Source organism: Rhizobium sp. R634 (assembly GCF_002211305.1).
Lineage (GTDB): Bacteria > Pseudomonadota > Alphaproteobacteria > Rhizobiales > Rhizobiaceae > Rhizobium.
Window position 1 is genome coordinate 1 of the sequence record NZ_LOKW01000002.1, and the last position, 114,012, is coordinate 114,012.

Genomic DNA, 114,012 nt, shown 5'->3' on the forward strand with positions numbered 1-114,012 from the left:
GGCGCGCCGCCGGCGATCGCCAATGCCTATAAGGACGTCGTCTCGAAGTTCGTCCACGGCCAGATCAAGAGCTCCGACGAAGCCGTCACTCAGCTCGTCCAGGCGATCGACGACGCCCGCTGAGACCGCTGAGACCAGCCGATGAATATGCTTCCCCGCGTCTCTAGCGGGGAAGCTTCAGGCTCCGCAGCGATCATTGCCGAGCCGATCCTGCGGGAAGGGAGATGATATCCATGAGCACAGTTGCCACCACCGATCCGGTTCTGACCCCCGGGCAAGCGACGCCGATCTCGCTGAGAGGCCGGCTGCAGGATGCGCTGCCGAAGATCGTGCTGGCGCCGAGCTTCGTCATCACGCTCGTCTTTGTCTACGGCTTCATCGTCTGGACGGCCTATCTGTCGTTTACCAATTCCAAGACCTTCCCCTCCTATCAGCTGACGGGGGCGCGGGCCTATCAGCGGCTGTGGCGCTGGACCTTCGAGAGCGATCCGCCATCCTCCTGGTACACCTCGATCACCAACATGGCGATCTTCGGCTTCCTCTATGTCGGCATCTGTCTGGCGCTCGGCCTGCTGCTTGCCATCCTGCTCGACCAGAAGATCCGCGGCGAGGGGCTGCTCAGGCCGATCTTCCTCTATCCGATGGCGCTCTCCTTCATCGTCACCGGGGTGGCCTGGAAATGGTTCCTCGACCCCGGCCTCGGGCTCGAACAGACGCTGCATCACTTCGGCTGGACGAGCTTCCACTTCGACTGGATCAAGAACAAGGACTTCGTCATCTATACCGTCGTCATCGCCGGCGTCTGGCAGGCCTCGGGCTTCGTCATGGCGATGTTTCTCGCCGGGCTTCGCGGCATCGACAGCGAGATCATGAAGGCGGCCGAGATCGACGGCGCCTCGACCTTGCAGCTCTATCGCCGCATCATCATCCCGCTCTTGCGCCCGGTCTTTCTCTCCGCCTTCATCGTGCTCGCCCATATGGCGATCAAGTCCTATGACCTGGTGGTGGCGCTGACCTCGGGCGGGCCGGGCGGCTCGGCCTGGCTGCCGTCCAACTTCATGTATGAATACACCTTCAAGCGCAACGAGATGGCCGTCGGCTCGGCCAGCGCCATCATCATGCTGATGACGATCTCGGCGATCATCGTGCCCTATCTCTATTCCGAACTGAAGGAGAAGGGCCGATGAGCATCTCCGCTGCCTCTCCCGCCGCCTCCGGCAATGCAGGACGCGTTATCGGCCGCATCGTCATCTATAGCCTGCTGGTCATCTTCGCCGTCCTCTATCTGATGCCGCTCTTCGTCATGCTCACCACCTCGTTCAAGACGATGGACGAGATCCAGGGCGGCAACATGCTGGCGCTGCCTGAGGCCCCGACCTTCGATCCCTGGATCAAGGCCTGGGGCGAGACCTGCGTCGGGCTGACCTGCGCCGGCATCAAGGGCTACTTCTGGAACTCGATCAAGATGGTGGTGCCGGCGGTGGCCATCTCCACCATCATGGGGGCGCTGAACGGCTATGTCCTAACCAAATGGCGCTTCCCCGGCCATACGCTGGTGTTCGGGCTGATGCTGTTTGCCTGCTTCATCCCGTTCCAGTCGGTGCTGCTGCCGATGGCGACCATCCTCGGCTCGCTCGGCCGCTTCGGCATGATGCTGCAGAACGCCACCGGCTTTACCTTCGGCTTCGGCAATCCGACGGTCAACCTGGTCTTCGTCCATGTCGTCTATGGCCTCGGCTTCACGACGCTGTTCTTCCGCAATTTCTACGAGGCCTTCCCGACCGAGCTGGTGCGGGCCGCCCAGGTCGACGGCGCCAGCTTCTTCCAGATCTTCCGCCGCATCATGCTGCCGAACTCGCTGCCGATCATCGTCGTCACCGTCATCTACCAGTTCACCAACATCTGGAACGACTTCCTGTTTGCCTCGGCCTATGCCGGCACCGGCGATTCCATGCCGATGACGGTGGCACTCAACAATGTCGTCAACACCTCGACCGGGGTGGTCGAATACAATGTCAACATGGCGGCGGCGATGATCGCGGCCGTGCCGACGCTCATCGTCTACATCCTCGCCGGCCGCTACTTCGTGCGTGGCCTGATGGCGGGCGCAGTCAAAGGGTAACCCATGGCTTTCCTCGAAATCTCCGGCCTCAGAAAGCGCTTCGGCGCTGTCGACATCCTCAAGGGCATCGACCTCGAACTCGAAAAGGGCGGCTTCCTGGTGCTGGTCGGCCCATCCGGCTGCGGCAAGTCGACCCTGCTCAACACCATTGCCGGGCTGGAAACGATCACATCAGGCGAGATCCGGATCGACGGGCGCCCGGTCAACGGCCTGCATCCGTCCAAGCGCGACATCGCCATGGTGTTCCAGTCCTATGCGCTCTATCCGAACATGACGGTGGCGGGCAACATCGCCTTCGGCATGGAGATGCGCGGCGTGCCGCCACAGGAGCGCAAGCAGGCGATCGACAAGGTCGCCAAGGTGCTGCAGATCGGCCATCTGCTCGACCGCAAGCCGAGCCAGCTGTCGGGCGGGCAGCGCCAGCGCGTCGCCATGGGCCGGGCGCTGGTGCGCGATCCCAAGCTCTTCCTGTTCGACGAGCCGCTCTCCAACCTCGACGCCAAGCTGCGCGTCGACATGCGCATCGAGATCAAGCGGCTGCATCAGGCGACCGGCAAGACCATCGTCTACGTCACCCACGACCAGATCGAGGCGATGACGCTCGCAACCCGCATCGCCGTCATGAAGGACGGCATCGTCCAGCAGTTCGGAACGCCTGCCGAGATCTACAACAATCCCCCCAACATGTTCGTCGCAGACTTCATGGGATCACCGGCGATGAACTTGCTTGCCGGAACAATTGAAAACGGCGCGGGCGGGCTCACGGTTTCGCTGGAGCGGCCGAATGCCGCGCCGCTCAAGCTTCCCGTCATGGCGGGCAATAACGGCCTCACCTCCTATGCCGGCCGGCAGGTGGTCTTCGGTATCCGGCCGGAAGCGCTGACCGATCTCGACGGCGCCGATCGCAAGGCGCGGTCGCTGACCGAGGGCGATTGCCTGATCGAGGTGATCGAGCCCGCTGGTTCCGACACCTTCGCCGTCACCAAGCTCGGCGGCAAGGAAGTCGTGGCCCGCCTGCGCGCCGATGCCGGCATAGCGCCCGGCCAGAGCGCCCGCCTTGCCTTCAATCTCGACAAGGCGGTGTTCTTCGATCCGGAAAGCCAGCTCAGGATTTCGTGATCGCCGTCAGGCGACAGCCGTCACGTTAAGCGTCACCGGCGCAAAACGCGAGGAGACGGCCTCGACGGTGATTTCGCCGGTAAGTCCCGTCGCCTCCAACCAGAAGCCTGATGTGCCGCCTTGCAACGGCACGTTGACCGGGCCGACGATCTTTGCCGGTCCATGCACCTTCAGCGAAATGCTGTCGTTCATGAACGGCAGGCGCTGGCCGCATTGATCGAGCGCGCGGATGATGACACGGGTGCTATCGCGCTCGCGGGCTTTCAGCGTGCGGCTGTCGGCAACGATTTCCAGCGTCGTCGGCAGGGGATCGGCCGCGAGCGTCAGGCTCGCCACCGCCTGGCCGCCGATATAGCCGGTCAAGGTGCCGTCGATCCATTCGAGGCCCCAGGTGCCGAGTTCGTCTGCGGTGAAGTGCCGGTGGTCGAGCACGATGGGCGGATGCGGCAGGTGCGGATAGTTCTCGCGGTCCGGACCGATGCGCTTGGACAGCGCGCCGTATTGCAGTTCCACCTCGTCGCAATTGGTCAGGATGATCAGCGGCAGCACGCCGCCGATATTGCGTTCCCCGCGCGCCCAGAAGGTCGCCGGCTTCATGACGACCTCTTCGGACGGGTCGCACTGGCTGATATAGGCATAGGCGGCGAATTTCGGCTCGCGGAACATGTCCATGACGCCGTGATAGCAGATGCGGTCGCCGGAGCCGAAATCCTTGTGGGTGTTGTAATCGAACATGCACCAGCCGATGGCACCCGAGATATCGGGGTCGCCATAGGCGGCGTTCAGCACCTCCAGGTGACGGCGCACATGCTCGGCCTGGCGCTGTTCCTGATCGTAGATCTTCGTCGGGTGCATGTGACCGTTGAACTCGGTGATGAGGTACGGCACCTTCTGCGACAGGCCGGTATTTTCCTGCTGGCCGCGCAGCGCCGTGCGCGGGCGATTGGCGCCCGGCAGTTCTTCATTGCCAAGGATGAAATCGTTCATCGTGTAGACGTCTTCGAGCAACTCGCTCTCGGTGATATACCGCACGCCGCCGGTCTGGCGGGTGCTGTCAAGCTCGCGGGCGAGGCGATTGGTCTCGACGTAAAAATCGTGGCTGTCCTGCGATTCGTTGATGCGTACGCCCCAGATGATGATCGAGGGATGGTTCCAGTCGCGCTCGATCATGCGCCGGACGTTCTCGATCGATTCCTTCTGCCAGTCGGCATCGCCGATATGCTGCCAGCCGGGAATTTCCTCGAAGACGAGCAGGCCGATCGCGTCGCAGCGGTCGAGGAACCATTTCGATTGCGGATAATGCGAAGTGCGGACGATGTTGCACTTCAGCACCGACTTCATTATGTCGGCATCGCGCTCCTGGGCGGAACGGCCGGCGGCATAACCGACATAGGGGAAGGACTGATGGCGGTTGAGGCCGCGCAGTTTCAGTGGCTTGCCGTTCAAGCGGAAGCCTTCGGGCGTGAATTCGGCTGTGCGGAAGCCGAAACGGGTGGAGACACGGTCCGAGCCGTGCTCGGTCCTCAGTTCGACGATGACCTCATAAAGCGTCGGATCGGTGATGTCCCAGAGGCTAATGCCGGTGAGGCCGCCGAAGGAAAGCCTGGTGCGCTCGCCGATCGTTTCGGTTGCAGCGGTGGCGATCACCGTGCCGTCCGCCTGCCTCAGCGTGGCGGTGACCGTCGCCGAGAAGCTGCGGCCCTCGGGATTGGCGATATCGACGCGCACGCTCGCCGACTTTTCCGAGGCAAGAACATCCGTGGTTTCGATCTTGAGATTGCGGATCGAGACGGGGTCGGTGACCTTCAGCCAGACGTCGCGATAGATGCCGGCATAAGTGAGATAATCGATGCGGCCGCCGAAGGGCGGAATGGCAGGGTTTTCGCTGCCGTCGATTTTGACGGTCACGAGGTTCTCGCCCTTGATGAGCTTACCGGTCAGGCGGGCCTCGAAGGGAGTGTAGCCGTCCTTGTGGGCGATGATTTCCTCGCCGTTCAGATAGACGACGCTGTCGGCCATGGCGGCGTCGAAGACGAGCGAGACCTCGCGGTCCTCGAATTCCGGCAGCCAGCGCAGCATCTTCTGATAGGTGAAGGCGCGCTGATAGCTAGTCTCGTCGAAATAGTTGAAGGGCAGTTCGACGGCGGTATGCGGCAGGCTGACCATTTTGGCGGCGTCGAAGTTTTCGAGCAGACGCTGGCCGAAACCTTCGTGGAAACTCCAGCCTTCGTTGAAGGAAAGGACGGAACGCATTCAGGCTCTCCCGCTCATGGCATCAGGAGCCGTGCGGCGCGCCTCGGCCCGTGAAAATCGGATCATCGTCTATTCCTCCTTGATGCAATAAGGCGCGGCCGCTTCAGCGCTTCGCGTCAAATCTGATTCATGCGACGCGTTTAGCGTTTTTCAGCGATGCCGTCATCCGCAACCATTTCACATGCGCTGATGAGATGCGTTAGGCGGTCGAGCCCCAGCGGGGCGTGCAGGTGAGCGTGATGCTGTGCGGTCCTTCGATCCCGGCGTCATGGCGCTCGATCAGTTCGACCACAGCATCGATGAAGGCGACGTGGTCGAGGCTCAGCGTGGTGAGATCATTGCAATCCCAGGCTGCCATGGCGATGCCATCCTGGCCGATGATGGCGATATCGCCAGGCGTATTCCGGCCGAGCACGCGGCGCGCCGCATCGCGCGCGCCGATCGCCATCACGTCGTTGCCTGAGATGATGGCGTCGACCTTGTCGCGGTGCAGCAGCAGCACGGCTTCCTTGAAGCCGGAATCATAGGAATAATCGCCGAAGGCCTGTGCTTCGAAGGCGAGGCCGCGCTTGGCGAGCGCCTCGGCGAACCAGCTGCGCCTCAGCTTGTCGATCCAGCTCGAATTGGTGCCGGAGAGATAGGCGAAACGTTTCTTGCCGTCGCGAACGATCTTGTCGATGATCGCGTCGGCGGCGGCTGAGCCGTCGATGCGGATCGAGGAGACGTTTTCGTTTTCGAGCGGCTCGAAGGAGACGATGATCGGCTTCGTCGTGTGGAAGATATCGACGGCGTCCTGCATCGACACCATGTCGGAGAAGATGACGACATGATCCACCTGATAGGTGGAGGCGAGCCGCATCAGCTGCAGCCGGTCGGAATGATCGGCGCAGCAGAGGATGATCGGCAGCAACTGTCTTGCCTGCAGGCGGTGGACGAGAAGCTGCTGTTCCTCGGCCTCGCAAGGATTGCCGATCGCATTGACGACGAGGGCGACGAGCCGCGAGCGCTGATTGTTCAGCGAACGGGCGATGGCGTTCGGCTGATAGCCATATTCGCGGGCGACGGCGAGGATGCGGTCGCGCGTTGCCCTGCCGATGCGCGAATCCGGCGAGAAGGCGCGGGAAATGGTGGCGGAGGAGACGCCGGCGAGCTTGGCCAGTTCCTTCGAAGTGATCCGCCGTTTGTTCGTTCCGCTCATCTTCAGTGCCTGTCAGGCGGCGATCCTGACGGAGGCGCCGCCGGCCGCTGCCGATTCCTTGATTGCATCCCAGAGCCTAGCGAATCTGAGGCCCATTTCAACGGAGCCGGAGTTTTCCATTTTCCCATCGCGAATGGCGAGGAAATTCTTCATCGGGTTGCCGAGAATTTCGGCTTCCTCGCGGGGCTCGGCGGTGCGGCCGACGCTGATCTCACGCCAGCCGCCCCAGGCGTCGATGCGCACGATTGCTTTCGAATAGAAGAAGGTGATGTGGGAGGCGCAGCCGGGCGGGCCGTCGCCGGCGGCCGTCAGCGTCGCCAGCGCGCCGTTCTTCAGCCGGGCGGAGACGGCGGTGGCGATGTCGACGGTCTTGCCGTGATTGGCCATGTAGGCCGAGACGCTGTCGAAATCGGAATTGGCGAGCAGGCAGACGGTGTTCATCATATGGGCGCCGGTATCGAACATGAAGCCGCCGCCTGATATCTCCGGCTGCTGCTTCCAGTGGCCGTCATAGTTGGACGACCAGCTTTCCCAGATCATGCCCGATATGGCGATCAGTTCGCCGAACTCGCCGGCCAGCGCCCGTCTGCTTGTGTCGAGCACGAGCGGCGACAGGCCGCCCTGAAAGGCGGTGACAATGGTGACGCCGCTTTTCTTCTGCGCGGCGATCAGCCGCTCGGCCTCGGTGACCGTCGTCACCATCGGCTTTTCCAGGAAGAGATCGAGGCCGGCCTCGGCGACGGCGGTCGCCTGCTCGGCATGGAAGGCATGCGGCGTCGAGATATAGACGATATCGAGTTCGCTCCTCATGGCAGCGAGCATCGCGCGGTAATCCTCAAAGCTTTTTGGTTCGGGCGCGCCTGCGGCGAGGCAGACGTCGATCAGGCGTTGGCGTGACGCGGCCGTCGTGTCCGCCAGTGCCGCGAATTCGATCTCCGGCATTCTTGCCCAGCTCTCGGCGTATTCCGCCGCCTTCAATCCTGCGCCGATGACGCCGAGGCGCAATTTCTGAGTCATGAAACTCCTCCCTCAATCATGTGTGCACACGATTACACAGATGCAATTCCATAGGCAAGTCGTGAATAATTACAATATATCAAATGATTAGGTTTTAGGTTCGAATCTTTTCAAAATCTGCCTTGCCAGTGATTGGAATGCGTGTACATTTTCGCCGGCGGTGCTGGAGGGCGCCGTATCTCTAAAAGAGGGAGGACTTTCGTTGAGGAAGACGGTTCTTGGTGGCCTGTGCGCCATTCTGCTGAGCGCGGTTTCGACGCTGGCGCAGGCTGAGACAATCCGAATAGCCAATCATGGCCAGGCTGGCATCGACGCGATGAAATCGACGGTCGAGCGGATCGAAAAGAAATACGGCGTGACCGTCGAGGTCGTCGAATATCCGGCGCCCGACAAGGACTATCTGACCAAGCTGCTGACCGAGCTCGGCGCCGGCAATGCGCCCGACCTGTTCTCCATTCCGACGACGGCTGCCGTCGCCGACATGGTGGAAGCGGGCTACCTCGCGCCGATCACCGAGCAGTTCAAGGCCTGGGACGGTTACGCCAATCTTTATGACGTCGCCAAGCAGCTTGCCGTCAGCCCGGATGGCGAGACCTATGTGATGCCGTTCATGCTCGGCATCCAGGAAATCTATTACCGCAAGGACGTTCTCGAAAAGGCCGGCATCTCGACCGAACAGCCGAAGACCTGGCAGGAGCTTCTCGACCGCGCGGCTGAGATCAAACAGAAGACCGGCGCCTACGGCCTGCTCTTCCCGGCCGGCGTTTCCTGGGGCAGCGGCGCTTTCGACGAAGGCTTCCAGCACCTGCTCGTCGGTTCCAAGACGCCGCAGCTGGTCGATGCCGACGGTAAGCTCGATCTCAACGGCGAAGGCATCAAGGATGTCTTCAACGTTTACAAGGAGCTGATCGACAAGGATCTGATGCCGACGCAGCCGCTGCTCGGGCCTGAGCCCTGGGTCGTGCCGAAGTACCAGATGTTCCCGGCCGGTAAGCTTGCGGCGACCACATGCGGCTCCTGGTGCTACATTTTCGACTGGGGTCGCGAAAGCAAGAATCCGATTCCCGAGGTGACGAAGGTGGTCGGCACTTGGACGGTTCCCGGCCAGAGCAGCGGCCAATATGTGCTCGCCAATCTGGCGGCGCCGTGGGCAGTCAATGCCAAGTCGGCCAATACGGAGCTTGCGATCAAGGCGCTGATGGAGATTGGCTCCATCGAGACCCAGGTCTCCTACGCGGCCCGCATCGGCAATATCCCGGCAAGCAAGGATGCGGCCGGGAATGCCGAGTTCCAGAAGCTGACGGAACTCGTTCCGATCCATGCGGCTGCCGAAAACGGTGTGTTCCTGAAGCAGGCTTCCGGCTTCGGCACGGTCTCGGAAGGTGTGGCGCGGGCGACCGAAGCGCTGCTGCGCAAGGAAACCGATGCCGCCGGCGCCCAGAAGATCCTTGTCGACTACGTCAAGGAAACGCTCGGCGACGACATGGTCAAGTAAACGTCCGTTTCTTGCCTTTGCCGGGGCGCGGCGTCGATCGCCGCGTTCCGGTTCATTCGATCAGTTGTGAGCTTCCATGGCCCGAAACTCTCATGAAAAGCGTGCCGAACGGCAGTGGCTGTTGATCCTGCTGCCTTCGCTGGTGCTGCTTCTGGCCTTCGTCATCTACCCGGCCATCTATTCCATCTATCTGAGCTTCACCAACGAGGCCCTGACCGGGGCGGCGGCACTGCGGCCGCGCTTCGTGGGCTTTCGGAATTACGCGCGGCTCTTCAACGATGCGAAATTCTGGAACGCGCTCTTCGTCACCTTCGTCTTCGTCATCGGTTCGGCGGTGATCGGCCAGTTCGTGCTCGGCCTCGTTTCGGCAATGGCGCTGCGCCGGCCGATCCGTTTCCGCAGGATCTTTTCGTCGATCATCCTGCTGCCGAACGCCGCCCCCGAAGTCGTCGCCGGTTTCATGTGGATCTCGATGCTGGCCGGCGGCGAGAATGCCACGCTCAGCCGTATCGTCAGCTTTTTCGGCGTCACGCCGGCCGATTGGCTGCAGGTCTTCCCGCTGGCGATGATCATCATCGTCAACACCTGGCGCGGCATCGCCACCGCGATGATCCTGCTGACCGCCGGCCTCAGCACCATTCCGGCGGAAATCTACGAGGCCGCGCGCATGGACGGCGCGACGCCGTCGCAGATGTTCCGCCGTATCACCCTGCCGCTGATGATGCCGACGATTCTGCTCTACATGCTGATCTCGGCCGTCTCGACCATCGCCGTCTTCGGCCTCGTCTATGCGCTGACGCGCGGTGGACCGGGCGGAGCGACCGAAGTCGTCAGCATCTATATCTACAACCAGTCCTTTACGGCGTTTCAGCTCGGATATGGCGCGGCCGTCGCCGTCGTCGCCCTCATCATCTCGCTGATATTGGGCATCGCCTATGTCCGGGCCATGAAGGTGGAGGTCTGACATGGCCGTCGTTTCCCCGAGCGAGACCGCGAACAAGGGCCGTTCCGACCTCATCGCCTATGCGACGCTGTCGCTGATCTCGATCTTCTGCGCCGTGCCTTTCTTCTGGGTGCTGCTCGCCTCCTTCGACGGCAATGCGCAGCTCTTCCTGCATTGGCCGCAGCAGTGGACCTTCGCCAATTATGTCAGGGTCTTCACCAAGGAGGACGGGGCGAAATGGCTGTTCAATTCGCTCTTCGTGGTCGGCAGCGCCACGCTGCTGGTCATGGTGCTTGCAGGCCTCGGCGGTTATGCGCTGTCGCGCACGCGGGCCTGGTGGAAGCTGCCCTTCCTCTATGCCATCCTGCTCATCCGCGTGCTGCCGCCGACGGCCCTCGTCGTGCCGCTCTACAAGTTCCTGCTGACGCTGAACAATGCCGAAGCGGCGGTGCTGAGGCCGATCTTCGGCAGCTATGCGCGTGACATCATGCGCTGGACCGGCTTCATCGACGGTTATCTCGGACTGGTCCTGGTGCTCGCGACGATGCAATTGCCGCTGGCGCTCTGGATCATGAAGACCTTCTTCGACGGGCTGCCGAGGGATTACGAAGAGGCGGCGTTGATGGACGGAGCAACGCTGATCCAGCGCATCCGCCGGGTCCTGATCCCGCTGGCGCTGCCGGGGCTTGCCGCCGCCGGGCTGTTTGCCTTCATGTCGGCCTGGGGCGATTTCCTGCTGCCGCTGATCTTTCTCTCGTCGCCGGAGCTGCAGACGCTGCCGCTCGGTCTCTTCCGCGCCTTCCTGCGCATCAACGAGATCGATTACGGTCTGCTGACTGCACTCGCCTTCATCTATCTGCTGCCCGCCGTCGTCGCCTTCGGCTTTGCGCGGCGCTTCCTCGTCCAGACGTTCTCGGGCGGTGTGAAGGGCTGAGCTCAAGAAAGAGAAACGGATGATCACTCTCAGAAACGTTCGCAAGTTCTACGGCGCGCTCGAGGTCATCAAGGGTGTCGACATCACCGTTGAGGACGGGGAATTCGCCGTCTTCGTCGGCCCGTCCGGATGCGGCAAGTCGACCCTTCTGCGCATGATCGCCGGCCTCGAGGGTATCGATGAAGGCGACCTCATCCTCAACGGCAAGCGCATCAACGACGTGCCGCCCGACAAGCGCGGTATCGCCATGGTGTTCCAGTCCTATGCGCTCTATCCGCATATGACGGTCTCGGAAAATATCGGTTTCTCGCTCAGCCTGAAGAAGGTGCCTGAAGCGGAAATCCGCAAGCAGGTGGAAGCTGTCGCCGAGATCCTGCAGCTGACCGACTACCTCGATCGGAAGCCCGCGGCCCTTTCCGGCGGCCAGCGCCAGCGGGTGGCGATCGGCCGCGCCATCATCAAGAAGCCGTCGCTGATCCTGTTCGACGAACCGCTGTCGAACCTCGATTCAGCACTCCGGGTGCAGATGCGCGCCGAGCTGCAGCGCCTGCACCGCGAGCTGAAGGCGACCGTCGTCTACGTCACTCACGACCAGGTGGAAGCAATGACGATGGCCGACCGTATCGTCGTGCTGAACAAGGGTGTCGTCGCCCAGCAGGGCGCGCCGATGGAGCTCTATCATCAGCCGGACAACGAGTTCGTGGCGACCTTCATCGGTTCGCCGAAGATGAATGTGCTGCCGATGACGGCGACACGCCGGGATGCCGGCACTGTCCGTCTGGAAAGCCCGCTCGGCCTTGCCATCGATCTTCCGGATGGGAACGGCGCTGTGCCGCAGGGCGAGGCGAAGCTCGGCATCCGCCCGGAGCATCTGAAGCTCGCGTCGGAGGGGCAGGGCGATTTTTCCGCCGAGGTGGTCATTGTCGAGCGGCTCGGCGTCGAGACCTATCTGACGGTCGGCTCGCAGCAGCAGCCGATCGTCGTGCGCGCCGAGGGTGACATGACCATCCGTCCGGGCGACCGCGTGTCGCTGACGGCCGAGCGGGCCGCCTGCCATCTGTTCGATTCCGCCGGCCGGGTGATCCGTCCGGCTCAAGCCTGAAACATCGACGCCAAAACATTGAGGACTGGCATGACAATCAAGGTCACGATCTGGAACGAGGGACGCCACGAGCAGGTTCACAAAGAGGTCCAGGATATCTATCCGGATCGTATCGACGGCGCGATCGCCGCGGGTATCGCCCATCCGGATTTCGAAATCCGCCGCGGCACGCTGGATGATCCGGACGAAGGGCTGCCGGACTCCGTGCTCAACGATACCGACGTGCTGCTCTGGTGGGGGCATATGGCGCATGAGGAGGTCAGCGACGGGCTGATCGATCGCGTCCAGCAGCGCGTGCTGAAGGGCATGGGCCTGCTGGTGCTGCATTCCGGCCACCACTCCAAGCTCTTCCGCCGGCTGATGGGCACGAATGCCAATCTTTCCTGGCGCGAGACGCCGGATGGCGACCTGGAGCGCGTCTGGGTGGTCAATCCCTCCCATCCGATCGCCGAGGGCCTGCCGCCCTATTTCGAGGTCAATGCCTCGGAAATGTACGGCGAACCTTTCGACATCCCCCAGCCGGACGAGCTGGTGTTCATCTCATGGTATTCCGGCGGGGAGGTGTTCCGCAGCGGATGCACGTTCCAGCGTGGCCGTGGGCGCATCTTCTTCTTCAGCCCCGGTCACGAGACCTATCCGATCTATCACGACAAGATCGTGCATAAGGTCATTTCCAACGGCATTCGCTGGGCGCGGCAGAAACACACGGATGGCCGCATCCTGGAGAACTGGCACCGCGCCGAGCCGCTGCACGGCAGGCCAGTCGCAGTGAAGGCCTGAAGCAGCGCGCATTTCGGCGGCGCGCCGATCCTTACGGATATTGCGCGCCGTTCGTCTTGGTATAGATCGAATAGACAGAGCGTGTCGCGGTAATGAAAAGCCGGTTCTTCTTGGGGCCGCCGAAGGTGAGATTGGACACCGTCTGCGGCACTCTGATCTTTCCGAGCAGGGTTCCATCCGGCGAAAAGCAGTGCACACCGTCGGATGCGCTTGTCCAAAGATTGTCGCTGACATCGAAGCGGAAACCGTCCGGGTTGCCGACGTCGAGGCTGCAGAAATAGCGGCCATTCGCGAGCCTTCTGCCATCGACGACGTCGAAAACTCTTATATGGCGCGGCACTTCATGCTTGGCCGAGCCGGAATCGGCAATATAGAGCTTCGTCTCGTCGGGCGAGAAGGCGAGGCCGTTCGGCTGGATGAAATCCTCGACGACGGCTTCGATCGCGCCGCTTGCAGGGTCGATGCGGTAGACGTTGCGGGTCGGCTGCTCGGGCTCGGCCTTGTGACCCTCATAATCGGACAGGATGCCGTAGGTGGGATCGGTAAACCAGATCCCACCGTCGGAATGCACGACGACGTCGTTCGGCGAGTTCAGCCGCTTGCCCTTGTAGCTGTCGGCGAGAACGGTGATGGCGCCATCCGCTCGGTGCGGGTGACGCGGCGGCCGCCATGTTCGCAGGAGACGAGCCGGCCCTGCCGGTCGCGGGTGTTGCCGTTGACGTAGTTGGAGGGCGAGCGGAAGACCGAGACCGTTCCATCCGGCGTCCAGCGCATGATGCGCTCGTTCGGAATGTCGCTCCAGAGCAGGCAGTTCAGGTCGGAAAACCAGACCGGGCCTTCGGTCCAGCGGCAGCCGGAATAGAGTTCCTCGAGGGCTGCGCTGCCGATGACCAGAGCGCCGAAGCGCTCGTCGCGGATGTCGTAAAGCGGATTATCGGCCACGCCGGTTTCCTCCCTGAATGCTGCTGACCTTTTCCTAGCGGCAAATACCGGCAGGTGCCAGAGCCCGGCGGGGGAAATGCCGGGCTCAGTTTCTTAGAGAGCGGCGGCCGGATGCGGCGAGCCGTCATAAGCACCCCAGATCGACTGGTCGAAGCAGATGACCGAGCCGGTCATAAGGCCGGATTCGGCCGATGAGAGGTAAGCGCAGGCGCGCGCCACCTCATGCGGATCGACGAGACGGCCGAAGGGCTGGCCGGCGGCCGCCTTCTCCAGCCAGTCGGCGGGTGCGTCGTGATATTCGCGCTGGATCCGGTCCTCGCCTTCCGAGGCCATCCAGCCGATGTTGAGGCCATTGACGCGGATGCGGTTGCGCAGCAGCGCATAGGCCGTGTTCTTCGTCAGCGTTTCCAGCGCTCCCTTGGAGGCACAGTAGGCGGCGATGAAGGGTTGGCCAGCCTTGGCCGACATGGAGCCGATGTTGACGATCGTTCCCTCGGTCTTCTCCCGGCGCATGATATTCACCGTTTCCTGCATCAGGAAGAACGGCGCCCGCACGTTGACGGCGAACATCGCGTCGAAGAGTTCCGGGCTGGTGTCGAGGATGGTGCCGCGATCGGTGATGGCGGCGGCATTGACGAGTGCATCGACACGGCCGAAGGCCTCATCGCAGGCATGCACGACATTCCTGCAGTCTGCGACCTTGCCGAGGTCGGCCTTGACGTAGACGACCCGCGCGCCGGTGGCGGCGGAAATCTCGGTGGCCTTCGCCTTGCCCTTGGCTTCGTTGCGCCCGCAGATGACGATGCCTTCCGCACCGCGTTCGGCGAAAAGACGGGCAATGGCGGCGCCCAGCCCTTGCGTGCCGCCGGTGACGATGGCGATCTTGCCGTCGAGGCGGCCGTGGTCTGTGCTCATGTGGTTCCTCCTTGGTGATATGTAAATGGCCTCCCGCGTGCGGGAGGAGGCTATGGCAGTGCGGGTGGCCCCTCATCGGCCCTACGGGCACCTTGACCTGGGTCAAGACCGGTGGCTCGACCCAGGTAAAGGTGCCGGCAGGCGGATGAGGGGGCTCCAGTCTCCAAGTTTAGCTCAACTTCTTCCTCGCCTGCTCGGCAAGCGCTGCCGTAAAGGCTTCGTCGCTCCAGCCTTCCCGCAGCGCTTCATGCATCAGTTGTGCCTGCGTCTTCGGCGCCAGCCCACCGAGCGGCGGGTCGCGGTCGAGATTGGTGGGGAAGGAGTAGCCTTCGGCGCAGGCGGCAACGGCATTGGCGATTTCACCGGCCGACAGCTTGCCCCGCAGTGTTTTCAATGCGGGAAAGAGCCTGGCGCTCATCCTTTCGCGGTTGACGGTTTCCATTGCGCGGCCGAAAGCGGAGGAGACCTGCAGGAGGTTGGCGACGCGCTTGATGTCGGCCGAGCGGTTGGTGCCGGCGGCGTGGAAGAGTGCCGGATTGAAAAAGACGACGTCGCCTTTTTCGAGCGGCAACTGCACATGATTGGCTTCGAAATAATCCCGGAACTCCTGGCGCTTCAGCGCGAGATAACCCGGCACATAGGTCTGGCTGTGCGGCAGGAAGAGCGTCGGGCCGCTTTCGAGCGGCATGTCGCAATGGGCGACCGCGCCCTGCAGCGTCAATACCGGCGAGAGCCGGTGCACATGTGCCGGAAACTGCTCGATCACCTCCGACGACTGGAAGCCGAGATGGTAGTCGCGATGCGCCGACTGCGCCGCGCCGCCCGGATTGACGCGATTGACCTGCGCCGTCATCTGGTAGCTCGGGCCGAGCCAGGCTTGGCTTGCGAGCGCCACGATGGCGTTGCCGTAATATTCGGCGAAATTTTCAGGATCGGCGAGGCAATGCTTCTCCAGGGAATTCCAGATACGGTCGTTCGCGCCCGGCTTGGCGAAGTGATCGCCGCCGCCGGTCGACGTGCGGTGCTGCTCCTCGATGATCGCATCGAAGATGGCGCTGGCGCGGTCGATGATGCCGGTGTCCTCGTAAGCACGCTTGAACACCACGACGCCGGGACCTTCGCCGAAGGCCTCGCAGATCTCAGCCAGTACGGCGCGCCGGCCTTCCGGCGCTGAGGCGGCTTCCATCACCTTGCGGCTGTCGTAGATCAGGACATTCCGTTCCACTTCCGAGGCAGTCGGATAATCGGCAAGCACAGTCGTTTTCTCCGCAAGTCTGCGAAAATCATCGAGATTGCAGGCGTCTTCGCTCAGCCAGACGCGGTCGGCGCGCAATTTCTGCTGATTGTCCGTTTTCATCAGGTGCTCCTCCCTGTTTCCGATGGAGGCACTATACGCCGCACTGTCCGGTGATATAGATCAGGAATCCATCAAAAAATCATCAGGATGGCCTGTGGCCCATAGCTTTCTCGTCAAGGATATCGCCTTTCAGGCGGGATTGAGCACCGCGACCGTCGACCGGGTGCTGAACGGCCGGCCGGGTGTGCGCCAGCAAACGGAAATGCGGGTGAGGGCGGCGATCGCAGAGCTGGAGAAACAGCAGGCAGGCGCAATAAGCAGCGGCCGCACGCTGGCGATCGATATCGTCATGGAGACGCCGCAGCGTTTCAGCGACACGGTACGCGCCGCCTTCGAAGCCGAGATGGCCGCCTTTCTGCCCGGCGTCTTTCGCTGCCGGTTCCATTTCGCCGAGGTGATGAAGCCTGCCGAGCTGGTGCAGCTTCTCGATCGCATCCGGCTGCGCGGCACGCATGGTATCGTGCTCAAGGCGCCCGACGTTGCGGAAGTGGCGGCCGCCGTTGCCCGGGCGGATGCGGCCGGGATTCCCGTGGTGACGCTGGTGACCGATCTTCCGAATTCGTCGCGCATCGCCTATGCCGGCGCGGACAACCGCGCGGCTGGAGAAACCGCTGCCTATCTCATCGGCGAGGTGCTCGGGAACCACGGCGGCAAGGTGCTGGTGACGCTGTCGAGCGGGCGGTTCCGCGGCGAGGAGGAGCGCGAAATCGGCTTTCGCCGGGTCATCCGCGCCCATTATGCCGGGATCGGTATCACCGAAATCAGCGAGGGACACGGCACCGATGCCGCGACGGGAACGCTTGCGGCGGCAGCGCTTGCGGCTGATCCCGATATCAACGCCGTCTATTCGATCGGTGGCGGCAACCGGGCGGTGCTGGCCGCCTTCGATGCCGCCGACCGTCTGGTCCGCGTCTTCGTCGCCCATGACCTCGATGCCGACAACCGGGCGCTGCTTGCGGCGCGCCGCATCGGTTTCGTGCTGCATCACGATCTCAGGACCGATGCGCGCTCGGCCTTCAGGGCGATCATGGGCCGGGCGACGTCACCGGGGCGGGCGGTTCCGGCCTCGCTTTCATCGGTCGAAGTCGTCACGCCCTACAATATGCCCGCCGGCGGTTGAGGCGTCGGCGTTCCTTCCGCAGTGATTTTCGGCTACAGCTTGGGCAGAACAAAGGTGAGCGGCATGGATTACAGCGACGTCAGCACGATTGCGGCCTGGATTACCGAGCAAGGCCTAAAGGGCGTTTCGGAAGCCGAACTCATGACCGGCTTCTGCGCGGCCTGCCGAAACGCCGGGCTGCCGCTCGACCGCGGTCTGGCGCTGATGGATACGCTGCACCCCGTGCATGAGGGCCGCGCCTTCCGCTGGGACAGCGTCGAGGAGATCGAAACCGAATTCGAATATGGTCCGACGAGCTCCGGCGAAGCGGCGGCAAACTGGCAGCGCTCGGCCTTCTACCATCTTTGGTCCGGCAATGAGCGGGAGGTGCGCCGGCGCCTGGGCTTCGGCGATCCGACCGATTTCAGCATGCTCGACAAGATCGCCGAAGCCGGCCACACGGATTTCGTGGCGATGATGCATCGCTTCAACGAAGCCGGCACGATCGGCGAGATGGATTGCTTCTTCTCGCATTTCGCCACCAGGCACCCTCAGGGCTTTTCCGATCACGATCTCGCCATCCTGCGCAAGCTGGTGCCGGTTCTTGGATTGGCGATCAAGTGCATCGCGCTCGGGCGCATCGCCCGCACCATTGCGGAAGTCTATCTCGGCGAAGATGCGGCGCGTCAGGTGATGGAAGGCAAGATCAGCCGCGGCAAATCCGAGCGGATTTCAGCTGCACTCTGGTTTTCGGATCTGCTGAACTACACCAAGATCTCCGACCGCGTGCCGCCGGAGGAAATCATCCCGCTGCTCAACGATTACAGCGAGGTGGCGATCTCGGCGATCCATGAGGCGGGCGGCAACGTGCTGAAGCTGATCGGCGACGGCGTGCTCGCGATTTTCAAGGGCGAGGTGCCGGCCGAGACCTGCCGTGCGGCGCTCAGCGCCGAATCGCTGCTGCGGGAAAAGCTCGTCACGCTGAATGCCGCGCGCGCGGCTGACGGCAGACCGACGACGGATGTCTATATCGGCCTGCATATCGGCGATGTCTTCTACGGCAATATCGGCAGCCAGGACCGGCTGGATTTCACGGTCATCGGCCCGGCCGTCAACGAGGTCAGCCGGATTGCTTCGATGTGCCGCTCGGTCGATCTCAACCTGTTGATCTCCTCCGATTTCGCCGCGGCCATCCCGGAGGACGAGCGCACCGCGCTCGCCTGCGTCGGGCGTTATGCGCTGCGCGGCGTGCAGCGCGCGCAGGAACTCTACACCTTGGAGAGCGCACGGCTGGGCGACTGACCGTCTGGCGTGCGGGCTCTACCGCAGCAAGCCCTGGCCGCCGTCGATCCAGATCGGAGTGCCGGTAATGTGCCGGGCCCGTTCGGAGGCGAGGAAGAGGATGGTTTCGGCGACATCCTCGCTTTTGCCCGCCTTGCCGCCTGCGATCGGGATATCGCCTGCCGGCCAGATGACGGGAACCTCGGTTTCCTCACGGCCACGGCTGGCGGTATTGGCGCTGATATTGGTTTCGATCTCGCCGGGGCAGACGGCATTGACGCGGATGCCGTGCCGGCCGAGTTCCAGAGCGAGCTGCTGGACCATGGCGACCTGGCCGGCCTTGGTGGCCGTGTAGGCGGTCGCGCCCGGGGTGGTGAAGGTGCGAGTGCCGTTGATCGAGGAGACGACGATAATCGAGCCGCCGCGACGCTTCAAATGCGGAACCGTCAGATGCAGGGTCAGATAGGTGCCGCGCAGATTGACGGCGATCGTCTTATCCCACTCGTCCGGCTGCAGATCGTCAATCGGAGCCCAGACGCCGTTGATCCCGGCATTGGCGACGACAATGTCGAGGCCGCCGAAGCTATCCGCAAGCTTTTGCACCGCCGCGCGCATCTGAGCTTCGTCGCTGGTGTCGGCCGTCAGCGCGATCGCCTCGCCACCGGCCGCCTTGATCTCGGCGCAGGTGTTTTCGACCTCGTCCGCCGTGCGGCTCAAAGCTGCGACCCTTGCTCCCTCGGCAGCAAGCCTTAACGCGGCTGCCTTGCCGATGCCGGAACCGGCGCCCGTCACCAATGCGGTCTTTCCCTTCAGCTCCATGGACGGCCCTCCTTGACGTTCTGCCCTATGCCAATGTCCGGCGCGGCAGTTGGTTCCGGATGAGGGCGGGCCGTCGCGCTTATCTCAGAAGCGTCGGCTTCAAGGCCCATTTCTCCGGCCCATGGACGGCGGCAAAGAGCAGGCCGGCGAGGAAGGTGAAGTGATCGACGAAGAAGCCGAATTCCGCCTGGTTCTGCTGCCAAAGGGACGGTCCGTGGAAAGCAAAAGCGAGGAAGATCACGTAGACGCCTGCGAGCAGGCTCGCTTCGCTGAAGAAGGCGCCCGATATAAAGGCGAGCGCCAGGGCGATTTCAAAGAAGGCCGCGACCCAGGTCAGGAACGTCGCCATCGGAAAACCGGCAGCGGCGATGTAGCCCGATGTCGCGCCGATATCGGCGAACTTGAAGCCGGCGGCCATGAAGAAGATGAAGCTGAAAATGATGCGGGCTGCGATGATTGCGATTGCTCTGGCCATGGAAACCTCCTCTTGGGCTTCCATTATGACGGATGAGCCGCCTGATTTCCGACATGGCGAATGAAAAAGGGCCGCTTGCGCGACCCTTTCCCTTTTACCATTCGGCAAAGCTGCCATCGGCATGGCGCCAGACGGGATTGCGCCAGCGATGTCCCTCCCTGGCGCGCTCGATGACATAGGCCTCGTCGACCTCGATGCCGAGGCCCGGCCCCTGCGGGATCGAGACGAAACCGTCGGCATAGTGGAACACCTCCTTGTTGGAGACATAGTCGAGGATGTCGTTGCCGGTGTTGTAATGGATGCCGAGACTCTGCTCCTGGATGAAGGCATTGTAGCTGACGGCATCGACCTGCAGGCAGGCCGCAAGCGCGATCGGGCCGAGCGGGCAATGCGGCGCCAGCGCCACGTCATAGGCTTCGGCCATGGCTGCGATCTTGCGGCATTCGGTGATGCCGCCGGCATGCGAAAGGTCCGGCTGAATGATGTCGACATAGCCGTCCGAAAGCACCTGCTTGAAATCCCAGCGGGAATAAAGGCGTTCGCCGAGTGCGATCGGCGTAGAGGTGTGGTTGACGATATCGCGCAGGGCCTCCTTATTCTCCGAAAGAACCGGCTCCTCGATGAACATCAGCTTGTAGGGCTCAAGCTCCTTGGCGAGAACCTTGGCCATCGGCTTGTGGACGCGGCCGTGGAAATCGACGCCGATGCCGATATGCGGGCCGATCGCCTCGCGGATGATGGCGATGGTCTCGACCGCCTTCTCGACTTTCTCGTTGGTGTCGACGATCTGCATTTCCTCGCAGCCGTTGAGCTTGATCGCCTTGAAGCCGCGCGCGACCACCTCCCTGGCATTGTTGGCGACATCGGCGGGACGGTCGCCGCCGATCCAGGAATAGACCTTGATGCGGTCGCGCAACTGGCCGCCGAGCAGCGAATGGATCGGCTGGCCAAGGGCCTTGCCCTTGATGTCCCAAAGCGCCTGGTCGATGCCGGAGATCGCGCTCATATGGACGGCGCCGCCGCGATAGAAGCCGCCGCGATACATCACCGTCCAATGGTCCTCGATCAGGAAGGGGTCCTTGCCGATCAGGTAGTCTTCCAGTTCGTGAACCGCGGCCTGGACGGTCAGCGCGCGGCCTTCGACGACCGGTTCTCCCCAGCCGACGATGCCTTCATCGGTCTCGACCTTCAGGAACAGCCAGCGCGGCGGAACGATATAGGTGGTGAGTTTGGTGATCTTCATCGCGGTTCTTCAGCTCTTCCTGGGGTTGCGACTGGCGGCATTTCCGCAGAGGTGGTGGGATCGATTATTTCGTTCTGCCGATTGCCTTCTCGGCAGCGGCAAGGTCGCGCACCGCAAGATCGAGCATGCGGTTGGCGCATTCGCGGGCGCCGGCCTTGTCACGCATGCGCAGGGCCTCGACTAGTTGGCCGTGAACGAGCACCGCATCCTCCCGGTTTTCGACAGCGATGTTGGAGGCATGCAACGCATATTGCAGCGCCGCATGGATGGCGCTCGACAGGCGGCGGAACACCTGGTTATGGCTGGCGGTGAGCAACACCGTATGAAACATCACGTCGGCATCGGTGAAGCTTTCCGGTTCGCCGGCGCTGTCGCGCATCTGCCGCCAAGCCTTGTCGAGATCGGCGATCTCCTGGGCGCTGGCGCGTTCGGCGGCATATTCGGCGGCTGCCGGTTCTATGGTGCGCCTGGCCTCGAGGATGCAGCCAAGAAGGTCGAAGTCTTTGATGTAAGGCCCCATCCACTCGAGCACTTCAGCATCGAGGATATTCCACTCATCCCTGTCGCAGACGGTCGTCCCGACCCTTGGCTTGCCGCGGACAAGACCCTTGGATTCCAACACCTTCAAAGATTCGCGAATGACGGTGCGGCTGACGCCGTAAAGTTCGCAGAGGTCATTCTCACGGGGTAGCGGCGAGCCTGAGGGATAGCGGTCCGCACAGATATCCTGAGCGATCGCCACTGTCACGTTGCGGCGTACGCGCGGCCGGCGTTCGCTGCTGCTGGAGCTTTTTTCCGCTCGGCTTTGTCCCTCAGATTCCAACTTCACCTCTCCGCAACCCTCCCCGGGAACAAACCGAACCTCATTATCCGAATTCCATCGGCTTTGCGACGGGCCCTCCCGGCTCCTATCGCTATCCTATTATTCTAATCATCATACATTGGCAATTGACTGGTATGATGATTTAACATAATTCATGACACACTGCCGAGGAGGCAGTTGCTCGATTTCAGAGTTTAGGGAGAGAGACATGCGCTTGTTCAAAGCAGCTATTGTGGCTGGCACTTTCGCCATTCTGACAGCCGGCTCGGCATTTTCCGCGGACGTCAAAATAGGCTTCATCGTCAAGCAGCCCGAGGAGCCGTGGTTCCAGGACGAATGGAAATTTGCCGATCAGGCCGCCAAGGAAAAAGGCTTCACAGTCGTCAAGATCGGTGCGGAAGACGGCGAGAAGGTTCAGTCGGCGATCGACAATCTCGGCGCCCAGGGTGCGCAGGGCTTCATCATCTGCACGCCCGACGTCAAGCTCGGGCCCGGCATCGTCGCCAAGGCCGAAGCCAACCAGCTGAAGCTGATGACGGTCGACGACCGCCTCGTCAGCGCCGACGGCAAGCCGCTGGAAGACGTGGCGCATATGGGCATCTCGGCGACCAAGATCGGCGAGACGGTCGGCCAGGCCATCGTCGACGAAATCAAGAAGCGCGGCTGGGACATGAAGAATGTCGGCGCGATCCGGGTCTCCTACGACCAGCTGCCGACTGCCGTCGATCGCGTCGAGGGCGCTATTTCCGTGCTGAAGGCCGCAGGCTTCCCGGCCGAAAACATCTATGACGCGCCGCAGGCGAAGACCGATACGGAAGCGGCGCTGAATGCCGCGACCACGGTTCTCAACAAGCATGCCGACGTCAAATACTGGGTCGCCTTCGGCCTCAACGACGAAGCCGTTCTCGGCGCCGTCCGCGCGTCCGAATCGGTCGGCATCCCGGCGGCCAACGTCATCGGCGTCGGTATCGGCGGTGCGGAGTCGGCGATCAACGAATTCAAGAAGCCGGCCGCGACGGGCTTCTTCGGCACGGTCATCATCTCGCCGAAGCGTCACGGCTATGAAACGGCGCTCAACATGTATGAGTGGATCGCCAACGGCAAGGAGCCGGAAAAGCTGACGCTGACGTCCGGTTCGCTGGCGCTGCGCGGCGATTACGAGAAGGTCCGCAAGGACCTCGGCATCGAGTAATCATTCCCGAATGATGCATCTCCGGCGGCCGCTTACGCGTGCCGCCGGAACTTTCGCGGCGGAGTGATGATGGCTTTCCTCGAATTCAAACACATTTCCAAGGGCTATCCCGGCGTACAGGCGCTGTCCGACGTCTCCTTCACCGTCGAGAAAGGCGCCGTCCACGGCCTGATGGGTGAGAACGGCGCCGGCAAATCGACGCTGATCCGTGTGCTTTCCGGCGACCAGGCCGCGGACGCCGGCAGCATTCTCATCGACGGCGAAGAGCAGAAATACGGATCCGTTCGCGACGCTTTCCACGCCGGCGTCATCGTCATCCACCAGGAACTGCAGCTCGTTCCGGAGCTGACGGTGGCCGAAAATCTCTGGCTTGGCCGCTTTCCCGCCAAGGGCGGCGTGATCAATGCGAAGACCCTCATCGAGACGGTCCGCTCGAAGCTCGAAGAGATCGGCATCGACGTCGAGCCGTCGGCCAAAGTCTCCTCGCTTTCGATCGGCGCCCGGCAGATGGTGGAGATCGCCAAGGCCGTCATGCTCGACGCCAGGGTCATCGCGCTCGACGAGCCGACGTCCTCGCTTTCCTCGCGCGAAAGCGAAATCCTGTTTTCACTCATCGATAAGCTGAAGGCGAAGGGCACGGTCATTCTCTACGTCTCGCATCGTCTCGACGAGATTTTCCGGCTTTGCGACAGCCTGACGGTGCTGCGCGACGGCAAGCTTGCCGCCCATCATCCCGAGATCGCCGGAACGACGCGCGAGCAGATCATCTCCGAGATGGTCGGCCGAGAGATCAGCGATATCTGGGGATGGCGCGCGCGCCCGCTCGGCGACATGAGGCTTGAGGTCAAGGATCTCTCGGGACCGAGGCTGCGCAATCCGATCAGCTTTTCGGTCCGCCGGGGCGAGATCCTCGGCTTCTTTGGCCTGATCGGCGCCGGCCGCAGCGAGATGGCGCGGCTGCTCTATGGCGCCGATGCGAGAGACAAGGGTCAGGTGAGGATCGATGGCGCCGCGGTTTCGCCGAACGATCCGAAAGCGGCGATCGATGCCGGCATGGTGCTCTGCCCCGAGGACCGCAAGTCCGACGGCATCGTTCAGGGGCGGTCGATCGAAGAGAATATCGCCATCTCCTCGCGCCGGCATTTCTCCCCCTTCGGGATCTTGAATCCCAAAAGGGAGGCGGCGCTGGCTGACGAGTTCATTGCGCGGCTTCGGGTACGAACGCCCTCGCGCAAGCAGGACATCATCAATCTTTCCGGCGGCAACCAGCAGAAGGTCATTCTCGGCCGATGGCTTTCGGAACAGGGCGTCAAGGTTCTCGTCATCGACGAGCCGACGCGCGGCATCGACGTCGGGGCGAAATCCGAGATCTACGACATTCTTTATGAGCTGGCCGCCGGTGGAATGGCGATCGTGGTGATATCGAGCGAATTGCCTGAGGTCATGGGCATCTCCGATCGCATCATGGTGATGTGCCAGGGCAGGGTGGCGGCCGATGTCGCCCGACCGGATTTTGACGAGCGCAGCATTCTGACGGCAGCGCTTCCCGACAAGAATGCCGCCGGCACCATCCAGTATCAGGAACAGGGACGATGAACTCGTTGAAAAAAATCCTTCTCGGCGAACAGGGACTGGTGGTGATCTTCGCCGCCGCCTTCGTGATCGTTTCGCTCTTCGTTCCGAACTTCCTGACCGAGCGGAACATGCTCGGGCTGCTGCAATCGGTGGTCACGATCGGCATTGTCGCCTGCACGATGATGTTCTGCCTTGCGTCGCGCGATTTCGACCTTTCGGTCGGATCGATCGTCGCCTTCTCAGGCATGGCTGCGGTGATGGTCTCGAACGCGACGGGCTCCATCCCGGTCGGTCTGCTGGCCGCCCTACTGTGCGGCGCGATCGTCGGCTTCGTCAATGGCATCGTCATCGCCCGCTTCCGCATCAATGCGCTGATCACGACGCTTGCGACCATGCAGATCGTGCGCGGGCTGGCGCTGATCGCCTCGGATGGCCGCGCCGTCGGCATCAACGATCCCGCCTTCTACCAGCTTGCCCTGTCGCGCTTCCTCACCGTGCCGACGCCGATCTGGATCATGCTCATCCTGTTCGTCTTTTTCGGTTTCGTGCTCAACCGCACCGTCTTCGGCAAGAACACACTGGCGATCGGCGGCAATCCGGAGGCCTCGCGGCTTGCCGGCGTCAACGTCGTCAACATGCGCATCTGGATCTTTGCGCTGCAGGGTCTCGTCTGCGGCATTGCCGGCATCCTGCTTGCCTCGCGCATCACCTCCGGCCAGCCGAATGCTGCGACCGGGCTCGAGCTTTCGGTGATTTCAGCCTGCGTGCTCGGCGGCGTGTCGCTTGCCGGCGGCCGGGCGGCGATGAGCGGCGTCATTGTCGGCGTGCTGATCATGGGCATTGCCGAAAACGTTATGAATCTGCTGAATATCCAGGCATTCTATCAGTATGTCGTGCGCGGGCTGATCCTGTTGATCGCGGTGCTGCTCGACAATCTGAGGTCTTCGGCGGCAGGGCGGCGTGGATGAACAACGGACATGGCGAAGATGAAATCGAGCTGAGCCACGGCGATCTCTCGGTCAGGATCAGCCGCCGGGGCGCTGCCGTTACCGCCGCAACATTTCGGGCCAAGCCCTTCCTCCTTCCAGCCGGCGGCCCAGACGGCACTTACGCAAGCTTCCCCATGGTGCCGTTCGGCAACCGCGTGGAAGGCAATGCCATGTCCTTCGGCGGACGCGACTATGTCTTCCAGCGGAATTGTCACGATCCTCTCTATCTGCACGGCGATGGCTGGATCGGCTTCTGGCAGCTGGAGGAATCGAGCTCCGAGCATGTGCGTCTCTGCTTTTCGCGTGATGCCGACGGGATCTCGCCCTATGCCTATCTCGCCTGGCAGGAGATCCGCCTCGCCGGCAATCGGCTGGCGCTGACGCTTTCGGTGGAGAACCGGGGTGAGGCGGCTTTGCCCTTCGGCCTCGGCCAGCATCCTTTCTTCGTCAGGACGCCGGAAACGCAGTTGACGATTGCCGCCGGCCGCTTCTGGAACGAGCGGCACGATCATCTTCCCGGCGAACCCGGCCCGGTTCCCGCTGATTTCGATTTCAGCTCCGGCAAGCCGCTCCCGCGGCTCTGGATGAACAATGCCTTCGAGGAATGGGACGGGCGGGCGGCCATCGTCTGGCCGGAACTTGGAATTCAGGCGGCGCTGGAAGCCGATGCCGCGCTCAGCCGGTTCATGCTCTATATGCGGACCGACCGCACGGACTTCTTCTGCCTCGAGCCGATGAGCCATCTGCCGAACGGCCATCACCTGCCGGAGTTCGGCGGCCTCATGCCGCTCGCGCCGGGTGAGGTTCTTTCCGGCAAGGTGGCGATCGATCTGTCGGCGCTGCCGGTTTAACGGGAGGAGAGATGATGGGCAACCGCCTGCAGGGCAAGAACATCCTGATAACGGGCGCTGCGCAGGGTATCGGTCTTGCGATCGCGAAGGCGTTCATCAGCGAGAATGCGGCCGTCTATCTCGTCGACCGCGATGCGGCGCTGCTGGCCCGGGCAGCGGCGGACCTCGCGAGCACCGGCGCCCGGGTCGGCTATCTGCCGGCCGATATCACCGATGCCGGAACGATCAGGCTGGCGGTTGCCGAGGCGAATGAGGAGATCGGTCCGCTGAACGGGCTCGTCAACAATGCCGGGGTCAACGTCTTCGCCGAACCGCTCGCCACGACGGATGAAGAGTGGAGCCGCTGCTTCGACGTCAACCTCAAGGGCGCATGGAATTGCTGCAAGGCGGTGCTGCCCGGCCTGATCGAACGGGGCGGCGGCGTCATCCTCAATATCGCTTCCACGCACGCCTTCACCATCATTCCGCACACCTTCCCTTATCCGCTGGCGAAACATGCGCTGCTCGGCATGACGAAATCCCTGGGCCTGGAATATGCGGCCCGCAATATCCGGGTGAATGCGCTGGCGCCGGGCTATGTCTCGACGCAGAAGGTGATCGATTACTGGAACAGCTTCCCCGATCCCGAAGCGGCCAAGGCCGAGACGATGAAGCTGCATCCCGGCGGGCGGATCGCAACGCCGGAGGAGATCGCCATGGCGGCGGTGTTCATGATTTCCGATGAGTGCCCTTTCATGAACGCCACCTGCCTGACGATCGACGGCGGCCTCAGCGTGCTGCAGCATGCGGTCTGAGCGGCATTGCCGGCAGGATTTTTACAAGCCTGTCGTCTTCTGCCGATAGAGCGTTATATTGCCTGTCGGGAAGGCTAACCTGATCTCCCGCAGGCTTGGAGCGGCGCCGCCGCTGCCTGAAAGCTCAACCGAAAACAGGAGGACGGCATGCAGATCAATCGTACGGCTTCGGCCCATTGGGCCGGTGGACTCAAGGACGGCAAAGGCCTGATCTCGACGCAGAGCGGCGCGCTGAAGGACTATCCCTACGGCTTTGCAAGCCGTTTCGAAGGCATTCCCGGCACCAATCCGGAAGAGCTGATCGGCGCTGCCCATGCCGGCTGCTTCACCATGGCGCTTTCGTTGATCCTCGGCGAAGCCGGCTTCACCGCCGAGCATATGGAAACCTCCGCCAAGGTGACGCTTGAAAGCGTCGAGGGCGGTTTTGCCATCACCGCCATCCATCTTTCGCTCTCCGGCCGCGTCCCCGGCGCCGATCAGGCGACCTTCACCGAACTCGCCAACAAGGCGAAGGCCGGCTGCCCGATTTCCAAGGCGCTCGCCGCCGTTCCGATCACGCTCGACGTCAAGCTCGCCTGATTTTCGCTGCCGACGAGGAGTGCCGCGCGCTTCCGCGTCGCGGCCCTTTCGTTTTCTCCGGCGCATCGATATCTTTTCCGAAATAGCCGTGGTCAATGGGCCGGGGGAATTGCCTTGACAGCACCCTTCGCGCTCTTGCGGCCTCATCCCTCGAGATTGACAAATGACGTCTGATATTTTACGACTGACGAAATTCAAAAATCGTCAGTCGTAACTCGAGGCATCGAAACTCATGAACGACATTGCGGAAAATACGCTCGACGTCACGCGGCAGGAGAATGTGACCCGCATTCTCGACGCGGCCGAGCGGCTGTTCCGTCACTACGGTTACAGCAAGACGACGGTGGCCGACATTGCACGCGATCTCGGCATGTCGCCGGCCAATATTTATCGCTTCTTCGCTTCCAAGGTGGAGATCCACCAGGCGCTCTGCGGGCGCATGCTCGCCACCGCGTATCAGATCGCCTACGATATCCGCCATCAGCCGATCAGCGCCGCCGAGCGTTTGCGCCTTTACGTCAAGACACAGCATCAGCTGACGCTGGATCTGATGCTCGACGAGATGAAGGTGCACGAGATGATCATCGTCGCGATCGAGCGCGACTGGCACGTCATCGAGAAACATATCGATCGCGTCCATGATCTCATTGCCGAAATCATCGCGGAAGGCATTGCAGCCGGCGAATTCGCCAAGCAGGACCCGGTCGTGGCCTCGCGCTGCTTCGGCGCGGCGACCATCAATCTCTGCCATCCGCAAATGGTCGCGCAGTGTCTTGCGAAAACCAACCGTGCAAGCGTCGACGAACTGATCGATTACGTGATCAGGGCGCTGAAGAAATAACGAGCGGCAGCCGCCGCCGGAAACCCCAAAACGATCCAGGAGTGCGGAAGATGTTTTCGCTCAAGACCCTCAGCAACCGCATGCCGTCCGCCGCAAGCCTCGCGCTCGTCGGCGCCATCGGCATTGGCCTTTCGGCCTGCTCGGAAGAAAAAGCTGAGGTCAAGGAGGTTATCCGGCCGGTGAAGGTCGTCGAGATCGCCAAGGCCGACGATACGCGCAAGCTCGACTATTCCGGCTCGGTCAAGGCGCGCACGGAGATGAACCTCGGCTTCCGCGTCGCGGGCAAGATCACCGAGCGGCTCGTCGATATCGGCGACCGGGTGAGCCCGGGGGATGTCCTTGCCCGGGTCGACGCGACGGATTACCAGTTGGCGGTCAAGACGGCGGAGGCCAATCTCGCTGCGGCCGAACGCGGCGTCGAAACCGCCGATCTCGCCAATAAGCGCGCAGAGCAGCTCTTCGACAAGAGCGTCGCCCCCAAGTCGCAGCTCGAACAGGCCGCACTCAGCCACGACCAGGCGATCTCGCAGCGCGATGCCGCGCTTTCGGCGCTCGATCAGGTGAAGAACCAGGTGAGCTATACCGAGCTCAAGGCCGGTCAGACCGGCATCGTCACATCGATCAATGCCGATATCGGCCAGGTGGTCGGCTCCGGCAGCCCCGTCGTTACCGTCGCCGTCGACGGCGAGAAGGAAGTGCAGATTGCGGTTCCGGAAAACGACATTGCCGAGTTCAAGCCGGGCAAGACTGTTAAGGCCAGTTTCTGGGCGGACGACAGGCTGGTGCTCGACGGCAAGGTGCGGGAGGTCTCCGGCAGCGCCGATCAGCAGTCGCGCACCTTTGCGGTGCGGGTGAGCTTGCCGAACGACCCGCGCATATTGCTCGGCATGACGGCAACGATCGAGGCCGACATCGACAATGGCGAAAGCTATATCTCGATCCCGCTCAGCGCGCTGGCGGAGAAAGACGGCAAGCAGATGGTCTGGACCGTCGACCGCGACACGGCAACCGTGCACGGCCGCGATATCAAGGTTGCCGATTTCACCGGCGACGGCGTGCATGTGACCGAGGGCCTCGATACCGGCGATCTCGTCGTTGCCGCCGGCACCCAGTTCATGAGCGAAAACCTGAAGGTGAAGGTGCCGGACCAGCAGTCGGCCCTGGCCAAGACGGATCAGACGGTCCGTTAAGCGCGCCGTGAAAGGGAACAGGACCATGAACGCCACCACCGAGAAGCGGCCCTTCAATCTGTCGCGCTGGGCGATCGCCCACCCGAGCATCGCCCGCTTCCTCTTCGGGCTGATCATCATCACCGGCGTGCTCGGCCTGATGCGCATGGGCCAGCGCGAGGATCCCGAATTCACCTTCCGCGTCATGGTCGTCCAGGCGCTCTGGCCGGGCGCCTCCATCCAGGAGATGGAAGATCAGGTCGTCAACAAGATCGAGCGCAAGCTGCAGGAAACCCCGCATCTCGACTGGGTCAAATCCTATACCCGGGCGGGCAGCGCGATCATCACCCTGCAGGTACAGGGTGACACGAATTCGCAGGAAGTGGCGGATGCCTTCTACCAGGTGCGCAAGAAGGTCGGCGACATCTCCAGCGAGCTGCCGCAGGGTCTGCTCGGCCCCTATTTCAACGACGAGTTCGGCGATACCTTCATCACGCTGCATTCGATCAGCGGCGAGGGCTATTCCTATCCGGAACTGAAGAAATTCGCGATCCAGGCGCGCGACATGCTCTTGACGACGCCGGGCGTCGAGAAGGCCGTCATCATCGGCGACCAGCCGGAGAAGATCTATATCGACGTCTCGTCCAAGTCGCTCGCCGAGCGAGGTCTCACGATCCTCGACCTGCAGAATGCCATCAAGGGCCAGAACAATGTCGATCCGGCAGGCTCGGTCGACACCGGCCTGCGCTCGGTGCGTATTTCGGTCGAAGGCGACGTGAAGAAGGCGGCCGATATCCGTGAGCTGCGCCTTCGCGCCGGCGGCCAGGTAACGCGGCTTGGCGATATCGCCACCGTCAGTTCCGGGCTCGAGGACCCCTATCAGCGCAAGTACCGTTTCAACGGTCACGAAAGCGTTCAGGTCGGTGTCGTCATGGCCAAGGGCTTCAACGTCACCGATGTCGGCAAGGATGTCGAGGCGACCTACAAGCGCTTCGAGGAGGCGCTGCCCTATGGCGTGGCGGTCGACCAGATCGCCAACCAGCCCGACGTGGTGACGGATGCGATCAGCGAATTCATGCATGCGCTCGGCGAAGCCCTCGTCATCGTGCTCGTCGTCTCGTTCCTGTCGATCGGCTGGCGCTCGGGCCTCGTCATCGCCATTGCCATCCCGCTGGTGCTCGCCGCCACCTTCGCGCTGATGTACGAACTCGGCATCGACTTGCAGCGCATTTCGCTCGGCGCGCTCATCATCGCCCTCGGCCTGCTCGTCGACGATGCAATGATCGTCGTCGAGATGATGGAGCGAAAGCTGGAGGAGGGGCTGGTCAAGGTGGAGGCGGCGAGCTTCGCCTATTCCTCGACCGCCTTCCCGATGCTGACGGGCACGCTGATCACCACGGCGGGCTTCATTCCCGTCGGCTTCGCCGCATCGACGGCCGGCGAATATGTGCGTTCGCTGTTTTACGTCGTCGGCATCGCGCTGGTGACCTCGTGGTTCGTCGCGGTCTATTTCACGCCGTGGCTCGGTTACATGATCCTCAAGCAGCGCCATCACGCCGGCGAGCATCATGACGCCTTCGACACGAGTTTCTACCGCCGGCTGCGCGGCACGGTCGCGTGGGCGGTTCGCCATCGCGTCATCGTGCTGCTCCTGACGCTCGGCACCTTCGTCACCAGTCTCTGGGCCTTCCAGTTCATTCCGCAGAATTTCTTCCCGCAATCCTCGCGGCCGGAAATTCTCGTCGATCTCTGGCTGCCCGAGGGCACCAGCATCAAGGAAGTCGAAGTGCAGGCAAAGGCGCTCGAAGCCAAGATGATGGACGATCCCGACAAGAAGTTCATCGCCACCTATATCGGCGAAGGCGCACCGCGCTTCTTCCTGCCGCTCGATCAGCAACTGCGTAATCCGAATTTCGCCCAGCTTCTCGTCATGGCCAATGACGAGCCGGCGCGCGAACGGCTGATCGTCAAGCTGCGCACGATTCTTGCAGAAGACTTCCCCGAAATCCGGGGCAAGGTCGATCGCCTGTTCCTCGGGCCCCCGACCGGTTGGCCTGTGCAGATGCGTGTCATGGGACCTGACCGCCAGGAAGTGCGCGAGATCGCCGATCAGGTGAAGGCGCGGTTTGAGGCCAATCCGATGCTCGGCGCCATCCATGACGACTGGCTGGAACAGGTGCCGGCGATGAAGCTGGTGATCGATCAGGACCGCGCCCGGGCGCTCGGCGTCACCTCGCAGCGGGTGCGCCAGATGCTGCAGACCGCCATGTCCGGCGCGCCGCTCGACGATTTCCGCGACGGCGAGGAGACGGTCTCGATCGTCGCCCGCGAACCGGATTCCAGCCGCTCGCTGCTGTCGGCGGTCAATTCCGTCTATGTCCCGACGGATTTCGGCGGCTTCGTGCCGGTCTCGCAGGTCGCCAAGGTCGTGCCCGTCATGGAGCAGGGCATCGAATGGCGACGCGACAGACTGCCGACCATCACCGTGCGCGCCACACTGCCCGACGGCGTACAGCCGAACGACGTGGTCATGAAGATGTATGCCGACATGAAGGACCTGCGCGACAGCCTGCCGGCCGGCTACAAGGTCGAGATCCAGGGCGGCGCCGAAGATGCGGCCGAAAGCCAGATGTCGATCGCCGCCAAGGCGCCGATCATGCTCGCCGTCATCATCGTGCTGCTGATGGTGCAGCTGCAGCATTTCGGCAAGGCGATGCTGGTGCTCGCCACCGGCCCGCTCGGCATCATCGGTGCGGCGGCCGCCCTGCTGATCAGCGGCGCACCTTTCGGCTTCGTGGCGATCCTCGGCGTCATCGCGCTGCTCGGCATCATCATGCGCAACTCGATCATCCTGGTCGATCAGATCGATCAGGATATCAAGGCCGGCATGCACCGGCAGGAGGCGATCGTCGGCGCGGCCGTGCGGCGTTTCCGGCCGATCATGCTGACGGCGCTGACCGCCGTGCTGGCGCTGATCCCGATCTCGCGCGGTGTCTTCTGGGGTCCGCTCGCCTACGCGATGATGGGTGGCATCCTCGTTGCGACAGTGCTCACCATTCTGGTTCTACCCGCCGGTTACGCCCTTTTCTTCGGCCGCGAGCCGAAGACAAAGGACGAGCCAGGCCGGGATGCCGACGCCATCCAGGAAGAGGCGGATGCCAGACATCCGCCGGCGTTGGCAGCCGAGTGAAGGCGGCGCGGCGAAAGCCGCGCCGTTTTCCTTTCAAGCCGGGGACCTTCGTTAGAATGTGTCGCCGTGGACTGTCCTCGCGGTCCACCTTCTCTTAACGCGCCGATTCCCTTGCTCTCTCGAAGAAGCTAAGCTGTTGGGGAATGCCGAGGAACCAGCCGCGATCCCGGCCATTCAATGACGGGGAGGATGCGACCATGGCCGATTATCGTCTGGAAACAAGCTGGCACCCGGTCGAAGGCAGTTTCGGGCGCTTGACCTTCACGCTCTTCAATCTTTCGGCCGAGCCTCTGTCCGGCTTCTCGCTCGCCTATACGTCGGAGACGCGGGTTGCCGACAAGCATGTCTGCGACGGCGGCAGCCTCAAGCGGCAGGTCGCGCATTTCCATGAATTCCTGCCGCTCGAGGGGTTAAGCGTGCGGCCCGGCGGGCATTGGCGGTTTACGGTCGAGGGGCTGACCAGAGAGCCGAAACATATAACGGCCGGCGTCAAATCGGCCTATCTGACGCTTGGCGACGGGCGCCATGTCCCCGTCGGGTTCGGCGATCTCATTCTCGAAGGCCGGGACGGCGGCGCGGCGGCGCCGCTGCTGCCGGTGGGCCAAGTCCAGGAACCCTATTCGCTGCTGCCCTGGCCGCTTTCGCTCGGGCTGAAGGCGGGAGAGCTGCCGGTCGTCCTTTATCCGGCCGAGCGGACGCGGCCGGATGCGATCAGGACGCTTTCCCTGGTTCTTGCGCTTTACCAGCGGCTCTATCCTGCCGACAACGCGCCGTTTTCGCTGAGCGCCATCAAAAGCGGGCGCGCCATTCGTTTCGCCACCGAATCGTCGATCGCAGCCTTTGCCTACGAGCTGCGTTTCACCGCCCATGAGATCGTGCTGTCGAGCGCGGATGAAGCGGGGCGGCAATATGCGCTGATTAGCCTGGCACAGCTGCTGCACGGCGCCCGCGCCGATCGCGAGCACTTCAAATTTCCGAATTTCGGCAACATCGCCGACCAGCCGCGTTACGACTGGCGCGGCTGCCATCTCGATGTCGCCAGGCAGTTCTATCCGGTGGTCGACATCAAGCGGCTGATCGATATTCTCGCCTGGAACAAGCTCAATGTCTTCCATTGGCACCTGACCGACGACGAGGCCTGGCGGCTGGAGATCAGGGCCTATCCTGCGCTGACTGAGATCGGCGCGCGGCGCGGGCCGGACGAGGTGCTGGTGCCGCAGCTCGGCGACGGAGCCGAGCCCCGCGCCGGCCATTACACCCAGGACGACGTCAGGCGGATCGTCGCGCATGCCGCTTCTCTGCATATCGACGTGGTGCCGGAAATCGACGTTCCCGGCCACAGCACCGCGACGCTGTTCTCGCTGCCCGAGCTTGTCGACGGGCAGGAGGCGCCGGAGAGCTATCGGGCGGTGCAGGGTTATCCGAACAACGCCCTCAATCCGGCGGTCGAATTCACCTATGAGTTCCTCGGCAAGGTGTTCGATGAGATTGTGGCGCTGTTTCCCGGCGACTACATCCATATCGGCGGCGACGAGGTGGCGCAGCGCGCCTGGCTTTCCTCGCCGCTCTGCAAGGCATTGATGAAGCGGGAGAAGCTTTCCGGTACGGCGGAATTGCAATCCTATTTTCTCAAGCGCGTCAAAGCGCTGCTGTCGGAGCGCGGCAAGAAGCTCGCCGGCTGGAACGAGGTCTCGCATGGCGGCGGCGTCGATCGTGACGGCACGCTGTTGATGGCCTGGGAGAAGCCCGCCGTCGGCATCGAGCTGGCGCAGCAGGGCTACGACGTGGTGATGACGCCGGGCCAAGCCTATTATCTCGATATGGCGCAGGCCGAAGCCTGGGACGAGCCCGGAGCGGCATGGGCCGGTTATGCGCCGCCGGAACATAGCTATGCTTACGAGGCCGCCGGCGAATTGCCGGAGGTGCTGCAGGAAAAGGTGCGCGGCATCCAGGCCTGCATCTGGACTGAAAATTTCATCTCGCGCGCCTATTTCAACCGGCTGGTTTTCCCGCGCCTTCCTGCCGTCGCCGAAGCCGCCTGGACGCCCTTGGAGCGTAAGGACTGGGATCGTTTCGCGGCGATCGTGCGGATGTGGCCTAGGCTTTAGGAAGCTGCTGTTTCGGCTTTCAGTCCAAGAAGAGCAGCGCCGATCAGGCCCGGCTCGATGCGGCATTGGCTCGGCACCACCAGCGGGCGGTCGAATTTGCGCAGGGTGCGGGTGCGCACGGCGTGGTCGAGTTCGGCAAGCAGCGGCTCGACATTGGAAAGCCCGCCGCCAACCGGAACAATGGTGGCGCCGGTGATGTTGATCGTCAGCGCCAGGGGCGAGGCGACGAGATCGACATAGACGTCGATGGTGCGCGTCGCCTTCTCCTCACCCTGCCGCCACTCTCCGATGATCTCCTCGCTGGAAAGGTCGAGATCGTGCAGCGTCTTGTGCAGGCGCTCCAGGCCCCGGGCGCCGCCGACGGTATCGACACAGCCCTTCTGGCCGCAGCCGCAGGCATAGGCGGGAATGGCGGCGGGCGGATTGCCGGCCGCCGAGGCGATGATCGAGCCGTGACCCCATTCGCCGGCGAAGCCGCCGGCCTCGTTGACGAGGCGGCCGTCGGCTACCAGCCCACCGCCAACACCGGTGCCGAGGATCGCGCCGAAGACGATGCGGTGGCCGCGGCCGGCGCCGAGACCGGCTTCGGCCATGGCGAAACAATCGGCATCGTTGGCGATCAAAACAGGCAGATCGAGCTCGGCTTCGAGATCGGCCGCGAGCGTGCGGCCATGGATGCAGGGAATGTTGGCGCAGGTCAGCCGCTGCGTATCGGGATCGACGACGCCGGCGATGGAGAGCGCGATGCGGCTCGGCTGTTCGCCGGTCTCGGCGATGATGCCGCGCAAGGTCTCGACGAAAGCGGCGAAATCGTCCTTCGGCGTCGGGCGGCGGCCGAGGGGGACGATGTCTGTCTCGGAGCGGGCGATGCCGCCCTTGATGGCGGAACCGCCGATGTCGAATGAAATGATCATTGCACTCTGCCGTCTCTCTGGTCGCAAGCGTCTGCTCGCACTGTTGCAGTGGAATTACAAGCCTGCATTCCTTCTGCCGCCGTCGCTGCGCAACAAAGGAGCGATGATCGAGTTTAAATCGCTACAGGCTCGTCCTCATCGGTATCCTGTCTCATAAGTCATTCAATTGGCATATTGCGCAGCCAAAATCGCAGCCTACATTTCCACCATCCACCGGTATTATGACCATCGAAAACGCCGAATCCCAGAGACGCAGAAGACCACGTCCACCCCGCGCCAAGGGCCGCCGCCTCTCAGCCGTCCTGCGGCAGCTGGCCGGCGACCGGAGCCGGGAATGGATTTCGATCGGCGATCTGTTCCAGACCATGGGCGACAGGGCGATCAGCGCGCTGATGCTGATCTTTGCGCTGCCGAACGCCTTTCCCACACCGCCCGGTACCTCGGCGGTGCTTGGGGCGCCGCTGGTTTTCCTGGCGGTGCAACTGACCTTCGGGCTGAAACCCTGGCTGCCGAAGGCGATTGCCAACCGCTCGATGCGGCGGGAGGATTTCGAGACCATCGTCGGGCGCATTCATCGCTGGCTCGCCTGGGCCGAGCGCATGCTGAAGCCGAGGCTTGCGATCTTCGCTGAGCCGCCGGCGGAATATTTCGCCGGTCTCGCATGCCTGCTGCTGTCGATCGTGCTGGTGCTGCCGGTTCCGCTCGGCAATATCCTGCCGGCAATCACGATCTCGGTCTTTGCTTTCGGCATATTGGGGCGCGACGGGCTATTCGCGCTTGCCGGTTTCATCATGACAGCCGTATCGCTCGTCATCGCCGGTGGCGTGATTTACGGTCTGGCGAAGGCGGCGATCTATCTCGTCATGCGATGGTTTGCCTGAGCGGCATCGGTTATTTCACGGGCTCGGTTGCAACGGGCTCGACATTTCCAGGAATTTTGTTTTGATCTGGCGCGATACAGACTCAAAAATCATGTTCGACGGCAGCAAGCCGGCTCACTTTGTGCGGTAGGCATTCAATGGCAAAAAGATCCGAGACCCCTGGACGGCTCGACGATGCGGCACGTGCCGGCTGGCTTTATTACGTCGCCGGGCGCACGCAGGATGAAATCGCGGCTTCGATGGGGATCTCGCGGCAATCGGCGCAGCGGCTGGTGTCGCTGGCGGTCGCCGAACGTCTCATCAAGGTGCGGCTCGACCATCCGATCGCGGCCTGTCTCGAGCTGGCCAACCAGCTGCGACGGAAATTCGGGCTGAAACATGTGGAGGTCGTGCCGAGCGACCCCGGCTCCTCATCGACAACCGTCGGCATCGCCGAGGCGGCTGCCGCCGAGATCGAGCGCTGGCTGAAGCGGCCGGAGCCGATCGTGCTTGCGGTCGGCACGGGCCGCACACTGAAGGCGGCCGTCGACCAGCTGCCGGCAATCGAATGTCCCGGCCACCGCATCGTTTCGCTTACCGGCAACATCGCGCCGGACGGATCGGCCGCCTATTACAACGTCATCTTCAGCATGGCGGATGCAGTGAAGGCGCGGCATTATCCGATGCCGCTGCCGGTGCTCGTCACGTCGGCGGAAGAGCGGGAACTCTTGCACGGCCAGCAACTCGTGCGCTCGACGCTCGACATGAGTGCGCAGGCCGACGTCACCTTCGTCGGCATCGGCGAGCTTGGCATCGACGGGCCGCTCTGCGTCGACGGTTTCCTGGAAAAGGACGAGATGATGCAGCTGATGCGCGGCGGCGCTGCAGGCGAGATCTGCGGCTGGATCTTCGACGCCGACGGCAGGCTGATCGACAACCCGATCAACGAGCGCGTCGCCTCCGCGCCGATCCCGTCGCGCGAGTCGTCGACGGTCATTGGGCTCGCCAAGGGCAAGCGGAAATACAAGGCGATCAGAGCCGCCGTCGTCGGCCATCAGATCAACGGCCTGATCACCGACGAGGATACGGCTGAGTTTTTGCTCAAGAACTGAGCCAAAAATTTCGTATTTTAGATCAATGAGATAGGCATTCTCTTCGGCATCGCAGCATCGAATGCCGATTGACATTTTTTGTCGCTTGGTGAGTAATTGCCCATGAGCAAAGCGAATGCTCACATCTCGTCTTCTGGGAGGAAGATATGACATTGAGAACTTTTCTGCTGGGCGCCTGCTCAGCACTGGCGTTTGCCGGCATGGCTTCGGCCGAGACGCTGACAATCGCGACCGTGAACAACGGCGACATGATCCTGATGCAGAAGCTGACGGATGACTTCAAGGCGAAGAATCCCGGCATCGACCTCGAATGGGTCACCCTCGAAGAAAACGTGCTGCGCCAGAAGGTTACGACCGACATCGCGACCAAGGGCGGCCAGTACGACGTTCTGACGATCGGCACCTATGAGGTTCCGATCTGGGCGAAGCAGGGCTGGCTGCTGCCGCTCGACAATCTTGGCGACAGCTACGACGTGAATGACCTGCTGCCGGCAATCCGTAGCGGCATTAGCCAGGATGGCAAGCTTTATGCGGCTCCGTTCTACGGCGAAAGCTCGATGGTCATGTACCGCAAGGACCTGTTCGATGCCGCCGGGCTGAAGATGCCCGACGCTCCGACCTGGGATTTCATTGCCGACGCTGCCCGCAAGATCACCAACAAGGACAAGGAAATCTACGGCATCTGCCTGCGCGGCAAGGCCGGCTGGGGCGAGAACATGGCTTTCCTGACGGCCATGTCGAACTCCTTCGGCGCGCGCTGGTTCGATGAGCAGTGGAAGCCGCAGTTCGATCAGCCCGAGTGGAAGGACACGCTGACCTTCTACGTCAACCTGATGAAGGATGCCGGCCCTCCGGGTGCTTCCTCCAACGGCTTCAACGAAAACCTGGCGCTCTTCCAGACTGGCAAGTGCGGCATGTGGATCGATGCGACCGTCGCTGCCTCCTTCGTGAGCAACCCGAAGGATTCCACCGTCGCCGATAAGGTCGGCTTCGCACTCGCCCCGGACAAGGGCCTCGGCAAGCGCGGCAACTGGCTCTGGGCCTGGAACCTCGCCATCCCGGCAGGCTCGCAGAAGGTCGAAGCCGCCGAGAAGTTCGTCGCCTGGGCAACGAGCAAGGATTACACCAAGCTGGTCGCCGAGAAGGAAGGTTGGCTGAACGCACCTCCCGGCACCCGCACCTCGCTCTATGAGAATGCGGAGTACCAGAAGGCCGCTCCCTTCGCCAAGATGACGCTCGACTCGATCAACTCGGCCGATCCGACCAAGCCGACCGTCAAGCCGGTCCCCTATGTCGGCGTCCAGTTCGTGGCGATCCCGGAATTCCAGGGCATCGGCACGGCCGTGGGCCAGCAGTTCTCGGCAGCCCTTGCCGGCCAGATTTCGGTCGATCAGGCACTGCAGAGCGCGCAGCAGCTCGCGACCCGCGAAATGACCAAAGCCGGCTACATCAAATAAAACCTCCTGAGCCAAGAGGCGGATACTTGACAATCCGCCCCTCTGGGCCGCCGATCGCCCGAATTGCATCGGCGGCCACCTTTTTCAGAGAAAATTATCCTGCGACCGGCCCCCGCGTCAGATCAGATCGGTGATTGCCATGGCAACTTTACACACACGCTCCGCAGCGCGCCTGATGATTGCACCTTCCGTGCTTTTCCTCTTCGCGTGGATGATCGTCCCGCTCGCGATGACGATCTACTTCTCGCTGTTGAACTACAATCTGCTCAATCCCGGGATGGAAAGCTTCGTCGGCTTTCTGAACTACGAATATTTCCTATCCGATCCGGCCTTCTTCGCGGCGCTGGTCAATACGCTGCTGCTCGTCGCCGGCGTGCTCGTGATCACCGTCATCGGCGGCATCGCCTTCGCGCTGCTGCTCGATCAGCCGATGTACGGGCAGGGGATCGTGCGTATCCTCGTCATCGCGCCGTTCTTCGTCATGCCGACGGTCGCGGCGCTGGTCTGGAAGAACATGTTCATGAACCCGGTCAACGGCCTCTTCGCGCATCTTGCCAAGGCATTCGGCCTGCAGCCGATCGACTGGCTGGCGAATGCGCCCCTGTTCTCCGTCATCCTCATCGTCGCCTGGCAGTGGCTGCCCTTCGCCACCCTCATCCTGTTGACGGCGCTGCAGTCGCTCGACGAGGAGCAGAAGGAAGCGGCCGAAATGGACGGCGCCGGGGCGATCTCGAAATTCATCTACATCATCCTGCCGCACATGGCCCGCGCCATCACCGTGGTGATCCTGATCCAGACGATCTTCCTGCTTTCGGTCTTCGCCGAAATCCTCGTCACCACCAATGGCGGGCCGGGCACCGACAGCACCAACCTCACCTATCTCGTCTATGCGCAGGCGCTGCTGCAGTTCGATATCGGCGGCGCTTCGGCGGGCGGCATCGTCGCGGTCGTGCTTGCCAATATCGTTGCGATCTTCCTCGTCCGCCTCGTCGGCAAGAATCTGGAGGCTTGAGATGGCTCGAAAAGTCACAACCCAGCGCAAGGTCATCGTCACCGCGATTGCCTGGACGCTCGGCATCCTGATCTTCTTCCCGATCCTCTGGACGTTCCTGACCAGTTTCAAATCGGAAGCCGACGCCATCGCCTCGCCGCCGCAGTTCCTGTTCTTCCACTGGACGACGGAAAACTATGCGGAGGTGCAGAGCCGGTCGAATTATCTCAGCCACTTCATGAACTCGGTGGTCATTTCCTTCGGCTCGACGCTGATCGGCCTGATCATCGCGATTCCGGCCGCCTGGGCGATGGCATTCGCGCCCACCAAGCGGACCAAGGACGTGCTGATGTGGATGCTGTCGACCAAGATGATGCCGCCGGTCGGCGCGCTCATCCCGATCTATCTGATGTTCCGCAATTCCGGCTTGCTCGATACGCGCACCGGTCTGGTGATCGTGCTTACCCTCATCAACCTGCCGATCATCGTCTGGATGCTCTACACCTACTTCAAGGAAATTCCCGGCGAGATCCTCGAAGCGGCGCGCATGGACGGGGCGTCGCTGATGAAGGAGATCATCTACGTGCTGACGCCGATGGCGGTGCCGGGCATCGCCTCGACGCTGCTCCTGAACATCATCCTTGCCTGGAACGAGGCGTTCTGGACACTCAACCTCACCGCCTCGAAGGCAGCGCCGCTGACGGCCTTCATCGCCTCCTATTCCAGCCCGGAAGGCCTGTTCTACGCCAAGCTCTCGGCTGCCTCGACGATGGCGATCGCGCCGATCCTGATCCTCGGCTGGTTCAGCCAGAAACAACTCGTCCGCGGCCTGACCTTCGGCGCAGTGAAATAAGAAAAGGGAGAGAAACATGGGCAGCATTACCCTTCAGAAGGTTTCCAAGGTCTTCGGCGAAGCCAAGGTCATCCCTTCGATCGATCTCGATATCAATGACGGCGAATTCGTCGTCTTCGTCGGCCCGTCGGGCTGCGGCAAGTCCACGCTGCTCCGGCTGATCGCCGGTCTTGAGGATGTGTCCGGCGGCAAAATCGTCATCGACGGCAGGGACGCCACCGAAAAGGCGCCATCGGAGCGCGGCCTCGCGATGGTGTTCCAGTCCTATGCGCTTTATCCGCATATGAGCGTGCGCAACAACATCGCCTTCCCGCTGAAGATGGCGGGCGTCGATAAGGCTGAGATCGACCGCAAGGTGACGGATGCCGCCCGCGTGCTCAATCTCACCGATTATCTGGAGCGCAAGCCGCGTCAGCTTTCCGGCGGCCAGCGCCAGCGCGTGGCGATCGGCCGCGCCATCGTGCGCCAGCCTTCGGCCTTCCTCTTCGACGAGCCGCTGTCAAACCTCGACGCAGCGCTGCGCGTCAACATGCGCCTCGAAATCAGCGAACTGCATCAGCAGTTGAAGACGACGATGGTCTACGTCACCCACGACCAGGTCGAGGCCATGACCATGGCCGACAAGATCGTCGTCTTGAACAGGGGCAATATCGAGCAGGTCGGCTCGCCGCTCGAACTCTACAGCCGCCCGCGCAACCTTTTCGTCGCCGGCTTCATCGGCTCGCCGAAGATGAATTTCATCAAGGGCCAGAACGCGGCCGAGCTCGGCGCCCATACGATCGGCATCCGTCCCGAACATGTGCTTTTGTCGATGGAAAGCGGCGACTGGAAGGGCAGGGTGGTGGTGGCCGAACATCTCGGTTCCGACACCTTCCTGCATATCGATGCCGACGGCATCGGCATGGTGACGGCGCGCGGCAGCGGCGATTTTGCCGCCAAGGCGGGCGACACGGTCTACCTGACGCCGGACCGTTCGCGCATTCACAAATTCAACGAGGGCGGCCTCGCCATCTGAGGCGGGCAGCCGGCTGGGGGCAGGCATGCGAGCCGGGCGATGGCGCCCGACCGTCTCGGCAAGACCTTCAAGAGGACTGAAACATGACGTGCAAACTATCGCTGGCAACGCTTTCGGACGCAGCGCGCACTGCCGCCGTCCCCTCCTATGACAGGGCGTCGCTGAGAGCCGGCATCGTGCACTTCGGCGTCGGCAATTTCCACCGCGCCCACCAGGCGATCTATCTCGACGATCTCTTCAACCAGGGCGCCGATCATGACTGGGCGATCGTCGGCGCCGGCGTGCTGCCATCGGATGCCGCCATGCGCGAAAAGCTTGCGGCGCAGGATTTCCTGACGACGGTGGTGGAGCAGGACAACAACAAGACCGCGGCGCGCGTGACCGCGCCGATGATCGACATCCTGCCGGTCGGCGATCCCGCCGCGACCATCGCGAAGCTTGCCGATCCTGAAATCCGCATCGTCTCGCTGACGATCACCGAGGGCGGTTATTTCATCGACGCGTCCGGCACGTTCAATCCGGCGCACCCGGCGATCGCCGCCGACGGACAAAATCCGGATGCGCCGAAGACGGTCTTCGGCCTGATCGTCGCCGGCCTTAAGGCGCGCAAGGACAAAGGCCTCGTACCCTTCACCGTCATGTCCTGCGACAACATTCCCCATAACGGTGTCGTCACCGCCAATGCCGTGATCGGCACGGCAGCGCTTTCCGACCCAGCCCTTGCCGATTGGATCCGGGCCAATGTCGCCTTCCCGAATGCGATGGTCGACCGCATCACGCCGGCGACCGGCCAACGGGAGATCGATTTCCTCCGCGACAATTTCGACATCGAAGACAACTGGCCGGTCTATTGCGAAGAATTCAAGCAGTGGGTGCTCGAAGACAAGTTCACCGCCGGCCGGCCGGCGCTGGAAAAAGTCGGCGTCACCTTCGTTCCCGACGTCACGCCTTACGAGCATATGAAGATCCGCATCCTCAACGGCGGGCACGCGGCGATCGCCTATCCGGCGGCGCTGATGGACATTCATTTCGTGCATGATTCCATGGAAGATCCGCTCATCCGCGCCTTCCTGGCGAAGCTTGAGAAGGACGAGATCATCCCGATCGTGCCGCCGGTGCCGAACACCTCGCTGACCGATTATTTCGCGCTGATCGAACATCGGCTGCTCAATCCGAAGATTGCCGACACCATTCCGCGGTTGGCGCAGGACGGCTCGAACCGCCAGCCGAAATTCATCCTGCCGTCGACGCTCGACAATCTCCGCCAGAACAGGGATATCGTTGGTCTGGCGCTGGTCTCGGCGCTCTGGTGCCGCTATTTCGCCGGCAAGACCGACAGCGGCAAGGATATCGTCTTCAACGACGCCAGCGCCGATCGGCTGCATGCTGCGGCGCTGAAAGCCAAGGACGATCCCGCAGCCTTCCTCGCCTTCGACGACATTTTCGGTGAGGTGGCAAAATCCGAACTTTTCCGCAAGCGTTTCGCCCATGCGCTCAAAACCCTGTGGGAAAAGGGCACGCGGGAGACCTTGCAGCTCTATCTCGACGGCAAACTGGCAGTGTAGGAATCGGCATGGCGGCATCCATTGCCGCCGTCCATCCGGCCTTGCGGGTACAGCGGGTCGCGTCCGAATCGAACTCAGGTTGGGTCTTTCATGGCTGATGCTGAACCACGGCTGGTCATCTTCGATTGCGACGGCGTGCTCGTCGACAGCGAACCGATCTCGATCAGCGTTCTCGTCGGTGCGATGAACGATCTCGGCGTCTCGATCACCGAGGATCAGGCCTATGAGCGGTTTCTCGGCCGCAGTCTCTCGACCCTCATCGATACGCTGGAAACCGAATTCAACGTCCATGTCGGCGAGGAATTCCTCGAGCGTATCCGCACCGATCTCTATTCGCGTTTCCGCACCGAACTGAAGCCGATCGAGGGTATCGCGGCAACGATCGACGGGCTCGGTATTCCCTGCTGCGTCGCCTCGTCCAGCCAGATGGAGCGGATCCGGCTGTCGCTCTCCGTAACCGGACTTCTCGACAAGCTGCCCGATATCTTCAGCGCGACGATGGTCAAGCGCGGCAAACCGGCGCCCGATCTCTTCCTGCATGCGGCCCGGCAAATGCATGTGGAACCGGCTTCCTGCCTCGTTATCGAGGACAGTCCGGCCGGTATCGCGGCGGCCAAGGCGGCGGGTATGACGGTCTTTGCCTTCACCGGCGGATCGCATGCCAATTTCGCCGGATACCGCGCCGAACTCGACCGGCTTTCGCCGGAAGCGGTGTTTGACGCCATGCCGGATTTGATACACCTTGTCCGCAACCATAAGCTGGACGGGACCAAATCTTGATGCGTGATCATGTGGTTGCGGTGGATATCGGCACCGGCAGTGCGCGTGCCGGCGTCTTCGATGCACGCGGCCGGCTGCTTGCCAAGGCCGAGCAGACGATCATCATGAACCGGCCCCGTGAAAACCATGCCGAGCATGATTCCGAGGATATCTGGTCGGCCGTCTGCACGGCGGTGCGCCGCGCGATGGAGCAGTCGGGCATTGCTGCGGCTTCGGTCGGAGCAATCGGTTTCGACGCCACCTGTTCGCTCGTCGTGCGCGACGTCGAAGGGCGGCAGATCAGCGTTTCGACCGGTGGCGAGAAACGTTTCGACACGATCGTCTGGCTCGATCACCGGGCGCTGAAGGAAGCCGATTTTTGCACGGCGACGGAGCACAGAGTGCTCGAACATTCCGGCCATGTGATGTCGCCGGAAATGGAAATGCCGAAGCTGATGTGGCTGAAGAAGAAGCTGCCCGCCACGTGGGAAAAAGCCGGCTACTTCTTCGATCTCGCTGATTTCATGACGTGGAAATCGACCGGATCGCTTGCTCGTTCGCGCTGCACGCTGACGGCGAAATGGAACTATCTCGCCCATCTCGAAAAAGGCTGGCAGCAGGATTTCCTGGAGCGGATCGGCCTCGAAGATCTTCAGGCGCGCGGCAATCTGCCGGATGAGACCGCGCCCGTCGGAGACAGCGTCGGCCGGCTGACGCCCGATGCAGCCCAAGCACTTGGGCTCACCGTCGATTGCCACGTCTCGGCCGGGATGATCGACGCTTATGCCGGCGCACTCGGCGCGCTCGGTGGCTATGCCGCCGATCCCGTCAAACGCGAGCACCAGCTGGCGCTGATCGCCGGCACGTCGAGCTGCATCGTCGCCTTCTCGCAGGAGCGCAAGCCGAGCCACGGCATGTGGGGGCCCTATTACGAGGCGGTCTTCCCACAATGCTGGCTGGTGGAGGCCGGGCAATCGGCGACCGGGGCGCTGCTCGATCACATCGTGCGCATGCACGCGGCCGGCGGCGAACCGACCTCGGCGCTGCATCAGAAGATCGTGAGCCGGATTGCCGAATTGCGGGCCGAGGAAGGCGATGCCTTCGGAGAGCGCATTTTCGTCCTGCCGGATTTTCATGGCAATCGCTCGCCGCTTGCCGATCCGCATGCCGTCGGCGTCGTTAGCGGGTTGACGCTCGATGTCTCCTTCGACGGGCTCTGCGCGCTTTATTGGCGGACCGCCGTGGCGATCGCGCTCGGCATTCGCCATATCCTGGAGAGGATGAAGGACTACGGCTACGTGCCCGATACGCTGCATATCGCCGGCGGGCATGTGAAGAACCCTGTATTGATGGAGCTTTATTGCGACGCCACCGGCTGCAAGGTCGTGGTGCCGAAGATGAACGAGGCGGTGCTGCTCGGCACGGCGATCGCGGCATCCGTCGCCTGCGGCCTGCATAAGGATTTGGCGGCGGCCGGCGAGGCGATGTATCCAGGCGGCGAGGAGAGGCTCCCCGACAAGTCAAAGCAGGCGCTCTACGACCGCGATTACCGTCGCCTTCTCGCCATGTACCGGCATCGCGCCGAGCTGGAAGCGATGCAGTAAGCAATTAAAGGGATGCGCAATCCCGGACGCGAAACCGCTTTTACACTGTCGCTTAGTGACTGACGGTCTCGCCGAGGACTGTCGCGAATTCCAGCATGCGGCGGCGGCGAAGCGCGGCCTCCTCTCCGACTGCGAGAATGACGGCCTCCGACAGGCAATCGAGCAACGCGATCAGCGGCGGAAGATTGTCGAGATCGGGAGCGCGGGCGGCCGGCAGCGGCAGCATGACGTTCGACTGGTCCGCCATCCAGTCCGCATGTTGCGGCGAAATCAGCACGACCTTATAGCCGTAACGCCGTGCGGTCCTGGCAAGCAGCCGCGCCTTGGCGAAGCGGCGACAATCGATGATGACGAGCAGCGCATCGTCGACCGCCAGCCGGGCAAAGAGTTCGGCAAAACGGTTTTCGGCGCCGTCGAGCGTGCGCACGCCGTCACGGGCCTGCGTCAGGCGCTGACAGAAATGATTGGCGAGGCTTGCGAGCCGCGCATGCGTGACGATCGACACTTCGCGGGCCGTGCTGATCAGGCTGACGGCTTCGGACCAGTTCGGCTGCGCCGTCAGATGATAGATGTGATGGAGCGCCTGGATCTGTTCGGCGACCAGCACGGCCAGCGGCTTGCCCTCCGCCGCGTCCTGATGCAGCTCGGTCATGGCGCTCTGCAATTGCGCCGGCGACGTCGCGACGGTCTCGCGAATCTCGACCTTGACGCTGTCCAGCCCCTGATAGCCGAGGGCGCGCAGGAAGCGCCCGACGGTCATCGGCGACAGATCCAGCCTGTCGGCGACGGACGCAGCCGTCTCGAACGGCAGGTCGTTCAGATGTTCGGAGAAATATTTCGCGATACGACGCTCAGCAGGCGTTCCCGTTTTTGCGTATTGTCTGAGCTTCTGCACAAAGTCTTCCACATCAGCCTCCCCCGTCTTTCCTCAGAGGCGTTCCGCGGATGCGCTGTTGCGACCCCTTGTCTTTGCAACTATTTCGGAAGCTGCTTCTCAGGTCCATGTATATTGTGCTGTTACACAATATTATATTAGCATTTAATTTGCGACAAGTTTCTAGTAAAGCATGCAATTTTATTCTCTCTTGCCGGTGGCATTCGCTGTCCCTACATCTTCCGCGCAACCGGAGACGCCGAAGACATGATCCTTGATGCCGCACGACTTTCGCTCGTCAACCTACTCGCCGCCGAAACACGTTCGGTGTTCTGGAAAGTGCTTGGGCTGACGATCCTGGTGCTGGTCGGCCTCTGGTTCGCGTTGCGCGGAGCCTTCATGGCCTTTGTCTTTCCCTGGATGACGAGCTTTTTTCCCGATCTGCCGGAATGGGCGGGATGGTTCACCCTGGTCTTCGCGATTCTTGCGGGTATCGGCCTTGCGCTCCTGCTGGCGCTGCTGCTATCGCCGGTGACGGCCTTGATCGCGGGCCTGTTTCTCGACGATGTCGCCGATGTCATCGAAAAGCGCGACTATCCCGCGGACGCGCCGGGCACCGCCATGCCGATCGGGCCGGCGATGGCAAGCTCGGTCAAGTTCCTCGGGGTGGTGATCGCCGGCAATATCGTCGCCCTGCTGCTGCTGTTCATTCCCGGCGTCAATCTCATCGCCTTCTTTCTGGTGAACGGCTACCTCCTCGGACGGGAATTCTTCGAATTCGCCGCCATGCGTTTCCGCCCGCCGCAGGAGGCGCGGCTCTTCCGTGCCAAACATGCGCCTACCGTCTTCCTCGGCGGGCTGGCGATTGCGCTTTTCCTGATGATCCCCTTCGTCAATCTGCTGACGCCGCTCTTCGCCGCCGGCATGATGGTGCATTTGCACAAGCTGATTTCGGCTCGCGAGGGTTCGCGAGCCTGAGGCTCAGCCGGGCAGGGCGGAGGCGTCGTACATCGCGGCAAATTCCGCGCTCGGCGGGATCGGCTTGATGATGTCGATCAGCACGCCGTTCGGATCGGCGGTGATGAAATGCCGCTGGCCGAAATCCTCATCGCGGATCTCTCTCAAAATCGGCAGGCCGGCGCTCCGGCAGGCCTCGTAGATCCGATCGACATCCTCGACCTCGAAATTGAGCAGCAAGCCGCGGACTTCGCCGCGGGCGGCGGCAGGAATGGTCTCGTGGCTGCCGTCGAGGATGGCGAGCGCGACATTCTCCGTCTCGGCCGATTGCAGGTGAACGTACCAGTCGCTTTCAAAGAGCGCCTTGAAACCGAAGTGGGCGCAGTAGAAGGCGGCGGTGCTCTCAACGTCGCTCGTCATGATGACAGGGTAATAGCTGGACGATTTCATTTCTCGCTCCCTTCCTATTTACATGCAGGCTGTATGTTTTTTGGTATTAACATACATGCAGTTTGTATGTAAATAGACTATATGAGCCGCAGAAATCGCGAAAGAACGGAACAGACGAGGCAGGCGCTGATCGACGCCGGACGGCGCATCTTCGTCGAGAAGGGGTATGCCGAGACGGCGACGCCGGAGATCGTCGCGGCGGCTGGGGTGACGCGCGGCGCGCTCTACCATCATTTCGAGGACAAGAAGGCGCTTTTCGAGGCTGTCATCAACTGCGAGGCGCAAGACGTGGCCAAGGCGATCGAAGCGTCTTCGGCGCCGGAAAAAGAGCCTCGGGCTGCGCTGATCGCCGGCGCTTCTGCCTATTTCACCGCCATGGCGCAGCCGGGACGAACGCGGCTGCTGCTGATGGAGGCGCCTGCCGTTCTCGGATCGCCGGCGGCCGCGGCACTGGACGCGGAGAATGCGGAGGAGAGCTTGCGGGAAGGACTTGCGGCGCTTCTTCCTGAGGCAGGCGCCTTGCTCGACCCGCTGACGTCACTGCTGTCGGCGGCTTTCGACCGTGCGGCGATTGCCATCGACGCCGGCGGGAAGAGGCGGGATTACGAGCGGGCGATCGCGGCCTTACTCGACGGCCTCGCCGATCACCTGCGGCGGTAGCTCGACGAGCGGCGCTGGAATATCCGAACTCTTCTCCGGCGATTTGCAGATGTCGGCGATGACGCAGCGCTCGCATTCGGGGCGGCGCGCCTTGCAGGTGTAGCGGCCGTGCAGGATCAGCCAGTGATGGGCGTGATAGAGATAATGTTTCGGAACCACCTTCATCAGCCGCGCCTCGACCTCGTCGGGCGTCTTGCCGGGGGCGAGCCTGATGCGGTTGGCGATGCGGAAAATGTGGGTGTCGACGGCCATGGTCGCCTGGCCGAAGGCCATGGAGAGCACGACATTGGCGGTCTTGCGTCCGACACCGGGCAGGCGGACCAGTTCGTCGCGCGTTTCCGGCACCCTGCCGGCGAATTCGTCGACCAGCATCTGGGAAAGTGCGATGACGTTCTTTGCCTTGTTGCGATAGAGGCCGATCGTCTTGATGTAATCGCGGACCTTCTCCTCGCCAAGATCGAGCATTTTCTGCGGCGTGTCGGCGATCTTGAAGAGCGCCCGCGTCGCCTTGTTGACGCCGGCGTCGGTGGCCTGGGCGGAAAGCGCCACGGCGACGACAAGGGTGAAGGGATTGGTGTGTTCGAGTTCGCCCCTCGGTTCCGGCCGCTGCACCGAGAAACGGCGGAAGATCTCCTCGCGCTCGGCCACGGAATAGGCGGTTTTCACCGCCGCTGCCGGTTTGCGGCGGGCAATCACATTCGAGTTTTGCGAGGGTTTGCCAACGGATTTGAGTTTCGGATTCGCCATGGAGAATCTATACTCAACGGCCATGATGGAAAGCAACGCCGACAGCTTCAACGAAAAGCCTGTTTTCGCCGCCGAACTCTTTCCCCACCGGTCTCTCGGGCGCAAGGGCTTCAAGGTGCTGCTTATTTTGTCGGGCGCCGTCTGCTTTCTCTACGGCCTATTCTTCACCGTCACCGGCGCCTGGCCGATCGGCTTCTTCTTCGGGCTGGATTTCGTGCTGCTCTATGGCGCGTTCTGGCTGAGCTATCGCTCGGGAAGGGCGCGCGAGGAAGTCACGGTATCGCGCACGGATGTTTCGGTGCGCAAGTTTGCGCCGTCTGGGCGAATGGTGGAGCATCATTTCAACCCGTTCTGGGCGCGTTTCCGCGTGCGCCGGCATCAGGAGATCGGCATCCTCTCTATGCAGATTTTCGGCGAGGGCCGGCGCACCGATATCGGCTCCTTCCTCAACCCCGAGGATCGCGAGACGTTCGCCAAGGCGTTCAAAGGGGCGCTCGCTGCCGTCAAGCAGCGTATCTGATGCGCTGGACAGCTATGGTACGCAAGAATCGGGTGGTTTGGCCGCCCGCCCTTGATTATCTCCTGTCTAAAGGAGAAAAACGATGAATATGATCGCGAAACTCGACACCGATATCACCCCCGATGGCCCGGACTACGATACTGTCCGCCAGGTCATCGAACTCATCAGCGAAGAATATCGCGACCAGCCCTCGCTGGAGGCGATCGCGACGCGGCTGAACCAGTCGCCGACGCAGCTTCAGAAGACGTTTACCCGCTGGGCCGGCCTCTCGCCGAAGGCGTTCCTGCAGGCCGTGACGCTCGACCATGCAAAGCGGCTCTTGCGCAGGGAAGAGATGCCCCTGCTCGAAACTTCGATCGAAGTCGGGCTTTCCGGCCCGAGCCGCCTGCATGACCTGTTCGTCACCCATGAGGCCATGTCTCCGGGAGAGTGGAAGGCGAAGGGCGGCGGCCTGACGATCCGCTACGGGTTTCACAGCTGCCCCTTTGGCGCGGCGCTCGTCATGGTGACGGATCGCGGCCTCGCGGGCCTCGCCTTCAGCGACAGCGGCGACGAAAAGGCCTGCCTGGAAGACATGACCTGCCGCTGGCCGAACGCGGAATACATCGAGGACCGGCAGGCGACGGCTCCCTATGCCGATCGCATCTTCCAGCCGGGCCGCTGGACGTCGGACCAGCCGTTGCGGGTCGTCCTGATTGGCACCGACTTCCAGGTCAGCGTCTGGCAGAGCCTGCTGAAGATTCCGTTCGGGAAGGCCGTGACCTATAGCGATATCGCCAGGGACATCGGCCGGCCGAGCGCAATGCGCGCCGTCGGGGCTGCAGTCGGGGCCAACCCGATCTCCTTCGTCGTGCCCTGCCATCGCGCGCTCGGCAAGAACGGCGCATTGACCGGCTATCATTGGGGCCTGACCCGCAAGAGGGCGATGCTCGGCTGGGAATCGGCGCACGCCTGATAGATGCCGGAGCTAGTCAAAATCGGAATTGATGATCCGAGCGATGATGTCATCATCCAGATTGGACAGCGCCTCCGCGATATCGATATGGCCCTTGGCAACCGCCTGGGCCGCGCTTGCCGCCAGGAAGGTTGGCCGACCCCATGCTTCATGGCGATGAAGGCTCACACAGTCGGCTAAGGATGCGATCGCGTGCAGGTAGGCTTGCTCCAGATCACCCGGTATATCCGGTCCTCGCCCTGTTTTTCGAGAAACTTCGATACTCGCCGGCAACAGGTAGAATGAGAAATCGATTGGCGTCGCCATGGTGAGCGCGATCCTGACGATATGAGGAACGGCCGCATATGACGCCGTGTAGACATCACCTTGGTGACAGAGGCTCGACCACAGGCTGAACCAAGGTTCTGCCCCAGGGGTGGGCATTGGTCCAGGCGATTTTTCCAGCGTTTTCAGCAGCTCCGGCGTCTCTGTCGCAAGACCATAGCAGTGCCTCAATTCACGCCAACGCTGACTATCGAATGAAAGCATGAACTCATTCCGCCAGTCGCAAAAGTTCTCGCGCTGCGCTTTCATCGGTGATCAGCGTGTTGCAGCCGATGCGCTTGATGGTGGCGCGGATGGCGACGGCGCGGTGAGCGCCGCCGGAGGAGAGCACGATGTGCCTGGCCTCCTTCAGCGTATCGAGATCGACGGACATGACGCGACGGTTGATCGAGTGATCGACCGAATTGCCGTCCTTGTCGAGGAAGTTGAACATGGTGTCGCAGACGCAGCCGGCGTCGATCAGTTCCTGCAACTCGGCTTTCGATATCCAGCCTTCCGACAGCGAGGTCGAGTGCGGGCCGATATCGCCGCAGCTGACGATGGCGAGGTCGAGGTTTTCGGCAAGACGATAGATCGTGTCCAACCCGCATTTCTCAATGAGATTGCGTTTGGTCTCGACGGAATCGACGAGCAGCGGCGCCAGGAACATATAGCATTCGGCGCCGAGCTGGTTTGCCAGCCGCCATGTATAGTCGATCGGGTTGGTCTGGTGCACGGCGACGATGCCGCCGAGCAGCGAAACGATCTTGCAGTTGTCGCGACGCGGCGGCCGGAAGCTTGCGAGCGACGCCGTCATGGTGCGGCCCCAGCCGACGCCGATGGTGTAATCGTCGGGGATCGCTTCGGAGAGGAACTGGCCGAGCGCCAGCCCGACATTTTTCGCCAGCCCGTTGACGTCGCAATCGACGGGCTTCGGCACCACGATCGCCTCGTCGAGGCCATAGGCGCGCTCCAGCTTCACCGAAAGCTCGACGCAATCGCCGATCGAATCGTTGATCCAGATCTGGACTTCGCTGCGCTTCATCGCTTCGTCGAGCAGGCGGATGACGGTGGTGCGGCTGATGCCGAGCTGTTCGGCGACGTCCTTCTGGGTCAGGCCCTCATTGTAATAGAGCCATGCGGCCCTCAGCCGTAGCGATGACGCTTCTGAATAGGCCGTGTGCGTGCCGCGTTTGAGCTTGACCACATCTCCTCCCGCACGATTTCTGTCCTAGATCCCTTGCAGGGATGAAGGCTGCAATGACGCGCTTGCTGCCGGGATAATGACGGGCGTGACACTTATGTCAATTGAAATGCACAAATGTCCTTGACTTTTCCTTAGCCGCGCGGCGATAGTCCTCGCGAGATGAAGTCGTTCTTGTCCGTCCGAGGAGGACATAGTGCGGGCATGCCGAAAGTCACGACCGGCCCTTGAGCCGCAGGCGCCGCCGCTTGCGGTCGAACAGCCGTTGGCATGCGGCCGGAACAGGTCCACTGTCCCTCACGTTTATCAATCATCCGTGACGGATACGCGTATTTCCGTCCGCAGCATGCAAACCGTCTGTCCCTAGATCACCTCTTGCCGGGCGGAACTCGCGCCGGTCCGCAGCCCAATTCAACAAGGATTACCAACCATGACATCCAAGCTCGACCAACTCCGCGAGATTACCACCGTCGTCGCCGATACCGGCGATATTCAGGCTGTCGCCCGCCTGAAGCCGGTCGACTGCACGACCAACCCGTCCATCGTTCTCAAGGCGCTCGGCACCGATATGTTTGCCGACGACATGAAGGAAGCGGTCGCCTGGGGCAAGAAGCTCGGCGGTGATGCGAATGTTGCCGCCGCAGCGGTTGCCGACCGCCTTGCCATCTCCGTTGGCGCCGCGCTGGTGAAGCTCGTTCCCGGCCGCGTTTCGACTGAGGTTGATGCCGACCTGTCCTTCGATACCGAAGCGTCGCTGAACAAGGCCCGCAGCATCATTGCCGCCTACAAGGAGCGCGGCATCGAGAAGGACCGCATTCTCATCAAGCTCGCTTCCACCTGGGAAGGCATCCGGGCAGCGGAAATCCTGCAAAAGGAAGGCATCGACTGCAATCTGACGCTGCTCTTCTCCAAGGCACAGGCGATCGCTTGCGCCGACGCCAAGGTTTTCCTGATTTCGCCCTTCGTCGGCCGCATCCTCGACTGGTACAAGAAGTCGACCGGCAAGGATTTCACCGCCGAGGAAGATCCGGGCGTGCTGTCCGTTCGCGAGATCTACAACTACTACAAGGCGAACGACATCAAGACGGTCGTCATGGGCGCATCCTTCCGCAACACCGGCGAAATCGAAGCGCTGGCCGGTTGCGATCGCCTGACCATTGCGCCGAACCTGCTCGACGAGCTTTCAAACGACCAGGGCAAGCTTGAGCGCAAGCTGTCGTCCGAGACGATCAAGCCTGTTTCGAAGATCGCCGTCGACGAGAAGACATTCCGCTGGATGATGAACGAAGACGCGATGGCGACCGAAAAGCTCGCCGAAGGCATCCGCGCCTTTGCAAAGGACCTGGCGACGCTGCGCACCATGGTGCAGAAGGAATTGCAGCTCGCTGCCGCCTGATCGGGCACGGCAAAACGATCGAAGGCGCGGTGGCCCGCTGGCGACCGCGCCTTTTTCATGCTGTTATCAAGGACCTATGCGGCCGGAGGCGAAGATGGAGGACGAGGAACGGACAAGGTCTCTGACGGCGCTTTCCTCTCGGCACGCAAGTTTCATCATCGCTTTCCTTGCCGGCCTGGCGGTCTTTCTGGCCGTGACATCGCGGGAGGTCAGCGCCCGCAATGTGCTGTTCGGATGGAATGCCAGCGCCGGCGTCTTCATTGCGCTCAGCTGGCGCAAGATGCTGCGGGCGACGGTCGAAAGCATCCGCAAACGCGCCGAGGATCTCGATTTTTCCGACACGGTCCTGCTGGCGCTTTCGATCGGCGCGTCGCTCGCGAGTATCGCCGGCATCGGGCTTGAGCTTCATTCGATCAAGGAGGCGGCGCCTGACGTCGCGCTGGCGCGGGCGGGCGGCGCGGTGCTGACGATCCTGATCTCCTGGGTCTTTCTGCACACGCTTTTTACGATCCATTATGCCCACCATTTCTATGGCGGGGCGGACGAAGAAAGCGGCCTGAAATTCCCCGACGGCATCGACGAGCCCGGCTACTGGGATTTTCTCTATTTCTCCTTCACCATCGGCGTTGCCGCGCAGACGGCGGATGTCGCGGTCAGCTCGACCAGCATGCGCAAGCTGACGCTGCTGCATGCCGTGCTGTCGTTTTTGTTCAACACGACGATCCTGGCGCTTGCGATCAATGTCGGGGCGAGCCTGCTATAGTGCGAGCCGTCGCGGGCGCGAACTCTCGGACAGGATCTGAATGAAGCGGGCGGCCCGCCCGCTCTGCAAATCGGAGGGTATGATGGAAAGCGCCTCAAGCCGGCCGGGCCTGGCCGATTTCATTCTTCTCCTCGGCAGGCTTCTCTTGTCCCTGATTTTCCTGCATGAGGGATTGTCACTGGCGGCAAATCTCACCGCGACCATCGAGATATTCGAGAAACTGGGCCTGTCGGCGCCGATTGCTTTTGCCACGATCGCGCTTCAGATAAGCGCCGGCCTTTCCGTCGCCGCAGGCTTCCTCAGCCGGCTCGGGGCATTGGCGCTGGCCCTCTTCTGCCTGGCGACGGCGTTTCTCTTCCATACCAATTTTGCGAGCCAGAACGAGCTGCTGCACTTCGAAAAAGACCTGGCGATTGCCGGCGGCATGTTCGCTCTTGCGGCTGTCGGCGCGGGATCGATCTCGGTCGACCATGTGCTGAAAAAGCGCGTGGGCAACATGCATCCTTTGCTCAGGGCAATCCTGTAGCCGATTTGCTCACCGCAATGCGGGTGAGCGTGGAGGAGGTCATTGACGGCACATCCGGCCAGCCGGGCGATCACCGCGATGATCGCGTTCCCGGCAACGGCCTATAGTTGGCATCACTTACAGGACTGCCTTGCCCGCCATCAGCGCAAGGACGAGGAAGATCAGGAAGATCACCAGCGCGATGCCGAACAGAACGCGCGCGATCGTCGCGGTGGCGGCGGATACGCCGGAGAAGCCGAAGAAGCCGGCGATGATCGAAATGACGAAAAATATCAGAGCCCATTTCAGCATGGCAGCATCCTTTTACGTTTGCCTGAGAAGACGCGGCAGCGGGGAAATTGTTCCCGCATCGTTGAAGGATGCTTCGTTAAACGGAAGGCTCTAGATTTTCACGGCGGAGAGAAGCGAGATCAACTGCGACTGCCGCTGCGTCCCGGTCTTGGCAAGCAGCTTCTTAACGTAGCCGCGCGCCGTTTCATAGCTGAGGCCGCAAATCTCGGCGATCTGGCGCGGCGAGGAGCCCTCCATCAGCAGACGGGCGACGGTCGCCTCTTGCGGCGTCAGGGCGAAGAGCCGCCGCAGGAGATCGCCGTCCGTTCTTGCGCGTTCGGAAAGGTCGGTAATGATGGCGACGGCGCGCGAATGGGCGAAGATATCGGCGGGCAGGCCCCTGAGGGCCTGGGCGCGAATGATGAGCGGGGCCTTGCCGGCGCGGGAGAAAAGCACCGGCGTCGACACGGTAGGGCTGAGGAACGGATCTCCCGCAAGAACCGCCTTCAAGTGCCGCCGCAGCAGGCCGGTCTCTTCCTGGCTGGCGGAAACCAGTTCACGGTCGACGATGCGGATGTCGCCGTTGAGCAGCCTTTCGGCCCGATTATTCAGATGGCTGACATGGCCGGTGCGGTCGAAGAAGACGGCGGCGGTGCCGCTGAGCTCGAAAGCCTCGCTCATGCCGTCGATCTTTGCCGCCTGCAGCGAACGGATGATTTCGGCCGAGGCGGTCAGCTTCGATTGCATGGAGAGCAAGATGCGTTCCTCCTCCCGATCGAAGGGTGGATCGTCGATGCGGCGCTGCAAGTTGAGGGTGAGCAGCGTATCGCCTGAGGTAAAAGCAATCATGGCGGAATACCGCAGGCCGAAGCGGGCAAGGAACTCGGTGTAGAATTCGTGCCGACGGAACTCTTCTTCCGAGGCAATGTCGTGCTCGATGATGATGCCTTTGGCGAGTGCGACCGGAAGCCCGCGCTCGCGGAAATCCCGCTTGTACCAGCCTTCGGCGAAATAGACGTCGAAGGCTTCGAGCAGATTGGGCGTCGTCAGGAAGCCCGGAGAAAACTTGCCGACGGCCGGCAAAATATGGGCACCTGCGGAGCCGGTCGCCCGGGAGATCGCTTCCAGCGTACCGGTCCATTTTTCCGGGACGAGGGCGGATTCCAGCAATCCGTCCATGGCCTTTTCAAGCTCGGAGATATCGATGCGAGTCGCCATGAAGATGCTGCCTCATCGAATCTGTTGCGGGGCCTGTCCTCGAACCTACCGTCACGATCTAAGCGTATTGTCATAACAACGATAGGACAATAACAGGCGATGTTTGTCGGCTTATTGTTCCTCTGCGATAAAGTTCGCCTGCTTGCTTCAGGCGAACCTTTTATTCATGCGATATATTACCTTCCGCCGCTCAACCGTGATTGATCATCACGTGGCGAACGGCGGTATAATCCTCCAGCGCATAAACCGACATGTCCTTGCCGTAGCCCGATTGCTTGAGGCCGCCATGCGGCATCTCGTTGACCAGCATGAAATGGGTGTTGATCCAGGTGCAGCCATATTGCAGGCGGGCGGCCGTCTTCATGCCGCGGCCGATATCCTTGGTCCAGACGGAGGAGGCGAGGCCATAATCGCTGTCGTTCGCCCAGGCGATGGCGTCATCGGCTTGGGAAAAGCGGGTAACAGAGACAACCGGGCCGAAGACTTCGCGGCGGACGATCTCGTCGTCCTGCAGGGCGCCTGCTATGACGGTCGGGGTGAAGAAGAAGCCCTTGTCGCCGGAGACCGCGCCGCCGGTGGTGATCTCCATGTGCTTGTGCTCGGAGGCGCGGGCGACGAAGCTTTCGACGCGGTCGCGCTGACGCCTGGAGATCAGCGGGCCGATCTCGTTTTCGGTATCGTCGGCCTGGTTGAAGCGGATGCTGGAGACGGCGGAGGAGAGATCGGCGACGAAATTCTCGTAGACCCTGGCATCGGCATAGATGCGGCAGGCGGCGGTGCAGTCCTGGCCGGCATTGTAATAGCCGAAGGTGCGGATGCCCGAAACGACGGCGTCGATATCGGCATCGTCGAAGACGATGACTGGGGCCTTGCCGCCAAGTTCGAGATGGGTGCGCTTGACCGTCTTGGCGGCGGCCTGCAGCACTTTCTTGCCGGTGGCGATATCGCCGGTGATCGAGATCATGCCGATCTTGGGGTGGTTGATGAGCGCGTTGCCGACGCTTTCGCCGCGGCCGAGAATGACGTTGACGACGCCTTCGGGGAGAATATCGGAAAGCAGCTTCGCCATCTTCAGCGCCGTCAGCGGCGTCTGTTCCGAAGGCTTGAAGACGACGGTATTGCCGCCGGCGATCGCCGGCGCCAGCTTCCAGGCCATCATCATCAGCGGATAATTCCACGGCGCGATCGAGCCGACGACGCCGATCGGGTCGCGGCGGATCATCGAGGTGTGGCCGGGCAGATATTCGCCGGCGGCCGGTGCGTGGAGGTTGCGCACGGCGCCGGCAAAGAAGCGATAACAATCGACGATCGCCGGAATCTCGTCGTTCAGCACTGAATTGATCGGCTTGCCGCAGTTCAGCGCCTCCAGCGTGGCGAAGCCCGCGGCATCCTTCTCGATGGCGTCGGCGATCTTCAGCAGGTAGCCGGAACGCTCGGAAGGCGTCGTCTGCGACCAGCTCGTGAAGGCCTTTTCCGCGGCGTCGACGGCGGCATCGATCTGCGACAGCGAAGCTTCAGGAAGGTCGATCACCGTCTCGCCGGTCTTCGGGTTCAGGATGTGCTCGTCCGTCTCCGTGCCCTTTTCGAAGCGGGAACCGATCAGCATTTGGGTGTCCATGACGTTCTCCCTGTCATTTGCCGGCGCCGGCGATCTGGTCGCCGTCGCGGGTGAGATAATGGGCTGCCAGGATCGGCAGGAAGGTGACGAGCACCACGACCATGGCGACCACATTGGTTACGGGGCGCTGGCGCGGGCGGATGAGTTCTTCGAGCATCCAGATCGGCAGGGTCGATTGCTGCCCGCCGGTGAAGGTGGTGACGATGACCTCATCGAAGGAAAGCGCGAAAGCGAGCATGCCGCCAGCAAGAAGGGCGGTGCCGATATTCGGCAGGATGACATGCCGGAATGTCTGGAAGCCGTCGGCGCCGAGATCCATCGAGGCCTCGATCAGCGAGCCGGAGGTACGGCGGAAGCGGGCGACGGCATTGTTATAGACGACGACCACGCAGAAGGTGGCGTGGCCGAGCACGATGGTCCAGACCGAAAACGGAATGTCGAAAAGGCTGAAGGCGGAGCGCAGCGCAATGCCGGTGATGATGCCGGGAAGCGCGATCGGCAGGATGACCAGCAGCGAGATCGCCTCGCGGCCGAAGAACTTCGTCTGGCTGACGGCCGCCGCGCAGAGCGTGCCGAGCACCAGCGCGATCGCCGTGGCGATGACGGCGACCTGCAGCGAAAGGCCGAGCGCCGACCAGACATCCGGCCGGTTCCAGGCAACGGCAAACCATTGCGTCGTCAGCCCGGGCGGCGGCCATTGGTAGCTCTTTTCCTCCGTCGTGAAGGCATAGATGAAGATCAGCAGGATCGGCAGATGCAGGAAGAGCAGCCCGGCTGCAGCGGCTATCTTCAGGGGCACGGGCGATGTCTTCAGGTCAGAGCGCATCGAAGGCCCCCTGTTTCTTGGCGAGCCACAGATAGAGCGCCATGATGACGATCGGCACGACGGAGAAGGCGGCCGCCAGGGGCACGTTGCCGGCCGTTCCCTGCTGGGCATAGACGGCTTGGCCGATGAACAGCCTGGAGGAGCCGATGATCTGCGGGATGATGTAATCGCCCAATGTCAGCGAGAAGGTGAAGATCGAACCGGCCACGATGCCGGGGAGCGCCAGCGGCAGCAGCACGGTGCGGAAGGTCTGGCCCGGGTTGGCGCCGAGATCCGCCGAGGCCTCGATCAGGTTGCCGGGCACGCGCTCGAGTGCCGCCTGCGTCGGCAGGATCATGTAGGGCAGCCAGATATAGACGAAGACGATGAAGGTGCCGAGATAGCTCACCGAGAGCGAATTGCCGCCGACCACGGGCAGGTTCAGGATGCCGTCGAGCAGCCATGAGAGGGAGAGTTTCTCGAAGATCCAGGTGAGGATGCCTTCCTTGGCGAGGATCAGCTTCCAGGCGTAGACTTTGACGAGGTAACTCGACCAGAGCGGCAGCATGACGCCGAGATAGAAGAGCGCCTTCCATTTGCCCTGCGCGTAACGCGCCGCGTAATAGGCGATCGGAAAGCCGATCAGCGCTGAAGCGAGGGTGACGAGAGCGGCCATCATGACGGTGCGGATGATGATGTCGAAATTCGTCGGGCTCAGCAGCTGGGCATAGGTCGAGAGGGTGAATTCGTAATTCACCAGGCCGGAGAAATCGTCGATCGAAAAGAAACTCTGCAGAAGGAGTGCGATCAGCGAACCGATATAGATGATGCCGAGCCAGAGCAGCGGCGGCGTCAGCATCAGGAAGAGCAAGAGTTTCGGGTGCCGCCAGAAGACATCCGACAGCCGGCCGAAGAACCCGCCGCGGCGCGGAAGGATCGATGTCTTGCCGGCTGACAGTGTGAGCGTCGTCATGCCGCGTCGTCCATATAGTGGATATCGGTGGGCTGCCAGGCAAGCCGGATGCCGGCGCCGACGTCAGGCACGGCTGCGCCCGCCGGCAGCATGACATGCAGCCGGCTGCCCTTAAGATCGACGCTGAGGCGCGTCGCCGCGCCGAGGAAGCTCGCATTTTCGACTTTCGCCTCGATGCCGTCGCTTGCCAGCCGGATCGCTTCGGGACGCAGGCTCGCCCAGCGTTTCTCGCCGCCGAGCGAAGCCATCAGATCCGGCGCGATGACGTTCGACGAGCCGACGAAATCGGCGACGAAGCGGGTCTTCGGGCAGCGGTAGATGTCCTGCGGCGTGCCGTGCTGGACGATGTTGCCATTGTTGAAGACGGCGACCCGATCGGCCATGGACAGTGCCTCGCCCTGATCATGGGTGACGAAAACGAAGGTAATGCCGAGCGCCCGCTGCAGGCTCTTCAGCTCTTCCTGCATCTGCTCGCGCAGCTTCAGGTCCAGAGCGCCGAGCGGCTCGTCGAGCAGCAGCACTTTCGGCTTGTTGACGAGCGCGCGGGCCAGCGCCACGCGCTGCCGCTGGCCGCCGGACAATTGACCGGGCCGGCGGGCGCCGTAACCGGGCAGTTTGACGAGCTCCAGGGCATCGTTCGCGGCCTTGATCCGATCCGCCTTGCCGACGCCCCTGACCATCAGCCCGTAGGCGACATTGTCGAGGATGTTCAAATGCGGGAAGAGCGCATAGTCCTGGAACACGGTGTTGACGTTGCGCCGATAGGGCGGGACGCCATCGGCCGTCTCGCCGAAAATCTGGATATGGCCGGCGGTCGGCTGCTCGAAGCCGGCGATCAGTCTCAGGCATGTCGTCTTGCCGGAGCCGGAAGGGCCGAGCATGGCGAAGAATTCGCCTGGCGCGATTTCGAGATCGACGCCGTCGACGGCGCGAACCTGGCCGAAATGGCGCGATACCTGCTGGAAACGGACGGCTGACGTCATTGGAGCGCTCCGGGACTTGCAATGCTTAGAGATGGCTTCGGTCTTCGCTGATGAAGACCCCGCCCCAAACCCCTCCCCACAAGGGGGAGGGGCTTAACGTGCCGCACCCTCGCGAAGAATTCGGCGTTCAGAGAGGAGTGAGGCGGTGCCACCTATAGCCCCTCCCCCTTGTGGGGAGGGGTTGGGGAGGGGATTTTTACCCTACGAAGCGAGGCGGCTTACCGCCCGCCGATCACGCCGATATAATCCGAGACCCAGCGGTGATAGGGCACGCATTCGCTCTGCGTCGTGCATTTGGCGACCGGGGTCTTCCAGAACTTGATCTTGTCGAAGTGATCGAAGCCGTTGTTGGCGCAGCCGGTATCGCCCATCAGCGCGTTGCCCTTGCAGGCGGCGGGGACAGAGGGCACGGCGCCGAACCAGGCGGCTGCATCGCCCTGGACCTTGGCTTTCAGCGAATGCTCCATCCACATATAGGCGCAGTTCGGATGTTCGCTGTCGGCATGCAGCATGGTGGTGTCGGCCCAGCCGGTGACGCCTTCTTCAGGGAAGGTGGAGGCGATCTTCTGCTTGTCGGCCTGCAGCAGGTTCACCTGGAAGGGCCAAGATCCGGAAGCGACGACGCCTTCGTTCTTGAAGTCGTCGATCTGGATCATCGCGTCGTGCCAGTAGCGGGAGACCAGCTTGCGCTGGCCGCGCAGCAGATCGAGAGCGGCCTTATACTGATCCTCGGTCAGCTCGTAAGGATCCTTGATGCCGAGATCCGGCTTGTGGGCCATCAGATACATGGCGGCGTCGGCGATATAGATCGCGCCGTCATAGGCCTGGACGCGGCCCTTGTTCGATTTGCCGTCGGGCAGGGTCTCTTCCTCGAAGACGACTTTCCAACTGGTCGGCGCCTTATCCTTGAAGGCATCGGTATTGTACATCAGCACATTCGGCCCCCAGAGATAGGGGACGCCGTAATGGACGTCGCCGACCGTATACCACGGGCCTTTCTGCAGGCGCTCGTCGACATTCTTGAAGCTCGGGATCAGATCAGTGTTGATCGGCTGGACGCGCTTGCCGGCGATGAGGCGGAGCGACGCGTCGCCGGATGCGGTAACAAGATCGAATCCGCCCTCGTTCATCAGCGATACCATCTCATCCGAGGTGGCGGCGGTCTTGACGGAAACCTTGCAGCCGGTCTCCTTTTCGAAATCGGTAACCCAGTCGTAGTTCTTGTCGGTTTCACCGCGTTCGATATAGCCGGCCCAGGCGACGATGCTGACGGCGCCTTCGCCCTTGCCGAGCGCCTTCAGCGGTTCGGCGGCGATCACCTGTGTCGCGAAGCTCAGGCAAGCTAGCGCTGCCGTGCAGGATTTCAAGAGATTCGTCATCATCCGTCTCCCGGTTTTATGCCACTTTCGCGGCCGTTCGTTCCCAGTTAAGAAGGTGATCCGAAAAGACCGCTTTCGCAAATTCATTTATCAGAAGGGCGATATCGGAAATTCCGATATCATCGCATGCGGCCAGAGCGAATGCTTTCGGCGATGCCGACGAAATCGCGTGCCGCCTGCGGTAGACTGGAGCCCTTGCGCCAGACCATGCCGACCTGCACGACCGGCAGCGAACCGGAGACGTCGCGGCTCTCGATGCGGTCGCCTTCCAGCGACCATGGGCGATAAACGAGATCGGGAAGCAGGGCGACTCCGGCGCCCGTCGCGACCAGGCTGCGCACCGCTTCCACCGAGCGGGTGCGGAAGGCGACATGCGGGCGGGCGCCGAGGGCCGAAAGCAGCTTGCCGGTGTTCTCCTCGATTTCATCGACCGTCAGCATGATCAGCGGCTCGCGGGCGATATCGGCGACCGAGATGATGTCGGCGGAAACCAGCGGATGGCCCATCGGCAGCCATAGGCGATAGGGTGAGGTTTCCAGGATTTCCGCCTGCAGCGCCATACGGTCACGCAGGTTGGAGATCACCATGACGGCGACATCGAGCTCGCCGCCGACCAGAAGATGTTCGAGATAGCCGCCATTGTCCTCGATGGCGCTGACTTCGATGCCGGGACAGGCGCGCCGGTAGCGCGCCAAGAGATCGGACAGCACGTAGCCGGCGACAAGCGAGGTAACGCCGATGTTCAGCGTGCCCGAAAGCGGGCTCTGCTGCCCGGAAAAGCTGGTGCGCGCATCGGAGACGGACGCCAGGATCTTCGTCGCATGGCGCAGGAACTGGTGGCCGTTATGGGTGATCGTCAGGCCGCGCGGGTGACGCTCGAAGAGTGCTACTCCGAGGTCCGTTTCGAGCTCCTTCAACGCTTCCGTCACCGAGGATTGCGAGATCGAAAGGTTCTGCGCAGCCCGTGTCACCGAACCCTGTTCGGCGACGGCGACGAAGTACTGAATCTGGCGAAGCGTGAAGGCCATGGGCGTTTAGAGCATGGCGGAATGTGCCGTGGCAAGCAGCCGAAAAATTCGGACCTTTTTTGGTATTTTCTTGAAATGAGGCAAGCTCGGCATGCCCACTTAAACTTTCCGAAACGTCATTTCTCTAACTTTCTCGGCACTTGTCCTGCGTTGGAGTTTCAGATGGCGGAGCAGTTGGCGTGAAGGCCTTACTGCGCATATTCCGGCCTTCCCGGAAATTGGCAATCATCATCGTTGGAGTCGCCCTTCTGGCGGGCGTTTCCGGCGGCGCGGCCGTCTATGTCGGCAAGGACAGGCTGATCGGCTCCTCGCACGGGGGCTCCGGGCTTGAATGCAGTGACGTCAACCTGGTGACGATCAAGAAGCAGGATCATGTCTGGGTCCGGAAGTATATCAAGACCGAACCGACCGACGGGATGACGCGGGTCAGGACGGCCCTTCGCGTCGCCCAGGCCGTCTATGCCGCGCAGAAGCCGGATCTCGTGCAGGTGGTGGTGCTCGACGAGAACGGCCCGACGCTGCGCGCCGATATTCGCGGCCGGGCGATCGGCGCCGACGTCGTCTATATCCCGCATCCCGACAAAACAGTTCCAGGCCTCGACGACAAACCCTATACGGCACGGTACTACGACGGCAAGGCCAGCGAAAACGGGCTGTTCTTCGGCGAGCGCATCGAGCTGCCGGCCGATGAGGTCGCCATGATCAGCGCTTCCTTCGAGGATCCGGAGGATTGTGTCGATCCGGTTGCCGTTGCCTCCACCAAGGGCGGAGAGAAGGCGAAGAAGGCTGAAGGCGGCGGGCATGGCGCAGCGCCAGCGGCCGAAACCGAAGCGGCGCCTGCTGCCGAAGGCGGCCACGGTGCCGACGCCGTAACCGAAGCGCCGGCCGAAGAGCCGCTGGCGGATGCTCCCAAGACACACTGAACAGGCGGCATGAAAAAAGCGGAGGGCCGGCCGGCACTCCGCTTTGCTTTTTCTATGGATTTCCGGTCAGTCGGTCTTGCTGCGGCGGGCCGGGAAGAGGATGACGTCGCGGATCGACGGCGCGTTGGTCAGCAGCATGATCAGGCGGTCGACGCCGATGCCGAGGCCACCGGCCGGCGGCATGCCCTGATCGATCGCGTCGAGGAATTCCTCGTCCAGCTGCTTTTCCTTTTCGCCGCGGGCGTGGGCCTGTTCGAGCTGCTCGACCATGCGGCGGCGCTGCTCTTCAGGATCGTTGAGTTCGGAGAAGGCGTTGCCGAGTTCCCAGGCATTGCAATAGGTCTCGAAGCGCTCGACGAGCCGGGGCTCGCCCGGCACTTCCTTGGCGAAGGGCGAGATGTCCTTCGGGAAATGCGTGACGTGGGACGGCTGGATCAGCGTGGCTTCGACCTTCTCCTCGAAGATGAAGGCAAGGCATTCGCCCCAGGTCCAATCCTTCTCGACCGCGAAGCCGGCAGCCTTGGCGGCGGTGCGCGCTTCCTCATCGGTCTTGATCGCCAGGAAATCGATGCCGGTCGCTTCCTTGACGGCATCGGGCATCGGCACGCGCTTGAACGGACCCTTGAAGGACAAACGCTTGTCGCCGAAATCGAACTCCGTCGTGCCGTGAATGGAAAGCGCCAGCCCCTCGAACAGCCGCTCGACGAGGTCCATCATATCCTCGTAATCGGCATAGGCCCAGTAACACTCCATCATGGTGAATTCGGGATTGTGCCGGGTGGAGACGCCTTCATTGCGGAAGTTGCGGTTGATCTCGAAGACCTTGTCGGTGAGGCCGGAAACCAGCGTGCGCTTCAGGAACAGTTCCGGCGCGATGCGCAGGTACATGTCGAGCTTCAGCGTATTGTGATGCGTCTTGAACGGCTCGGCGGTGGCGCCGCCGTAGATCGATTGCAGCATCGGCGTCTCGACTTCCATGAAGCCGTCATTTTCCATGAAACGGCGGATGCCGGAGACGATCTTCGAGCGCTGCTGGAAGCGCAGCTTCGAATCCTCGTTGGTCATGATGTCGAGATGGCGCTTGCGATAACGCAGCTCGATGTCGGAAAGACCGTGCCACTTCTCCGGCATCGGCAGCAGCGACTTCGTCAGCATTTCGATCTTCTGGGCGTTGATCGTCAGTTCGCCGCGCTTGGTGCGGCGCACGACGCCGGTGACACCGATGATGTCGCCGATATCGATCATCGGCAGCAGAGCGCGGGCCTCTTCGCTCGTCACATCCTTGTGCGAGAAGATCTGGATCTTGCCGGAGGCGTCATGGATATCCATGAACATGCCGGAGTTGCGTGAGGAGTAGACGCGACCGGCGACGGTGACGACGTCCTGCGTCTCGACGTCGGGCTCCAGCCCCTCGTATTTCGCCGCAAGCTCGGCATTGGTCAGCGTCCGGTGGAAATGCGCCGGATAGACATCGCCGATCTGCTCGCGCAGCAGCTTCAGCTTCTGGGCGCGCACTTCCGTCGCGTCGGAGGAGAGAGTGTTTTCGGTCTTGTTGTCAGCCACTGTCGAAATCCTCTGACTGTTCTTACTTCGCGCCGACCAGGGCGGCGACAGCCTGCGCGGCGAGCTTCAGGCGCTGGCGCACGACCGAGCGGCCGAGGATCGCCATGGAATCGAAGAGCGGCAGGGAGCGCGACGAGCCGGAGACGGCGACGAAGAGCGGCGAGACCACGACTTTCAGCTTCTTGCCCATGCGGTCGGCGATGGCGCGCAGCTCCGCTTCGATGGTCTCGACGTTCCATTCCAGGATCTTTTCGAGATCGGGCTGAACGGTGTTGAGGATCTCCAGGATCTCTTCCGGCGGCGACTTGATCTTGGCAAAATCGGACGGCTGCAGGCCGAGGTCGGACTTCAGCAGGAAGCCGGCGAGATCGGGCAGTTCGCCGAGCTTGGAAATGCGCGTCTGCGACAGACGGAGGCCCGCCTTCAGGCGGTCGTTTTCCATCGCCCAGGCGAGCACCCGCGCCTGGAATTCCTCTTCCGAGAGCTTCTCGCGGATCCAGCGGCCGTTCAGCCAGTCGAGCTTCTGAATGTCGAAGATGGCGCCGGCCTTGGAGAGGTTTTCCGGGTCGAACTTTTCCGACAGCTCGTCCATCGTCAACAGCTCTTCGCCTTCGGCGATCTGGATGAAGAACAGGCCGAGGAAGTTCATCAGCGCTTCGGGGATATAGCCGAGCGCGGTATAATAGGAGATCGAGGTCGGGTTCTTGCGCTTCGACAGCTTCGACTTGTCGGCGTTGCGCATGAGCGACAGATGCATGAAGACCGGCTGGTCCCAGCCGAAATAGCGATAGAGCAGAATGTGCTTCGGTACAGAAGCCAACCATTCCTCGCCGCGGGCCACATGGGTGATCTTCATCAGATGGTCGTCGATGACGTTGGCCATATGATAGGTCGGCATGCCGTCGGCCTTGATCAGGACCTGCATGTCGACGGAATCCCAGGGGATGGAGACATCGCCGTAGACTCCGTCGGTGAAGTCGCAGGAGCCTTCGGCCGGGATCTTCATGCGGATGACCGAGGCTTCGCCGGCGGCCGTGCGCGAGGTCACTTCCTCCGCCGTCAGGCCGAGGCAGAGACCGTCATATTTCGGCGGCTTGCCGGCGGCGCGCTGCGCCTCGCGCATCTGCTCCAGGCGCTGCGGCGTGCAGAAACAGCGGAAGGCATGGCCCTTGTCCAGCAGTTCCTGTGCGTAGGGCTGGTACAGCGGCTTGCGGTCGGACTGGCGATAGGGGCCGTAGGGGCCGCCGATATCGGGGCCTTCCTTCCATTCCAGTCCGCACCATTTCAGCGCGTCCAGCACCTTCGTCTCGAATTCCGGGGTCGAGCGTGTCGCATCGGTATCTTCGATGCGCAGGATGAATTCGCCGCCGTGCTTCTTGGCGAAAAGGTAGTTGAAGAGAGCGATGTATGCGGTGCCGACATGCGGCTCGCCGGTCGGCGAGGGAGCGATGCGGACGCGGACGCCGGAAGCTGTCATAGTATGAGCCCGTCAATGAATGCCGGACGGCTTTCACGGGAAAGCGACGTTCGGCCGGAAGGATGCAGATATCTTCGGCAAACCGGCCGGAAAAAGGGCATGCGCCCGCACCATCCGCCGATCGTCCGTTCGGCTGGCCTTAGGCCATATTCAACCGGGCGCGTCAAGGAAAACCGCGTCCCGCGAGGGGATGACGGCGCTTGCGGGAGGGCGGCTGCTGCAGCGCACCCTCCCGCCTCTGCCTCAATGGGCGCCGTCGCGTTTGCGCTTGCGGGCGTTGCGCGCGAACATGTTCAGCACTTCGACCAACGCCGAGAAGGCCATGGCGGCGTAGACGTAGCCCTTCGGCACATGGAAGCCCATGCCTTCGGCGATCAGCGTCGTGCCGATCATCAGCAGGAAGGCAAGCGCCAGCATGACGATCGTCGGATTGCGCTCGATGAAGTTGGCAAGCGGGGTGGCTGCGACCAGCATGACGGTGACGGCGGCGACGACGGCGATCACCATGATCGGCAGGTGCGGCGTCATGCCGACGGCGGTGATGATGCTGTCGACGGAGAAAACCAGGTCGAGAAGCAGGATCTGGCCGATCGCCGATGCAAAGCCCGTCGTGGCTGAAGTCGCGATGAAATCCTCCTGGTGATCGACCGGATCGACGCTGTGGTGAATTTCCTTGGTGGCCTTCCAGACGAGGAACAAGCCGCCGGCGATGAGGATCAGGTCCTTCCAGGAGAAGCCGTGTCCAAAGGCTTCGAACAGCGGTTCGGTCAACTGCACGATCCAGGCGACGGTGCCGAGCAGCGCCAGGCGCATGATGAGGGCAAGGCCGATGCCGATCTTGCGGGCTTTTTCCCGGTGCTCGGGCGGCAGTTTGTTGGTGAGAATGGAAATGAAGATCAGATTGTCGATCCCGAGAACGACTTCCATCACCACCAGCGTGATGAGCGCCACCCAGGCGGCCGGATCCTGAATGAGCGTCATAATTTCCTGCATCAGCTTATATCCCCTTTGCGTCACATGAGCGATGACGCCCGCAATGTAGTGTCAGCGGCTTTTCGCGCAAGCGCCGCAAGGGGATATACGAAATCCGTGTGACTTTTATTCCCTAAAGCGCGTCGCATCAAACTTGATTCATGTGACGCGCTTTAGCTCTTTGTTTTGCTGCATGTCGTTATCCCGGAACCGCTGCACACTTCCGAGCGACATGCATTAGAACAGGATGTCGTCCGAAAACCGCTCATACTTTTCGGCATCATGCTCTGATCGGCAACCAGATTTCAGTGACGCCCATGCCGGTATAGGGGTCGAAGCGCTCGTCGTAGCGTTCGAACATGTCGGGTGTGGCGCCGTGCTCCAGGCCGGAGGTCGGCCACCATGTCCCGAAAATCCGGTTCATCGTCGCGGAAATGCCGGAGACATGGCCGCGATGGATGAAGACGACGTAGCGCTGGCCGGGCAGCTTGAGCGTGGCGAAACCGGCCGGCAGATCGCCGGCATCGGAGATCTCGACCGCGGCCATATAGCGGAATTTCTCCGCTTCGCCGTCGATATGCGTGCAGATGCCGTAGGCGACGTTGCCCTTCTGGCCTGATATATGGCCGAAATGGGCATTGAACTTCTGCCAGAGGGAGGGGATGGCGGCATTGCCGCCATAGGGATAGGTCTCCTGCAGGCCGGCTAAGAGCATCGGCGGCAAGGTTTCGAAGCGCGGCGGTTCGAGGTCGTTGAGGTGGGCGGGGTCCATTCTGATCGGCTCCAGCAAGGCAAGGTTGCGGGCGTGCCCTTGTTTGCGCACCGCATCCGGCGTCATGCCGAACTGGTCGCGGAAGGCACGGGTGAAGGCCTCGTGCGAGCCGTAGCCCGCGCAAAGCGCAACCTCGAGAATCGTGGATGAACCGCCGACGAGCGCGGGCGCGGCGCGGCTGAGGCGCCGTCCCCTGATATAGCCGCTGATCGAGTGGCCGGTGACGAGCCCGAAGACGCGCGACAGATGGTAGCGCGACAAACCGGCCGCTTCCGAGATCTCTTCCAGCGATATATCGTTTTCGAAATGGCTCTCAATGAACCAGATCGCCCGTGCGACGGCGCTCATCCCTTATCTCTCCTGGTTGCGGCTTCCTTCTTAGAAAAAAGCCGCCTGCCGGGTTTGATCGTTCTTGCGGAGTTTTGGCCGATCAAGGGCAGCCGTCAAGAAAGGGTGTCAGGCGGTGGCGGGCCGGGGCGTGCCGTAGGCGGCCATGAAGACCTTGATCGCGCCGCGGATGACGCGGTCGATTTCCTCGCGGGTGGGCGGCTCTTCCATGCTGCCGAACAGGCGCAGCTTGAAGAAACTGCCGCTGGCAAGATCGAGGAACTGGCCGGCGGCCAGATCGATGTCATCGATTTCGAGTGTGCCTTCGGCGACGTGGCGCTCAAGGAAATCGCGCATGATCGTGCGCAGATTGACCGGCCCCTTGAAGAAACGCTGACAGAGCGCCGGCATGCGGTCGCGCACACCGAGAACGGTGCGCATCGCGGTGATGACCTTTTCGTCGGTCATATGGGTGACGAAGCTTATCCCGAATTCATACAGTCCGGATTCAGGATCGTCATGTTCGGCAAGCGCGGTGCGCACGGCGGCCACGAAGGCAGCGCGCTCGGCCTCGATCATCGCCGAAAACAGCTCTTCCTTGTTGGTGAAGTAGACGTAGAGCGTTCCCTTGGAGACGCCGGCCTCGCGCGTCACGTCGTTCATGCTGGCGGCGTCGAAGCCCATTTTCATGAAGACGCGCTTTGCGCCGTCGAGAATCTGCTGACGCTTGGCCGGGTCTTCGCCCGCGGCAAACCGGCCTCCGGCAGCAGGAGGACTGAACACGGCGGCATTGTCGGATTTCAGCGTCATGTCTCCTTAACCGTGTTTACGGTTTCGCCTTTCCCTTAAAAGAAATCGAACCGATTGGTTCTATGCATCTTGATATGACGATAAAACAGGTTTATGTCAACTGAACCGAACCGTTCAGTTCGATTAATTACACCAAGATCGGTAATGGCCATGTCGAGCAATTCAAAAAGCAACGTCGCGCGGATCGTCAGCGAAAACGCCGAGGCCGAAGAGGCAAAGGTCGTGGCCGTTGCGGAAGCTCCGGCTGCGGAGGCCCGTGAGGCCCCGCCTGCTCCCGCGCAGTCTGCGCCGGCTTCGGTCGCCGCGCCTGCGGCCGCCAAGAAGCGCCGCAGCCCGGTGCTGCCGATCGTCGTGCTTGCCCTTCTCGCAGGCGGCGGCTGGTATGGTTACGAATGGTGGACGAACGGCCGCTTTATGGTGTCGACCGATGACGCCTATATCGAGGGCGATATCGCAACGATCTCGCCGAAGGTCACGGGCTACGTCGCGAAGGTGAATGTGGTCGCCAACCAGGAAGTCAAAGCGGGCGACGTGCTTGCTACGCTTGATAACGGCGACTATCAGAACGCCCTCGATCAGGCCGAGGCCCAGATCGCCACCGAACAGCTTTCGCTGCAGCGCATCGACGCGCAGATCGAAGGCGCGAATGCGAGCCTTGCACAGGCGCAGGCGCAGAAGGTGGCACTCGAAGCGGCCGTTCGCGGTGCCGAGATCACCCAGAAGCGCCAGAGCGAGCTCCAGGCGAAGTCGGTCGGCACGGCCGCCGACCTCGACAATGCCAATATCGCGCTCGATCAGGCCAAGGCCAATCTCGCCGGTGGCGACGCCAACATTACCGCGGCCCGCGCCAACATCACCATCCTTCAGGCCCAGCGCAAGGAGGCGGAGGGTTCGGTTCGTTCACTGGAAATCTCGCGCGACAAAGCCGCTCGCGACCTCTCCTTCACCGTGCTCAAGGCGCCTTATGACGGCATCGTCGGCAACCGCTCGGTCCAGGAAGGCGATCTCGTCTCGCCCGGCCAGCGTCTGATGGCGCTCGTTCCGGTGCGCCAGCTCTATATCGACGCCAATTTCAAGGAAACGCAGATCCAGCATCTCGTTCCCGGCTCTAAGGTCAATGTCCATGTCGACGCCTATGACGACCATCCGATCGTCGGCACCGTCGAATCGATCTCGCCGGCTTCCGGCTCGGTCTTCTCGCTGCTGCCGCCGGAAAACGCCACGGGCAATTTCACCAAGGTGATCCAGCGCGTGCCGGTGCGCATCGCGCTGCCGCAGGAGGCGCTCGATAGCGGGCGCCTGCGCGCAGGCCTCAGCGTCGTCGTCGACGTCGACACCCGCACGGCGCCCGGCAAGTGAGCCTTCAAGAGCGAGTAAGCCTTTAAGAAAAGGCGGAGGTGGTCTGATGGCCGGGAGCGCAACAGCAACAGCGGCAATGATTCCGGCGGCGCCTGCTCACGCCGAGGATCGGATGGATCCGAGGAAGCTCATCGCCTTCTTCGCGATGGTGCTCGGCATGTTCATGTCGATCCTCGACATTCAGATCGTCTCGGCCTCGCTTGCCGAAATCCAGGCCGGCCTTTCGGCCGGCAGCGACGAGATCGGCTGGGTGCAGACGTCCTATCTGATCGCCGAAGTGATCATGATCCCGCTCTCGGGCACGCTGGCGCGCATCATCTCGACGCGTTACCTCTTCGCGATTTCCGCCGCCGGCTTCACCATGGCGAGCGCCCTTGCGGCGACGGCGACGAACATCGACCAGATGATCGTCTACCGCGCCATTCAGGGCTTCATCGGCGGCGGCATGATCCCGTCGGTCTTCGCGGCGGCCTTCACCATCTTCCCGCCATCGAAGCGCAGCATTGTTTCGCCGATTATCGGCCTGATCGCAACGCTGGCGCCGACGATCGGCCCGACCGTCGGCGGCTATCTCAGCCACGCCTTCTCATGGCACTGGCTGTTCCTCGTCAACATCATTCCTGGGATCATCGTCACGATCGTCACCTGGAACTTCATCGATTTCGACAAGCCAGAACTGTCGCTGTTCAAAAAGTTCGACTGGTGGGGACTGGTCTCTATGGGCGTGTTCCTCGGGGCGCTGGAATACGTGCTCGAAGAGGGCAATTCCAACGACTGGTTCAACGACGAATCCATCGCCATCGCGGCCGTTGCCTCCGGCGTCGCAGCCATCGTCTTCTTCTATCGTGCCTTCACGGTGGAATTCCCCGTCGTCGATCTCAAGGCCTTTGCCAACAGGAATTTCTCCTTCGGCTCGGTCTTCTCCTTCGTCATGGGTATCGGCCTTTATGGCCTCACCTATATCTACCCCGTCTATCTCGGACGCATCCGCGGCTACGACTCGCTGATGATCGGCGAGACGATGTTCGTCTCCGGGCTTGCGATGTTCTTCACCGCGCCGATCGCCGGCCGGCTGTCGACCAAGATGGACCTGCGCCTGATGATGGTGATCGGGTTCGTCAGCTTCGCCGCCGGGACATACATCATGATGCATCTGACGGCGGACTGGGATTTCTATGAACTCTTCATTCCGCAGATCCTGCGCGGCTTCGGCCTGATGATGTGCATGGTGCCGATCAACAACATCGCGCTCGGCACGATGCCGCCCTCGCGCATTCGCGGTGCATCCGGCCTGTTCAACCTGACCAGAAACCTCGGCGGCGCCGTCGGCCTGGCCGTCATCAACACCGTGCTCACCAACCGGCAGGACGTGCATTACGAGCGGCTGCGCGAGAATATGGACTGGGGCAATCCGGCGGCGATCGAGCAGATGAACAACATGACCGCCAATTTCAACACCTATGGCATGGACGGCGCGTCGGTCGCGATCAAGCAGATGGTTGGCCTCGCCACCAAGCAGGCGGTCATTCTTTCCTTCAGCGACGTGTTCCTAATCCTGACGGCGCTTTTCCTGGCGATGATCCTCGGCGTCGCGATGATCAAGAAACCCGCGCCGCAAGGCGGGGGAGGAGGTGGCGGCGGCCACTGACCTCCGGCTGTCGTCCCTTGAAAAGGCCCTCTCCCCCGGAGGGCCTTTTTGTTTGCCGTTTACCTGCCGATATGTCATCAGGCGCCTGATCGCTCGTCCGAATCGGCCGAGCGTGGCCGAGGCACCGAAAAGTGCCGTCCGCGCCCGTGTCTCGATTTTTTGATTTACGTACATCAAATTTGGCGCTAATGGTCTCGTCAGGAGGAATGATGAGGCCAACTGTTCACGATATTGCTGCTGCCGCCGGTGTCAGTCTCGCGACTGTCGACCGGGTTCTCAACCAGCGTCCGGGCGTGCGCAGCGTTACGCGGGAGAAGGTCGAGACCGCCATCCGCGAGCTCGGCTATATCAGGGACCTCGCCGCCGCCAACCTCGCCAAGGGACGCACCTATCCGCTGGTGTTCATCCTGCCGGCGAGCGACAATTCCTTCATGCATGGGCTCAATGCCGAAATTCGCCAGGCCATCGTCCGATCGCCGGCCGAGCGCACCGATATCCGCACCATCGAGGTGCCGGCCTTCGATCCGGCCGCCCTCGTTTCCGTGCTCGAAGAGCTTTCCAGGGGCAAACCTTGCGGCATCGCGATGGTCGCGACCGATGCGCCCGAAGTGCGCGCCGTTGCCGACAGGATGGTGCGCGACGGTTTCCCGATCGTGACGCTGGTTTCCGATCTCACGGGATCGCTGCGCCATCACTATGCCGGCGTCGACAATATGGCCGCAGGGCGCACGGCCGCCCGCCTGCTCGGCCGGTTCCTCGGGCCGCGAAAAGGCGAGATCGCCGTGCTTGCCGGCTCCATGCTGGTGCGTGACCATCGCGAGCGGCTCGAGGGCTTCACCTCCGTCATGGCCGAAGAGTTTCCCGGTCTTGCGATCCTGCCGGTTCTCGAAGGCCGCGACGATCCCGAGGTCGCCCATATGCTGGTTGCCGACGCGCTGTCGCGGAGTGCCGGCATCGTCGGCGTCTACAGCCTCGGCGCCGGCAATCGCGGCCTCATCCGGGCGCTGAAGGACAAGGTCGTCGACCGGACGCTGACCGTCATTGCCCATGAACTGACCGTGCATACGCGCGCCGCGCTCATCGATCATACGATCGATGCGATCCTCAACCAGGACGCCGGCCATGAGGTGCGCAGCGCCATCCGCGTGCTGAAAGCAAAGGCGGACGGGCTTGCCGTCATCGAAGCGCAGGAACGCATCCGCCTCGACATATTCCTGAAGGACAATCTGCCGTAACGGCAAAGGAGAATACCAGATGTATCTCGGTCTCGATCTTGGAACCTCCGGCGTCAAGGCGATGCTGATCGACGGCGATCAGAAGATCGTCGGCTCGGCCAATGGTTTGCTCGACGTCTCGCGCCCGCATTCCGGCTGGTCGGAGCAGGAACCTGCCCACTGGGTACGCGCCACGGAGGAGGCGGTCGCCGGCCTGAAGGCGAAGCATCCGCACGAACTTGCCGCAGTCAAGGGTATCGGCCTTTCAGGCCAGATGCATGGCGCGACGCTGATCGATGCATCCGACAATGTGCTGCGCCCCTGCATTCTCTGGAACGATACGCGCAGCCATGTCGAGGCCGCGGCTCTCGATGCCGATCCGCGTTTCCGGGCGCTGACCGGCAATATCGTCTTCCCCGGCTTCACGGCGCCGAAGCTCGCCTGGGTCAGGAAGCATGAGCACGATATTTTCGCCAGGATCGCCAAGGTGCTGCTGCCGAAGGATTACCTGCGCCTCTGGCTGACCGGCGAATATATCTCCGAAATGTCGGATTCGGCCGGCACGTCCTGGCTCGACACCGGCAAGCGCGGCTGGTCGTCCGACCTGCTGGCCGCCACGGACCTTTCCAGGGAGCAGATGCCGGCGCTCGTCGAAGGCACGGAGCAAGCCGGAAAGCTGCGGCCGGAGCTCGCGGCGCAATGGGGCATATCAGGCCATGTCGTCGTTGCCGGCGGCGCCGGCGACAATGCGGCCTCGGCCTGCGGCATGGGCACCGTCAGCGATGGCGCGGCTTTCGTCTCGCTCGGCACTTCGGGCGTGCTTTTTGCCGCCAACGGTTCCTATTTGCCGAAGCCGGAGAGCGCCGTGCATGCCTTCTGCCACGCGTTGCCGAACACCTGGCACCAGATGGGCGTCATCCTGTCGGCGACCGATGCGCTGAACTGGCATTCCAGCGTGACCGGCAGGTCGGCCGCCGATTTGACCGGTGAACTCGGCGAGACTCTGAAAGCGCCCTCCGGCGTCACCTTCCTGCCCTATCTCTCGGGGGAGCGCACGCCGCACAACGATGCCGTCATCCGCGGTGCCTTCATCGGCCTCGAGCATGAAAGCAGCCGTGCCGTGCTGACCCAGGCCGTGCTCGAAGGCGTGACTTTCGCCATCCGCGACAATCTCGAAGCGCTGCGTTCGGCCGGCACCGGCATTTCCCGCGTGACCGCCATCGGCGGCGGTTCGCGCTCGCGCTACTGGCTGGCCTCGATCGCGACTGCGCTCGGCGTTCCGGTCGATCTGCCGGCCGACGGCGATTTCGGCGCGGCCTTCGGGGCTGCCCGTCTCGGCCTGATCGCGGCAACCGGCGCGGATCCCATCGCCGTCTGCACGCCGCCGGTCACGGCAGGAACGATCGAGCCGGTTTCGGCGCTGAGCGGCGCTTATGAGGATGCCTACACGCGCTACCGCGCGCTCTATCCGGCGATCAAGTCGCTGGCGCATTGAGAACTGGAGCCTGTGGCCCCCTCATCCGACCCTTCGGGCCACCTTCTCCCCGAGGGGAGAAGGGAAAAGAGGCGCTGCAACCCGTCTCTTCTCCCCTCGGGGAGAAGGTGCCGGCAGGCGGATGAGAGGGCCTCTGGCGTAGACCAACGACTGAGAACTTCGAAAAGATACGAACCCAAGGAGACCTGACATGAGCACCGGATTTTTCGGCGATATCCAGAAAATCAAATATGAAGGCCCCGACAGCACCAATCCGCTGGCCTTCCGCTACTACCAGCCGGACGAGATCGTTCTCGGCAAGCGTATGGAAGACCATCTGCGTTTTGCGGTGGCCTATTGGCACACCTTCACCTGGCCGGGCGGCGATCCCTTCGGCGGCCAGACCTTCCTGCGTCCCTGGTTTGAGGACACGATGAAGGCCGCCAAGCTCAAGGCCGATGTCGCTTTTGAATTCTTCTCGCTGCTCGGCGCGCCCTATTACTGCTTCCATGATGCCGACGTGCGTCCGGAAGGCAAGAACTTCGCCGAAAACACCAAGAACCTGAACGAGATCGTCGACTACTTCGCCGAGAAGCAGGCCGCGACCGGCGCCAAGCTGCTCTGGGGCACGGCGAACCTCTTCTCCAACCGCCGCTATATGTCGGGTGCGGCGACCAACCCCGATCCCGATGTCTTCGCTTTCGCAGCCGCGACGGTGAAGACCTGCATCGACGCGACGCAGAAGCTCGGCGGCGAGAACTACGTACTCTGGGGCGGCCGGGAAGGTTACGAGACGCTGCTCAACACCGACCTCAAGCGCGAGCTCGACCAGCTCGGCCGCTTCCTCAACCTCGTCGTCGAGTACAAACACAAGATCGGCTTCAAGGGCACGATCCTGATCGAGCCGAAGCCGCAGGAGCCGACCAAGCACCAGTATGATTACGACGTCGCGACCGTCTATGGCTTCCTCAAGAAGCACGGCCTCGAAAACGAGGTGAAGGTCAATATCGAGCAGGGCCATGCCATCCTCGCCGGTCACTCCTTCGAGCATGAGCTGGCGCTTGCCAATGCGCTCGGCATCTTCGGCTCAATCGACATGAACCGCAACGATTACCAGTCCGGCTGGGATACCGACCAGTTCCCGAACAATGTTCCGGAAATGGCGCTCGCCTATTACCACGTTCTGGCAGGCGGCGGCTTCAAGACCGGCGGCACCAACTTCGACGCCAAGCTGCGCCGCCAGTCGCTCGACCCGGCGGACCTGCTGATCGGCCATATCGGCGGCATGGATTGCTGCGCCCGCGGCCTGAAGGCGGCGGCCAAGATGATCGAGGACAAGGCTCTGTCGAAGCCGCTCGCCGATCGTTATGCCGGCTGGGAATCGGCAGAAGCGCAGAAGCTCTTCCGCGGCGAATATTCGCTGGACGAAATCACGAACTGGGTCGAAAGCAAGGACGTCAATCCGCAGCCAAGATCCGGCCAGCAAGAACTGCTCGAGAACATCGTCAACCGCTACGTTTGATAGCAGGCGCCGGCGGCCATGGGTCGCCGGCGCAACCTTCCCGGCCGGCTGTTGCCGGCCGATACCGCTTCAGCGTTTCGACCAGTTGCGCGACGGTGCGGAGACGGAATTGCGGACGACCAGATCCGGCCGCAGCAGGATCTCCGTCTCGGCCGGCCGGCCATCGGACAAGAGCTCCAACAGCAGCGCCATCGCCTGTTTGCCGATCGCCGTTCTCGGCTGGCGGATTGTCGTCAGCGACGGGGAGATGAAGACGGCCTGCGGCACGTCGTCGAAACCGGTGACCGAGAAATCGCGCGGAATATCGTAGCCGCGCGCGCCGAGTCCGATCATGACGCCGATGGCCGTCTGGTCGTTCACGCACATGAAGGCTGTGGGAAGCGTGTCGCGCATGAAAAGCTGTTCGACCGCATGCCGCCCGCTTTCGATCGTGCCGTCGCCTTCGAGCACGATCCTGGCGTCACGCGGGATGCCGGCGGCGTCGAGACCGGCATCATAACCCATGCGGCGCCTGGTATGGGCGAGCCGGGTGCGGGAATCGCCGATGAAGGCGATCTTGCGATGGCCTTCGGCCAGCAGCAGGTCGACGGCCTTCCTGGCGCCCTCGATATCGTCGACGCCCACATAGGGAATGCCGCCGTTGAAGACGGGCTCGAAGACGCCGACGCTCGGCGGCAGCCGCGCTGTCATGGTCTGGTGACCGAAGGGCAGGATGCCGGTGAAGAGGATCAGTCCGGCCGCCTGGTTCGAGTTTAAAAACTTCAGATATTCCAGACCGCGCTGGGCGTCGTTCTGGGTGTGGCCGATCAGGACGCCGTAGCCGTGGGCACGCGCCTCGTTCTCCAGGCCAACCAGGATGTTGGAGAAGTTGGGGTCGCCGATGTCGGGCGCCACGACGAGGATCATGTTGGAGCGGCCGAGCCTCAGGCTGCGCGCCATGGCATTGGTCGTATAACCGGTGACGGCGATCGCCTGGTTGACCTTGAGCCGGGTGGAGTTGGCGACCTTCTCCGGCGTGTGGATCGCCCGGGAAACCGTCGCGATGGACACCTCGGCGATCCGGGCGACGTCTTCGATTGTTGCGGGCGTGGAATTCGACACTGCGCTCTGCCTTAAGGCTGTCTTCGCCGCGACACTACACAGACTCGCCGACAGGTCAAAGGCAAGCTTCGACTGTTCTGTGTAAATCCACGATGTAAACCTTTACATGCCCGATGTAAAGGTTTACATAAAGCTCAAAGCGGACGGAGCCGCAAGTGCGCGCCTCTTTTCAGAAAAGAAATGTGCGCTACTTCAATGTGATGGGGCGTTTCCGGCACGTGCCGCCGGCACGCAGCGCTCTGGGAGGGGATGATGACCGTGGAGATCGCCGACACCGCACCCGTGGTGCTGTCTGCCAGGCGCATATGCAAATCCTTCAGCGGCGTTCAGGTCCTCTTCAGCGTCAACTTCGATCTCCGCGCCGGCGAAATCCACGCGCTCATGGGCGAAAACGGCGCCGGCAAGTCCACCCTCGTCAAGGTGCTCTCAGGTTTCGAACAGCCGAGTTCCGGCGAGATCCTGCTCGACGGCAAGCCTGTGGTGCTGCCGCCCAACGGTGCTGCCGAAGCGCTCGGCATCGTCATCATTCACCAGGAATTCAACCTCGCTGACCATCTGACCGTGACGGAAAGCCTTTTCCTCGGGCGCGAGGTGACGCGTTTCGGCGTGCTCGACCGCAAATATATGCGCGCCGAGACCCGCAAGGTTCTGGACGTGCTTGGTTCGCATGTCGATGAGAATGCGCTGATCAGCACGCTTTCCATCGCCGACAAGCAGATGGTCGAGATCGCCAAGGCGATCAGCCGCGATGCGCGCGTCGTCTTCATGGACGAGCCGACCGCCGTCCTGTCGCGCGAAGAAACCAGCATGCTCTTCAAGCAGGTCCGCAAGCTGCGCGACCAGGGCACGAGCTTCGTCTTCGTGTCCCATAAGCTCGACGAGGTGATGGAGCTGACCGATCGGGTGACTGTCCTGCGCGACGGCCAATGGATCAAGACGTCGCCGACATCGATACTGGATGGGGAGTCAATCGCGCAGCTGATGGTCGGCCGGGAACTTTCCAGCCTTTATCCCACCAAGGTCGAGCCGAATGTCGACGAGGAGATCGTTCTGCGCGTCTCTTCGGTCTCGACCGGTTATGTCAAGGATGCCAGCTTCGAGGTGCGCAAGGGCGAGATCATCGGTTTTTCCGGACTGATCGGCTCCGGCCGTACGGAGCTGATGGAGGCGATCGCCGGGCTGCGGCCGCGTCTCCACGGCGAGGTGGTCATCAAGGGGGAAGCGGTTTCTTCCGGCGATGTGCATGCCGCCAATCGCTGCGGCCTTGCCTACATGACCAAGGACCGCAAGTCGAAAGGCCTGCTGCTGCGTTCCGGCATGGTGAGCAATCTGACTTTGCAGTCGCTCGGAAGGCATTCTCGCCACGGTTATCTCAGCCCCGGCAGCGAAGCGGCTGCGCTGGCGAAGGCCAAGCGCCGCTTCGACATCAGGGTTCGCGACGCCAATATCGTCGCCGGCCGCATGTCCGGCGGGAACCAGCAGAAACTGCTGCTCGCCAAGGTCATGGAGACCGATCCCGACATCATCATCATCGATGAGCCGACGCGCGGCATCGATGTCGGCACGAAGCAGCAGATCTATCATTTCATCTCGGCGCTCGCCCGGGACGGCCGGTCGATCATCGTCGTTTCCTCGGAGATGCCAGAGGTCATCGGACTCTGCACGCGGGTGGCGGTAATGCGCGAGGGGCATATCGTCGGCGTGCTCGAGGGAGACGAGATTTCCGAGCAGGAAATCATGCGCTACGCCGCCGGGCTGAAAAGGAAGGCGGCCGCCTGATGCATGTCGCCCAAAAGTGTGCCGCGGTTTTGGGAGGACGAGATGCATGGAACAAAGACGTGAGAGCGGAGCGGACTTCGCCGACGCGCACCATAGATAAGATGCCCAGGCAGTCTGGGACGGGAGGTTGGTTTTGGACATGAGTGTTAACGAGGAAACGCGAGACATCCGGCGCAGGTCCTGGCGTGATGTTGATTTGCGCGCGGTGGCACCGTTTGCCGCTTTGGCCTTGCTTCTCATCGTCGGCGCACTGGTCAACCCGAATTTCATCGGCATCACCAACCTTGCCAACGTCGCGACGCGTTGCGCCTTCATCGCCATCATCGCTGTCGGCGCGACCTTCGTGATTTCGTCCGGAGACCTCGATCTTTCCGTCGGCTCAATGGTGGCCTTCGTCGCCAGCCTGATGATCCTGCTGATCAATTCGGGCGTCATTGCCGATCCGGTGCTGATGCTGACGGCGGCGGTGGTCTTCACGATCCTCGCGGGGGCTCTCTGCGGCCTCGCAAACGGCCTCATCACCACCGTCGGCAAAATCGAACCATTCATTGCCACGCTCGGCACCATGGGCATTTATCGCGGCCTGACCACCTGGCTGTCGCAGGGCGGCGCGATCACCTTGCGTTCGAGCGAAATCCAGACGCTCTATCGTCCGGCCTATTTCGGCAACATTCTCGGCATACCGGTTCCGATCGTGGTCATCCTCGTCGTCACCGCGATTGCGGCCTTTATCCTCTACCGCACGCGTTACGGCCGCCATGTCGTGGCTGTCGGCTCGAACAGCGACGTCGCGCGCTATTCAGGGATCGCCGTCAACCGCGTGCGCACCATTGCCTTCGTCATCCAGGGCCTCTGCGTGGCGATCGCCGTGCTTCTTTATGTTCCGCGTCTCGGTTCCACGTCGGCAACGACCGGCATTTTGTGGGAGCTGCAGGCCATTACCGCCGTCGTCGTCGGCGGCACCGCCCTAAAGGGCGGCGCCGGCCGTGTCTGGGGCACGATCTGCGGCGCCTTCATTCTCGAACTCGTCGGCAATATCATGCTGCTTTCGAACTTCATCAGCGAATATCTGATCGGCGCGATCCAGGGTGCGATCATCATCATCGCCATGCTGGTGCAGCGGTCGCTGGTGCGCAAATCGTAGAGCAAACGGCTTTTCGGATTGGCCGGGCTTTACAGGGCACCCGGCTCTGATTGGACAAGTCCCTGATATTTTTGGGAGGAAATAGCATGCGCAAGCTGATGTTGGGTCTGGCGGTTGCGGGGGTGGCTTTTGCCGGCGCAGCCTACGCCCAGGACAAGAACTATACGATCGGCGTGTCCATTCCGGCCGCCGACCATGGCTGGACCTCCGGGGTGGTGTTCCACGCCGAGCGCATTGCCAAGAAGCTGATGGCCGAACATCCTGGGCTGAACGTCATCGTCAAGACCTCGCCGGATGCCGCGACGCAAGCGAACGCCGTGCAGGATCTCGATACGCAGGGTATCGACGCGCTCGTCATCCTGCCGTCCGATCCGGATCCGCTCGTCAACGCCATCAAGGAAGTCAAGGACAAGGGCAAGTTCGTCGCGCTCGTCGACCGTGCGCCGTCGAACAACGACAATTCCGTGCGTGACCTCTATGTCGCCGGCAACAATCCGGCGCTCGGCGAAGTCGCAGGCAAATATATTGCCGAAAAGACCCCGGAAGCCGAGGTCGTCGTTATCCGCGGTCTGCCGATCCCGATCGACCAGCAGCGCCAGGACGGCTTCGACAAGGGCATTGCCGGCTCCAAGGTCAAGGTTCTTGACCGCCAGTACGGCAACTGGAACCGCGACGACGCCTTCAAGGTCATGCAGGACTATCTGACGAAGTATCCGAAGATCGACGTCGTATGGTGCCAGGACGACGACATGGCCGTCGGCGTTCTTCAGGCGATCGAGCAGGCCAAGCGCACCGACATCCAGTATGTTGTCGCCGGCGCCGGCTCCAAGGACATGATCAAGAAGGTCATGGACGGCGACAAGCTGATCCCGGTCGACGTTCTCTATCCGCCGGCAATGGTCGGCACGGCGATGGAGCTGACGGCTGCTGCTCTCTACGACCAGGTTCCCGTCCACGGCAACTACATCCTCGATGCGACGCTCGTCACCAAGGACAATGCCAAGGACTTCTACTTCCCGGATTCTCCGTTCTGATCGATCCGCGATGCAAGCGCGCCCATTCGTAAGGATGGGCGCATTTTTTTGCTTTCGCTTTGGGCGAGCAGGCGAAAATGCTGCACGTACCTCTTGCCCGCCAAAGCCCATCATGGTTAGGTCGCAGCCATACCCATCCGGCTCTGCGCCAAATACGACAGCAAGCAAGGAAGCGCCCTTGCTCCCGCAAAATTGCGTGCTACAAGTTATCAGAAACGTTTACGGTCGATGTTCAGGGAGGAATCTGACATGAAGACGATCAAAGGCCCCGGCCTTTTCCTTGGCCAGTTTGCGGGCGATACCGCGCCTTTCAATTCCTGGGACGCGATTACCAAATGGGCGGCCGACATCGGCTACGAGGGTGTCCAGGTGCCGACCTGGGCGAGCCAGCTGATCGACCTGAAGAAGGCTGCGACATCCAAGGATTATTGCGACGAATTCGCCGGCAAGGCCCGCGAAAACGGCATCGAGATTACCGAACTTTCCACCCATCTGCAGGGCCAGCTCGTCGCCGTGCACCCGGCCTATGACGAAGCCTTCGACGGATTCGCGGCGCCCGAAGTGCGCGGCAATCCGAAGGCCCGCCAGGAATGGGCGGTCGAGCAGGTCAAGATGGCGCTGACGGCATCGAAAAATCTCGGCCTCAAGGCGCATGCGACCTTCTCGGGCGCGCTCGCCTGGCCCTTCATTTATCCCTGGCCGCAGCGTCCCGCCGGCCTGGTCGAGACTGCCTTCGACGAGCTTGCCCGCCGCTGGACGCCGATCCTCAACCATGCGGATGAGAACGGCATCGACGTCTGCTACGAGATCCATCCGGGCGAGGACCTGCATGACGGCATCACTTTCGAGATGTTTCTGGAGCGGGTGAAGAACCATCCGCGTGCCAACATGCTCTACGATCCCTCGCACTACGTGCTGCAGTGCCTCGATTATCTCGAGAACATCGACATCTACAAGGACCGCATCAAGATGTTCCACGTCAAGGATGCGGAGTTCAATCCGACCGGGCGCCAGGGCGTCTATGGCGGCTATCAGGGCTGGGTCGAACGCGCCGGCCGCTTCCGCTCGCTCGGCGACGGCCAGGTCGATTTCGGCGCGGTCTTCTCGAAAATGACGGCCAATAATTTCGACGGCTGGGCCGTGGTCGAATGGGAATGCGCGCTGAAGCATCCGGAGGACGGCGCCCGCGAAGGGGCTGAATTCGTCGCCGCCCATATCATCCGCGTCACCGAGAAGGCCTTCGACGATTTCGCCGGCAGCGGCACGGATCAGGCGGCGAACCGGCGGATGCTGGGACTCTGACATAAGGCACGTTGCGAGGCTGCCCCTCACCCTAACCCTCTCCCCGTTCTGACGGGGAGAGGGGACGTGCCTTGCGAGACGTTAGCGAGGGATGGAGAGGTCGCGGCATATCCCCTTCTCCCCGTCAGAACGGGGAGAAGGTGGCGGCAGCCGGATGAGGGGCCGTATCCGCACCAAGTTAAATTCCAGGAGGACAAGAATGGCAATCGAAGCATCATCCGAACAGACCCGCGAGCCGCGCATCCGGCTCGGCATGGTGGGCGGCGGCGCCGGCGCGTTCATCGGTGCGGTGCACCGTATCGCGGCGCGTATCGACGATCAGTACGATCTCGTCGCCGGCGCGCTGTCGTCGACGCCTGAGAAGGCGGTTCAATCCGGCCGCGACCTCGGCCTCGATCCGTCGCGGACCTATTCCAGCTACCGCGAGATGGCGATCCGCGAGGCGAAGCTGAAGAACGGCATCGAGGCGGTGGCAATCGTCACGCCGAACCATGTGCATTACGATGCGGCCAAGGAATTCCTGAAGCGCGGCATCCATGTCATCTGCGACAAGCCGCTGACCTCCAATCTTGCCGATGCCAAGAAGCTGAAGAAGGTGGCAGACGAGAGCGGCGCGCTCTTCGTGCTGACGCATAATTACACCGGCTATCCGATGGTTCGCCAGGCGCGCGAGATGATCGCGAACGGCGAACTCGGCGATATAAGGGTCGTCCAGGCCGAATATCCGCAGGACTGGCTGACGGAAGCGGTCGAGCAGACCGGCCAGAAGCAGGCCGCATGGCGCACCGATCCGGCCCAGTCCGGCGTCGGCGGCTCGACCGGGGATATCGGCACGCATGCCTATAATCTCGCGTCCTTCATCACCGGGCTGGAACTCGACAGCCTGGCTGCGGATCTCGACAGCTTCGTCCCCGGCCGCCGGCTGGATGACAATGCCCACGTCATGCTGCGCTTCAAGGCGAAGGGCTCGGAGAAGCCGGCCAAGGGCATGCTCTGGTGCAGCCAGGTGGCGCCCGGCCATGAGAACGGCCTGATGGTCCGCGTCTACGGTACCAAGGGCGGGCTGGAATGGACGCAGAAGGATCCGAACTACCTCTGGTACACGCCCTTCGGCGAGCCGAAGCGGCTGATCACCCGCGGCGGCGCCGGGGCAGGTGCTGCTGCCGGCCGCGTTTCGCGCGTGCCGTCAGGGCACCCGGAAGGTTATCTCGAGGCGTTCGCGACGATCTATACCGAAGCTGCGCATGCGATCAATGCCCGCAAGAAGGGCAAGGCTGTCGACAAGGCGGTGGTCTATCCCACAGTCGACGATGGCGTGAAGGGCGTGGCCTTCGTCGAGGCCTGCGTTGCCTCGTCCAAGAAGAACGGCGCCTGGGTCAAGGTCTGAGGTCTGGAGCAGTGCGAAGCCCTGCGAAAATGCCAAGGCGGTCATTGACCGCCTTGGCCTGTCCGTCATTCGTCAGGCCGCAGCGCGGTTGCGCTTCATCAGGCCATCGATGCTGAGCGGGCCGGCGCCTGCCGCGACCAGATAGAGAAATACGAAGCAGAACAGGATCGCCGCGACGCCGCCGTTCTGCGCGGGATAAAAGCTCTTTCCCGCATGGCCGATGAAATAGGCGAAGGCCATCAGGCCCGAAAGCACGAAGGCTGCGATGCGGGTCTGGAATCCGATCAGGACGAGGAAGCCGAGGGTGAGTTCGATCAGCCCGGCAATCCAGGAGAGCGAGCCCATCGGCGGCACGCTTGCCGCGGCCGGAAAATGCAGGATCTTCTGCGTTCCGTAGCTGAAAAGCACGAGGGAGGAGATGATGCGCAGCAGGCTCAGCAGATGGGGCTGCAGCAGATGGATCGAAGACGGCATTGGGTTCCTTTCATGTTTGCAATGTCTTTCGCTGTGTAGTGATCGCGGGCCCGGCGGCAAGTCACGCCTGCTGACATTCGCGTTATGAGGTCGGTTGCGGCGGGAACGCGAAGGTCCGGAGCGGCCGAACGATGCCCATCATGGCCGTTCCACTCTTCCTACTGCAACGTTGCAGTTTTTCTTGGCCGAGACCTGTACTTTGCTTTTCGGCTTGGCTAAATCCGGCCCAACGGCCAGTCCACATGCTGAGAGACGGGGATTAGAGATGATCGATGCCAAGACGCTTGCCAGCCGCTTTCCCGGTGACTTTACCTTCGGCGTTGCCACTGCCGCCTTCCAGATCGAAGGCGCGAGCAAGGCCGACGGCCGTAAGCCGTCCATCTGGGACGCTTTCTGCAACATGCCCGGCCGCGTCCATAATCGCGATAACGGCGACATTGCCTGCGACCATTACAACAGGTTGGAGCAAGACCTCGATCTGATCAAGGAGATGGGCTTCGAAGCCTATCGCTTCTCCATCGCCTGGCCGCGCATCATCCCCGATGGCACAGGCCCGGTGAACGAAGCGGGGCTCGATTTCTACGACCGGCTGGTCGATGGCTGCAAGGCGCGCGGGATCAAGACCTTCGCGACGCTCTACCACTGGGACCTGCCGTTGCTGCTCGCCGGTGACGGCGGCTGGACGGCGCGCTCGACGGCTCATGCCTTTCAGCGTTATGCCAAGACAGTGATGAGCCGCCTCGGCGACCGTCTCGACGCCGTCGCGACCTTCAACGAGCCCTGGTGCATCGTCTGGCTGAGCCATCTCTATGGCATTCATGCTCCCGGCGAGCGCAACATGCAGGCCGCCCTTCACGCCATGCACTATATGAACCTTGCTCACGGCCTTGGGGTCGAGGCGATCCGCGCCGAGGCTCCCAACGTGCCCGTCGGCCTGGTGCTCAATGCAGCCTCGATCATTGCCGGCTCGGACAGCCCGGCCGATCTTGCGGCGGCCGAACGCGCGCATCAATTCCACAACGGCGCCTTCTTCGATCCCGTCTTCAAGGGTGAATATCCGAAGGAATTCGTCGAGGCGCTCGGCGACCGGATGCCTGTGATCGAAGACGGCGACCTGAAGCTGATCAGCCAGAAACTCGACTGGTGGGGTCTGAACTACTACACGCCCGAGCGCGTCACCGACGATGCCGAACGCAAGGGTGATTTTCCCTGGACGGTGAAAGCGCCGCCGGCGAGCGACGTCAAGACCGATATCGGCTGGGAAATCTATGCGCCGGGGCTGAAGCTCCTGGTCGAGGACCTCTACCGCCGCTACCAACTGCCGGAGTGCTACATCACCGAGAACGGCGCCTGCGACAACACCGGTGTCGTCGGCGGCGAGGTCCACGATGTGATGCGTCTCGATTATGTCGGCGACCATCTCGCTGTCGTCGCCGATCTCATCAAGGACGGGTATCCGATGCGCGGCTATTTTGCCTGGAGCCTGATGGACAATTTCGAATGGGCGGAAGGCTACCGCATGCGCTTCGGCCTCGTCCATGTCGATTACGAAACCCAGATCCGCACGGTGAAGAAAAGCGGCAAGTGGTACAGCGAATTGGCGGCACAATTCCCGAAAGGCAACCACAAGGCGGGTTAGCTCTCATTGGTGTTAAGTGACTGACATTGCTTGGCTGAACCTTCGCGCAACGGCGAGGTGCAGAAATTGATCGCGGAAGATCTTTCACACTGGTTGCTTAAACGTTTTTGAACCCTTGACTGGCAAAGTCCAACGGTCAGGGAGCCGTAATGCAGACAGTTGCCAAGTCGCAGAGCAAGGGATTGGGAATAGGGCGCCACATCACCGTTACCGGCGTGCTTTTCTCCTTCGCGGTCATCGTCGCTGTTGTCACCATCATGGTGCTGACGGCGCTCGAACGCGTGGCCGGAAATGCCAATCTCCTCGATGACGAGCGCTCGCGCGAAACGACGATCGGCGCGATGAAGACCTTTGAGGAACAGCTCGGCGCCACGCTTGACGACTATGCCGCCTGGGACGATGCCGCCGCCAATGTCTATGCGCCTGACGGCATGGCCTGGACGGTCAGCAATTACGGCGAGATGTCGGTCAATAGCCCGCTCTTCGACATGGCGATCGTCATCGACGACCAGAAGAAGGCGATCATCGCCTATCGCGACGGCCAGCCGATGGCCGAGCCGCTCTCAGACTTCTTCGCTCCCTCGCTCTGGACCCTGTACGACAGGGTGAAGGCGGCAGGCCCTACCGATCGTCCGCAAGCGGTCGGTTTCGTCACCACCAAACGCGGCATTGCCGCCGTCGGTGTCGCGCTGGTGCGGAAAAAATCCGGTGAACTCGACGCGCCTGCCGGCCAGCACCGCTATCTCGTTTTCGCCCGCCATCTCGACGACGACAGGGTGACCGCGCTCGGTCAGACCTATGTCATCGGCGGACTCAGGCTGGCGCCGCCGGCTTTCGAAGCCGATTATTTCGTGCCGATCGTCGATCCATCCGGGACAACGCTCGGCAAGCTCGTGTGGATCTCGCGGTCGCCCGGCGATATCGCCTATGCGCAGGTGCGGCCGATGGTCATTCAGGCGCTCGGACTGGTCGGTCTGTTTTTCATGGTGCTGCTGGTCATCGGCTGGCTTGCCGGCCGCCGGCTGAAGGGCGAGGAAAACAGTGCCCGCGAGGAAGCCCTGCGCGACAGGCTGAGCGGCCTTTCCAATCGCGATGGCCTCGGGCTCGCCGTCGATCGTTTCGTTGCCGAGGCGCGCCAGACCAAGCGCAACGTGCTGCTTCTCTATCTCGACCTCGACGGCTTCAAGGAAGTCAACGACAGCTACGGCCACGGCACCGGCGACCAGCTGATCCGTGCCGTTGCCGCCGGTCTCGCCGTTCTCATTCCGCGAGGCGCGGTTCTCGCGCGTATCGGCGGCGACGAATTTGCGATCGCCTTTCTCTCCGACGGCGAACATGCCGCCGCCCTGCAGCTTTCCGAACAGATTCTCGATTTTCTTGCCGAGCCGCTCGAAATCGGCCGCCGCGTCGTCGTCGTCGGGGCAAGCATCGGCATCGCCATGTCGCCTGCCGGCGCGATCAGCCGCGAGGAACTGGTGCGCCGCTCGGACCTTGCCATGTACAAAGCGAAGGAGGCCGGCCGCGCGCGCATGACGCTGTACGATCCGTCGATGGATGCCGATCGGGAACAGCGCAACGAGTTGGAGATCGACCTTCGGGTCGCGATCGAAAGCGGCGATCTGACGCTCGCCTACCAGCCGCTGGTCGATGCGGCGACGCATGCGCTGAATGGCGTCGAGGCGCTGGTGCGCTGGAACCGTCCGGGCTACGGTCCCGTCTCACCCGATGTCTTCATCCCGATCGCCGAGACCAGCGGGCTCATTGAATCGCTCGGTCTGTTCGTGCTGCGCAAGGCCTGCGAAACGGCCAAGCAGTGGCCGGGGCTCGCCATCTCGGTCAACGTCTCGCCAGGTCAGTTCCGCAATCCCGCCTTCACCGACTATGTGCGCTACGTGCTGAAGCAGACGGAGATCGAAGCCGGCCGCGTGACGCTCGAGATCACCGAAGGCTACATGATCCAGAACCCGCAGCGCACCCGCCAGTCGATCGAAAGATTGAAGGGGCTGGGGGTCAAGGTGGCGCTCGACGACTTCGGTTCCGGCTTTTCGTCGATCGGCTATCTCAGGCAGTTCGGCTTCGACCGCATCAAGATCGACCGCTCGCTGGTCATGGATGTCGACGAAGGCAAGCGCCAACGTGAGATGCTGCAGGCGACGGTGGCGCTTGCCCGCTCGCTCGATATTCCCGTCACCGCCGAGGGCATCGAGACCGAAGCGCAGGCCGTTGCCATGCGTCTCTTCGGCTGCGATTGCCTGCAGGGTTATCTCTTCGGAAAGCCGATGACGGCCGACCACATCACCGCATTGCTGAACGAGCGGCATGCGGCGGAGCCGGCTGCCCCGCGCCGTCTGGGCGCGGCCTGACCGGTCTCGGCGGGATAGGTCGGGCTTGCATCAAATTAAGTTCAGCTGCCGATATGTCGCTGGCCGCGTTTCTTTGCGAGCGCGATCTGATGCTGACGCTGACGGTAACGCAACCGGTCCTCTTCGCTGCGCGTGTGATAGCAGTGGCTGCAGGAAACGCCTTCCTCATAGAGCGGCGAGGTGATTTCCTCTGAAGTGATCGGATTGCGGCAGGCGTGGCAGAGCTTGTGTTCGCCCTCCTTTAGCCCATGCTCGACCGAGACACGCTCGTCGAAGACGAAACAGGCGCCATCCCAGAGGCTTTCCTCCTCAGGCACGTCCTCCAGATATTTCAGGATGCCGCCCTTCAGATGATACACCTCGTCGAAGCCCTCAGCCTTCATGAACGCCGTGGCCTTCTCGCAGCGAATGCCGCCGGTGCAATACATGGCGATCTTCGGCTTGTTGTGCAGGCCGGGATTCTGCCGCACCCAATCGGGAAATTCGCGGAACGTCTTCGTCTTCGGGTCGACCGCGCCGCGAAAGGTGCCGATCGCGGTTTCGTAGTCGTTGCGGGTGTCGATGACGATGGTGTCGGGATCTGATATCAGCGCATTCCAATCCTTCGCCGTCACATAGGTGCCGACCACCTTGTTGGGGTCGATATCCTCAACGCCCATGGTAACGATTTCCTTCTTCAGCTTCACCTTCATGCGCAGGAAAGGCATTTTGGAAGCGCGGCTTTCCTTATGCTCCAGCCCCGAAAATTCCGTCTGGGCGCGCAAAAAAGAGAGGACGGCATGGATGCCGGCATCCGGCCCTGCGATCGTGCCGTTGATGCCCTCATGCGCCAGAAGCAGCGTTCCCTTGACGCCGTTCTCCTCGCACAGTGCCTGCAGCGGAGCCTGCAGGCTCGCAAAGCGCGGCACGGAAACGAAATGGTAGAGTGCGGCCACGAGGAACGGGCTGGTGTGTGTCAGGCTGTCGGTCATGGGCCGGAAATACAGAAAATCGGCCGGCCGCGCAATTGCCTTCCCGATAGCCTTCTCAACGCCCGGCCGTCAGCCAGAGAAGCTCTATCCGCTCGGCTTCCTCATCGGGATCGTCGGCGAAGACGGCTTCGGCTTTGACAAGTGCTTGCCGCCGGTCTTCCTGCTGGCGGAAGATGATGGCGTCGAGCAGGTGTGCCAGATCGTCGTTGCGGGTGAAGAGCTGGGGTTCGGCCTCGACCAGTTCGGAGAGCACGGCAAGATCGTGGATGTGGCCGAGATCCTCGACAAGCTCCTTGGCCGCATCGCGCTTGGCCTGCATTGCGCCCGGCCAGACGTCGCGCAGGAGGGAGTGATAGAGCCGGTAGTCGTAGGTGCGTTTGCGCAGGTCGTGGAAATCGCCGGCCGATGCCTCGCCGTGACAGGCCGCGAGCGCAGCCTTCGCCTTCCGCGCGGTGCGGCGCCAGCTTTTGCCTAGCATGCGGGCATTCTTGCGGTGGCTGCCGGCGAAGGACACCTCATCCAGGCAACTGATCGCCTCGTTCAAAACATCCGCGGTTTCCACCAGTCTCTGTTCCAGGCCGCTTTCAGCTTCCGCCATCCAGTCTCGGCGCCCTTCGAGGATGGTGACGATGCGGCCGAGCGCCTCGTTCTCTTCTTTCTCGCGGGCCGTTTGCTGCAGGTATTGGGCGGTGCCGACGAGGGCGTTGGCGTCCCGGATCGCCGAAAGTGACCGCGCGGCGCTGCGCAGGCGTTCATTTTCACGGGCCTGGAAATCCGGCACTTCGCGGGCCACGAGCCGATAGAGCGAGCGCAGCCGCTTCAGGTTCTTGCGAAAGGTATGGATCGCCTCATGCGCGCCGTCCGGTCTTTCCTCTAAAATCGTGACGGCGTCGTCGAGCTGTTCCTTCGCAACGCTGCGAAATTCCCGGGTGAAATCGGCGTCAGGCCGTATGCGATAGGCCATGCCTGTCGTGCCCATATTCTGTGGCAAGGGCTTGGTTGGAATAGCGGAAATCGCCGGTCACTTCGCGGCCGAGCCAGGCCGGCAGCGCCGGCTTGTCGGTTTCGGCGGTCATTTCCACCTCGGCGATGACCAATCCGCGATGTTCGCCGGCAAAGACATCGACTTCCCAGACGAAGCCCTCATGCGGAACGCGATGACGCGTCTTCTCGATGACAATGCCGATTGCGTTCTGCAACAGCTCTTCGGCATCGGCGATCGGAATGTCATATTCGAACTCGTCACGGGTGATGGCGCTGCGGCCGATCTTGATCGTCAGTCTCGCTTTCCTGCCGTCGAGGATGCGCACCCGGACCGAACGGTCGTCCATCGAGGCGATGTAGCCCTGTCTGAGGCTCGACTTCGTCTCGACGGCGGAACGCCATCCGTCGCTGCGCACGAGAAACTTCCGCTCGATTTCTTTCGCCATACCAGTGAACCTTTTGTGACGATCGGGGCACGGTAGCCCAATTCCCATAGATTTCCTACCCATCTTGTCCTGTGAATTGGTTTTGCCTCGACAAGGTTCCGCCGGGGCGCTATTCGGGACCAATTCAATCGTTTCAAACAATCCGTTTCAAGGAGGTCGCGCGACCATGGGCGAGAAAACAGAGAAGCTCCTTTCCATCCTGAAACTCCAGCCGGTCGTCCCGGTGCTGATCGTCGACGATGCCAAGTCGGCTGTGCTGCTCGCCCGCGCGCTTGTCGCGGGCGGCCTGAAGGCGATCGAGATCACCATGCGCACGCCGGCGGCGCTTGATGCCGTGCGCGCCGTCGCCGACGAAGTCGAGGGTGCGGAAGTCGGCGCCGGCACGATCCTGAACGCCGCCCATTGGGAAGCCGCCGTCCAGGCCGGTTCGAAATTCATCGTCAGCCCGGGCACGACGCAGGAACTGCTCGACGCCGCCGCCGATTCCGAGGTGCCGCTGCTTCCGGGAGCGGCGACCGCCAGCGAAGTCATGGCTCTGCGTGAGGAAGGCTATCAGGTGCTGAAGTTCTTTCCGGCCGAGCAGGCCGGCGGCGCCGCCTATCTCAAGGCGCTTTCTTCGCCGCTCGCCGGCACGCTGTTCTGCCCGACAGGAAGCATTTCGCTGAAGAACGCCAGGGATTATCTCTCGCTGCCGAACGTCGTCTGCGTCGGCGGCTCGTGGGTCGCGCCGAAGGAGTTGGTCGCAGCTGGCGACTGGGCGGGGATCACCAAGCTTGCGGCGGAGGCCGCGGCTCTGAAAGCCTGAGGTCGGATCGGCGGGGGATGCACAATCCCCCGTGCCCCGTGTTTGTATTTCAGCCGTCGCAAACCTATGTTCTCTCCAGCCTCAAACAGGGAGACGACGAGGAATGTTCGACGCAAAGAAGCTTCTCGACCAGTTCTTGGGTTCGCAGGTGCCCGGTCTCGGCGGTTCAGTCCGCGACAGGGCGGGCGATGCCGTGCAGACGGCCAGGAACAACCCGATGAAGGCCGGCGCGCTTGCGGCCGTGCTTCTCGGCACCAAGACCGGGCGCAACATCGCCGGCAATGCGCTGGCGATCGGCGGTCTTGCCGCCATTGCCGGCCTCGGCTACCAGGCCTACAAGAATTATCAGGCGGGTCAGGCGCCTGCGGCCCCCTCGGATGCGCCATCGGCCAACAATCCGGTTCTGCTGCCGCCGCCTGTCGAATCCGGCTTCGGGCCGGCGTCACCGGCCGGCAGCAACGAATTCGTGCTGGTGCTGATCCGTGCGATGATCGCCGCCGCCAAGGCCGACGGCCATATCGACGATGCCGAACGTGCGCTCATCATGGACAAGATCAAGGCGGCCGATGTCAGTGGCGAGGCCGCCGCCTTCATCGAACGCGAACTCGCTTCGCCGACGGATATCGATGCGCTTGTGGCTGCGGCGGTGACGGAAGAGCAGCGTGTCGAGCTCTACACCGCCTCGCGCCTCACCATCGAACCGGATTCGCGCGCCGAACGCGGCTATCTCGATCTGCTTGCCGGCCGGCTCGGCCTTGCCGACCAGCTGGTCGACCATATCGAGGCGACGGTGTCGTCCGCCAAGACGACCTTGTCACAGTAACATCCAGGCCGGTTGCCTTTGTCGGGCGGCTGGCCTATCCACTCCTCAGAACAGGGGAGTGGATATGCGCGATCTTGCGAATTTCAAAGGCTGCCCGGCGCCGAAGCCGGTGACGCTGAAGGGCCGCTTCGTTACCGTCGAGCCCTATCGGCGGGCGGAGCATCTCGAAGCTCTGTGGGAAGGTCTCGGCGGCATGGGCATCAACCCGCTGCTGCTCTATTTCGCGCAGGACGATTTTTCCGGCATCGAGGATTTCGCCAACTGGCTGGAGGCCGTCTCCACCAAGTCCGGCTGGCTCACCCATATCTTCCGCGACAACGCCACCGGCAAGATTGTCGGCATGGCGAACTATATGCGCGCCGACCCGGCAAACGGCGTCGTCGAGATCGGCGGCGTGGCGCATGGCGCCGACATGAAGCGCTCGCCGCTCTCCACCGAGGCGCACTATCTGATGGCCAAGCACGTCTTCGAAGATCTCGGCTACCGCCGCTACGAATGGAAATGCGACAACAAGAACGAAGCAAGCAAGACGACGGCCCTGCGCTACGGCTTCAGCTTCGAGGGCGTCTTCCGGCAGCATATGATTTCCAAGCACAGCAACCGCGACACCGCCTGGTTCTCGATGATCGATGCCGAATGGCCGCTGATCAACGATGCCTTCGAAGCCTGGCTTTCGCCTGAAAATTTCGACGCCGCCGGCAGCCAGATCCGTCGCCTGCAGGATATCCGCGCCGATCTGGAGAAGGAAAGGCTCGCGTGACCCCCGAGAGCCGCTCCCAGGCGACCGCCGCCGCCATCATCCTGCTCGGCGCCGGCCTCGTCCTCTATTTCCTGCCGACCATTGTTCTGTGGATCGGCAATTTCTCGCCGGCGCTGGCGATCGTCGTCGGCATTTGCCTGATCATGGCGTTTTTTGCAGTCTTCTGGCTGCGGGCGCGTTATCAGCGGGGCAGAGGCAAGTAAGGCTAGCCCTGCAGGGAGGCGCCGAGCAACAGGGCGCCCATCAGGATGACAAGCACGGCGCCGAGGATTTCGATGGCGTTGCCGACCCAGACCGAGGCGGTCGAGCCGCGTCCGGAGAGGCGGACGGCGGCGCCCTTGGCGGTGACGGCAAGGGTTGCGAGCACGGAAACGGTGATCGCCGTACCGAGCGACATGGCGGCGACCGAAAGCACGCCGCCGAGATAGAGCCCGTTCAGCAGCGAAAAGGTCATGACCAGAAGCGCGCCGGAGCAGGGGCGAAGGCCGACGGCAACGATCGCCGACCAGGCCTCGCGGGCGCTGAACTTGTCGCCGCCAAGCAGCGCCGGGTCGGGCACGTGGGCATTTCCGCAGGTCTCGCAGACCATGCCGGGAACGAAGGTATGGCCGGCTTCCACGGCCTGCGCCTTGCCGTTGAAGGTATAGGCCTGGCGTTCGGCCGCATTGTCCTTCCAGTCGAGCATCATCGAGACCGGCCCGGCAGGCGTCGCCATCAGTCGGCGGCCCGGCAGGCTGCCGATTATCGAGCGCAGTTTGCGGAAGAGCAGCCAGCCGCCGAAGAGGATGACCATGACGAAGCTCGCGATCTCCATCGCATGGGTCGCCGCCGTCAGCGTGATGCCGGTGCCGCGCAGCACCAGCCAGGCGCCGCCGACGAGCGCCACCGCCACCACGCCCTGGATGAAGGCCGAGATGAAGGAGATCACCACGCCGCGCTTCAGCTCGATCTCGTTGGCGATCATGTAGGAGGAAATGACCGCCTTGCCGTGGCCCGGGCCTGCGGCATGGAAGACGCCGTAGGCGAAGGACAGACCGATCAGCGAGGCGAGCTGCCAGGGATCCTCCCGCATCGCCTTCAGAGCATTGGTCAGCGCCCGGTAGAAGGCCTGCTGCTCATAGTTCACATAGAGCAGCAGCGGGGCGAGCGGCCCGCCGGTCGGCTGGAAGCTCGGCTCCGCCGTGCCGATGCCGAGCGGCGATTGCGCATGGGCGAGACTTGCCGCCGCCAGGAGCGCAAGGGTCGTCGCGGAAAGAATGAGGGGCAGGCGCTTCGTCAGCATGTAACCTCCAGCCGGGTGGCGAAGAGTTTGGACATGTTGGTGCCGGTGGGATCGTTGAAGAAGGCGTCGGTCAACGACTGCTTGTTTTCCGAGATCACCTGGTCGGCATCGGGTCTCACCACCTGGTGCTTGCAGGCCTTGAAGCCGTCGCCGACGATTGAAAGTTCGGCGTCGGTCGGAAAATCGATCGACGTATAGAGCGTCGGGTCGTAGACGCCGAAGCTCAGCCTGCCCTTGAGCGGCATCTTCTCCGCCGGCTTCACCGCGAAGAACATCAGCAGCTGGCCGTCCTTGTAATCGACATGGATGATGTCGGGCTTCTGGACGGTGATGTTCTTCCCGTCGACCGTCAGGTTCATGTAGTAATCATAATCGGCAAGCGACTGCTTCACCGTCTTTCCGACCTCCGCGAGCTCGTTCGGCTCCAGCTTCAAATCGGTGTTCTTGTCGAAATCCATGACGACGGAGGAGGAAAAGACCTCGTCGAAGCGCCAGACGTTGCGCAGTTCCTCGACGCTGCCGTCCTTGGCGGCCACGACCTCGAGACGCGCTTCCACGAAAATGTGCGGATGGGCAAAGGCGGCGGCCGGCGCCAGCGAAAGAAGCGCGGCCATCAATATCGTCGCATGTTTCATTTATGCCGCTGCCCTGTTCGGTGACGCTGACTTCTTGCCAGAAATTGGGACGGAATTGGGACCGGGGGCCCTATCCGGCTCATGTGATGAGAGGTTCAGGCGGGACGCAGTGTCGCATCGCCGGTCCTCTCACGGGTGCTTCTTGAACCAGTTGTGCAGGTAATCGACGAAGATCCTCACCTTGGCCGGAAGGTAGCGCCGATGCGGATAGACGGCGTAGATGCCGCGGTCGGTCGGGATGTAGTCGTTGAACAGCGTCAGCAGTTCGCCGCTTTCGATCGACTTGCGGGCGATGAAGTCGGGGACGAGGGCGATGCCGATGCCGGCAAGCGCTGCGCGCAGTGTCGCATGCGGGCTGTTGACCTCCATCGGGCCGGAAACGGCGACGGCGAAGGTCGTATTATCGGGGTTGTAGAAGCGGATGCTCCCCTGGGTGCGCGAATTGGTATCGACGATGAAGGGGACGTTGGAAATGTCGCTCGGATGTTCAAGATCGGGATGGCGCTCGAGAAAATCGGGGGTGACGCAGAGATGGACGCGGAAATCGGAGATCTTGCGGGCGATCATGCCGGAATCTTCGAGCTTGGTAATGCGGATCGCGACATCGAAGCCTTCCTCGATCAAGTCGACGAATCGATCGTCGGCGGCGATCTCCAGCGACAGATCGGGGTTTTCCCGGGCGAAATCGATCAGCGACTGGCCGACATCGGCATCGACGAAGGTGCGCGGCACCGAGACGCGAAGCTTTCCCTTCAGCTGCGCATTGTTCTCGCGCACGAGATCGGCGAGGTTGTCGATCTCCTTCAGGATATCGGAGGCGGTACGATAATAGGTGTGGCCGGCCTCGGTCATCGAGAACTGCCGGGTGGTGCGGTTGAGCAGCAGGGCGCCGAGCTCATCCTCCAATTCGCGCACATATTTGGAGAGCAGCGCCTTGGAGCGGCCGGTGCGCCTTGCTGCGGCGGAAAAGCCTTCGGCCTCGACGACGTCGATGAAGGCGCGTATGCGAGTCAGAGTGTCCATGGCGCTTCCCCAAGTTGTTTCGAAACGTTGAACAAATCGACCCGTTTTGTTCAATTATTTTTTTGACCTCAGGATCAAAAAAACGCTTGATTATGAAGGCGAATATTCTTATTTCCCACTCAGCCCAAAGTCGCACGTGCCCATGGGTGTCCGCCGAACCCTCGAATTGGTGAGGAAATCGGTAAGGTACCTGGAATTAACCCCTCCAGTCGCTATTCCGGCCAACCGGAAAATGCGAGGACGCCTGAAGCAACGACGGTGCGGGCCTTTTTGTTCTCTCCCTGCTTTCCATCAGCGGGGGTTACTGAAGAGGCACACCATCATTGCCGGAAGTGCGGTTGGGATTCTCCCTCCAATCCATGGCAGACAAAGCCGAACTTACACCGCGTCCGCGGCGTTGGTTCACTATCCGCGCATCGAGCGCTTGCTATGGTTCCGGGGTCTCCACCGGCTGGTTCCAATGCGAGTTCTCGTATGCCCTTTGTCCTCCGGTTCATGCCGGAGCTCTGGAATTGGAAGAGGGAACGATATGACCACCCAGCGCATCCGCGACTTTCTCGCAACCCGACGTCCCGACGGTCCCTGCCTCGTGGTTGACCTCGATGTCGTTCGCGACAATTTCCACGCTTTCCGTCACGCGATGCCGGACAGCGCCATCTACTATGCCGTCAAGGCCAACCCGGCCCCTGAAGTGCTGAAGCTGCTCGCAGGCCTCGGCTCCAATTTCGATTGCGCATCCGTTGCCGAAATCGAAATGGCGCTCGAAGCCGGTGCGACCGCCGCCCGCATTTCCTACGGCAACACGATCAAGAAGGAGCGTGACGTTGCCCGCGCCCATGCGCTTGGCGTCAGCCTCTTTGCGGTCGACAGCCACGAGGAAGTCGAGAAGATCTCGCGCGCCGCTCCCGGCGCCCGTGTCTTCTGCCGCGTGCTGACGGATGGCGAAGGCGCCGAATGGCCGCTGTCGCGCAAGTTCGGCTGCGTCCCGCAGATGGCCGTCGACGTCCTCGTCTACGCCCATCAGCTCGGCCTGCAGTCCTACGGCGTCTCGTTCCATGTCGGTTCGCAGATGACCAAGGTCGATGCCTGGGATTCCGCACTTGCCGATGCCAAGCGCGTCTTCGTCTCGCTTGCCAAGCAGGGCATTCATCTGCAGATGGTCAACATGGGCGGCGGCTTCCCGACCAAGTATCTGCGCGACGTTCCGTCGGCGGAAGCTTACGGCAAGTCGATCTACCAGGCGCTGCGCACGCATTTCGGCAACCAGATCCCGCAGACGATCATCGAGCCGGGCCGCGGCATGGTCGGCAATGCCGGCGTCATCAAGGCTGAAGTCGTGCTGATTTCGAAGAAGTCGGACAATGACGATGCCCGCTGGGTCTTCCTCGACATCGGCAAGTTCGGCGGTCTCGCCGAGACGATGGACGAAGCCATCCGTTATCCGATCCGCACGGAGCACGACGGCGACGAGATGGAGCCCTGCGTCATCGCCGGCCCGACCTGCGATTCGGCCGACGTGCTCTACGAAAAGAACCTCTATCCGCTGCCGATCTCCCTTTCGATCGGCGACGAGGTCCTGATCGAAGGCACCGGCGCCTATACGACGACCTATTCGGCGGTCGCTTTCAACGGTTTCGAGCCGCTGAAGGCCTACGTCATCTAAGGCCGTTTCCGCCGGCCCCGTAACCAGCCGGGGCGGCAATTTCACAATTTCCTTCATCGCCGCTGATAACGGTATTGGGTACGGGAGGCCAAGATGGCCGCTGTTCTTGATTCTGTCCGCGCATTCTTTGCGCCCACCACTTTTGCCATCGACGCCGAAAATCCTTCGGACGTTGTTGCCCGCGAAAACCTGCTCGACCGCGTCATGGGTCCTGATCGCCGCAAGAAGTCGTCGGAAAAGATCCGCCGCAACCGGATTCCGGCCGACGGCCTTGCGCTCGTCGCGCGTGACCGCGACGGTCATGTCATCGGCACGGTGCGGCTCTGGAACGTCGAGGCCGGCGTCAACGATGAAGGCACGCCGATCAACGCGCTGCTGCTCGGTCCGCTCGCCGTCGATTCCCGTCACGGCGGCAAGGGCATCGGCGCGGCGCTGATGCGGGCAGCGATCCTCGAAGCGAAAAACCGCGGGCATGGCGCCGTCCTGCTCGTCGGCGATGCCGCCTATTACGAGCGTTTAGGCTTCTTTGCCGAAAAGGCTCGCCATCTCGTCATGCCGGGTCCGTTCGAACGCTCGCGCTTTCTTGCGCTGGAGCTCAGGGAAGGCTGGCTTGACGGCGCGGCCGGCATGATCGTCCCCTCGGGGCGCATGCTGGCCGGCGCGCCGGTTCGCCGCGCAGCCTGAGGCCCGCGCGACCAGTCGGCCGGAGTTGAGGTCCTTCCCTCGGCCGGCAATGTCCGCGCCGCTTGATCATGGAGGCAGGCGGGCCTGCCGTGGTTGCGGCGCGGATTTCTTTCACGGCCGGGTGGGCGAGGTCAGCCGGTTCACCTACAGACACAATCGCGTGAAAAGTGCTGCCGGCACGCGAATATGCTGCGGCGATCTCCTATCTTGCGCAGCATGAACCGCATCTTTTGCCTCCTCCTTTTCTTCTGCCTGTCGCTTGCCGCAACAGGTCCGACGTCTGCCCAGAGCACGGCGTCCGCCGCCGGTCTTGGTTCGCGCCTCGACCGGGCAGCGAGCGATCCTGCGATGCGGCCGCTGAAGACGGTGATCGTCGCCCGCGACGGGCGCGTGCTAACCGAGCGCGGCTTCCGCGGTCACTCGCCGGCGGAATCGACCAACATCAAATCCGCATCGAAATCGATCATTTCCGCACTGGTCGGGATCGCCATCAGCAAAGGTCTGCTGGAAGGGCCTGACCAGAAGATCGCGCCGATCCTGAAGGCCGATCTTCCGGAAACACCCGATCCGCGCCTCAAAGACATCACGATCGGCAATCTGCTCTCCATGCAGTCCGGGCTCGACCGCATGTCGGGGCCGAACTACGGTCGCTGGGTCTCCTCGCGCAATTGGGTGCGCTTTGCGCTGTCGCAGCCTTTCGTCGACCAACCCGGCGGAGAAATGCTCTATTCCACTGCATCCACGCATCTGCTCTCGGCTATCCTCACCAGGGTCAGCGGACGGTCGACGCTCGCGCTGGCCCGCGAATGGCTCGGCCCTGTCGAGGGTTTCCGCATCGGCGCATGGGAACGCGATCCGCAGGGCATCTATCTCGGCGGCAATCAGATGGCGATGAGCGCGCGGTCGCTGCTTGCCTTCGGCGAGCTCTATCGCAATGGCGGGCGCACGGCGGAGGGAGAGCAGGTGGTGCCTGCCGATTGGATCGTGCAATCGTGGCAGCACCGCACCAATTCGCGCTTCTCCGGCGACGAATATGGCTATGGCTGGTTCACACGTGAGATCGGCGGCGAAGAGGTGCATTTCGCCTGGGGGTACGGCGGCCAGATGCTCTATATCGTGCCGTCGCTCGATCTCACCGTCGTCATGACCTCGGAAGAGAGCGGCCCCTCGGCCCGAAACGGCTACAGGGATTCGCTGCACGGCTTGATGGCAGACATTATCGGCGCCGGCCTCGAAAAACGCGATCGTTAAACTTTTAACGAAGCCTCCAATCAAACCGCAAAACGCTTGCTGTAGGTTCGCCGCCAGAACCTCGGGAAAGCGTCATGCTACTGGATCTCAGGACGATCTATTTCATTGTTGCCGTGAGCTGCTTCGTGCTGGGCATTCTCCAGCTTGCAGCCTATGCGACCGGCCGCTTCGACAGGTGGCCGCTCTGGTGGGGCTTGAGCAACCTCCTCATCGGCGTCGGTTCCTTTCTCGTCGCGCTGCGCAATATCGTTCCCTACGCGGTCTCGATCGACGGCGGCAATGTCGTCACCATCGCCGGCTATATGCTGATGTTCTTCGCCGTGCGCGTCTTTTCGGGGCGGGTTCTCGAGCAGCGCTATTTCTGGCTAGCCATCTTCCTCGTCAGCGTGCCTGTGCTGCTTATCGTCAGCGATCCCACAGCGGTCTCGGCAAGGCTCCTCTATGTTTCCGTCATCTGCTGCCTCTGCGATCTTGCCGTCGCAAGGGAGGCACTCAGCATTGTCCGCCGCGAGAGGCTGTATTCGGCGGCTCTGCTCGTCGGCCTCTATATCTGCACCGCCATGATCTTTGCCGCGCGCAGCATTCTTGCGGCGACCGGAGAGATCGGCGGGCCGGATCCTTTCGGCGGCAGCGTGGTCCATAGCTGGATGGCGGTATCGGCGGTTGCCTTCATCATGCTCCGCAGCATGGCCATGGTGCTGATGGCGGCCGAGCGCAGCCGAAACCAGCTGACCGACCTCGCCCACCACGATCCGCTGACAGGTGCGCTCAATCGCGGCGGTCTTGCTCAGCATGTGCCCACTCTCGGGTCCCAGCCGGTCTCGCTGCTGATCATCGACATCGATCATTTCAAGCAGTTGAACGATCGGCATGGCCATGCGGCTGGCGACGAGATCCTGCGGCTGTTCGCCAGCGTTTCGAGAAGCATCATGCGACCGCACGATCTACTTGCCCGTCAGGGCGGGGATGAGTTCCTGGCGGTGCTGAAAAACCTGTCACGGGAGGATGCCGTGGCGATTGCCGAGCGCATTCGTCTCGACTTCGCCGCCGCCGTCATGCAGCGGCCGGATCTCGCCGTCTTCCCGACGCTGAGCATCGGTGTCGCCATGCGGGAAAGCGATGGAGACTTTGAAAGTCTCATGCACAAGGCGGATGAGGCGCTCTACCGTTCGAAGCGCGAAGGCCGCAACCGCGTCGAAGCCTTCTGGGAAAACCAGCAGGCGGCATAGCTAGATATTCTGATCCATCGTCTCGGCCGGGATTTCGTCGGCGCGGTGGATGCGCACGACGGTGGCCGGCACGCCGGCGACCGTGCAATGTTCGGGAACCGCTTTCAGCACGACGCTGCCGGCGGCAATCTTGCTGAAGGCGCCGATTTCGATATTGCCGAGGATTTTGGCGCCGGCGCCGATCATCACGCCGTGGCGGATCTTCGGATGACGGTCGCCCGTTTCCTTGCCGGTGCCGCCGAGCGTGACATTCTGAAGAATCGATACTTCATCCTCGATCACCGCCGTTTCGCCGATGACGATGCCAGAGCCATGATCGAGCATGATCGAAGCGCCGATCCGTGCGGCTGGATGGATATCCGGGCCGAAGACCAGCGAGGCGAGATTGGCGAGCCAGGTGGCGATCTCGGGGCGGCCGGCGTTCCAGAGTGCATGGGCGATGCGATGCGTCTGCAGCGCATGAAAGCCCTTGAGGTTCAGAAGCGCATGCAGAAATGTCGTGCAGGCGGGATCGCGCTGACGCACCGCTGCGAGATCGGCCTCGACCTTCCGCATGACGTCGTCGGTGAGGGTGCACAGGATGAGATCGAACAGATTGCCGGTTTCCACCTGTGTCACGGAAAGCCGCGCCGCGAGCACGCGGGCGAGGATCTCATGATTGCCGGTGGCATCGGTGATCTCCGTGGTCAGCAGCCGTCGCAATATCGGCTCGCGCGCCGCAAGCTCCGCCGCCTCGGCGCGGATGGCGCTCCAAACGGATGCATCGCCCAAAGGCGGCTGCTGCTCGGCTACACCGAGGCCGGTCGATTTCGGCATTCGCAAGTCCTCTGTCAGCACGGCGACGGCTATGCCCGCGTGCATTTCATGTTTTGCCTAGGCAAGGCATTTGGCAAGCTCAATGTTCCGGAGCCTCGGCCGATGTTTTAGCCGGACGGTTTCAGACCAGGCGTCAGCTCCGGAAGCCGGCGCCAATGGTAGAGCACGTCAGGCTCCTTTTCCTCATTATCGATGCCGTTGGTTTCTTCCTCGGCGGAAAAGCCGTGCCGCTCGTAAAAAGCACGTGCCCCAATATTGCGTTGGAACGTCCAGAGCCTGATTTCGTCCATCTCCTCCTTGGCGCAGCCGAGAAGGATCGAACCGATGCCGATGCCCTGGAAATCAGGAAGAACGTAAAGCTGCTCTATCCAGCCGTCGCCAGAGGCGATGACGCCGACGAGCTTGTTTCCGATGGCGGCGCCAAGGATCGTGCAGTTCGGCAAGAGATGCATGCGCCAATACTGCTCTTCCTCCTCAGGCGTGTGGACATCCAGCAGCCAGTGCAGGCGCTGCCAAAGCGCCACGCGCCTGATCCCTGCCGCAGCCCGCATATGGTCGGGCCCGAGCTTTACGATCTCGGGTTCCGTCAATGCCTCGTCCATGGCCGGCAACGCGGCCTCAAGCCGAAATGTCGATGACGCCGCAATCGCCGGCTTCGGAAGCAAAGGCGAGCAGTTTGCCGTTGCCGCTCCAGCTCATCGCGGTGATCGCGCCCTTGCCGGGGCGGCGCAGCAGCGCTTCCTTGCTGTCGGCGATGCGCACGGCCAGGATCATGCCGTCAATGAAACCGATGGCGAGGATATCCTCCAGCGGGTGGAACCTCACCGAGGTCGCCATGATATTGGCGCGGGTTCCGAGTTCGAGCGGCGCCTTGCCCATCGGCCCGTCCTTGCCCTGGAAGGGCCAGACGATGGCGGCGGGGGCGCCTGATGAGGCGAGCCATTTGCCTTTGACGGACCAGGAGAGCGATTTCACCTTGGCCGGATAGCCGGTCATGCGCATGTGGCGCGCTTCGGCGCCGGGCTTGCTGTCGAGCTTCCAGCCGTGCAGGGCGTTTTCCTGCATCGAGGTAACGAGGAAATTGCCGTCCGGCGAGAAGGTGACGCCGGTATGCGCACCCTTCCATTCGAGATCGACGGGCTTGGCGCTCATTCCGACCCAGTGCAGCGATACGCCGTTATAACGGGCGGCGGCGATGCGCAGGCCTTTGGGGGCGAAGGCAATGCCCTCGACGGTGCGCTCCTCGGGAAACTCCTTGGTCGTGCCGTCGGCGAGGCGCACCAGCGAGCTCTTGCCGTAGGAATAGGCGATGGCGCCCTGGGGGCCGGCGGCGACTTGCGAGATCCACTTGCGCGGCGCGGCGGCGAGTTCGCTGACGCTGCCGTCGGCAGCGATGCGCAGCACCTTGCCGTCCTCGCCGCCGGAGATCAGGCTCTCGCTATAGGGATCGCGGATGGCGGTGAGCATGCCCTGATGGGCTTCTGAAACCCTCTCGCCGCCATCCAGCCGGTGAAACGTGCCGTTTGCGTTTGCGAAGAAGGGAACATCACCTAAAAATTCGACGGCCAGAACGTGGCCGTCGAGATCAAGCGGTGCAACTGTCGGCATCAGGCGGCCGCCTCGCAGGCCTTGAAGGAGGCTTCGAGCTTTTCGCGGTCGAGATCGCGGCCGATGAAGACGAGACGGCTCTCATGCTTCTCGCCGTCCTTCCACGGCCGCTGGTGGTCGCCCTCGATGATCATGTGCACGCCCTGGACGACATAACGCTCCGGATCGTCCTTGAAGGCGATGATGCCCTTGAGGCGCAGAATGTTCGGTCCCTGCATCTGGGTGATCTTCTGGATCCAGGGGAAGAAGCGCTCGGCGTTCATCTCGCCGCCGCGCAGCGACACCGACTGCACCGTCACATCGTGGATCGCCGACATGGCGCCGTGATGATGATGGCCGTGGTCATGATCATGATGATGGTGGTCGTGATCATAATCGTGGTGGTGATGATCGCAATCCGGGCCGCAAACGTGGTCGTCATGGCCGTGTTCCAGGAAATGCGGGTCGTTTTCGAGGGCGCGCTCCAGATTGAAGGCGCCCTGGTCGAGCACGCTGGCGAGGTCGACGCCGGAGCGGCTGGTCTTGTAGACGCGGGCGGCCGGGTTGATGGCGCGGACGATGTCTTCGATCACGGCGAGTTCGTCGGCGGTCACGAGGTCGCTCTTGTTGATGACGACGACGTCGGCGAAGGCGATCTGGTCTTCGGCCTCGCGGCTGTCCTTCAGGCGCAGCGGCAGGTGCTTGGCGTCGACCAGCGCGATGACGGCGTCGAGCTCGGTCTTGGCGCGCACGTCATCGTCCATGAAGAAGGTCTGGGCGACTGGCACCGGATCGGCAAGGCCGGTCGTTTCCACGATGATGCCGTCGAAGCGGCCGGGGCGGCGCATCAGGCCTTCGACGACGCGGATCAGGTCGCCGCGCACCGTGCAACAGACGCAGCCATTGTTCATCTCGTAGATTTCCTCGTCGGACTCGACGATCAGGTCGTTGTCGATGCCGATTTCGCCGAACTCGTTGACGATGACCGCATATTTCTTGCCGTGGTTTTCGGAGAGGATGCGGTTGAGCAACGTCGTCTTGCCGGCGCCGAGATAACCGGTGAGCACGGTGACAGGAATGGGCTTCTGGGTGGAGATCGCGTCGGTCATGAGAACCTCTAGGATTAGGCGTGCGACCGACCGGCTTCAGATCGGCCGCTTGAACGGTTGGTCTCATATAATGGCATGGGCACGGCAGTTCAAAGGATTTTATAATGTTATAAGATCACATCGCCAGCGTCGGCCAAATGAGCCCCTTCACCGGAGCTGCGTGATGTCGAATGCGTCGACGTCTTCCAGCAATTCTACCAAACCGTTGACCGCATGCGCGATCAGCGCCTCGCCTTTTTCAGCGCTCGCAGCCGCGGCATTGCCAGCCACGCCCTGCGGGTTGAGATCCGACACCTTCCAGCCGAAGGCATGCGGCCCGTAGGCGCGCAGATGTTTGAAGCGGCCGGCGAATTCGGTCTGCCGTGAGGGAAAGTTCCCCGCCTTGGCCATATCGACCCTGTCGGGATGAAGCGCCAGCATCACCGAGGTCTCGATATCGCCGCCATGGATGTCGATCGCCTTTTCTTCCGGCGAGATCACGTCGTCGGGCAGGCCGAAGCGGGTCCAGCTCGTCGCTACCGCCAGCATGGCGAAGCGGACCCTGGCCTCGGTCGCGACGACCGTCATGAGGGGCGAATTGCCGCCATGAGCATTCAGCATCACGAATTTACGGGTGCCCTGCTTGGCCAGCCCTTCGGCGATGCCGAGCCAGCGGTGAACCGCTTCGTCGAAGGCGAGCGTCTTCGTTCCTTCAACATCCATGTGCTCTATGGAGTAGCCTACCGTTTCAGCGGGCAGGAAAGTGACGGGCAGGCGGGCGGGCAGGGCCGCCTTCAATCGTGCGGCGATGCCTTCGGCAATCAGGGTGTCGGTCTCGAAGGGCAGATGAGGGCCGTGCTGCTCATGAGCGCCGAGCGGCAGGACGGCAATCGGGGGGTGCGCGCCGGGGGCAGAGGCCGGGTCGCTGTCCTCGAAGCGGGGCGAAGGCGTCATCATCCGGTCGTAGCCTCTTGTTTATGACGAGATCCTGGGCAATGTCATATCGCAGCGGCGCCAGCGCTTAAAGATCAAAGGGATGGCTATGGGTAAGAAGCACAAGGACGGCAAGAAGAACAAGTCCAAGAAGAAGGACCAGACCGAGTATACGCTCGTCGATCTTTCTCCGGCGCTCACTCAGGCGGCTCGTTCCATGCGTACGGTGCTATCGCGCAACCTGTTTGAAAGCGGGCTTTATGCCGGCCAGGACGGCGTCATCCTCTCGCTCGCCGAGAGCGACGGCATGACGGCCGGCGGGCTTGCCCAGAAGCTCGGGGTCAAGGCGCCCACGATGACGCGCACGATCGGCCGCATGGAGGCGCAGGGTTTCCTCGAGCGCAAGCCCGACGCCGAGGATGCGCGCCTGACCAAGGTTTATCTGACCCCGCTTGGCCGCGACAGCGTGCGGGCGATCGAGATGGCGGCTTCGGCTTGCGACCGGCTGGCGACGCAGGAATTCTCCGAAAAGGAAATCCGCAATCTCGTGCGCCTCTTGAAGGCGATCGACGCCAATTTGCAGGCCGAAGCCCTTCATATCGAAGAACCGGACGACGAGTGAAATTTCCCCTGAAAGACGAATTGCTTCCGCCGGTTAAATCTTTTAATTAAACAATTTAAGGGGCCGTGCCGATTTATCGGCAGGGTCTTGCTGTCTTGCGTGCTGCCTGGAGGAGGACACGTGGTCCAGAAGATCAAGCTTTCGACAATCGCCGAAACGCTCGGCATTTCAACGGCGACCGTGTCGCTTGCCTTACGCGACAGTCCGCTCGTCGCCGGCAATACGAGGGAGAAGATCAAGGAGCAGGCGCGGGCGCTCGGCTATATCTACAATCGCCGCGCCGCCAGCCTTCGCACCTCCCGCTCCGGTATCATCGGCGTCGTCGTGCACGACATCATGAACCCTTTCTACGGCGAGATCCTGAAGGCGATCGAAAGCGAGCTCGATCGCAGCCGCCATACCTTCATCCTGTCCAACCACTACGACAACGTCGAAAAGCAGCGCACCTTCATCGAGACGCTTCTGCAGCTCGGCGGCGACGGCGTCATCATGTCGCCGGCGATCGGCACGCCGCCGGAAGATCTGCAGCTGGCGGAAGAAAACGGTATGCCGGCGATCCTCGTCGCCCGTTCGATGGACGGTCTTGATCTGCCGACCTATCGGGGCGACGACAGCTACGGCATCTCGCTTGCCACCAATCACCTGATCGGCCTCGGTCACCGCTCGATCGCGATGATCGGCGGCACGGACCAAACATCCACCGGCCGCGACCGCTACCAGGGTTATGTCAACGCGCTGCGCAAGGCGGGCATCGAGGTCGATCCGAACCTGCGCATTCCCGGCCCACGCTCGAAACAGGGCGGTTTCGAAGCCGCGGTGCATTTCCTGTCGCTGCCGCAGAAGCCGACGGCGGCCGTCTGCTGGAACGATCTCGTCGCGATCGGGTTGATGAATGGGATTGCGCGCGCCGGCCTGGTGCCGGGACGCGATATCTCAGTCACCGGCTACGACGATCTCGAGGAAGCCTCGATCGCCACGCCGGCGCTGACGACCGTCTGGAACGGCCAGACCGAGGTCGGCCGCCTGGCTGCCCGGGCGCTTCTCGATCGCCTTGCCGGCAGCCACGAGCCTGACGGCATGCATCTCATCAAGCCGGAAATGCGCATTCGCCAGTCCACCAGTCCCCATCGGCCCCGCGCCTGAACCAAGACCGCCACCCAAGAGGAAAAGCCATGTCCCGCATCGCCATTCTCGTTCCTGGGAAGATACACGATCGAGTTCTCGAAAGGCTTAAGGATCGTTTTGAGATTATCGCCGTTCCGCGCGCGGAAAAGCTTGCTCTCGACGGCGAGACCGCCGCGCGCATCCGCGGCGTCGCGGTCTCCGGCGCCTTTCCCGGCGCCTGGATGGACCAGCTGCCCGGCGTCGAAGTGATCGCCAGCTTCGGCGTCGGCTATGACGGCATGGATGTGAAGCGCGCCGCCGAAAAGGGCATCGTCGTCACCAATACGCCTGACGTTTTGAACGACGAGGTCGCCGATACGACGATCGGCCTGCTCCTGAACACGATCCGCGAGCTGCCGAGGGCGGAAGCGTGGCTGCGCGGCGGCAATTGGAAGCCGGGCACGGCCTATCCGTTGTCGCGCTTCTCGCTCAAGGGCCGCCATGTCGGGCTTTACGGCCTCGGCCGCATCGGGCTCGAGATCGCCAAGCGGCTGGAGCCGTTCAAGGTGAAGATCAGTTACCACACCCGTTCGCGCCATGCCGACGTTTCCTACGACTACTACCCGACACTGAAGGGGCTGGTGGAAGCGGTGGATACGCTGATCGCCATCGTTCCGAAGACGCCGCAGACACACAAGACGGTCGATGCCGATATTCTCGCCTCGCTCGGGCCGGACGGTATTCTCGTCAATGTCGGCCGCGGCTGGACGGTTGATGAAGAGGCGCTCGGCGCGGCTCTTGCATCAGGCGCACTCGGCGCGGCCGGTCTCGACGTGTTCTACGACGAGCCGACGGTGCCGGCCCACCTGCTTGCCGCCGAGAACGCGGTATTGCTGCCGCATGTCGCTTCCGCATCGGTGCCGACCCGCAATGGGATGGCCGATCTCGTCGTCGACAACCTCATCGCCTGGTTCGAGAAGGGGACGGCGCTGACGCCGGTGCCGGAGACGCCGCAGAAGGCGTAAGTCCTGCTCAGGCGATGGCTTGCGCCGGTACCGTCGCCAGTTTGCCGGCCGCATGGCTGCGGACGGCGTCGCCGAAGGCGGTAAAGAGCTTGTTGGAGGGCTTGTCGGTTTCGGCCCAGTATTCCGGATGCCACTGCACGCCGACGGCAAAAGCCTTGGCGTCGATGACCGAGACGGCCTCGACTGTGCCGTCTTCGGCGGTCGCTTCCACCTGCAGGCGCGGTGCGGTTCTGGCGATTGCCTGGCGATGCAGCGAATTCACGCGGACTTCGCCCGGGCCGAGAATGCCTGCGATGCAGGAGCCTCCCTTGACATGCACGGTCTGGCGAATGGCGTACATGCCGTCGCGGTCGACGCCTTCCGGCCGCCGATGATCCCAGATGCCGGGCTGGTCCTGGATCTCGCTTGCGAGCGAACCGCCGAGAGCGACATTCAGCTCCTGGATACCGCGGCAAATGGCGAGCAGAGGGATGGCGCGGTCGATGGCGCGGCGGATGAGCGGCAGGCTGGTGGCGTCGCGCGCGGGGTCGAACGGGCCGTCCCTTTCGGTCGCTTCGACGCCGTAGAGCGAGGGATGCACGTTGCTGGCCGAGCCTGATACCAGGAGGCCGTCGACGCGGTCGAGGATCGCGTCGGTATCGTAACCTTCCTCGAAGGCCGGAATGATGAAGGCCATGACGCCGGCCGCATTCAATGCGGCCCTGAGATACTGATGCTGCACGGCATGCCAGGTGATGCCGTCGAAGCTGCGGATATCGGCAGGAATGGCAACGATCGGTTTCGTCATGTTCACCCCGGTGAAATCTGTGTGCTGACCGTTTTTGCCGCCAGAATGGCCGTCAAGTCAACGCTTGGCTGCGTGAGGTGGCCAAATTGCGGCGGAAGGGACTCCGCAACCGCCCGATCTGCCGCTAAGCTGCTGATTTTGATGGGTGCGCTCGTATTGCCTTATTGCCGTCTTGATGCCAAAGGCTAATAGACTAAAGCTTGAATCGCGGCCTTCGCCATGCTTAGGTTTGGCCTTGCTGCGGGTAGGGGTGAAGATCGCCGCGCAGCGCCATCTATACGGGAGGTTTTTGATGGATCGTCGTTCGTTTTTCAAGAAGGCGGGGACCGCCGGCGCTGGAGCGGTTGCCGCAACGGCATTGGCAGCGCCTGCGATCGCGCAGGAGAATCCGAAGATCGCATGGCGCATGACGTCGTCGTTTCCGAAGAGCCTGGACACGATCTATGGCGGCGCCGAGGACATCTCCAAACATGTCGCCGCCGCCACGGATGGGAATTTCACGATCCAGCCTTTCGCGGCCGGTGAAATCGTGCCCGGCCTGCAGGCCGTCGATGCGGTCGCCGCCGGCACGGTCGAGGCGGCGCACACCACCTCCTATTATTTCGTCGGCAAGGATCCGGCCTACGCCTTCGGAACGGCCATTCCCTTCGGGCTGAACAGCCGCCTGACCAATGCCTGGTTCTACGAGGGCAACGGCAACAAGCTGATGAACGAATTCTACGCCACGCAGGGCATGTATGCGCTGCCGGCCGGCAATACCGGGGCGCAGATGGGCGGCTGGTTCCGCAAGGAAATCAACACGCTCGACGACCTGAAGGGCGTCAAGATGCGCATCGCCGGCCTTGCCGGGCGCATCATGGAGAAGGTCGGCGTCATTCCGCAGCAGATCGCCGGCGGCGACATCTATCCGGCGCTCGAAAAGGGCACGATCGACGCGGCTGAATTCGTCGGCCCCTATGACGACCTGAAGCTCGGCTTCCATAAGGTCGCGAAGTACTACTATTACCCGGGCTGGTGGGAAGGCGGCCCGACGGTGCATGCGTTCTTCAACCTGGAAAAGTGGAGCAACCTGCCGAAGCACTATCAGGCAGCGCTGACCGACGCCTGCGCCTTCGCCAACACCAATATGCTGGCGAAATACGACATGAAGAACCCGACGGCGCTGAAGCAGCTCGTTGCGGAAGGCGCGACGCTGCGCCCGTTCAGCCAGGAGATCATGGAAGCCTGCTTCCAGGCGGCGACAGGCATCTACGGCGAAATCTCCGGCACGAACCAGTATTTCAAGAAGATCTATGAGGACCAGACCGCTTTCAAGCGGGACGCCTATCTCTGGATGCAGCTTTCGGAATATACGTTCGACACGTTTATGATGATCCAGCAGCGGGCCGGGAAGCTTTAAGCTTCTCGCAGACTGCCGATGTCAGCTGATGGCAAAGCCTCCGGATTTTGGTCCGGGGGTTTTCTTTTTCTCGCATGTCGTTGCCGCAAAACCGCTGCACATTTTTGTGCGGCATGCGCTATTTGCCGGGCGCTGGCGCTCCGGGCAGGCCGTTCAGGGGCGGCAAAGTGAGACCGGGGATCTGCGGCGAGCCGTTGCCGCCGCCCACCGGCGGCAGGCCGAGCTGGCCGCCGAAACCGGGCACTTCGATCTTGATCGAGTTCGGGTCCACCTTCGGGCCGCGGTCCAGCCAGTAGGTTACCGATTCCGGCCAAAAGATGACGATCGCCACCAGGATGACTTGCATGCCGACCCAGGGGAGGGCGCCCATGTAGATGTCCGAGGTCTTGACCTCCTTGCCGGCGATCGATCGCAGGTAGAAGAGCGCGAAACCGAACGGCGGATGCATGAAGCTCGTCTGCATGTTCACGCAGATCAGCACGCCGAACCAGATCAGGTCGATGCCGAGGCTGGAGGCGACGGGGGCGAGCATCGGGATGACGATGAAGGCGATCTCGAAGAAATCGAGGAAGAAGGCGAGGATGAAAATGAAGATATTGACGAAGATCAGGAAGCCGACCGGACCGCCTGGAATGCCTGAGAGCATGTGCTCGATCCAGCGTGAGCCGTCCATGCCCTGGAAGACCAGGCTGAAGCAGGTCGAGCCGATCAGGATCATCACCACCATCGACGTGATATGCGTGGTCGACGTCATCGCCTCGCGGATCAGCGGCCAGGTGAGGCGGCGATGCAGGGCGGCGAGCCCCATGGCGCCGACGACGCCGAGCGCGCCTGCTTCCGTCGGCGTGGCAAGGCCCATGAAGATGGTGCCGAGGACGAGGAAGATCAGTACGATCGAAGGCACCATGCCCATCAGCACCTTCGCCAGCAGCGCCCAGTCGAGATCGCCGCGCACTTCTTTCGGCAGCGGCGGCATCGATTTCGGCCGGATGATCGACATGACAAGGATGAAGAGCACGAAGATCGTCACCTGCAGGATCGAGGGGCCGATCGCGCCGAGATACATGTCGCCGACCGACCGGCCGAGCTGATCGGCGAGAACGACGAGGACGAGCGAGGGCGGGATGACCTGGGTGATCGTGCCCGAGGCGGCGATGACGCCGGTGGCAAGGCGCGGACTGTAGCCGTAGCGCAGCATGATCGGCAGCGAGATCACGCCCATGGTGATGACGGAGGCCGCGACCGTGCCGGTGATGGCGCCGAGCACGGCGCCGACGAGGATGACGGCATAGGCAAGGCCGCCGGGGATGGCGCCGAAGAGCTTGCCGGTGCCTTCGAGCAGATCCTCGGCAAGTCCGCATCGCTCCAGCACCGCACCCATGAAAGTGAAGAAGGGAATGGCGAGCAAGAGGTCGTTGGACACGATGCCGAACAGGCGCAGCGGCAGATTGTGCAGGAAAGCTTCGCTGAAATGGCCCGTGACGATGCCGATGATGCCGAAGAGCAGGCCTACGGCGGCGAGCGAAAAGGCGACCGGAAAGCCGTAGAGCATGAAGACGACCATGCCCAGGAACATCGCCGGCGGAATGATGCCGAAATCAAACAAATCAGTTCCTCCCGGTCCGCTTTATTGCAGCGGTTTTTCGTATGTGGTGTCGATGCTGATGCGGCCGGTGAGCGCTGCGATCCGCTTGATCAGCTCGGAAACGCCCTGAAGGGAAAGCAGCGCGAAGCCGGCGACCAGGATCAGTTTGACGGGCCAGCGGATCAAGCCGCCGGCATTGCCCGATATCTCCCCCTGCTGGTAGGAGAGGGCGAAAAACGGCCAGCACAGCCAGGCGAGATAG

General features: G+C 62.3%; 104 protein-coding genes and 3 pseudogenes (1 of these 107 only partly in view). 62 read left to right on the forward strand and 45 right to left on the reverse strand.

Going from position 1 to position 114,012, the window contains the following annotated elements:
• The 4 genes and pseudogenes from ATY77_RS04275 to ATY77_RS04290 all read left to right on the forward strand — a co-directional run.
• Window positions 1-123 (forward strand): annotated as a pseudogene (locus tag ATY77_RS04275) (sugar ABC transporter substrate-binding protein); the annotation flags it as partial.
• Between the two features lie 110 nt (window positions 124-233).
• A complete protein-coding gene (locus ATY77_RS04280; protein WP_088686270.1) occupies window positions 234-1,187 on the forward strand; it encodes a sugar ABC transporter permease in 954 nt (317 codons plus the stop codon).
• Window positions 1,184-2,122 carry a carbohydrate ABC transporter permease gene (locus tag ATY77_RS04285; protein ID WP_088686271.1) on the forward strand — a complete coding sequence of 313 codons (939 nt, stop codon included), beginning with the start codon at window positions 1,184-1,186 and terminating at the stop codon, window positions 2,120-2,122. Before ATY77_RS04280 ends, ATY77_RS04285 begins: the two co-directional genes overlap by 4 nt.
• Window positions 2,123-2,125: 3 nt before the next feature.
• The gene (locus tag ATY77_RS04290; RefSeq protein WP_088686272.1) at window positions 2,126-3,241 is read left to right on the forward strand and encodes an ABC transporter ATP-binding protein; all 1,116 of its coding nucleotides are present in this window, start codon (window positions 2,126-2,128) and stop codon (window positions 3,239-3,241) included.
• 6 nt (window positions 3,242-3,247) lie between these two features.
• On the opposite strand, the gene ATY77_RS04295 is transcribed toward ATY77_RS04290, so the two are convergent.
• The 3 genes from ATY77_RS04295 to ATY77_RS04305 all read right to left on the reverse strand — a co-directional run bounded on the left by ATY77_RS04295 (window position 3,248) and on the right by ATY77_RS04305 (window position 7,709).
• The gene (locus tag ATY77_RS04295; protein ID WP_088686273.1) at window positions 3,248-5,494 is read right to left on the reverse strand and encodes a glycoside hydrolase family 2 TIM barrel-domain containing protein; all 2,247 of its coding nucleotides are present in this window, start codon (window positions 5,492-5,494) and stop codon (window positions 3,248-3,250) included.
• A gap of 199 nt (window positions 5,495-5,693) precedes the next feature.
• Complete coding sequence (locus tag ATY77_RS04300) at window positions 5,694-6,692, reverse strand: LacI family DNA-binding transcriptional regulator (RefSeq protein WP_088686274.1); 999 nt, start codon at window positions 6,690-6,692, stop codon at window positions 5,694-5,696.
• Window positions 6,693-6,704: 12 nt separating this feature from the next.
• Window positions 6,705-7,709 carry a Gfo/Idh/MocA family oxidoreductase gene (locus ATY77_RS04305; RefSeq protein WP_088686275.1) on the reverse strand — a complete coding sequence of 335 codons (1,005 nt, stop codon included), beginning with the start codon at window positions 7,707-7,709 and terminating at the stop codon, window positions 6,705-6,707.
• Between the two features lie 202 nt (window positions 7,710-7,911).
• Here ATY77_RS04305 and ATY77_RS04310 point away from each other — a divergent pair, with 202 nt between their 5' ends.
• From ATY77_RS04310 to ATY77_RS04330, 5 genes are all read left to right on the forward strand, one after another.
• The gene (locus tag ATY77_RS04310; protein WP_088677736.1) at window positions 7,912-9,204 is read left to right on the forward strand and encodes an extracellular solute-binding protein; all 1,293 of its coding nucleotides are present in this window, start codon (window positions 7,912-7,914) and stop codon (window positions 9,202-9,204) included.
• 76 nt (window positions 9,205-9,280) lie between these two features.
• Window positions 9,281-10,168: a sugar ABC transporter permease gene (locus ATY77_RS04315; RefSeq protein WP_088686276.1), complete on the forward strand. Its 888-nt coding sequence runs from the start codon at window positions 9,281-9,283 to the stop codon at window positions 10,166-10,168.
• 1 nt (window position 10,169) lies between these two features.
• Complete coding sequence (locus tag ATY77_RS04320; protein WP_088686277.1) at window positions 10,170-11,081, forward strand: carbohydrate ABC transporter permease; 912 nt, start codon at window positions 10,170-10,172, stop codon at window positions 11,079-11,081.
• 19 nt (window positions 11,082-11,100) lie between these two features.
• A complete protein-coding gene (gene ugpC / locus ATY77_RS04325; RefSeq protein ID WP_088686278.1) occupies window positions 11,101-12,183 on the forward strand; it encodes a sn-glycerol-3-phosphate ABC transporter ATP-binding protein UgpC in 1,083 nt (360 codons plus the stop codon).
• A 30-nt stretch (window positions 12,184-12,213) separates the two neighbouring features.
• Window positions 12,214-12,963, forward strand: a complete 750-nt coding sequence (locus ATY77_RS04330) for a ThuA domain-containing protein (RefSeq protein ID WP_088686279.1) — start codon at window positions 12,214-12,216, stop codon at window positions 12,961-12,963.
• Between the two features lie 31 nt (window positions 12,964-12,994).
• Here ATY77_RS04330 and ATY77_RS04335 read toward each other — a convergent pair.
• The 3 genes and pseudogenes from ATY77_RS04335 to ATY77_RS04345 all read right to left on the reverse strand — a co-directional run bounded on the left by ATY77_RS04335 (window position 12,995) and on the right by ATY77_RS04345 (window position 16,177).
• Window positions 12,995-13,905, reverse strand: a pseudogene (locus ATY77_RS04335) (SMP-30/gluconolactonase/LRE family protein).
• A gap of 93 nt (window positions 13,906-13,998) precedes the next feature.
• Complete coding sequence (locus ATY77_RS04340; protein ID WP_088686280.1) at window positions 13,999-14,820, reverse strand: SDR family oxidoreductase; 822 nt, start codon at window positions 14,818-14,820, stop codon at window positions 13,999-14,001.
• 169 nt (window positions 14,821-14,989) lie between these two features.
• Window positions 14,990-16,177, reverse strand: coding sequence for a phytanoyl-CoA dioxygenase family protein (locus ATY77_RS04345; RefSeq protein WP_088686281.1), 1,188 nt, complete (start codon window positions 16,175-16,177; stop codon window positions 14,990-14,992).
• A 94-nt stretch (window positions 16,178-16,271) separates the two neighbouring features.
• Here ATY77_RS04345 and ATY77_RS04350 point away from each other — a divergent pair, with 94 nt between their 5' ends.
• Entirely contained in the window at window positions 16,272-17,297 is a 1,026-nt protein-coding gene (locus ATY77_RS04350; RefSeq protein WP_088686282.1) for a LacI family DNA-binding transcriptional regulator, read from the forward strand.
• Between the two features lie 63 nt (window positions 17,298-17,360).
• Window positions 17,361-18,578 (forward strand): adenylate/guanylate cyclase domain-containing protein, encoded by a 1,218-nt coding sequence (locus ATY77_RS04355; RefSeq protein ID WP_088686283.1) that lies wholly within the window; start codon window positions 17,361-17,363, stop codon window positions 18,576-18,578.
• A gap of 18 nt (window positions 18,579-18,596) precedes the next feature.
• Here ATY77_RS04355 and ATY77_RS04360 read toward each other — a convergent pair.
• The 4 genes and pseudogenes from ATY77_RS04360 to ATY77_RS04375 form a co-directional block, all read right to left on the reverse strand.
• Window positions 18,597-19,418: pseudogene (locus ATY77_RS04360) on the reverse strand (SDR family NAD(P)-dependent oxidoreductase); the annotation flags it as partial.
• 37 nt (window positions 19,419-19,455) lie between these two features.
• Complete coding sequence (locus tag ATY77_RS04365) at window positions 19,456-19,851, reverse strand: DoxX family protein (RefSeq protein ID WP_088686474.1); 396 nt, start codon at window positions 19,849-19,851, stop codon at window positions 19,456-19,458.
• Window positions 19,852-19,945: 94 nt separating this feature from the next.
• Entirely contained in the window at window positions 19,946-21,094 is a 1,149-nt protein-coding gene (dgoD, locus tag ATY77_RS04370) for a galactonate dehydratase (RefSeq protein ID WP_088686285.1), read from the reverse strand.
• A gap of 64 nt (window positions 21,095-21,158) precedes the next feature.
• Window positions 21,159-21,917: a FadR/GntR family transcriptional regulator gene (locus ATY77_RS04375; protein WP_088686286.1), complete on the reverse strand. Its 759-nt coding sequence runs from the start codon at window positions 21,915-21,917 to the stop codon at window positions 21,159-21,161.
• A 208-nt stretch (window positions 21,918-22,125) separates the two neighbouring features.
• Here ATY77_RS04375 and ATY77_RS04380 point away from each other — a divergent pair, with 208 nt between their 5' ends.
• The 10 genes from ATY77_RS04380 (at window position 22,126) to ATY77_RS04425 (ending at window position 35,205) form a co-directional block, all read left to right on the forward strand.
• Window positions 22,126-23,109: an arabinose ABC transporter substrate-binding protein gene (locus tag ATY77_RS04380; RefSeq protein ID WP_088686287.1), complete on the forward strand. Its 984-nt coding sequence runs from the start codon at window positions 22,126-22,128 to the stop codon at window positions 23,107-23,109.
• A 69-nt stretch (window positions 23,110-23,178) separates the two neighbouring features.
• A complete protein-coding gene (gene araG / locus ATY77_RS04385; protein ID WP_088686475.1) occupies window positions 23,179-24,705 on the forward strand; it encodes an L-arabinose ABC transporter ATP-binding protein AraG in 1,527 nt (508 codons plus the stop codon).
• Window positions 24,702-25,652 carry an L-arabinose ABC transporter permease AraH gene (gene araH, locus ATY77_RS04390; protein WP_037141501.1) on the forward strand — a complete coding sequence of 317 codons (951 nt, stop codon included), beginning with the start codon at window positions 24,702-24,704 and terminating at the stop codon, window positions 25,650-25,652. Before araG ends, araH begins: the two co-directional genes overlap by 4 nt.
• Entirely contained in the window at window positions 25,649-26,524 is an 876-nt protein-coding gene (locus tag ATY77_RS04395; protein ID WP_088686288.1) for an aldose 1-epimerase, read from the forward strand. The genes araH and ATY77_RS04395 overlap by 4 nt, the downstream gene beginning before the upstream one ends.
• Before the next feature lie 14 nt (window positions 26,525-26,538).
• Complete coding sequence (locus ATY77_RS04400; RefSeq protein ID WP_088686476.1) at window positions 26,539-27,318, forward strand: SDR family oxidoreductase; 780 nt, start codon at window positions 26,539-26,541, stop codon at window positions 27,316-27,318.
• Between the two features lie 147 nt (window positions 27,319-27,465).
• Window positions 27,466-27,897: an OsmC family protein gene (locus ATY77_RS04405; protein WP_088686289.1), complete on the forward strand. Its 432-nt coding sequence runs from the start codon at window positions 27,466-27,468 to the stop codon at window positions 27,895-27,897.
• Between the two features lie 232 nt (window positions 27,898-28,129).
• Window positions 28,130-28,738, forward strand: a complete 609-nt coding sequence (locus ATY77_RS04410) for a TetR family transcriptional regulator (RefSeq protein WP_088686290.1) — start codon at window positions 28,130-28,132, stop codon at window positions 28,736-28,738.
• A 50-nt stretch (window positions 28,739-28,788) separates the two neighbouring features.
• Window positions 28,789-29,928, forward strand: a complete 1,140-nt coding sequence (locus tag ATY77_RS04415; RefSeq protein WP_088686291.1) for an efflux RND transporter periplasmic adaptor subunit — start codon at window positions 28,789-28,791, stop codon at window positions 29,926-29,928.
• Window positions 29,929-29,953: 25 nt separating this feature from the next.
• The gene (locus ATY77_RS04420; RefSeq protein WP_088686292.1) at window positions 29,954-33,097 is read left to right on the forward strand and encodes an efflux RND transporter permease subunit; all 3,144 of its coding nucleotides are present in this window, start codon (window positions 29,954-29,956) and stop codon (window positions 33,095-33,097) included.
• 197 nt (window positions 33,098-33,294) lie between these two features.
• Entirely contained in the window at window positions 33,295-35,205 is a 1,911-nt protein-coding gene (locus ATY77_RS04425) for a family 20 glycosylhydrolase (protein WP_088686293.1), read from the forward strand.
• Here ATY77_RS04425 and ATY77_RS04430 read toward each other — a convergent pair.
• Complete coding sequence (locus ATY77_RS04430) at window positions 35,202-36,119, reverse strand: ROK family protein (protein ID WP_088686294.1); 918 nt, start codon at window positions 36,117-36,119, stop codon at window positions 35,202-35,204. The genes ATY77_RS04425 and ATY77_RS04430 overlap by 4 nt on opposite strands.
• 302 nt (window positions 36,120-36,421) lie before the next feature.
• Between ATY77_RS04430 and ATY77_RS04435 the strand changes: the two genes are divergently transcribed.
• The 9 genes from ATY77_RS04435 to ATY77_RS04475 all read left to right on the forward strand — a co-directional run bounded on the left by ATY77_RS04435 (window position 36,422) and on the right by ATY77_RS04475 (window position 46,335).
• Window positions 36,422-37,000, forward strand: coding sequence for an exopolysaccharide biosynthesis protein (locus ATY77_RS04435; protein ID WP_190233748.1), 579 nt, complete (start codon window positions 36,422-36,424; stop codon window positions 36,998-37,000).
• A 137-nt stretch (window positions 37,001-37,137) separates the two neighbouring features.
• Window positions 37,138-38,091 carry a sugar-binding transcriptional regulator gene (locus tag ATY77_RS04440; protein ID WP_088686295.1) on the forward strand — a complete coding sequence of 318 codons (954 nt, stop codon included), beginning with the start codon at window positions 37,138-37,140 and terminating at the stop codon, window positions 38,089-38,091.
• Between the two features lie 146 nt (window positions 38,092-38,237).
• Entirely contained in the window at window positions 38,238-39,548 is a 1,311-nt protein-coding gene (locus tag ATY77_RS04445; protein ID WP_088677762.1) for a sugar ABC transporter substrate-binding protein, read from the forward strand.
• A 139-nt stretch (window positions 39,549-39,687) separates the two neighbouring features.
• Window positions 39,688-40,560 carry a sugar ABC transporter permease gene (locus ATY77_RS04450; RefSeq protein ID WP_088686296.1) on the forward strand — a complete coding sequence of 291 codons (873 nt, stop codon included), beginning with the start codon at window positions 39,688-39,690 and terminating at the stop codon, window positions 40,558-40,560.
• Between the two features lies 1 nt (window position 40,561).
• Entirely contained in the window at window positions 40,562-41,392 is an 831-nt protein-coding gene (locus ATY77_RS04455; protein WP_088677764.1) for a carbohydrate ABC transporter permease, read from the forward strand.
• A 16-nt stretch (window positions 41,393-41,408) separates the two neighbouring features.
• Window positions 41,409-42,407, forward strand: a complete 999-nt coding sequence (locus tag ATY77_RS04460; protein ID WP_088677765.1) for an ABC transporter ATP-binding protein — start codon at window positions 41,409-41,411, stop codon at window positions 42,405-42,407.
• An 83-nt stretch (window positions 42,408-42,490) separates the two neighbouring features.
• Window positions 42,491-43,972, forward strand: a complete 1,482-nt coding sequence (locus ATY77_RS04465; RefSeq protein ID WP_088686297.1) for a mannitol dehydrogenase family protein — start codon at window positions 42,491-42,493, stop codon at window positions 43,970-43,972.
• A 90-nt stretch (window positions 43,973-44,062) separates the two neighbouring features.
• On the forward strand, window positions 44,063-44,752 hold the full coding sequence (locus ATY77_RS04470; protein ID WP_088686298.1) for an HAD family hydrolase: 690 nt from the start codon (window positions 44,063-44,065) through the stop codon (window positions 44,750-44,752).
• Window positions 44,752-46,335, forward strand: a complete 1,584-nt coding sequence (locus ATY77_RS04475; protein ID WP_088686299.1) for an FGGY-family carbohydrate kinase — start codon at window positions 44,752-44,754, stop codon at window positions 46,333-46,335. Before ATY77_RS04470 ends, ATY77_RS04475 begins: the two co-directional genes overlap by 1 nt.
• Before the next feature lie 52 nt (window positions 46,336-46,387).
• Here the strand turns inward: ATY77_RS04475 and ATY77_RS04480 are convergent, their stop codons facing one another.
• Window positions 46,388-47,242, reverse strand: coding sequence for a MurR/RpiR family transcriptional regulator (locus ATY77_RS04480; RefSeq protein ID WP_088677769.1), 855 nt, complete (start codon window positions 47,240-47,242; stop codon window positions 46,388-46,390).
• A 234-nt stretch (window positions 47,243-47,476) separates the two neighbouring features.
• On the opposite strand from ATY77_RS04480, the gene ATY77_RS04485 reads away from it, so the two are divergent.
• Window positions 47,477-48,187, forward strand: a complete 711-nt coding sequence (locus tag ATY77_RS04485; protein WP_088686300.1) for a sulfate transporter family protein — start codon at window positions 47,477-47,479, stop codon at window positions 48,185-48,187.
• Window positions 48,188-48,190: 3 nt separating this feature from the next.
• On the opposite strand, the gene ATY77_RS04490 is transcribed toward ATY77_RS04485, so the two are convergent.
• Window positions 48,191-48,616 carry a VOC family protein gene (locus ATY77_RS04490; protein WP_088686301.1) on the reverse strand — a complete coding sequence of 142 codons (426 nt, stop codon included), beginning with the start codon at window positions 48,614-48,616 and terminating at the stop codon, window positions 48,191-48,193.
• 81 nt (window positions 48,617-48,697) lie between these two features.
• Here ATY77_RS04490 and ATY77_RS04495 point away from each other — a divergent pair, with 81 nt between their 5' ends.
• On the forward strand, window positions 48,698-49,276 hold the full coding sequence (locus ATY77_RS04495) for a TetR/AcrR family transcriptional regulator (protein WP_088686302.1): 579 nt from the start codon (window positions 48,698-48,700) through the stop codon (window positions 49,274-49,276).
• On the opposite strand, the gene nth is transcribed toward ATY77_RS04495, so the two are convergent.
• Window positions 49,241-50,047, reverse strand: a complete 807-nt coding sequence (gene nth / locus ATY77_RS04500) for an endonuclease III (protein WP_190237580.1) — start codon at window positions 50,045-50,047, stop codon at window positions 49,241-49,243. The two genes, ATY77_RS04495 and nth, sit on opposite strands and share 36 nt — an antisense overlap.
• Here nth and ATY77_RS04505 point away from each other — a divergent pair.
• Together ATY77_RS04505 and ATY77_RS04510 are read left to right on the forward strand one after the other, a co-directional pair.
• On the forward strand, window positions 50,046-50,543 hold the full coding sequence (locus ATY77_RS04505) for a DUF2244 domain-containing protein (RefSeq protein WP_088686304.1): 498 nt from the start codon (window positions 50,046-50,048) through the stop codon (window positions 50,541-50,543). The two genes, nth and ATY77_RS04505, sit on opposite strands and share 2 nt — an antisense overlap.
• An 82-nt stretch (window positions 50,544-50,625) precedes the next feature.
• Window positions 50,626-51,498 (forward strand): bifunctional helix-turn-helix domain-containing protein/methylated-DNA--[protein]-cysteine S-methyltransferase, encoded by an 873-nt coding sequence (locus tag ATY77_RS04510; RefSeq protein WP_088686305.1) that lies wholly within the window; start codon window positions 50,626-50,628, stop codon window positions 51,496-51,498.
• Window positions 51,499-51,510: 12 nt separating this feature from the next.
• Here the strand turns inward: ATY77_RS04510 and ATY77_RS04515 are convergent, their stop codons facing one another.
• Both ATY77_RS04515 and ATY77_RS04520 read right to left on the reverse strand, forming a co-directional pair.
• A complete protein-coding gene (locus ATY77_RS04515; RefSeq protein WP_088686306.1) occupies window positions 51,511-52,026 on the reverse strand; it encodes a hypothetical protein in 516 nt (171 codons plus the stop codon).
• A gap of 4 nt (window positions 52,027-52,030) precedes the next feature.
• On the reverse strand, window positions 52,031-53,008 hold the full coding sequence (locus ATY77_RS04520) for a sugar-binding transcriptional regulator (protein ID WP_088686307.1): 978 nt from the start codon (window positions 53,006-53,008) through the stop codon (window positions 52,031-52,033).
• Between the two features lie 427 nt (window positions 53,009-53,435).
• On the opposite strand from ATY77_RS04520, the gene tal reads away from it, so the two are divergent.
• The 3 genes from tal to ATY77_RS04535 all read left to right on the forward strand — a co-directional run bounded on the left by tal (window position 53,436) and on the right by ATY77_RS04535 (window position 55,690).
• Entirely contained in the window at window positions 53,436-54,401 is a 966-nt protein-coding gene (gene tal, locus ATY77_RS04525; protein ID WP_088686308.1) for a transaldolase, read from the forward strand.
• 94 nt (window positions 54,402-54,495) lie between these two features.
• Window positions 54,496-55,164: a DUF1345 domain-containing protein gene (locus tag ATY77_RS04530; RefSeq protein WP_088678040.1), complete on the forward strand. Its 669-nt coding sequence runs from the start codon at window positions 54,496-54,498 to the stop codon at window positions 55,162-55,164.
• Window positions 55,165-55,243: 79 nt separating this feature from the next.
• The gene (locus ATY77_RS04535) at window positions 55,244-55,690 is read left to right on the forward strand and encodes a DoxX family protein (protein WP_190237581.1); all 447 of its coding nucleotides are present in this window, start codon (window positions 55,244-55,246) and stop codon (window positions 55,688-55,690) included.
• A gap of 117 nt (window positions 55,691-55,807) precedes the next feature.
• Here the strand turns inward: ATY77_RS04535 and ATY77_RS04540 are convergent, their stop codons facing one another.
• The 8 genes from ATY77_RS04540 to ATY77_RS04575 form a co-directional block, all read right to left on the reverse strand.
• Window positions 55,808-55,981, reverse strand: coding sequence for a DUF1328 domain-containing protein (locus ATY77_RS04540; protein ID WP_088686310.1), 174 nt, complete (start codon window positions 55,979-55,981; stop codon window positions 55,808-55,810).
• 90 nt (window positions 55,982-56,071) lie between these two features.
• Window positions 56,072-57,178, reverse strand: a complete 1,107-nt coding sequence (locus tag ATY77_RS04545; RefSeq protein WP_088686311.1) for a LuxR C-terminal-related transcriptional regulator — start codon at window positions 57,176-57,178, stop codon at window positions 56,072-56,074.
• Between the two features lie 190 nt (window positions 57,179-57,368).
• Window positions 57,369-58,796, reverse strand: a complete 1,428-nt coding sequence (locus ATY77_RS04550; protein ID WP_088686312.1) for a gamma-aminobutyraldehyde dehydrogenase — start codon at window positions 58,794-58,796, stop codon at window positions 57,369-57,371.
• Window positions 58,797-58,809: 13 nt separating this feature from the next.
• The gene (locus tag ATY77_RS04555; RefSeq protein ID WP_088686313.1) at window positions 58,810-59,622 is read right to left on the reverse strand and encodes an ABC transporter permease; all 813 of its coding nucleotides are present in this window, start codon (window positions 59,620-59,622) and stop codon (window positions 58,810-58,812) included.
• On the reverse strand, window positions 59,612-60,574 hold the full coding sequence (locus ATY77_RS04560; RefSeq protein WP_088686314.1) for an ABC transporter permease: 963 nt from the start codon (window positions 60,572-60,574) through the stop codon (window positions 59,612-59,614). The genes ATY77_RS04555 and ATY77_RS04560 overlap by 11 nt, the downstream gene beginning before the upstream one ends.
• Window positions 60,571-61,557: an ABC transporter ATP-binding protein gene (locus ATY77_RS04565; RefSeq protein ID WP_088686315.1), complete on the reverse strand. Its 987-nt coding sequence runs from the start codon at window positions 61,555-61,557 to the stop codon at window positions 60,571-60,573. The genes ATY77_RS04560 and ATY77_RS04565 overlap by 4 nt, the downstream gene beginning before the upstream one ends.
• Before the next feature lie 218 nt (window positions 61,558-61,775).
• Complete coding sequence (locus tag ATY77_RS04570; protein WP_088686316.1) at window positions 61,776-62,936, reverse strand: ABC transporter substrate-binding protein; 1,161 nt, start codon at window positions 62,934-62,936, stop codon at window positions 61,776-61,778.
• Between the two features lie 119 nt (window positions 62,937-63,055).
• Entirely contained in the window at window positions 63,056-63,964 is a 909-nt protein-coding gene (locus ATY77_RS04575; RefSeq protein WP_088677785.1) for a LysR family transcriptional regulator, read from the reverse strand.
• A 179-nt stretch (window positions 63,965-64,143) separates the two neighbouring features.
• On the opposite strand from ATY77_RS04575, the gene ATY77_RS04580 reads away from it, so the two are divergent.
• The gene (locus tag ATY77_RS04580) at window positions 64,144-64,887 is read left to right on the forward strand and encodes a hypothetical protein (protein ID WP_088686317.1); all 744 of its coding nucleotides are present in this window, start codon (window positions 64,144-64,146) and stop codon (window positions 64,885-64,887) included.
• A gap of 66 nt (window positions 64,888-64,953) precedes the next feature.
• On the opposite strand, the gene lysS is transcribed toward ATY77_RS04580, so the two are convergent.
• From lysS to ATY77_RS04605, 5 genes are all read right to left on the reverse strand, one after another.
• Window positions 64,954-66,450, reverse strand: a complete 1,497-nt coding sequence (gene lysS, locus ATY77_RS04585; protein WP_088686318.1) for a lysine--tRNA ligase — start codon at window positions 66,448-66,450, stop codon at window positions 64,954-64,956.
• A 22-nt stretch (window positions 66,451-66,472) separates the two neighbouring features.
• Window positions 66,473-67,927, reverse strand: a complete 1,455-nt coding sequence (gene gltX / locus ATY77_RS04590) for a glutamate--tRNA ligase (RefSeq protein WP_088686319.1) — start codon at window positions 67,925-67,927, stop codon at window positions 66,473-66,475.
• Between the two features lie 243 nt (window positions 67,928-68,170).
• Complete coding sequence (locus ATY77_RS04595) at window positions 68,171-68,920, reverse strand: TerC family protein (RefSeq protein WP_088677789.1); 750 nt, start codon at window positions 68,918-68,920, stop codon at window positions 68,171-68,173.
• A 259-nt stretch (window positions 68,921-69,179) separates the two neighbouring features.
• A complete protein-coding gene (locus tag ATY77_RS04600; RefSeq protein WP_088686320.1) occupies window positions 69,180-70,019 on the reverse strand; it encodes an AraC family transcriptional regulator in 840 nt (279 codons plus the stop codon).
• Between the two features lie 108 nt (window positions 70,020-70,127).
• Window positions 70,128-70,808: a TetR/AcrR family transcriptional regulator gene (locus ATY77_RS04605; RefSeq protein WP_088677791.1), complete on the reverse strand. Its 681-nt coding sequence runs from the start codon at window positions 70,806-70,808 to the stop codon at window positions 70,128-70,130.
• 150 nt (window positions 70,809-70,958) lie between these two features.
• Between ATY77_RS04605 and ATY77_RS04610 the strand changes: the two genes are divergently transcribed.
• The 5 genes from ATY77_RS04610 to xylA all read left to right on the forward strand — a co-directional run bounded on the left by ATY77_RS04610 (window position 70,959) and on the right by xylA (window position 78,025).
• Entirely contained in the window at window positions 70,959-72,167 is a 1,209-nt protein-coding gene (locus ATY77_RS04610) for an HlyD family secretion protein (protein WP_088686477.1), read from the forward strand.
• Window positions 72,168-72,213: 46 nt separating this feature from the next.
• On the forward strand, window positions 72,214-73,815 hold the full coding sequence (locus ATY77_RS04615; protein WP_088686321.1) for a DHA2 family efflux MFS transporter permease subunit: 1,602 nt from the start codon (window positions 72,214-72,216) through the stop codon (window positions 73,813-73,815).
• A gap of 209 nt (window positions 73,816-74,024) precedes the next feature.
• Window positions 74,025-75,050 (forward strand): LacI family DNA-binding transcriptional regulator, encoded by a 1,026-nt coding sequence (locus tag ATY77_RS04620; RefSeq protein WP_088686322.1) that lies wholly within the window; start codon window positions 74,025-74,027, stop codon window positions 75,048-75,050.
• Window positions 75,051-75,069: 19 nt separating this feature from the next.
• A complete protein-coding gene (gene xylB, locus ATY77_RS04625; protein WP_088686323.1) occupies window positions 75,070-76,524 on the forward strand; it encodes a xylulokinase in 1,455 nt (484 codons plus the stop codon).
• A gap of 190 nt (window positions 76,525-76,714) precedes the next feature.
• Window positions 76,715-78,025, forward strand: coding sequence for a xylose isomerase (gene xylA / locus ATY77_RS04630; RefSeq protein WP_088686324.1), 1,311 nt, complete (start codon window positions 76,715-76,717; stop codon window positions 78,023-78,025).
• 69 nt (window positions 78,026-78,094) lie between these two features.
• Here the strand turns inward: xylA and ATY77_RS04635 are convergent, their stop codons facing one another.
• Window positions 78,095-79,126: a LacI family DNA-binding transcriptional regulator gene (locus tag ATY77_RS04635; RefSeq protein ID WP_088686325.1), complete on the reverse strand. Its 1,032-nt coding sequence runs from the start codon at window positions 79,124-79,126 to the stop codon at window positions 78,095-78,097.
• Between the two features lie 252 nt (window positions 79,127-79,378).
• Between ATY77_RS04635 and ATY77_RS04640 the strand changes: the two genes are divergently transcribed.
• The 5 genes from ATY77_RS04640 (at window position 79,379) to ATY77_RS04660 (ending at window position 85,772) form a co-directional block, all read left to right on the forward strand.
• On the forward strand, window positions 79,379-80,905 hold the full coding sequence (locus ATY77_RS04640; protein ID WP_088686478.1) for a sugar ABC transporter ATP-binding protein: 1,527 nt from the start codon (window positions 79,379-79,381) through the stop codon (window positions 80,903-80,905).
• Between the two features lie 139 nt (window positions 80,906-81,044).
• On the forward strand, window positions 81,045-82,049 hold the full coding sequence (locus ATY77_RS04645) for an ABC transporter permease (protein WP_088686326.1): 1,005 nt from the start codon (window positions 81,045-81,047) through the stop codon (window positions 82,047-82,049).
• Between the two features lie 86 nt (window positions 82,050-82,135).
• Window positions 82,136-83,083: a substrate-binding domain-containing protein gene (locus ATY77_RS04650; protein ID WP_088686327.1), complete on the forward strand. Its 948-nt coding sequence runs from the start codon at window positions 82,136-82,138 to the stop codon at window positions 83,081-83,083.
• A gap of 249 nt (window positions 83,084-83,332) precedes the next feature.
• Window positions 83,333-84,385 carry a sugar phosphate isomerase/epimerase gene (locus ATY77_RS04655; RefSeq protein WP_088686328.1) on the forward strand — a complete coding sequence of 351 codons (1,053 nt, stop codon included), beginning with the start codon at window positions 83,333-83,335 and terminating at the stop codon, window positions 84,383-84,385.
• Between the two features lie 199 nt (window positions 84,386-84,584).
• Window positions 84,585-85,772: a Gfo/Idh/MocA family oxidoreductase gene (locus ATY77_RS04660; RefSeq protein ID WP_088677800.1), complete on the forward strand. Its 1,188-nt coding sequence runs from the start codon at window positions 84,585-84,587 to the stop codon at window positions 85,770-85,772.
• A gap of 72 nt (window positions 85,773-85,844) precedes the next feature.
• Here ATY77_RS04660 and ATY77_RS04665 read toward each other — a convergent pair whose 3' ends face one another.
• Window positions 85,845-86,246: a DoxX family protein gene (locus tag ATY77_RS04665; protein ID WP_088686329.1), complete on the reverse strand. Its 402-nt coding sequence runs from the start codon at window positions 86,244-86,246 to the stop codon at window positions 85,845-85,847.
• Window positions 86,247-86,511: 265 nt separating this feature from the next.
• On the opposite strand from ATY77_RS04665, the gene ATY77_RS04670 reads away from it, so the two are divergent.
• Complete coding sequence (locus ATY77_RS04670; protein WP_088686330.1) at window positions 86,512-87,885, forward strand: GH1 family beta-glucosidase; 1,374 nt, start codon at window positions 86,512-86,514, stop codon at window positions 87,883-87,885.
• A gap of 149 nt (window positions 87,886-88,034) precedes the next feature.
• Window positions 88,035-90,248, forward strand: a complete 2,214-nt coding sequence (locus tag ATY77_RS04675; RefSeq protein ID WP_088686331.1) for an EAL domain-containing protein — start codon at window positions 88,035-88,037, stop codon at window positions 90,246-90,248.
• A gap of 41 nt (window positions 90,249-90,289) precedes the next feature.
• On the opposite strand, the gene ATY77_RS04680 is transcribed toward ATY77_RS04675, so the two are convergent.
• The 3 genes from ATY77_RS04680 to ATY77_RS04690 are packed head-to-tail and all read right to left on the reverse strand — an operon-like array spanning window position 90,290 to window position 92,649.
• Window positions 90,290-91,219 carry a rhodanese-related sulfurtransferase gene (locus ATY77_RS04680; protein WP_088686332.1) on the reverse strand — a complete coding sequence of 310 codons (930 nt, stop codon included), beginning with the start codon at window positions 91,217-91,219 and terminating at the stop codon, window positions 90,290-90,292.
• Window positions 91,220-91,274: 55 nt separating this feature from the next.
• Complete coding sequence (locus tag ATY77_RS04685) at window positions 91,275-92,183, reverse strand: CHAD domain-containing protein (protein ID WP_088686479.1); 909 nt, start codon at window positions 92,181-92,183, stop codon at window positions 91,275-91,277.
• Window positions 92,161-92,649, reverse strand: coding sequence for a CYTH domain-containing protein (locus tag ATY77_RS04690; RefSeq protein WP_088686333.1), 489 nt, complete (start codon window positions 92,647-92,649; stop codon window positions 92,161-92,163). Before ATY77_RS04690 ends, ATY77_RS04685 begins: the two co-directional genes overlap by 23 nt.
• Before the next feature lie 166 nt (window positions 92,650-92,815).
• Here ATY77_RS04690 and ATY77_RS04695 point away from each other — a divergent pair, with 166 nt between their 5' ends.
• The 4 genes from ATY77_RS04695 to ATY77_RS04710 all read left to right on the forward strand — a co-directional run bounded on the left by ATY77_RS04695 (window position 92,816) and on the right by ATY77_RS04710 (window position 95,240).
• Window positions 92,816-93,454, forward strand: coding sequence for a 2-dehydro-3-deoxy-phosphogluconate aldolase (locus ATY77_RS04695; protein ID WP_088686334.1), 639 nt, complete (start codon window positions 92,816-92,818; stop codon window positions 93,452-93,454).
• A 103-nt stretch (window positions 93,455-93,557) separates the two neighbouring features.
• Complete coding sequence (locus tag ATY77_RS04700) at window positions 93,558-94,277, forward strand: tellurite resistance TerB family protein (protein ID WP_088686335.1); 720 nt, start codon at window positions 93,558-93,560, stop codon at window positions 94,275-94,277.
• A 64-nt stretch (window positions 94,278-94,341) separates the two neighbouring features.
• Window positions 94,342-95,037, forward strand: coding sequence for a GNAT family protein (locus ATY77_RS04705; RefSeq protein ID WP_088686336.1), 696 nt, complete (start codon window positions 94,342-94,344; stop codon window positions 95,035-95,037).
• A complete protein-coding gene (locus ATY77_RS04710; protein WP_088686337.1) occupies window positions 95,034-95,240 on the forward strand; it encodes a hypothetical protein in 207 nt (68 codons plus the stop codon). The genes ATY77_RS04705 and ATY77_RS04710 overlap by 4 nt, the downstream gene beginning before the upstream one ends.
• Window positions 95,241-95,242: 2 nt before the next feature.
• Here the strand turns inward: ATY77_RS04710 and ATY77_RS04715 are convergent, their stop codons facing one another.
• From ATY77_RS04715 to ATY77_RS04725, 3 genes are all read right to left on the reverse strand, one after another.
• Window positions 95,243-96,319, reverse strand: coding sequence for a nickel/cobalt transporter (locus tag ATY77_RS04715; RefSeq protein WP_088686338.1), 1,077 nt, complete (start codon window positions 96,317-96,319; stop codon window positions 95,243-95,245).
• Complete coding sequence (locus ATY77_RS04720; protein WP_088686339.1) at window positions 96,313-96,954, reverse strand: DUF1007 family protein; 642 nt, start codon at window positions 96,952-96,954, stop codon at window positions 96,313-96,315. Before ATY77_RS04720 ends, ATY77_RS04715 begins: the two co-directional genes overlap by 7 nt.
• A 129-nt stretch (window positions 96,955-97,083) precedes the next feature.
• On the reverse strand, window positions 97,084-97,977 hold the full coding sequence (locus ATY77_RS04725) for a LysR family transcriptional regulator (RefSeq protein ID WP_088686340.1): 894 nt from the start codon (window positions 97,975-97,977) through the stop codon (window positions 97,084-97,086).
• A gap of 529 nt (window positions 97,978-98,506) precedes the next feature.
• On the opposite strand from ATY77_RS04725, the gene odc2 reads away from it, so the two are divergent.
• From odc2 to ATY77_RS04745, 4 genes are all read left to right on the forward strand, one after another.
• On the forward strand, window positions 98,507-99,640 hold the full coding sequence (gene odc2 / locus ATY77_RS04730; protein ID WP_016737287.1) for an ornithine/lysine decarboxylase: 1,134 nt from the start codon (window positions 98,507-98,509) through the stop codon (window positions 99,638-99,640).
• A gap of 93 nt (window positions 99,641-99,733) precedes the next feature.
• The gene (locus ATY77_RS04735; RefSeq protein WP_088686341.1) at window positions 99,734-100,324 is read left to right on the forward strand and encodes an N-acetyltransferase; all 591 of its coding nucleotides are present in this window, start codon (window positions 99,734-99,736) and stop codon (window positions 100,322-100,324) included.
• Window positions 100,325-100,540: 216 nt separating this feature from the next.
• Entirely contained in the window at window positions 100,541-101,575 is a 1,035-nt protein-coding gene (locus ATY77_RS04740) for a serine hydrolase (RefSeq protein ID WP_088686342.1), read from the forward strand.
• Window positions 101,576-101,649: 74 nt separating this feature from the next.
• On the forward strand, window positions 101,650-102,804 hold the full coding sequence (locus tag ATY77_RS04745; protein WP_088686343.1) for a GGDEF domain-containing protein: 1,155 nt from the start codon (window positions 101,650-101,652) through the stop codon (window positions 102,802-102,804).
• Here ATY77_RS04745 and cysE read toward each other — a convergent pair whose 3' ends face one another.
• The 5 genes from cysE to ATY77_RS04770 form a co-directional block, all read right to left on the reverse strand.
• Complete coding sequence (cysE, locus tag ATY77_RS04750) at window positions 102,805-103,620, reverse strand: serine O-acetyltransferase (protein ID WP_088686480.1); 816 nt, start codon at window positions 103,618-103,620, stop codon at window positions 102,805-102,807.
• 107 nt (window positions 103,621-103,727) lie between these two features.
• Window positions 103,728-104,222 (reverse strand): GNAT family N-acetyltransferase, encoded by a 495-nt coding sequence (locus ATY77_RS04755; protein ID WP_088686344.1) that lies wholly within the window; start codon window positions 104,220-104,222, stop codon window positions 103,728-103,730.
• A gap of 16 nt (window positions 104,223-104,238) precedes the next feature.
• Window positions 104,239-105,228 carry a WD40 repeat domain-containing protein gene (locus ATY77_RS04760; RefSeq protein WP_088686345.1) on the reverse strand — a complete coding sequence of 330 codons (990 nt, stop codon included), beginning with the start codon at window positions 105,226-105,228 and terminating at the stop codon, window positions 104,239-104,241.
• Window positions 105,228-106,316, reverse strand: coding sequence for a GTP-binding protein (locus ATY77_RS04765; protein WP_088686346.1), 1,089 nt, complete (start codon window positions 106,314-106,316; stop codon window positions 105,228-105,230). Before ATY77_RS04765 ends, ATY77_RS04760 begins: the two co-directional genes overlap by 1 nt.
• Window positions 106,317-106,463: 147 nt before the next feature.
• Entirely contained in the window at window positions 106,464-107,252 is a 789-nt protein-coding gene (locus ATY77_RS04770; protein WP_088686347.1) for a creatininase family protein, read from the reverse strand.
• Between the two features lie 85 nt (window positions 107,253-107,337).
• On the opposite strand from ATY77_RS04770, the gene ATY77_RS04775 reads away from it, so the two are divergent.
• From ATY77_RS04775 to ATY77_RS04785, 3 genes are all read left to right on the forward strand, one after another.
• Window positions 107,338-107,850, forward strand: a complete 513-nt coding sequence (locus ATY77_RS04775) for a MarR family transcriptional regulator (RefSeq protein ID WP_088677819.1) — start codon at window positions 107,338-107,340, stop codon at window positions 107,848-107,850.
• A 120-nt stretch (window positions 107,851-107,970) separates the two neighbouring features.
• Window positions 107,971-108,993 (forward strand): LacI family DNA-binding transcriptional regulator, encoded by a 1,023-nt coding sequence (locus ATY77_RS04780; protein WP_088677820.1) that lies wholly within the window; start codon window positions 107,971-107,973, stop codon window positions 108,991-108,993.
• 29 nt (window positions 108,994-109,022) lie between these two features.
• Entirely contained in the window at window positions 109,023-109,979 is a 957-nt protein-coding gene (locus tag ATY77_RS04785; RefSeq protein ID WP_088686348.1) for a 2-hydroxyacid dehydrogenase, read from the forward strand.
• Between the two features lie 7 nt (window positions 109,980-109,986).
• Here ATY77_RS04785 and ATY77_RS04790 read toward each other — a convergent pair whose 3' ends face one another.
• Window positions 109,987-110,766 (reverse strand): gamma-glutamyl-gamma-aminobutyrate hydrolase family protein, encoded by a 780-nt coding sequence (locus ATY77_RS04790; protein ID WP_088686349.1) that lies wholly within the window; start codon window positions 110,764-110,766, stop codon window positions 109,987-109,989.
• A gap of 292 nt (window positions 110,767-111,058) precedes the next feature.
• Between ATY77_RS04790 and ATY77_RS04795 the strand changes: the two genes are divergently transcribed.
• Window positions 111,059-112,165, forward strand: coding sequence for a TRAP transporter substrate-binding protein (locus ATY77_RS04795; RefSeq protein ID WP_088677823.1), 1,107 nt, complete (start codon window positions 111,059-111,061; stop codon window positions 112,163-112,165).
• A 118-nt stretch (window positions 112,166-112,283) separates the two neighbouring features.
• Here ATY77_RS04795 and ATY77_RS04800 read toward each other — a convergent pair whose 3' ends face one another.
• Together ATY77_RS04800 and ATY77_RS04805 are read right to left on the reverse strand one after the other, a co-directional pair.
• Window positions 112,284-113,771 carry a TRAP transporter large permease subunit gene (locus ATY77_RS04800; protein WP_088677824.1) on the reverse strand — a complete coding sequence of 496 codons (1,488 nt, stop codon included), beginning with the start codon at window positions 113,769-113,771 and terminating at the stop codon, window positions 112,284-112,286.
• Window positions 113,772-113,792: 21 nt separating this feature from the next.
• Window positions 113,793-114,012: the 3' portion of a TRAP transporter small permease subunit gene (locus tag ATY77_RS04805; RefSeq protein WP_088686350.1), read on the reverse strand. Its footprint extends 320 nt past the window's final position; 220 of the gene's 540 nt are visible here — the last part of the coding sequence; its start codon lies off the right edge, out of view — the gene reads right to left on this strand; its stop codon occupies window positions 113,793-113,795.

Coding starts and splice junctions, on each gene's coding strand:
- araG (WP_088686475.1), top strand. CDS start 23,179: ATGGCTTTCCTCGAATTCAAACACATTTCCAAGGGCTATCCCGGCGTA.
- ATY77_RS04515 (WP_088686306.1), bottom strand. CDS start 52,026: ATGCTTTCATTCGATAGTCAGCGTTGGCGTGAATTGAGGCACTGCTAT.
- ATY77_RS04455 (WP_088677764.1), top strand. CDS start 40,562: ATGGCTCGAAAAGTCACAACCCAGCGCAAGGTCATCGTCACCGCGATT.
- ATY77_RS04745 (WP_088686343.1), top strand. CDS start 101,650: ATGCTACTGGATCTCAGGACGATCTATTTCATTGTTGCCGTGAGCTGC.
- ATY77_RS04405 (WP_088686289.1), top strand. CDS start 27,466: ATGCAGATCAATCGTACGGCTTCGGCCCATTGGGCCGGTGGACTCAAG.
- ATY77_RS04540 (WP_088686310.1), bottom strand. CDS start 55,981: ATGCTGAAATGGGCTCTGATATTTTTCGTCATTTCGATCATCGCCGGC.
- ATY77_RS04650 (WP_088686327.1), top strand. CDS start 82,136: ATGCGCAAGCTGATGTTGGGTCTGGCGGTTGCGGGGGTGGCTTTTGCC.
- ATY77_RS04735 (WP_088686341.1), top strand. CDS start 99,734: ATGGCCGCTGTTCTTGATTCTGTCCGCGCATTCTTTGCGCCCACCACT.
- ATY77_RS04440 (WP_088686295.1), top strand. CDS start 37,138: ATGGCAAAAAGATCCGAGACCCCTGGACGGCTCGACGATGCGGCACGT.
- ATY77_RS04495 (WP_088686302.1), top strand. CDS start 48,698: ATGAGCCGCAGAAATCGCGAAAGAACGGAACAGACGAGGCAGGCGCTG.
- ATY77_RS04645 (WP_088686326.1), top strand. CDS start 81,045: ATGAGTGTTAACGAGGAAACGCGAGACATCCGGCGCAGGTCCTGGCGT.
- xylA (WP_088686324.1), top strand. CDS start 76,715: ATGAGCACCGGATTTTTCGGCGATATCCAGAAAATCAAATATGAAGGC.
- ATY77_RS04510 (WP_088686305.1), top strand. CDS start 50,626: ATGAATATGATCGCGAAACTCGACACCGATATCACCCCCGATGGCCCG.
- ATY77_RS04470 (WP_088686298.1), top strand. CDS start 44,063: ATGGCTGATGCTGAACCACGGCTGGTCATCTTCGATTGCGACGGCGTG.
- ATY77_RS04755 (WP_088686344.1), bottom strand. CDS start 104,222: ATGGACGAGGCATTGACGGAACCCGAGATCGTAAAGCTCGGGCCCGAC.
- ATY77_RS04305 (WP_088686275.1), bottom strand. CDS start 7,709: ATGACTCAGAAATTGCGCCTCGGCGTCATCGGCGCAGGATTGAAGGCG.
- nth (WP_190237580.1), bottom strand. CDS start 50,047: ATGGCCGTTGAGTATAGATTCTCCATGGCGAATCCGAAACTCAAATCC.
- ATY77_RS04575 (WP_088677785.1), bottom strand. CDS start 63,964: ATGGCCTTCACGCTTCGCCAGATTCAGTACTTCGTCGCCGTCGCCGAA.
- ATY77_RS04720 (WP_088686339.1), bottom strand. CDS start 96,954: ATGAAACATGCGACGATATTGATGGCCGCGCTTCTTTCGCTGGCGCCG.
- ATY77_RS04595 (WP_088677789.1), bottom strand. CDS start 68,920: ATGCAGGAAATTATGACGCTCATTCAGGATCCGGCCGCCTGGGTGGCG.
- xylB (WP_088686323.1), top strand. CDS start 75,070: ATGTATCTCGGTCTCGATCTTGGAACCTCCGGCGTCAAGGCGATGCTG.
- ATY77_RS04715 (WP_088686338.1), bottom strand. CDS start 96,319: ATGCTGACGAAGCGCCTGCCCCTCATTCTTTCCGCGACGACCCTTGCG.
- ATY77_RS04415 (WP_088686291.1), top strand. CDS start 28,789: ATGTTTTCGCTCAAGACCCTCAGCAACCGCATGCCGTCCGCCGCAAGC.
- ATY77_RS04410 (WP_088686290.1), top strand. CDS start 28,130: ATGAACGACATTGCGGAAAATACGCTCGACGTCACGCGGCAGGAGAAT.
- ATY77_RS04770 (WP_088686347.1), bottom strand. CDS start 107,252: ATGATGACGCCTTCGCCCCGCTTCGAGGACAGCGACCCGGCCTCTGCC.
- ATY77_RS04450 (WP_088686296.1), top strand. CDS start 39,688: ATGGCAACTTTACACACACGCTCCGCAGCGCGCCTGATGATTGCACCT.
- ATY77_RS04605 (WP_088677791.1), bottom strand. CDS start 70,808: ATGACGCTGAAATCCGACAATGCCGCCGTGTTCAGTCCTCCTGCTGCC.
- ATY77_RS04400 (WP_088686476.1), top strand. CDS start 26,539: ATGGGCAACCGCCTGCAGGGCAAGAACATCCTGATAACGGGCGCTGCG.
- ATY77_RS04425 (WP_088686293.1), top strand. CDS start 33,295: ATGGCCGATTATCGTCTGGAAACAAGCTGGCACCCGGTCGAAGGCAGT.
- tal (WP_088686308.1), top strand. CDS start 53,436: ATGACATCCAAGCTCGACCAACTCCGCGAGATTACCACCGTCGTCGCC.
- ATY77_RS04795 (WP_088677823.1), top strand. CDS start 111,059: ATGGATCGTCGTTCGTTTTTCAAGAAGGCGGGGACCGCCGGCGCTGGA.
- ATY77_RS04670 (WP_088686330.1), top strand. CDS start 86,512: ATGATCGATGCCAAGACGCTTGCCAGCCGCTTTCCCGGTGACTTTACC.
- ATY77_RS04570 (WP_088686316.1), bottom strand. CDS start 62,936: ATGACGAATCTCTTGAAATCCTGCACGGCAGCGCTAGCTTGCCTGAGC.
- ATY77_RS04790 (WP_088686349.1), bottom strand. CDS start 110,766: ATGACGAAACCGATCGTTGCCATTCCTGCCGATATCCGCAGCTTCGAC.
- ATY77_RS04775 (WP_088677819.1), top strand. CDS start 107,338: ATGGGTAAGAAGCACAAGGACGGCAAGAAGAACAAGTCCAAGAAGAAG.
- ATY77_RS04615 (WP_088686321.1), top strand. CDS start 72,214: ATGGCCGGGAGCGCAACAGCAACAGCGGCAATGATTCCGGCGGCGCCT.
- ATY77_RS04550 (WP_088686312.1), bottom strand. CDS start 58,796: ATGGACACCCAAATGCTGATCGGTTCCCGCTTCGAAAAGGGCACGGAG.
- odc2 (WP_016737287.1), top strand. CDS start 98,507: ATGACCACCCAGCGCATCCGCGACTTTCTCGCAACCCGACGTCCCGAC.
- ATY77_RS04290 (WP_088686272.1), top strand. CDS start 2,126: ATGGCTTTCCTCGAAATCTCCGGCCTCAGAAAGCGCTTCGGCGCTGTC.
- ATY77_RS04485 (WP_088686300.1), top strand. CDS start 47,477: ATGATCCTTGATGCCGCACGACTTTCGCTCGTCAACCTACTCGCCGCC.
- ATY77_RS04690 (WP_088686333.1), bottom strand. CDS start 92,649: ATGGCGAAAGAAATCGAGCGGAAGTTTCTCGTGCGCAGCGACGGATGG.
- ATY77_RS04345 (WP_088686281.1), bottom strand. CDS start 16,177: ATGAAAACGGACAATCAGCAGAAATTGCGCGCCGACCGCGTCTGGCTG.
- ATY77_RS04380 (WP_088686287.1), top strand. CDS start 22,126: ATGCGCTTGTTCAAAGCAGCTATTGTGGCTGGCACTTTCGCCATTCTG.
- araH (WP_037141501.1), top strand. CDS start 24,702: ATGAACTCGTTGAAAAAAATCCTTCTCGGCGAACAGGGACTGGTGGTG.
- ATY77_RS04660 (WP_088677800.1), top strand. CDS start 84,585: ATGGCAATCGAAGCATCATCCGAACAGACCCGCGAGCCGCGCATCCGG.
- ATY77_RS04355 (WP_088686283.1), top strand. CDS start 17,361: ATGGATTACAGCGACGTCAGCACGATTGCGGCCTGGATTACCGAGCAA.
- ATY77_RS04365 (WP_088686474.1), bottom strand. CDS start 19,851: ATGGCCAGAGCAATCGCAATCATCGCAGCCCGCATCATTTTCAGCTTC.
- ATY77_RS04760 (WP_088686345.1), bottom strand. CDS start 105,228: ATGCCGACAGTTGCACCGCTTGATCTCGACGGCCACGTTCTGGCCGTC.
- ATY77_RS04300 (WP_088686274.1), bottom strand. CDS start 6,692: ATGAGCGGAACGAACAAACGGCGGATCACTTCGAAGGAACTGGCCAAG.
- ATY77_RS04545 (WP_088686311.1), bottom strand. CDS start 57,178: ATGGCGACTCGCATCGATATCTCCGAGCTTGAAAAGGCCATGGACGGA.
- dgoD (WP_088686285.1), bottom strand. CDS start 21,094: ATGAAGATCACCAAACTCACCACCTATATCGTTCCGCCGCGCTGGCTG.
- ATY77_RS04740 (WP_088686342.1), top strand. CDS start 100,541: ATGAACCGCATCTTTTGCCTCCTCCTTTTCTTCTGCCTGTCGCTTGCC.
- ATY77_RS04725 (WP_088686340.1), bottom strand. CDS start 97,977: ATGGACACTCTGACTCGCATACGCGCCTTCATCGACGTCGTCGAGGCC.
- cysE (WP_088686480.1), bottom strand. CDS start 103,620: ATGCCGAAATCGACCGGCCTCGGTGTAGCCGAGCAGCAGCCGCCTTTG.
- ATY77_RS04330 (WP_088686279.1), top strand. CDS start 12,214: ATGACAATCAAGGTCACGATCTGGAACGAGGGACGCCACGAGCAGGTT.
- ATY77_RS04555 (WP_088686313.1), bottom strand. CDS start 59,622: ATGCGCTCTGACCTGAAGACATCGCCCGTGCCCCTGAAGATAGCCGCT.
- ATY77_RS04490 (WP_088686301.1), bottom strand. CDS start 48,616: ATGAAATCGTCCAGCTATTACCCTGTCATCATGACGAGCGACGTTGAG.
- ATY77_RS04460 (WP_088677765.1), top strand. CDS start 41,409: ATGGGCAGCATTACCCTTCAGAAGGTTTCCAAGGTCTTCGGCGAAGCC.
- gltX (WP_088686319.1), bottom strand. CDS start 67,927: ATGACAGCTTCCGGCGTCCGCGTCCGCATCGCTCCCTCGCCGACCGGC.
- ATY77_RS04295 (WP_088686273.1), bottom strand. CDS start 5,494: ATGCGTTCCGTCCTTTCCTTCAACGAAGGCTGGAGTTTCCACGAAGGT.
- ATY77_RS04600 (WP_088686320.1), bottom strand. CDS start 70,019: ATGAGCGCCGTCGCACGGGCGATCTGGTTCATTGAGAGCCATTTCGAA.
- ATY77_RS04465 (WP_088686297.1), top strand. CDS start 42,491: ATGACGTGCAAACTATCGCTGGCAACGCTTTCGGACGCAGCGCGCACT.
- ATY77_RS04695 (WP_088686334.1), top strand. CDS start 92,816: ATGGGCGAGAAAACAGAGAAGCTCCTTTCCATCCTGAAACTCCAGCCG.
- ATY77_RS04765 (WP_088686346.1), bottom strand. CDS start 106,316: ATGACCGACGCGATCTCCACCCAGAAGCCCATTCCTGTCACCGTGCTC.
- ATY77_RS04475 (WP_088686299.1), top strand. CDS start 44,752: ATGCGTGATCATGTGGTTGCGGTGGATATCGGCACCGGCAGTGCGCGT.
- ATY77_RS04655 (WP_088686328.1), top strand. CDS start 83,333: ATGAAGACGATCAAAGGCCCCGGCCTTTTCCTTGGCCAGTTTGCGGGC.
- ATY77_RS04420 (WP_088686292.1), top strand. CDS start 29,954: ATGAACGCCACCACCGAGAAGCGGCCCTTCAATCTGTCGCGCTGGGCG.
- ATY77_RS04680 (WP_088686332.1), bottom strand. CDS start 91,219: ATGACCGACAGCCTGACACACACCAGCCCGTTCCTCGTGGCCGCACTC.
- ATY77_RS04530 (WP_088678040.1), top strand. CDS start 54,496: ATGGAGGACGAGGAACGGACAAGGTCTCTGACGGCGCTTTCCTCTCGG.
- ATY77_RS04620 (WP_088686322.1), top strand. CDS start 74,025: ATGAGGCCAACTGTTCACGATATTGCTGCTGCCGCCGGTGTCAGTCTC.
- ATY77_RS04785 (WP_088686348.1), top strand. CDS start 109,023: ATGTCCCGCATCGCCATTCTCGTTCCTGGGAAGATACACGATCGAGTT.
- ATY77_RS04700 (WP_088686335.1), top strand. CDS start 93,558: ATGTTCGACGCAAAGAAGCTTCTCGACCAGTTCTTGGGTTCGCAGGTG.
- ATY77_RS04675 (WP_088686331.1), top strand. CDS start 88,035: ATGCAGACAGTTGCCAAGTCGCAGAGCAAGGGATTGGGAATAGGGCGC.
- ATY77_RS04665 (WP_088686329.1), bottom strand. CDS start 86,246: ATGCCGTCTTCGATCCATCTGCTGCAGCCCCATCTGCTGAGCCTGCTG.
- ATY77_RS04560 (WP_088686314.1), bottom strand. CDS start 60,574: ATGACGACGCTCACACTGTCAGCCGGCAAGACATCGATCCTTCCGCGC.
- ATY77_RS04565 (WP_088686315.1), bottom strand. CDS start 61,557: ATGACGTCAGCCGTCCGTTTCCAGCAGGTATCGCGCCATTTCGGCCAG.
- ATY77_RS04285 (WP_088686271.1), top strand. CDS start 1,184: ATGAGCATCTCCGCTGCCTCTCCCGCCGCCTCCGGCAATGCAGGACGC.
- ATY77_RS04315 (WP_088686276.1), top strand. CDS start 9,281: ATGGCCCGAAACTCTCATGAAAAGCGTGCCGAACGGCAGTGGCTGTTG.
- ATY77_RS04395 (WP_088686288.1), top strand. CDS start 25,649: ATGAACAACGGACATGGCGAAGATGAAATCGAGCTGAGCCACGGCGAT.
- ATY77_RS04640 (WP_088686478.1), top strand. CDS start 79,379: ATGACCGTGGAGATCGCCGACACCGCACCCGTGGTGCTGTCTGCCAGG.
- ATY77_RS04280 (WP_088686270.1), top strand. CDS start 234: ATGAGCACAGTTGCCACCACCGATCCGGTTCTGACCCCCGGGCAAGCG.
- ATY77_RS04430 (WP_088686294.1), bottom strand. CDS start 36,119: ATGATCATTTCATTCGACATCGGCGGTTCCGCCATCAAGGGCGGCATC.
- ATY77_RS04445 (WP_088677762.1), top strand. CDS start 38,238: ATGACATTGAGAACTTTTCTGCTGGGCGCCTGCTCAGCACTGGCGTTT.
- ATY77_RS04340 (WP_088686280.1), bottom strand. CDS start 14,820: ATGAGCACAGACCACGGCCGCCTCGACGGCAAGATCGCCATCGTCACC.
- ATY77_RS04535 (WP_190237581.1), top strand. CDS start 55,244: ATGATGGAAAGCGCCTCAAGCCGGCCGGGCCTGGCCGATTTCATTCTT.
- ATY77_RS04320 (WP_088686277.1), top strand. CDS start 10,170: ATGGCCGTCGTTTCCCCGAGCGAGACCGCGAACAAGGGCCGTTCCGAC.
- ATY77_RS04685 (WP_088686479.1), bottom strand. CDS start 92,183: ATGGCCTATCGCATACGGCCTGACGCCGATTTCACCCGGGAATTTCGC.
- ATY77_RS04505 (WP_088686304.1), top strand. CDS start 50,046: ATGATGGAAAGCAACGCCGACAGCTTCAACGAAAAGCCTGTTTTCGCC.
- ugpC (WP_088686278.1), top strand. CDS start 11,101: ATGATCACTCTCAGAAACGTTCGCAAGTTCTACGGCGCGCTCGAGGTC.
- ATY77_RS04610 (WP_088686477.1), top strand. CDS start 70,959: ATGTCGAGCAATTCAAAAAGCAACGTCGCGCGGATCGTCAGCGAAAAC.
- ATY77_RS04705 (WP_088686336.1), top strand. CDS start 94,342: ATGCGCGATCTTGCGAATTTCAAAGGCTGCCCGGCGCCGAAGCCGGTG.